Below are 108,066 nucleotides of genomic sequence, written 5' to 3'. Positions count from 1 at the left end.
ACTGATCATCACGCGATGGCCCACCCCAACGGCGACACCAAGCTCTCCGGCGTGTCCACCGCCCTCAGCGAGCCACCAAACCCCACCACTCCAGGGGACTCACCCCGAGGAGACGCACGCCACTCCATCGGATGAACGCGCACACCAGGTCAACCGAATCAGCCGACGCGATCTCGGCCTGCAACTCATGGCCAATGGACGGCTCACCGTTGCCGGCATTGGTCAGAAGAGCCACCTCGGATAGGGGCGTCGCGGGTCGGACGGATGTCCGATCGAGAACGCCGGGACCGGGGTCTCGGCGCAGCCGCTGTAACTGCTGAGCCGGTTCCACGATCATTTCCTGCGGCGACTTCAGGAGCGCCAGGACAGCATTTGCCGTGCGAATACGCTCCGGAGGTTCCGATATTTCAGACAGGGCGCGGGTGACAACACTACCGATATGACGGGCGAATACGTGTGGCTGGTCGGCCTTGTCGACGTCGGCGAAGGTGGGATTCAGCTCGCTGAACCGCAAGCTCTCGTCCAGTTCTTCGGTGAGGAGTTTTTCGAAGATTCCTTCGCGCATGGAGCAATCCTTGCAGACCGTATCGGGTTATTGCTCTGTCGTTCGTTCGGGTGACGCTGGGCGTGGGCCGAGATTTTCGAGTTGCCCGCGATCTGTAGACGTGAGGGAATGTGGCGGGTAGCGGAAGAACTCGCCGTTAGCCAGGAAACGCCTAGGAGTGGCGGGCGTTATGGGCCGCCCGGCTGATGGTCTCCAAGACTCGGAGGAACACGGTGCCGGCCGGGTCCACGATGGTGACGTGGTTGGTGTCGGGGAGCAGGACGAAGCTGGCGGTGGCGCCGGCTTTGGTGGCCGCGTCGATGTAGTTGCGTGAGAGCAGGGGCGGCACGACGCGATCCTTGGTTCCGACCATGGCGATGGTCGGCATGGACGGATCGATGTTCTGGATCGGATCCACCGACGCGTAGCGCTCGGGGACTTCCGCGGGTGTTCCGCCGAGCGCGCGGACGATTCGATCGTCGCCGAGGCTCACGGCGGTGCGCATGTCGAGCGGGCCGGCGAGGGAGACGACGCTGGTGGGGCGGTACTTCGGCTTCGCGCCCACTTCGTCGTCGTCGAGCTTGTGCCGGGTGCCGGCCCACATGGCGAGCTGGCCGCCCGCCGAATGCCCGACGACCACGGCGTTGTCCATGTCGATGGCCGGGTTGGCGCGCCCGACCTCAGGGGCGAAGTCGATAGCGGCCGCGACATCGGCGAAGGTCTGCGGGTACCCGCCGCCGGAGCCGAGACGTCGATACTCCACGTTGTAGACCGCGAGCCCGCGCTCAGCGAGCCGCCGGGCGAACGTGACAAAGGTGTCGGCGCCGATCTGCGACTGCCACGAGCCGCCGTGAATCAGCACCACCAACGGCACCGATCCGTCGGGGTGGTCGCCCTTGGGAAGGAACAGATCCACCCAGTTCTGGTCGTGGTCGCTCTCACCGTCGGCCACCGGATACACGTACCGCTCGGCGTCGACGTTCGACGAGGCGATCACCTCGGCGAACGCTTCCGGTGCTTCGCTCGCCGGAATCGGCGCGGCGACGGGGCTGCCGTCGGTGTCGGTGGAACAGCTTGCTACCAGCGCGGTGGCCGTCAACGCGGCGATCAGACTGCCGATGCCCCTAAAACGCCTCGCCATGTCAGTTCACCGCCCCGTTGATCAGCGACGTGGGGATCAGACCGTCGCCCAGCCCCCACTTCTCGGCGATCTTCTTGATCTCGCCGGAGTCGATCAGTCGCTGGATCGACTGCTGCAGGGCCGGACCCAGAGCGGAACCCTTGGCGACGGCGAAGGCGTAAGGCTGGGTGTCGAAGGGGGCGTCCGCGGCCTCGAGACTGTCCGGGGACTTCTTCACCTCCCACAGGATCGCGGGGGAGTCGGCGGAGACGGCGCTGATGTCGCCCGCGCGGAGCGCCTCCAACGCGGCGTCGAGGCTGGCGAAGCGGACCACTTCGAGGGCCTCCTTGCCGGTGTCGGTGCACGCGTCGCTCTTGGCCGGCAGCTCGGCGAGGAACTGCACGGTGTCGGTTTCGGCGCCGACCTTGAGGCCGCACGCATCGTTGGGATCGACGTCGGTACCCGCCTTGCGCGCCCACTGCGTCCCGGCGCTGTAGTACGTCACCAGGTCCACCTGTGACTGTCGAGCAGGAGTGTCGAAGAGGCCGCGCGCCGCCACGTCCACCTCGCCGGCCACCACGCCCGGCAGCAGTTCGGGGAAGCCGAGCTCACGGAAGTCCGCGGTCAGCCCGAGGTCGGCGGCGGCCGCGTTGAGCACGTCGACGTCGAATCCGCTCAGGACGCCGTTGGCCTCCCGGAACTCCATCGGCGCGAACGGGATGTTGGTCCCGACGGTGAGCTTGCCGGAGTCGCGGAGGTGTTGCGGCAGTGAGCTGAGCGGCGCGGTCGGGGCGTCGTCGGCCGGCTGGGGCGACGAACACCCGGCGAGCATGGCGGCGGAAAGGAAGAGGGTGCACGCCAGCGCGGCTCCGCGTCGTCCGAGTGTCACAAAGCGCTCCTCGTGTGATGCCCCCCGCTTACCGTACTGGGCCGCTGCCCAGAACAGCGATGGATGTCACTCGAAAGGCATTGTGGGTCGGAGGACTCGCGCCGGCGTCACTGCGCTTTCCGCAGTGCCCGCCGCGCGAACTCGTCGAGTGCCTCCGTGATGTCGGTGGCGCACCACATCCGGTTTCGTCGGTACCCCGTGAACTCTGTGAGGATTCCTGCCTCGACCAAGGGGCGGATCGCCCGTGCGGCATTGGACGCGGACATGCCCAGGGCCTGCGCCGCACTCGCGCTGTCGATCACCGGCTGGCGCAGGAGAACCTCCATGAGCTCCCGCGCCCGGGCGTCCGAGCGGAGGTTCACCCGAGAGTCCCAGTCGCCGCGGATGGCGCGGAGGTCGGCGATGAGGCGGCTACCGTTGACCACTGCTGCCTGCGCGGCTCTCGCCACGGCTTCGACGATGGGAACCACGTCGCCGCCGCGGTAGGAGTCCAGGGCGCGGAAATACCCGTCGGTGTCGGTGAGGAGACCCGCGGACACCGGGACGGTGACGTTGCGGGTCAGCCCGAGGGACATCAGCATTGCTTGGAGCAGTGCCCGCCCGGTTCGGCCGTTGCCGTCGGGGAACGGGTGAATCGTCTCGAACTGGGCGTGTGTCAACGCGATTTGCGCCAGCGCCGGCAGATCGGTGCGCTGCGTGAAGTCGATCAGATCGTCGATCAAGCCGGGAACGTGCGTCGCCTGCGGTGCGATGTAGTCGGCGTCGTGTGGACCGATGCTGCTCCCGCCGATCCATACGGCTTCGGTGCGCCAACGGCCGGCGATCTCGGGTGCGTGGTGTGACATGAGTGCGCGGTGCATCGCCACGATGGCCTCGGCATCGAGGTTGTCGACGAGTGCCAGTGCGGCGCGCATGGCGGCGACGTTGCCGACGATCTCGGTGGCGTTCCGCTTCTCCCGACTGCCGAGTTCGGCAAGGGCGATCTGTTTGGCGCCCGAAGACAAGTTCTCGATCTGGGACGACGCCGCGGCTTCCGAACGCAACAGAACGGTGGCGAACGGGGCGAGTTCGGCGCCGAGCTCAGCGTCGAATCGGGTGATCAACGTGCTCGCATCGTTGACGAGGCCGTGCAGTTCGGGGGTGAGGAGCGGGGTTCGATCAGCGATCGGTGCGACGAGGGCCGCTGAGTACGGTCCGCGATAGCGTGCGCGTTGCGCGCGGGTGAGCAGCTCTCGCGGGACCGCGGGCCGCCAGTCGACCTGCTCGAGGTCGACGCTCGGCCAGCTGCTCTCCGGAAGCGAGGTCATGGGGCCACCATACCGTCGGTTATCGAATAAGCGACGATAAGAGACTTCCGTACGGTCAGCCGGCGGGCGTCACGCGAAGAGGTGCTGGCCCCAGTACTCGCCCGGCTTCAGGCCCGCAGGGACGGCGAAGTGCGCCGAGCCGTTGGGGATCAGATACTCGGTCATCGCATCCTTTCGGGACATGTCCTGCTGCATCGGTATGAACTGCGTGTGCGAGTCGCGGTTGAACGCGATGAAGAACAGCCCGGCGTCGAGATGGCCGAAGCCGTCGGAGCCGTCGGTGAAGTTGTAGCCGCGCCGCAGGATTCGGACGCCGCCGCGGTTCTGCGGATTGGTCACGGCTACATGGGAATTGCGCGGGATCCGCGGCGCACCGCCGCTGGTGACCCGGAAGTCGGGCTCGTCGAACTCGCCGACCTGCCCCAGCGGAGCACCCGGCCCCTTGGTACGGCCGACGATGAGTTCCTGCTCCAGCAGATTCGCTCGATCCCACGGCTCGATGTCCATCCGGATCCGGCGCGCCACCAGGTAGGTGCCGCCCGTCATCCACTGTGCGGCAGGAGGATTGTCCTGCTCGCCGACCCACACCCACTTGTTCAGGTCGTCGGTCTCGTCGGCGCGGATGTTCGCGGTGCCGTCCTTGAAACCGAACAGGTTCCGGGGCGTGTCCTGGGAGCGGGTGGTGGCCGAGGTCCGGCCGAAACCGAGCTGGGACCACCGCACCGAGACGACGCCGACGCCGATCCGCGCGAGGTTGCGGATGGCGTGCACGGCCACCTGCGGGTCGTCGGCGCAGGCCTGCACGCAGATGTCGCCGTAGCTGCGCTGCGGTTCGATCTTCTCGGCGGCGAACGCCGGCAGGTCGGTGAGGCCGGCGGGCTTGCGGGCGGCAAGCCCGAATCGGTCGGGACGGTCGGGGTAGGCGGCGCTGGGGCCGAACAGTCCGGGACCGAACCCGACGGTCAGCGTCAGGTGCGCGGCCGACAGGCCCAGTGCTTCGCCGGTGTCGGTGGGCGGCACATAATCGCCGAGGCCGATCGCACCGTCGGGCGTGACCTCCTCACCGCGCGTCATCCGTTCGGCGGCGTCGGTCCACTTCTGCAGCATCGCGACGACGTCTTCACGTTTGTCGGTGATCACGTCGAAGGCGGCGAAGTGCAGACGATCCTGCGCTTCGGTGACGATGCCGGCCTGATGCGCACCGCGGAAGGCGACGGTGTGCGAGGCGTCGAGCGCGGCATCGCGGCCGAACGCGTAGCCGCCCCCGAAGCCGACGGCGGCCGCGCCCACACCGGCGGCGCCGCCGAGCACCGCGCGCCGGCTGATACCGGTCATTGCTGCATCACGATGCCGGGCACTTGCGACAGCGTGGCCGAGAGCGCGTCGATCTGGTCCGACAGGTCGCGGCGCTTGGCCTCGGGCACCGTGTCGTAGGAGACGTAGCCGTCGCCGGAGCGCAGCGCGTCGATCTCGGCGCGCACCACGCCGAACTGCTCGGTGATCTTGTCCATCAGCGCCTGGTTGCGCGCGGAGATGATCGGCGCCAACTCGGCGATCAGCGTCTCGGCGCCGTCGACGTTGGCGGCGAAGTCCCACAGGTCGGTGTGGCTGTAACGGTCTTCCTCGCCGCCGACCTTGGTGGCTGCGATCTCGTCGATCAAGGCCTGCGGGCCCTGCACGAACATCCGCGTCTCGAAGTCGAAGTCGGGCTTGTCCACCTCGGTCTGCAGGGTTTTGACGTCGGCGAGGAGACCGTCGGCCACCTTGTCGATCGCCGCCTTGGTGTCGTTCTTCGCCGCGTGTGCGGCATCGGCCGGTGCCACCTGGCCGGGGGCGTCGCCGATCTGCTCGGGCTTGGGCGCCCACAGGTAGCGTTCGATCCGGTGGAAGCCGGTGAACTCCTGCTGGCCGTCCTCGGTGTCGTCCCAGCGCATGTCGATCTGCGGGTCGAGGTCCTGGAAGCTCTCGGCCACCGGCTCGACGCGCTCGTAGAAGGTGCGGGTGAGGCCGAACTCGGCGCGCGCGGTATCGAGGTCGCCGGACTTCACCGCGCCGACGAACTTCTCGGTCTGGGCCACCAGGTCGCCCACCTGGCCGCGCACGTAGGTCAGGTACCGATCCTTGGCCTGCTCGACGTCGGCCGGGGCCTGCGACTTCTCCTTGGCCTCGCCGGTCACGGTGAGATCGTGCCGGATGCCTGCGCCGACCATGCCGGGCTTGCATGCCACCTGGTAGGTGCCCGGCTCGGTGAACTGGACGGTCATCGTGCTCTTGAGTCCGGGCCCGATGTTCTCCACCTCGCCCAGGACGCGGTTGTTGTTGCCGAAGACGTAGAACTCGGTGACCTTGTTGCCGTTGTTGGTGATGGCGAAGCTGACGTCGCCGGTGGCGGCCTCGGTGGTGGCCAGCTCGCACTTGTCGTCGGTGGAGCTGACGGCGATGGCGTCGGCCGACGACTTGGCCTGGCACGCGGCCAGGGTCAGGGGCACCGCGACGGCGATCCCGGCAGCGGTGAGACGACGAGCGTTAAACGGATGCGCCATCGGCGACTTCCTTTCGAGAGGGCGTCCGGCCGCGAAGCAGGAACAGGGGAGTGACGATCGCGACGTAGGCGAGCCAGGCGAACACCTGCAGCCACGACGGGTTCGCCGAGAAATTGAAGATTCCGGAGGCGATGGCGCCGTACCAGCTGCTGGTGTCGTACCAGGAGCTGATGTCGTAGGCGGCGCTGTTCAACCCGGGCAGCCATCCGTACACCTGGAGTGCGTGGACTCCGTACGAGAGGATCCCGGCCGCCACGACGATCAGGAACAGGCCGGTGTAGGTGAAGAACTTGTTGAAGTCGATCGAGACGGTGCCGAAGTACAGCAGTGTCGCGAGCCCGGCGGCGATCAGAATGCCGAGCAGCAGACCCACCAGCGGCCACACGCCGCCGGAGATGCTCTCCGCGTAGCCGACCATCAGCAACGCGGTTTCCACGCCTTCGCGGCCGACGGCCAGGAAGGCCACGCTGAAGACGGCGACCGCACCCAGCTCCAGTGCCGAGGACAGGTTCGACTTCAGGTCGCCGGAGATGTGCGCGGACGCCTTACGCATCCACAGCAGCATCGAGGTCACGATGACGACGGCGACCATCGAGGCCAGCCCGGCGATCAGCTCTGCGGTGAGGTTGCTGACCGTGGACGTGCCGAAATGAATGATCAGGAAGATGCCGATCGTCATGACCAGCGCGGCGATCACACCCGCCCACAGCCAGCGCAGCGCATCCCGTCGGTCGCCCTTGACCGCGAACGCGATCAGGATCATCACGACGATGCCGGCTTCGAGGCCCTCGCGGACGCCGATGAGGCCGCTGCCGACCATCTGGGTGACGACGGACGGCGTGGCGTCGGCGAGTACTGACATCGATCACTTCTTACTGTTTGTCCGTATTGGATAGGCAACCCTTGGTAGGGCGAGGAAAACACTAGCGCGGCGGCGGAGCGACGGGAAGAGCGCGTCTCGGAAATGGGACCAATGGCACCCGGTGAGGCCGGTCACGGGAACTCCGTCGCCGCTTGCGGCGTTACCCCCACGGTGTGGCACGCTGACCCACCGGCGAAAGGAACGACTCCCGACATGACTGCACTGCGACGGCGCCTGGGCGCGCCGCTGCTTCTCGGCGGCGTCGCGCTGGCCACCTCGGCCTGCATCTCCCTGCCGTGGGACAAGCCCGACATCCCGGAAGGCATTCCGCCGGGACCGGGCGTGCAGCAGCCGTACATCGACATCAACGAGCCCGGTCGGACCGCCGACAAGATGCGCGAATGGGCCACACCGATCGCCGCGGCCACGGGAATTCCGGTCACCTCGCTGGAGGCCTACGGCAACGCCGCCGAGATTCAGCGCCAGCAGCACCCCGAGTGCGGCCTGGCGTGGACCACGCTCGCCGGGATCGCCGGGGTGGAGAGCAAGCACGGTGAGCACCGCGGCGCCGAAGTCGCCGCCAACGGCGACGTGCGGCCCGAGATTCGCGGCATGGCGCTCGACGGCACCAAGGGCAACTGGGAGATCCGCGACTCCGACGGCGGCAAGCTCGACGGCGACGACGTCTACGACCGCGCGATGGGCCCGTTCCAGTTCATTCCGGAGACGTGGCAGCGCTTCGGGGTCGACGCCAACGGCGACGGCATCGCCGATCCGGACAACATCGACGACGCGGCGTTGTCGGCGGCGCGTTACCTGTGCGTCTCCTCCGGCGGCGACATGACCACGCCGGCCGGCTGGGAGAAGGCGATCCTGACCTACAACAACTCCATGTCGTACGTGATCCGGGTGCGCAACCACGCCAATGCCTACTCGGTCAACGTGCGCTACTGACCTCCACTAGGCTGGACGTCGAACTCGTCGACGCATTCATCCGGGTGTCGGCACAACTGGCGAATGGGGCTGGGCAGTGGCAATTATCGAGCAGGTCGGCGCGCGAGAGATTCTGGACTCGCGGGGAAACCCGACCGTCGAGGTAGAGGTTCTGCTGGACGACGGCACGTTCTCGCGTGCAGCGGTGCCCTCCGGCGCCTCCACCGGCGAGCACGAGGCCGTGGAGCTGCGTGACGGCGGCGAGCGCTACCTGGGCAAGGGCGTCACCAAGGCCGTGCAGGCCGTTCTCGACGACCTGGCGCCCGAGGTGGTCGGCTACGACGCCGACGACCAGCGCACCATCGACCAGATCCTGATCGAGACCGACGGCACCCCGGACAAGTCCCGCGTCGGCGCCAACGCCACCCTCGGTGTGTCGCTGGCCGTGGCCCGTGCCGCCGCCGAGTCGGCTGGCCTGCCGATCTACCGCTACGTCGGCGGCGCCAACGCGCACCTGCTGCCGGTGCCGATGATGAACATCATCAACGGCGGCGAGCACGCCGACAACGGCATCGACTTCCAGGAGTTCATGATCGCGCCGATCGGCGCCCCGACCTTCGCCGAGTCGCTCCGCTGGGGTGCCGAGGTGTACCACTCGCTCAAGTCCGTGCTGCACAAGCAGGGGATGAGCACCGCGCTGGGCGACGAGGGCGGTTTCGCCCCGAACCTGCCGAACACCGAGTCGGCCATCGCCGCCATCGCCGAGGCCGTCGAGAAGGCCGGCTTCAAGTTCGGCAGCGACATCGCGATCGCGCTGGACTCGGCGTCGACCGAGTTCTTCAACGCGGGCAAGTACCGCCTGGAGGGCAAGGACCTCTCGGCCGACCAGATGATCGACTTCTACGCGAAGCTGATCGGGGAGTTCCCGATCGTCTCGATCGAAGACGGCCTGGCCGAGGACGACTGGGGCGGTTGGGCGGCACTCACCGAGGCCGTCGGCGACAAGGTGCAGCTGGTGGGCGACGACCTCTTCGTCACCAATCCGGAGCGTCTGGCCGAGGGCATCGAGAAGGGCATCGCCAACGCGCTGCTGGTGAAGGTGAACCAGATCGGCACCCTGACCGAGACCCTGGACGCGGTCACCATGGCGCACAACTCCGCCTACGCCACCATGATGAGCCACCGCTCGGGCGAGACCGAGGACACCACCATCGCCGACCTGGCCGTCGCCTGCGGCTGCGGCCAGATCAAGACCGGTGCCCCCGCGCGTTCGGAGCGAGTGGCCAAGTACAACCAGCTCCTACGCATCGAGGAAGGTCTGGGCGACGCGGCACGGTACGCGGGCGCCGAGGCGTTCCCGCGTTTCGGCGCGTGAGCGTGATTAGCTAGAACAATGGCGACGAGCGAGTCCGGGCGAGGCAGCCGGGCGCGGGGTTCCGGACGTGCGCGCACGTCCGGAGCGGCCGGGCCCGCGGTCCGTCGAACCCGGACTCGCTACCGTCGCGAGACCCGCCACGATGCCGCGGACACCGGTGCGGTGGCCGTCATCGACGCGCCGGTCGAGACCGACGTCGACGACTCGGTCGACGAGGCGCCCGACACCGTCGCGGGCATTCGTCTGCCCGCGGTGTTCGCGCGGGTGCATTCGGTCTTCTCCCGTCGCGTCATCGCCATGGTGGTGGTCCTGATCCTGCTGGCGGTGACCCTCGCCGTGCCGGTGCAGACCTACTGGAATCAGCGCGGGGAGTTCCGTCGGCTGCAGGCCGCCAACGAGCAGTTGGCGCGGGACGTGGAGCACTATCAGCGGCGGGTCACCGAACAGAACGACCCCGCCTACATCGAAGCCGCGGCCCGCGAGCAGCTGCAGTATGTGATGCCGGGGGAGAAGCCGCTGGTGCTGACCTACCCGTCGCGCGAGCAGCATGAGCAAGCACAGGAGAAGGCGCGCGAGTACGCGGCCAACCCCTGGTACCAGAATCTGTGGGACGCGGTGTCCACACCGCCGGAGGACAAGTGAGCATTCCCCAGTCGCAACTCGACGCGATCGCCGAACAGTTGGGGCGCGAGCCGCGCGGTGTGCTGGAAGTCAGTTACAGCACGCCCGACGGTCGGCCCGCGGTGGTCAAGACCGCACCCCGCCTGCCGGACGGCACGCCCTTCCCGACGCTCTACTACCTGACCGATCCGCGCCTGACGGGCGCGTGCAGCCGCCTCGAGTCCGGCGGCGTGATGCGGGAGATGTCGGCGCGCTTGCTCGAGGACGCCGAGCTCGCCGCCGCCTACCGTGGCGCCTACGAGAGCTACCTGGCCGAACGGGACGCCATCGAGTCGCTCGGCACCGACTTCGCCGGCGGCGGCATGCCCGATCGGGTCAAGTGCCTGCACGTGCTGGCCGCCCACTCGTTGGCCAAGGGGCCGGGCGTGAACCCGCTGGGCGACGAGACCGTCGCGCTGCTTGCCGACGTCGAAGGGCTCCGCGGCATCGCGGTGCCCGCCGACTGGCCGGCACTGGACGACTGAGGCGATGACTCGCGTAGCTGCCGTCGACTGCGGCACCAACTCGATCCGTCTGCTCATCGCCGATTCCGACGGTGCCGGCGGACTGGTCGACGTGGTCCGCGACATGGTGATCGTGCGACTGGGGGAGGGCGTCGACGCCACCGGGCGCTTCCGTGACGAAGCGATCGCTCGCACCCGCGTGGCGCTCGCCGACTACGTCGACGTGATGAAAACCCATGGCGTGCAACAGGTTCGAATGGTCGCGACCTCGGCCACCCGGGACGCGAGCAATCGTGACGAGTTCTTCGACATGACCGCCGAGCTCCTGGGACAGGTGACCGAGGGTGCCGTCGCCGAGGTGATCTCCGGTGACGAGGAGGCGCAGCTGAGTTTCCGCGGCGCCGTCGGCGGGCTGGACCCGGCCGACGGTCCGTTCGTGGTGACCGATCTGGGCGGCGGCAGCACCGAAGTGGTGATGGCCGACGCCGCCTACTCGGCCGACGTCGGCTGCGTCCGTCTCACCGAGCACTCTCTGCATTCGGATCCGCCCACCTCCGACGAGGTCCGCGAAGCGGAATCGTTTGTGGCCCAACGGTTGGCACCCGCATTCGCCGCAGTGCCCGTGGAGCGGGCGCGGACCTGGGTCGGGGTGGCGGGCACGCTCACCACGATCGCGGCGCTGAATCTTGGGTTGGCCGACTACGACTCCGACGCCATCCACCTGTCCCGGCATCCGCTGACCGACGTCGAGCGGGTCTGCCGGGATCTGGTGAAGGCCACGCGCGCCGATCGCGCGGCGCTGGGGCCCATGCACCCGGGCCGAGTGGATGTGATCGGTGGCGGGGCGCTGGTGACAATGGCACTGGCGCAGGAGTTTTCGGCGCGTGCGTCGATCGCCGAGATGGTCGTCAGCGAGCACGACATCCTCGACGGCATCGCACTGGGACTGCTGGATTGAGGTCGGTAATCGTTAGGGTACGCTGACCTAACTGACCGACCGAAGGGAACTTCTCAGTGAAGCGATCGATGAAGGCGATGGCTGCTGCCGCCGCTGTGGTGGTGGCTGCGGGCCTGTTGACCGCGTGTGGCTCGAGTGGCGACGACGGTGAGGGCGTCACGCTCTATTCGGGCCGCTCCGAAGAGCTCGTCGGGCCCCTGATCACCCGCTACCAGGCCGACGGCATGCAGATCCAGGTGTCCTACGACCGCAAGGCCACCCAGATCCTCGAAGAGGGCTCGGCCTCGCCCGCCGACCTGTTCTTCGCCCAAGACGCCGGCGAACTCGGCCGCCTGTCCGAGGCCGGGCTGCTGGCCAAGCTGCCCGCCGACCTGACCGAGGTGGCCGATCCGGAGTACCGGACCGCCGAAGGCAACTGGGCGCCGGTCACCGCGCGCTCGCGGGTGCTCGCCTACAACCCGGACAAGATGGCCGCCGCCGATCTGCCCGAGGGCATCGACGGTCTGCTCGACCCCAAGTTCAAGGGCCAGATCGGTTACGCGCCGACCAACGCCTCCTTCAAGTCGTTCGTGACGGCGCTTCGTGTGCTGCGCGGTGAGGACGGCGCGCGCGCCTGGCTCACCGCGTTCTTGGCCAACGACCCGCAGAAGTTCGAGAAGAACGGCCAGATCCTCGACGCGGTCAACGCCGGAACCGTCGCGACCGGACTGATCAACCACTACTACTGGGCCGCCGCCGTGATGGAGAAGGGCGAGGAGAACGTGCCCTCGCGCCTGCACTTCTTCAAGAACGACGCCGGTGCTCTGGTGAACGTCGCCGGTGTCGGCGTGCTCGAATCGTCGCCCAACAAGGAGGCGGCCTTCGAGGTGATCCGCGCTCTGCTCAACGACGACTCGCAGCGTTACTTCGCCGAGGAGACCGGGGAGTACCCGATCGCCGTCGACGTGCCGCTGACCGTCGCCGGTCTGCCGCGACTGAACGAACTGTCGCCGCCGAAGCTCAATCTTGACGATCTGGCCGACCTCGACGGCACCGAGGCGCTCCTCACCCAGGTGGGTGCGCTGTAAGGAAAGCAGTACTCACACTCAGCGTCACCGCGATCTGCCTTTTGGTCGCGGTGCCGTTGGTGTATCTGGTGGTGCGGGTGGCCGAGGCCGATGACGTCTGGGGCATCATCTGGCGGGCCCGCACCGCCGAACTTGCCCTCGGCACACTGGCCCTGGCGCTGACGGTGACGCTGTTGTCGCTGATCCTCGGAATCGGGTTGGCGGTGGCCGCGGTCCAGGCCAGCGGCGGACGGCCGTGGATGGTGGGCGTGCTCGCCACTCCGCTGGCCGTGCCGTCGTACCTCACCGGCTTCGCCTGGACCCGACTGTTTCCCGGTTTCGAGGGCTTCTGGGCAGCGGTCCTGGTTCTCACCGTGGCCTGCTATCCGCTGATCCTGCTGCCGGTGGCCGCCGCGCTGGGCGGTTCCGGGCGGGCGCTGACCGACGTCGCGCGCACGCTGGGCCGGGGACCGATCCGCACCTTCGCCACCGTGACGCTGCGCCAGTTGCGGCCGGCCGCGGTCGGCGGTGCCCTGCTGGTGGCGCTCTACGTCCTCGGCGACTTCGGCGGACCCGCGTCGGTGCGGTTCGAATCGTTCACCGTGGGTATCTACAACGCCTACAACGGCGCCTTCGATCGGGTGCTGCCCGCCGTGTACAGCGTCATCCTCATCGCCGCGGCGCTGGTGCTGGCCACCGTGGAGCGCCGCGCACGACGGGCCGACAGCCGGCCGCTGAGCGCGGTGCAGACCGCCGCGCGTGGCGCCGACCCGCGGGCGCGGGCCCTGGCGTGGGTGGCCATGCTGGCCACGTTGACCGTCGCCATCGTGATCCCGGTGGCCGCACTGATCCGGGAGATCGTGCAGTCGCGTCGCTTGGCCGGTCGTTCCACCGGCGAGATCCTGGCCTGGGCGTGGCCCGATGTGGCGGCCACGCTCGGCTACGCCGGGATCGGCGCGCTGGTCGTCACCGCGCTGGCCCTGCCGATCGCGCTGTACACCGCTAAACCACCGCGCCGCGGCGCCGGCCTGGTGGAGAAGGTCTCGTACCTGGGCTACACGTTGCCCGGCGTCACCGTCGGCCTGGCGGTGGTCTTCGTCGGCATCCGGCTCGGGCGCGACTTCTATCTGACCCCCGGGCTCCTGATCGCCTGCTACGCCATGCTCTTCCTGCCGATGGCGGTGGCGCCGATCCGCACCGGGTTCGATGCGACCGCGGGCTCCCTCTCGGATGCGGCGCGCACCCTCGGCGCCGGACCGTGGTCGGTCCTGTGGCGAGTCCGCCTCCCGTTGGTCGCGCCCGGTATCGCCGCCGGAGCCATGCTGGCCGCGTTGGCGATCGCCAAGGAACTCCCCGCGACCCTGCTGCTGCGGCCCATCGGGACGTCGACGCTGGCCACGCACATGTGGAGCCTGTCCAACGACGGCGCCTCCGGTGAGGCCGCGGTCCTCGGCCTGATTCTGATGGCGGTGGCCGCGGTCCCGGCCGCCGTCCTGTCCACCCTTCTCCTCTCGAACGGAGGCCGACAGTGAGCGAGACGATGTTCACCGAGACGATGTTGAGCGTGGCAGGGGTGTCGGTGGCCTACGGCGACCGGACGGTGCTCGACGATGTGAATCTGGACGTGCCCGCCGGCTCGATCACCGCGGTGCTCGGCCCGTCCGGCTGCGGCAAGACGACATTGTTGCGGGCCATTGCGGGGTTGGAGCCGATCACCGCCGGCACGATCACGATCGCGGGGGAGACCGTCTCCGATGATCGGCGGCGTGTGGCCCCCGAACACCGCGATGTGGGCCTGGTGCCGCAGGACGGCGCGCTGTTCCCGCACCTGACTGTGCGCCGGAACATCGGCTTCGGTCTTCGATCTCGTGCCGGCCGCAACGACCGGGTCGAGGAGATGATCGCACTGGTCGGTCTCGGGGAGGTCGCCGACCGTCGCCCGGGCAAGCTGTCCGGCGGCCAACGGCAACGCGTCGCGCTCGCCCGGGCGCTGGCCCCGGCGCCGGCGTTGATCGGCCTGGACGAGCCGTTTTCGGCGCTCGATGCCGGCCTGCGCACCCGGCTGCGCAGCGAGGTGGGGCGGCTGCTGCGGCAGTACGGCGCGACGGCACTGCTGGTGACCCACGATCCGGTGGAGGCGCTGGCGCTGGCCGATCAGGTGGTGGTGCTGCTGGACGGCAGGGTGCGCCAGACCGGCACCCCCGAGGAGGTGTACGTCAACCCGGCGGACGACCGTGTCGGCGAGCTGTTCGGGGATCTGAACCGGATCGTGATCGACGGCCAGGTGCACGTGGTGCGTCCGCACGAGATCCGCCTGGCGCAGGTGGATCCGGGGACCGGCCAAACCCTCGGCACGGTGGCCGCGGTGGAGTTCCGCGGTTCCTACCATTCGGTGTTCGTCGAGCCGGTCGGTGAGGGAGCCGCCCTCTCCGTGGTGGTGCCCGCCGCCGAGACCGTTCCCGCGCTGGGCACCGAGGTGGCCGTCGAACTGGCGGCCGTGGCGGTCTAAGTGCGTTTGGCGCGTCGAAGAGTGCTGAAAATCGGGTGGACCGCGGGCATATTGCCCGCGGTCCCCCCGATTCTCAACACTTTGTAGCCGAACGGCGTCGAGCGAACCTCACGCTTAGCGTGCGCACGCCTCGCAGACCGAGTCGGGGATCACCCCGGCCCGCTGCAGGTAGCCGAAGGCCACGCAACCGAGGCAGAAGCCGAAGGCGCCTTCGAGGAACGCGGCGACGATGAGGGCGCCGACCACGATCTGGGCGGCGAGGCCGAAGCCTGCCAGCGACAGGATCAGCGCGGTGAGGGAGAACGCGAGGCCGATTGCCTGTGCGAATCGTTTCGGCGGGCCCGGAACGATCTTCTCCTTCTTGACCAGCTTGGGCACGATCACATGCACGGCCAGCCGGCCGAACGGCGAATACCGCGGACCGCCTGCCACTCGCAGTGCGAAGCCGACGGCCAGGATCGCGTACAGCCACCACTGGTCGACGGCGATCGCCGCGATGGCCAGCGCGATCACCAGTCCCGCGGTGGAGCGGGCCGCGTAATCGTTGACGGGGTTCGGGAAAGCGAAGGCGTCGCGCCATCCACTGCGCCACCGGCTGGGCGGGGTCGACTCGACCGCAATCGTCGTTTCGACCTTCGTGAACACGTCCGTCACCACTGCCTCCATCGTCTTGACCGAACGACTCAGGCTACGTCGCGGGCCGGCGATTCCCCCAGAATTGCGCGCGCGATGATTTCAACGAGCGCTCAGGGGAATTCGGCGAGGATCGCGAGGACGCCGTCGCCGTACTTGGCACGCTTGCCTTCGCCGATGCCGGTGATGGCGAGCAGTCCCTCGCTGTCGGTCGGCCGGATCTGGGCGAGTGCTTCCAGAGTGTTGTTGTTGAAGACCGTGTACGGCGGGGCGCCGAGCTCGCGGGCCACCGACGCGCGCCAGCCGCGCAGCGCTTCGAACACCTCGGTGTCGGGGCCGGACAGGGCGGTGGCGGTGCGTTTGGCGCCGCGACCGGCCGTCGACCGGACCCGTTTGGCTTCCTCCCGGAAGGTCACCGTGACGTCGCCGCGCAGCACGCCGCCGGAGGCCTCGGTGAGGGTCAGCACGCCGTACTCGCCGTGCGGGGCGACGAATCCCTGCGCGATGAGCTGCCGGATCACGCCGCGCCAGGCGGTCTGATCCAGTTCGGTGCCGATCCCGAACGTCGACAGGCGCCGATGTCCGAGTTGCTCGATGCGCGTATTGGACTTGCCCAGCAGGATGTCGATGAGGTGACCGGCGCCGTAGCGCTGACCGCTGAACTCGCGATCCAGCCGCCAGACGGTGGACAGCACCTTCTGCGCCGCGACCGTGCCGTCCCAGGTCGCGGGCGGACTCAGGCAGGTGTCGCAGTTGCCGCACGGCGCGATCTCCTGACCGAAGTACCGCAGCAGTTGCACGCGCCGACAGGTCGCGGTCTCGCACAGGGCGAGCATGGCGTCGAGCAGTCGGCCCTGGGCCATCTTGTGGGCCTGATCGCCGTCGGACATCTCGATCAAGCGGCGCTGCTGCACCACGTCGGCCAGACCGTAGGCCATCCACGCCACCGACGGCAGGCCGTCGCGTCCGGCGCGACCGGTCTCCTGGTAGTAGCCCTCCACGCTCTTGGGCAGGTCGACGTGCGCGACGAACCGCACGTCGGGCTTGTCGATACCCATGCCGAAGGCGATGGTCGCCACCACCACGGTCCCGTCCTCATCGAGGAAACGTCGCAGGGTGGCCGCGCGCTCTTCGGCCGGCAGCCCCGCGTGATAGGCCATCGCGTCGACGCCGTTGTCGCGCAGGTACTTTGCGTGCTTCTCGACGCTCTTGCGGCTGAGGGCGTAGACGATGCCGGTCAGCGGCACGCCGTCGTCGAAGCCCTCGGTCTTGATGAAATCCAACAACTGTTGGGCCACACGGTCTTTGGCTTCGATCCGATAGCTGATGTTGGGGCGGTCGAAGCTGGAGACGAACTGCCGGGCGTCACCGAGATGTAGGCGCTCGACGATCTCACGGCGCGTCCGATCCGTCGCGGTGGCGGTCAGGGCGATCCGCGGGACGTGCGGCCAGAGCTCGGCGAGCTCGCCGAGCGCGAGGTAGTCGGGCCGGAAGTCGTGGCCCCACTGGCTGACGCAGTGCGCCTCGTCGATAGCGAGCAGGGCGAGCTTGCCGCGACTGAGGAAGTCACGGGTCTGCGGCTGACTGAGGCGTTCGGGGGCGATGTACAGCAGATCCAGTTCGCCGGAGAGAAAGGCCTCCTCCACCTCGATCCGCTCGGACAGGCTCTGGGTGGAGTTGGTGTAGGCCGCGCGCACGCCGAGTTGTTGCAGTGCGCCGACCTGATCGGCCATGAGGGCGATGAGCGGGGAGACGACGATGGCGCATCCGTCGCGCACCAGTGCCGGCACCTGGTAGCAGAGGCTCTTGCCACCGCCGGTCGGCATCAGAACCAGAGCGTCACCGCCGCCGACCACCTGGTCGACGATCTGTGCCTGGTCACCGCGGAAGGAGTCGTATCCGAAGACGGTGCGGAGGACCTCGTGCGGGTCGGTCATCGAGCGGTTACTGCGCCGCCTCGTCGGTGCGGTCGGCTCTGCCGGCGGCCTTGGCTGCCTCGCGCATCTCGAAGCCGTCGGTCACCAGGTCGCCGATCTCGCGGGTCACGTCGACGATCGCCGTGGTGATGATCGAGGCGATCGCTCCGACGCGGTGGGCCGTGTTCTCGGCGATGTCTTGGATCAGATCCTTGTTACGTTCCAGCTTGCCCACCACGTCGACTCCTTCGTTCGTCGCCTCCGACGATACCGATCCCTCGGTGGGGCCTCGAGCAGTACCGCTCGCGCCCGGCACTGCTCGAGGCCCGCGCGGTCAGGCGACCTTCGCCGACCGGGTGGCCTTGGCGGCGTCACCGCAGCGCTCGATGTTCAGAACGATGTCGTTGTCGTCCCGGGTGAACGAGTTGGGCAGGGACAGCTTGGCGATCTTGAGCCAGGTGGAGCCGAGCTGTTGCCGCAGCGATCCGGTGTTGTAGGGCAGGCCGTATTCCTCGCAGATCGCGCGCACCTCGACGGCCATCTCCGGGTAGCGGTGGGCGGGCACGTCCGGGAACAGGTGGTGCTCGATCTGGTGGCTCAGGTTGCCGCTCATGATGTGGAACAGCTCGCTGCCGGTGATGTTCGCCGAGCCGAGCATCTGACGCAGGTACCACTCGCCCTTGGTCTCGTTGGCCGTCTCCTCCGCCGAGAACGTCTGCGCGCCGGTGGGGAAGTGGCCGCAGAAGATGATCGAGTAGGTCCACACGTTGCGGATCAGGTTGGCACCGGCGTTACCGATCAGCGTGGAGACGAAGAACGGTCCGGTCAGCGCCGGCCAGATGAGGTAGTCCTTGGCGACCTGCTTGCTGGCCTTGCGCCACATGCCCTTGACCAGTCCCTTGACGTCCGACCACTTGCGGCGACCGGCGAGGACGTTCTCGGCTTCCAGGTCGTGGAGCATGACGCCCCATTCGAAGGCCAGCATCAGGGCGGTGGCGTAGCCGAGATTGCCCAGGAAGTACGGGTTCCACTTCTGATCGCGCGACATGCGCAGGATGCCGTAGCCGATGTCGCGGTCCTCACCGATCACGTTGGTGAAGGTGTGGTGCAGGTAGTTGTGGCTGTGCTTCCACTGCTCGCCCGGGCACACGGTGTCCCAGTCGAATTCGCGGGAGTTGTAGGTGTCCTCGCGCATCCAGTCGTACTGGCCGTGCATCACGTTGTGGCCGATCTCCATGTTGTCGAGGATCTTGGCCGCGCCGAGGGCCCCGACCCCGGCCAGCCAGAGCGGCGGGACGAAGGGGAGATACATGAGTGCGCGACCGGCGAACTCGAGCTTTCGCTGCGCGCCGATCACCTTGTACAGGTAGTCGCGGTCGGACTGACCGAGGTCGGCGACGATGCGCGCGCGCAGGGCGTCGAGCTCGCGGCCGATCTCCTCGACCTGGGCGGCGGACAGATTCACTTCGGTCGGCCGGGCGGGGGCGACGGTGTCGATGGCCATGACGGACGTCCTTTCGAGAGTGGGGTTCACAGGTCGACGACGACGTCGCCGACCGGTGCGTTGACGCAGAGTTGGATGGGCTGGTCGGCCTCGGAGTCGAGTTCGCCGGTGAGGATGTTGCGCGTGCAGCCGGAGATGCGCACCGTGGTGCACGAGAAGCAGATGCCCATGCGGCAGCCGTACTCCGGGCTCAGTCCGGCGGCCTCGGCCTGTTCCAGCAGGGTCCGGCCGTCGTTGGCGGCGGTGGTCTCCGAGGCAGTGAAGGCGACGGTGCCGGTGATCGGCTGGTCCGGATCGAGGACCGGGGCGGTGTTGAGGGTGAACGCCTCACTGTGCAGGCGATCGGTGAGCCCGCGGGCGTCGTGGTATTCGCGCACTGCGTCCATCAGCGACGGCGGTCCACAGAGGAACACCTGTGCACCGTCGGCGTCGGCGAGCCCGTCGAGATGCGCGGCGCGGAAGTGTCCGTCGTGGTCGGTGCGGGTGTACTGCAGGCGCAGCTCGACGTTGCCCAGCATCGCCGCCAGGCCCTCCAGTTCGGCGAGGTACGGGACGTCCTCGGCGGACCGGGCGTAGTGCACGAGTGTGACGGGCTCGGAGTGTCCTTCGGCCACGAGTGTGCGCAGCATTGAGATGACGGGTGTAATGCCGCTTCCGCCGCTGACCAAGACGGTGCGGGCCGGGCGCGGACTGGGCAGGACAAAGGTGCCGGCGGGGGCGGACAGTCCGAGGACGTCGCCGATCTGGACGGCCTCGCGCAGGTGCTTAGACAGGAAACCGTCGGGGTGTGCGGTGATGGTGAGTTCCACGGTGCCGGTGGTCTGTGAAGCATTCGCCGGCGAGAAGAAGCGCCGGTGGCGAACACCGTCGATCACGGTGCTGACCTCTACATACTGTCCGGGACGGTGGCCCCGCCACTGCCGGGTCGGGGCGAGGGTGAGGGTCACTGTGCGGTCGGTCTGGAGGGTGCGGCCGACCACCTTGGCGCGCGTCTCCCGCCACGTCAGCATGGGATTGACGAACTCCAGATAGCGGTCCACCGGGTAGGGCGTGACGGCGGCCTCGACGAGATTCTCGAGGAGGCCTGCGATTCGAGAAGCCATGATCTCTCCTGATTTCAGTGCACGGGTGTACACAAAGAACGATGACACATGTTGAAGTCGAGCGGCAAGCGCTTGGCGGTGTGTCGCCCGTCACCGCCTAGACTTGGCGGTGTGGCTTCTTCGAAGAACTCCGGTGGCAGCGGGGGCAGTGGTGACGCGCGGCGTCGTTCCCGCGCGGAGAAGAAGGAAGAGACCCGGCAGGCTCTGCTGGATACGACCATCGAGTTAGTGGACGACCGTTCATTCGGCAGTCTGTCCCTGCGCGAGGTGTCGCGCGGGGCCGGCATCGTCCCGACCGCCTTCTACCGTCACTTCGCGTCGATGGAGGATCTCGGCGTGACGCTGGTGGAGGACTCCATGCGGGTGCTGCGCCGCGCGCTCCGTGAGGGGCGGCGCGACATGGTCAAGAGTGGAATGCCCAGTGCCCGTGAGTCATTGGACATCTTGTTCCGTCACGTACGTTCGGATGAGGCCAAGTTCCGCTTCCTGATTCGCGAGCAGCACGGCGGTGTCACCGAGGTGCGTCGTGCGATCAACACCGAACTCCGGTTGTTCTCCCGGGAACTCGCGATCGACTTGGCGCGGATTCCCGCGCTGGTTCGGTGGGAGGCGGACGACCTGGAAACGGCCGCCGATCTCATCGTCACCATTATGATGACGGCGGTAGCGGACCTGCTGGACGGCGACGGACGCTCGGGGGCGGCGGATCAGCTGATCAGGCGCGCCGAAAAGCAGCTGGTGATGGTGATTCTCGGAATGGGGCAGTGGAAGACCGATGACTGACGTGCGGGTGGGAACGGTCTTCGGGCCCTATCGGATTGATGCGCTGCTCGGCCGTGGCGGAATGGGCGCGGTGTATCGCGCGTACGACACCGTGCGCGACCGGGAGGTGGCGCTGAAGCTGTTGGGTGGCAGCGCCGTCGACGACGGGACGTTCGCCGAGCGCTTCCGTCGCGAATGCCAGTTGGTGGCCAAACTCGGTGAGCCGCACATCATTCCGATCCACGACTTCGGCGAGCTGGACGGCACGCTCTACCTGGACATGCGCCTGGTGGAGGGTGAGAACCTGCGTCAGCTGTTGCGTCGTGTGCACGCCTTGCCGGCGAATGAAGCGGTGGCCATCATCGAGCAGGTGGCCGCGGCACTGACTGCCGCGCACGCCGGCGGGCTGGTCCATCGGGACGTGAAGCCGGAGAACATCCTGGTGGCGCCGACGGGCTTCGCCTACCTGGTGGATTTCGGTATCGCCCACGATGGCAACGACTCCGGTCTGACCAAGACCGGTACCGCCATCGGATCGACGGCCTACCTCGCGCCCGAACACTTCGACAATGCGCCGGTGGCGCCCTCGTCCGACGTCTACGCGCTGGCCGCGGTGCTGTTCGAGTTGCTGACCGGTCGGCCCCCGTTCGCCGGGGATACGGTCAGTTCGGTGATCAAGGCCGCGGTGCTCAACGAGGCGCCGGCGCCCAGTTCCCTGAACCCCGATGTCCCGGCCGGCTTGGACGTGGTCCTCGCGCGCGGTCTGGCCAAGGATCCGGCCCATCGTTATGTATCGGCGGCCGAGCTCGCCGGGGCCGCCCGCGCCGAGCTGAGCCATGACTCGGCAACGGAGTTCATTCAGGCCGCGTCGGCGACGGAGTTCATTCCGGCCGGGCCGACGACAGCGGCCTACGCCGGTACCGAGTTCGCGCAGGCTCCGGTCGGCTACCCGATGCCGCCGCAGCCGGTGGGCTATCCCGCTTCGCAGCAGCCGGTCGGTTACCCGGTTCCGCAGCAGGGGCCGCCGTCCAGCGGTAGTCGCACCACCCAGCTGGTGCTCGCCGGCATCATCGGGTTGCTGATCGCCGCCCTGATCGGGCTGGCCGTGTACTACTTCGGTTTCGCAAACAAGGACGACGACTCCGCCGCCGCGTCGCCGTCGACCACCACCTTGACCTCGACTATGACTACTGAACCCGGCGGCCAGCCCACCCAGTTGGCCACGACCGCCTGCAACTCGGCGGTTGGCGTCGGGGGCAGTGTTACAAGCTGTGAGTTCGCCCAGTCGGTACTCAGCAGCTATCTTGCCGCCGGTCCCGCTGGGCAGTCCCGCGTGATTACGGCCTTCAGTCCGGTCACTGGGCAGTCCTATCAGATGGCATGCAACGCCGAGTCGGGGATTATTGTTTGCCGTGGTGGCAACGACGCAGTGGTGCACATCTATTAATCGGTGTCAGCTTTTGCACTTGTTGGGCACGGCCGCGCGGACCCCCGCGGCAAGGCTCTGCGCGTATGTCGCAATGCCTTGCTCGCCGATGGGCACGGATCCACCTCCGGTGGGGGTTCCGAACTCGTTGTAAACCCACGGGACCTTATCGGAGATGAGCGCGATAATCGGAATGTTGCCCGCCCACAGCGGAGGTCGACCATCGAAGCTGTTATCGGTGATCTCTATCGTCCGGCCTTCGACCTTGCCGCGTGCAGCCGCGAAGTCTGCGGCCAGCTTCTGACTTTCGGTCGCGGTCGCGCGATTGGTGTAGGTGACTTGGTGTGGCTGGCCGTCGGCGCCGATGCCTTGGCGCGATAAGCCCACGCGCTGAACGAAAATCCGATGGTCGTCGGTATAGGTGTGCACGCTGATCGCGAGATCGGCGTTGGCCTTCTCTGCCCGAGTGACCCGATCGCGATAAGAGACGCTCTCATTGACGCCTTTTTTGAGGAGTACGACCGTGTATCCGTCGGCGACCAGATCCTTACGTAGTCGACGAGACACCTCCATGGTGTCGGAGTCCTCCGCGCCATTGGAATAGTCGCTCATGTATGCCCCGGTCTTCGGGTCGTACATGTCGATCGGCGTCGGATTGTGTCCCGGATCGATCGCGATGACCGGTGCGGTGCAGCCGATATCGGCGGCCTGGCTGGTGGTCGGGGTACCGGGGACCATCTCTGTCACCACCTCCGTGACAACACTGGACCCGGCAGCAGGATCGTTCGATGTCGCGCAAGACGGCAGTGCTGCGATGGCGGCGATGGCGGGTAACGCAACTGCCATCCGGCGATGCGTCGTCGCTTTCACTTCAGGATGGCGATGGTCGAGTTTCGGCCGGTGCACTGGTAGAAGTAGCCTGCGTCGTGGCAACTCGTATAGATGGTTGTGCCCGCCCCGGCGCTGTAGATCGGCACGCTGCTGAAGGTTCCGCCGCGACGCTGAACCTCATACTGGACGTCCTGCGCCCAGGCGCACGTCGTGCCGGTGCGCTGGCGGTATATCGACGAGGTGCACGGATAGACGAATCCGCTGGCGTTCAGGGCAGCTTGTGCGTTGTTGATCATCGGGGCGGGCGGTGGCGCCGGCGCCACCGTTTGGGTCTGCGTCAGGGTAGTGCCCGGCTTCTCGATCACTGTCGTCGTTTCGTCGGACACGGGTGCGGCGGTGGAGTCCGGGGAATCGTTGCCCGTGAAAATAAGTGCCAATGCGATTGCAGTCACCACGAGGCTGACACAGACGATGGAAGCCACGATCACGGCGGTGTGGGACCGGCGTTGCGGTTGCTGGGTTTGTGGGTACTGGCTCTGCATGCTGCCCCCGGTCTGCAGTGGCTGCGTTTGGCCGCTGAAATCTGGCTCATCGCCTGGATACATGCCTGGAACTATAGACCAAGGTCAAGTGCCCGAACGGTGGTGCCGGATCGCGATTTCTGGCGTTCTGAAGCGCCCTATCAATGGTGGCGAATTGTTGGTATCCGCCGAATGGATGAATTGCCCCCTGTAGTTGGCCCTTGTCGAAGGCATGTGCAAGAGCGTGCAGTCGGTCGGCTCGGTCACTGCGCTCGATGCGTAACGGGCGGGACACGGCGCGGTCTCAGGCTGACGCCGCGGCTTGGCCCGCGGCCCAGCGCTCCCTAGTGTTACTTCTGTTATAGGTGGGGCAGAAGGGGCTCGTGTGGTGACATTGCGTCGTGTGCTGGTCGGGGTGGGAGCGGCGGTCGTAGTGACCTGCTCGGCGGTGTCGGGGGCGGGAGCGGCCCATGCCGTGGACCTCCCGTTCGGCCTCGGAAATGGGAGCCTCGGCGCGGCCGCCGTGCCGAAGGCTCAGTTGGACAAGAGCTTCCGAAGCCTCACCAAATCGATGGCGAAGTCGCTGCCCGGGCAGGTGGGCATCGCCATCACGCCGGTGGGCGGCGACGTACCGATTTCGTTCGGCTCATTGAAGTCTGCGCGCGCGTGGTCGACGTTGAAGGTCCCCGTCTCGATCGCGGCCCAGCGTCATGTCGGTGCGGCGGCGCTTCCGCAGGAACTCAAGGCCATCGAGTTCTCCGACAATCCGGCGGCCGAGGATCTGTGGCGGGTGCTCGGCGGGGGTCAGCGCTCGGTAGACGCGGTCACGGCGGTCCTGCGCGAGGGGCACGATCTGCGGACCAGGGTGTCCTCGGAGGTCGATCAGCCGCGCAGCTACCCCGGTCATACGCCCTGGGCACTGGCCGATCAAGCGATCTTCGCGGCGCATCTTCCGTGCCTTCCGGATACCGGGCAGGTGCTCGACTACATGGGTCACGTGGCGCCGAATCAGCAGTGGGGTGTCGCCCAGCCCCGTTCTCGCGGTGTTCGTGCCGCGGTCAAGGGTGGCTGGGGTCCGGCGTCGGACACCAACGGTAAGGAGGTGGTGCGTCAGCTCGCGGTGATCACCACCCCGCGTGGCCAGTACGGCGTGAGCGTGGCGGCGCTGCCGCGGAGCGGGTCGTTCGCCGACGGCACCGCGATGGTCACGCGCGTCGGCAAGTGGCTGCTGCGCAACCTCGACAAGTTCCCCGCCGGCCGCTGCTAGCGCGACGAAAATCGGTTATCAACAGCCTGGCTCGCACGCGCGTTCCTGTCTTAGGTGAGAGGTAACATAGACGTAGTCGAGATGGGGATCAATGATTCCGAACTCGCGGAACATGAGTGGCTACGAGGCTGATCGTCACGGGCTCGACCGGTTCCAACGCTATTGGGCTTCTCGCAACCTGAGGAGTGGGCGTCATGGACGCAGCAACCCTCACGGCCTTCGCCGATCTGATCAGCGACGACCTCACTATCCCCGTCGGTACCGACATCGATACGCCGGCGAATCTCGGGCAGTTCCTGGCCCGGGCGCGGGCGGTCGACGACGACCGCGAACTCCTGGCCGTAGCCGCGGCGGTTTTGCGATTGCGCAATGTGGTCGACTATTCGGTCGCCGCGGTGTGCGCCGCGATCGAGCGGGTCGGTTTACCGGTACGCAAGCACGTGCGGTCGGGCGCGGCGATCCTCGCCGAACTCGGGGCGGCACCGGCCGTCGCCTATCGCGCCGGCCGACTCGGGCAGGCGATCGCCGACGAGAACCTCGCACCGGTGACCCGTGGATTGCGCGATGGTGCGGTGTCGGCGGAACACGGTGATGCGGTGGTGTCTGGTCTCGGGCACGTGGCGGGTCGGGTGGAGTTGTCCGACGACGATCGCCGGAAGATCGTGCATTCGTTGCTGGTGCAGACCTCGCCGGCGCGGGTGAGGGAGAAGGCCCGGGCGTGGGCGATCAAGCTGGCCCCGGAGGTTCCGGCGGACGGGGAGGTTCCGGTCGCCGAACGTGACGACCTGAACGAGATGACCCTGAACCGCACCGACGATGGGCGGGTGGCCGTCACGATCGACTTCGACATCGTGGCCGCCGAGGAACTCAGCGCGGCGCTGGATCCGCTCACGCGGCCGGTGCCCGAGCCGGACGGTTCGTCCGATCGGCGGTCGGCCAAGCGGCGGCGTGCCGATGCGATGGCCCAGGTGATCCGCACGTATCTGTCGCATTCGGAGCGTCCCGAGTCCGGCGGAGTGCTGCCGCACGTGACGTTGTCGGTGCCCGCTGCGGTGGTGATGAACGGACAGGTACTCGATTCCGGCGCAGGACTTCGTGCGGGACAGACGATTTCAATCCCGATGTCTGAGGACGGCACCGCCGTGCCGTGGCTCGGGTTCGGCGGACCGATCTCGGCGCGCACGGCGGAGCTGATCATGTGCGAGGCTGCGGTGGCTCTGGCGCTGCTGGACGACCACGGTGTGCCGCTGAATGTGGGCCGCGAGAAGCGACTGTTCACCCCGGGCATCCGCAAGGCGCTTGTGCTGCGGGACCGTGGTTGCGCCTTTCCCGGTTGCGGTGTTCCGCCGTCGTGGTGCGACGGGCACCACGTGGAGCATTGGGAGCACGGCGGAGTGACGAGCTTGGACAACGGTGTCCTGCTCTGCCGCCGGCACCACACCCTCATCCATCACGGTGGGTGGGAGGTGTTCATCGGCCGCGATCGGCAGCCGTGGTTCATCCCGCCGGCCGATCCCGACCATCCGAAGCGTCGTCGTGAACCGATCCGGTCGAATGCGCGACGAACCTTGACCTTGTCAGCCAGCGCCGCGTGAGGCGCGTGAAACCAGTGTCGGGAGCGGTTCCCGGCGCGATGCGTTATTTGAAAATTTCATAGTGTGGGCCTGTCACAGGGCGGGCCGGGCGGTCACGGGGACCGCCCGGGTCCCGCCGGAGTCAGGCGCCCGACGAGTCGACGGGTCGGCGGCGAGCGCTAGAAGCTGCTCAGCAGGATCGCCTCGGCGAGGGCGGTCCGGCGGATCTCCGCCGGATCGACGCTCTCGTTCGGCGCGTGAATCCGGCACTGCGGCTCCTCCACGCCGAGGAGTGCGATCTCCGCGCGGGGCACGGCCTCGGAGAGGACGTTGCACAGGGGGATCGAGCCGCCCTGGCCGGAGTGGACCACGGCGGTGCCGTCGTAGGCCTGGGTCATCGCAGCGGTCAGCGCCGTGTAACCGGGGCCGTCGGTGCGCGGCGCGAACGGGCATCCGGCTGCGTCGGAGCTGATCGACACCGAGCAGCTCCATGGCACATGCCGTTCCAGGTGAGCGACGAGTGCGGCATAGGCGTCGCTCGGCGCGATACCCGGCGGGATCCGCAGGTTCAGCAGGGCCGCCGCCGACGGAATGATGGCGGCCGCGCACTCGGCGATACTCGGGGCGTCGATCCCGATGACGGTGACCGCCGGCCGCGCCCAGGCCATATCGGCCGGGGTGCCCGAACCCAACAGGTCGACGCCGGGCAGCACTCCCGCATCCGGGCGGAAACGCTCCGGCGGGTAGTCCGCGCCGGTCCATCGCTGGTCGGCGGGCAGGTGATCGATCGTGGTGTTGCCGTCGGCGTCGCGCAGGGTGGCGAGCAGCGCGATCAGAGCGGCCATCGCGTCGGGTGCAGGCCCGCCGAACTGGCCCGAATGCACGGCGGTGTCGAGCGCGTCGACCTGGACGCGCACGTTCACCACGCCGCGCAGACTGGTGGTGAGGGTGGGCACGCCCACCTCGATGTTGCCCGCGTCGCCGATCACGATCAGGTCGGCGTCGAAGAGTTCCGGGCGCGTGCGGACCAGGTCTTCGAGTCCCTCGCCGCCGGCCTCCTCCGAGCCTTCGATGATGATGCGGATTCCGCAGGAGGCCTTCTCTCCGACGGCCCGCAGGGCGGTCAGGTGGGCGACGAGGTTGCCTTTGCAGTCGGCTGCGCCGCGCCCGTACCAGCGCCCCGCACGCTCGGTCAGTTCGAACGGCGGTGATTCCCACAGAGATTCGTCGCCGGCGGGCTGAACGTCGTGATGGCTGTACAGCGCCACCGTGGGACTGCCCTCCGGTCCGGGGCGGTAGCCCACGATCGCCGGGGAGCCGTCCGACGTGTCCACCACCTCGCAGTCGAAGCCGAGCTCGGTGAACTTGCCCGCCACCCAGTCGGCACTGGAGCGATTGGCTGCGGCGTGCGCGACGTCGCCGTGCACGGAGGCGAAGCTCACGAGCTCGGTGAGATCGGTGCGGGCCAGTCCCATGTGGGCGTCGATGTTCTCGGCGAGGGGCAATTCAGTCATGCCTCCACTGTCACACGTCGAAGCCCGCATGCATCTCCCAGTAGAGAATTTCGGAGTCCTCGACGGCGGTGACGGTCAGCGGCCCGGCCGCGGTGGTCCGCAACGCGTCGCCTTCGGTGACCGGCTCGGCGTCGTTCACCGCGACCTGTCCGCGGGCCACGTACAGATGGCCGAACGGGGCTGCGGGCAGCGCGATCCGCTGGCCGGCGCGCGGCGTGGCCACGTGCAGCGCGGCGAAACGGTTCGCGATCTCCACCGCGCGGGTCTCCCGGTGCTCGTCGCGGCCGGAGGCGACGACGACGGGTTCCCCCGAGGCGAGTGCCTCGGTGACGTCATACTCCGCGTGCGCGGGATCGAGTCCGTCGCTGTGCGGGGCCACCCACATCTGCACCACGCGCAGCCGGTCGCCGCTGTAGCGAGTGTCGGCGTTGCGCTCGGAATGGGTGATACCGCGCCCGGCCCGCATGTACCCGAGGGTTCCGGGTCGCAGCACCAGCTCGTGGCCATGCGAATCGCGGTGCGCCACGGCGCCTTCCAGCACCCAGGTGAGGATCTCCATATTCTGGTGTTGGTGAGCGTCCAGGCCCTCGCCCGCGGCGACGACGTCGTCGTTGTGCACCACGAGGACGCCGTGCGCGTTGCCGAACAGGTCGTAGTTGCCGGTCGCGGGGAAGCTCTGCCAGGACGTGAGCCATTCGTTGGCCCAGTAGTGCCGGTCGGCGGCGGAGTGCAGCTGGACGGACATCGTCTACTCCGTTCGGTCGAGACGGGCGGCGAGCTGGGACATGAGGTGGACCAGCTGCTGACCGTCGGTGGGGGAGAGAGCTTGGAAGAACAGATCGTCGACCACCTTGCGGTGGCCGCGCGCGGCGGTCGCGAACGCCGCGCGACCCTCGTCGGTGAGGATCGCGTAGCTGCCGCGACCGTCCTGGGGAACCCGTTCCCGGCGCACCCAGCCGCGCTTGCACAGAGTGTCGACCTGATAGGTCAGCCGCGAGGCGGTGAACACCATGCGCTGGGCGATCTCCTTCATGCGCAGACGCTGGTCGGGTGCCTCGGAGAGCAGGAGCAGGACGTGATAGTCGGACAGGCTCATCTCCGACTGCTCGCGTAGCTGCTCGTCGATCGCGGTGGTCAGGCGGGCGCTGGTCTCGATGAACAGTCGCCACGCCCGACCCCGCGGATCGGCGTCGTCGATCCGCAGGCTCATCGTGCGACGTGCGGCATCAGCGCGTCGTCCGGGATCACCCCGAGGCGACCGGCCTGGTAGTCCTCGATGGCCTGGACCAACTGTTCGCGGGTGTTCATCACGAACGGTCCGTAGGCGGCAACGGGCTCGCGGATGGGCTGCCCGCCCAGCAGCAACACCTCCATCGCGGGGCGATGCGCATCTTGTCCGTGGGCGTCGGCGGCCACCGTGATCCGGTTGCCCTTGCCCAGGACGGCGAGTTGGCCGCCGGTGATGGGTCGCTGCTCCACACCGACGGTGCCGTTGCCGGAGAGCACGTAGACCAGGCCGTTGAAGTCGTCCCGCCAGGGCACCGACAGTTGTGCGCCGGGCGCGATGGTGGCGTGCGCGAAGGCGATCGGCGTGTGAGTCGATCCCGGACCGGCGTGGCCGTCGACGTCGCCGGCGATCACCCGCAGCAGGGCTCCGCCGTCCGAGGACGACACCAGAGCCGACTGCCCGCCCTCGAGGTTCTGGTAGCGCGGGGTGAGGAACTTGTCCTTGGCCGGCAGGTTGACCCACAGCTGGATGCCGTGGAACGTGCCGCCGGACTCGACCAGCTCGGCGGGTGGGGTCTCGATGTGCAGGATGCCCGATCCGGCGGTCATCCACTGGGTCGCGCCATCGGTGATCAGGCCGCCGCCGCCCGCGGAGTCCTGGTGCTGGAACAGGCCGTCCATCATGTAGGTGACGGTCTCGAAGCCGCGGTGGGGATGCCAGGAGGTGCCCTTGGCCTCGCCCGGCTCGTACTCCACCTCGCCCATCTGGTCCATGTGGATGAACGGATCCAGGGCCTTCGCCGAGACTCCGGCGAAGGCGCGGACCACGGGGAAGCCCTCGCCCTCGTAGGAGCGCGGTCCGGTGGTCACCGAGACGACGGTGCGCTCGGAATCGGCGGGACCGGCCTGGGACAGGCGCGGCAGGGTCAGGGTGTCTGCGGTCACGGCAGGCATGGTTCCTCCAGTTAGTTCAGATTTGAAGTATCTCGCCCGGTGCAACGGAACGCAACCGAAACCTATTCCCGGGCGGTCATAATCACTTCATGGCCATCAATCCCATGAGTGATCGACCGGCTCGCGAGCGCCAACGGCTGCGCAAGCTGGCGCAGGCGGCGATGAACGCCGACCAGACCGTGGGACAGGTCGAGGGGATCCTCGGGGACATGGGCCCGGTATTGGCGGGGCTGACCGGCACCATCGACGATCTCGACGGGGCGATCGACAATCTGGAGACCACCCTGGCGCGATTGAACTCGTCGTTGGACAACGTCGACACCACCGTGAATCGGATGGCCGGTGTGGTCACCCGACTGGAACGAGTCGTCGGCCAGGTGGAGCAGTTGGTGGCGCTCGGCGAGGTGGCCATGCGGCCGCTCGGGGTGATCGAATCGGCCGGCCGCGGGATGGTCGGACTGCTCGGGTTCGGTGGGAAACCCGACCGTACGGGGAGTTGAGGGCCTCGTCTTCTACGATTGAGTGACATCGTTCACCTATCGAGGAGTCCTCGTGCGTTCTGAGTCCATGCCGGCCAAGTGGTTGGCCGAGGCGTTCGGCACTTTCTGGTTGGTCTTCGGCGGTTGCGGCAGCGCGATCTTCGCAGCCAAATTCCTGGTCGACGGTGATGGGGCCGTGGGCAAGGTGCAGCTCGGCATCGGCTTCCTGGGCGTGGCCCTGGCCTTCGGCCTGACGGTCCTCACCATGGTGTACGCCGTCGGGTGGATCTCCGGTGGACACTTCAATCCGGCGGTCACCCTGGGCGCCGCCGTCAGCGGGCGCTTCCAGTGGAAGGATCTGCCGGGCTATTGGCTCTCGCAGGTGATCGGCGGCCTCCTGGCCGGCGCGGCGCTCTACTTCATCGCCAGCGGAAAGCCCGGATTCGAGGCGACGGGGAACATGGCCGCCAACGGCTACGGCGATCATTCGCCGGGTCTGTACAACATCGGTGCGGTCTTCGCCGCCGAGATCATCCTGACCGGCTTCTTCGTGATCATCATTCTGGGTGCGACGCACGGTCGGGCGCCGATCGGATTCGCCGGGCTGGCGATCGGTCTCTCGCTGACGCTGATTCACCTGATCTCCATCCCGATCTCCAACACGTCGGTCAATCCGGCGCGCTCCACGGCGGTCGCCTTCTTCAACGGCGACGGCGCACCGGCCCAGCTGTGGCTGTTCTGGCTCGCACCGCTGATCGGTGGCCTGCTCGGCGGACTGATCTTCCCGCTGCTGTGGGAACGCACGCCGTTCGCGCGTCCGGACATCGCCGGCGGCGCCGAGCCCACTCCGGCCGAGCAGTAGAGCAAGGAGCCTTGATGATTTCCGAAGAGCGGTCGCTACAGGGTCGACGCGGACGCACCATCGTCTACGACGTCCACCGTCCTGACGCAGATGCCCTCGGCGTCGTCGCTCTGGTGCACGGTCTCGGTGAGCACGCCGGACGATACGGGCACGTCGTCGAACGTCTGACCTCGGCGGGTTACGTGGTGATCGCCCCCGATCACGCCGGTCATGGGCGCTCCGGCGGTAAACGGTTGGGCGTCAACGACTTCAGTGATTTCGGCGCCGACCTGGAGCGGGTGATCGGCGGCGTGCAGCGCGACGGCCTGCCGCTCTACGTGATCGGGCACAGCATGGGCGGTGCGATCGCGCTCGACTATGCGCTCAACAACCCCGACGAGCTCACCGGCCTGGTGCTGTCCGGGCCCGCGGTGGTCCCCGGCGACGATCTGCCGCCGGTGATGGTGAAGCTGGCGCCGGTGCTGGGTCGCCTGTTGCCCTGGCTGCCGGCCACGGCGCTGCCCGCATCGGGTGTCAGTCGCGACCCGCAGGTCGTCGCCGCCTACGAAGCCGATCCGCTGGTGTGGCACGGCAAGATCCCGGCCGGTCTCGGCGGTGCCCTCGTCGGCGCGATGACGTCGTTCCCGGAGCGGCTTCCTGCGCTGCGGGTGCCGACCTTGGCGCTGCACGGCGGTGCCGACGTGCTGGCCAACGCCGATGGCACGCGTCTCATCGGCGAGCTCGGCGGTGGCGGTGACGTGACCATCAAGATCTATCCCGAGCTGTTCCACGAGATCTTCAACGAGCCCGAGCAGGAGCAGGTTCTCGACGACATGATGGCCTGGCTCGCCGAGCACTAGCTTTCAACCCCGGTGTCGCGACCCGTCCCTCGCGTCGCTCGTGCTGCAGCACGTCGACATGAAGGACGGGTCGCGACATGCATCTTCCGGTCTGACGGCCGGTGAAGACCGTGTTCGGAGCAATCCGATGACGGTGTAACGACCGCCTAGAACCAGGAGGGGTCGGCGTCCAGGGTCGTCCGGTCGCACGAGGCGATCAGGTCGAGCTGGGGGCCGGTCTTCGGGAGCTCGTAGATGAAGAAGTAGCGAGCCGCGGCGCGCTTGCCACTGAAGAAGGCGCCCTCGCGGTCGCCGACGGCCAGCAACTGTTCCAACCACATCCAGGCGACCACGATGTGACCTGCCGCCTCCAGGTAGGCGGTGGCATTCGCCAAGGCGACCGCCGGGTCGCCGGAGGCCCACGCCGTCGCGGTCACCTCGGCCAATCGGGCCAGTGCGGTCGCGAGTGCCTCGGAGTACGTCGCGGCTTCTCCGCCGGCCGCAGCGGCGCGCGCGACGGTGGCGCCGATGGCGTCGGCCAGAACCGCGAAACCGGCTCCGGAGTCCATGATCACCTTGCGGCCGAGCAGGTCGAGGCCGTGAATCCCGTGTGCGCCTTCGTGAATGGGGTTGAGTCGGTTGTCGCGGTAGTACTGCTCCACGTCGAACTCGCGGGTGTAGCCGTAACCGCCGTGCACCTGGATGGCCAGGCTGTTGGCTTCCAAGCACCACTGACTCGGCCAGCTCTTCACGATCGGGGTGAGCACCTCCAGCAGGGTGTGCGCGCGGGCGCGGTCGGCCTCGTCGGGGGCCGTCGTCTCCTCGTCGACCAGTCGGGAGGCGTACAGACCGAGCGCCAGGGCGCCTTCGGCGTAGGCCTTCTGCGCCAACAGCATTCGTTTGACGTCGGCGTGCTCGATGATCGGGACCGGTGCCACGTCCGGACCCTTGACGTCGATCGGGCGACCCTGCTCGCGCGTCTTCGCGTACTCCACCGATTGCAGGTATCCCGCGTAGCCGAGGGCGGTCGCCAGGAAACCGACACCGATCCGCGCCTCGTTCATCATGTTGAACATGTAGCGCAGCCCGTGGTGTTCCTCGCCGACGAGGTAGCCGACGGCGCCGTCGACCCCGTCGACCCCGAAGGTGCCGTCGCCGAAGTTCAGCAGTGTGTTGGTGGTGCCGCGATTTCCCATCTTGTGGTTCAGTCCCACCAGTGCGACGTCGTTCCGGGTGCCGTCGGTGAGGAACTTGGGGACCACGAACAACGAGATGCCCTTGGTACCGGGCCCGCCGCCCGGCGCCTTGGCCAGCACCAGATGCACGATGTTCTCGGTGATCTCGTGATCACCGGCGGAGATCCACATCTTGGTGCCGGTGATGGCGTAGGTGCCGTCGCCGTTCGGGAGGGCGCGCGTGGTGATGTCGGCGAGCGACGATCCGGCCTGCGGTTCGGACAGGCACATGGTTCCGGAGAAGCGTCCCTCCAGCATGGGGCGAACCCAGGTGTCGATCTGCTCCGGCGATCCGTACTTGGCGAGCAGATTCGCATTGCCCACGGTCAGGAACCCGTACGACGAGGTGGCCGCGTTGGCCGCCTGGAAATTGACCATGGATGCGCGGGAAACAGTGTGCGGCAACTGCATTCCACCCAGTTCCTCGTCGAAGGAACCGGCGTTGAGGCCTGCCTCGGCGAAGGCACGCACCGCGGTGGCCACCTCGTCGAGCAGCACAACCTTGCCGTCGGGGCCGATCTGCGGCTCGGTCTGGTCCGACTTCTTGTTGTGCGGAGCGAACAGCTTGGCAGCCATGTCGTGGCTGAGGTCCAGGACCGCGTCGAAGGTCTCGCGCGAGTGCTCGGCGAAACGCGGACGCTCGGTGAGCGCGGCGACGTCGAGCCATTCGTACAGCAGGAAATCGAGGTCTTCGCGGGACATGAAATCAGCCATGCCCGCTAGTGTCTCAGATTCCGGACCGCCGAATCAGGGCGCCCGCCCAGCGCGGCGAGACCTCCGCGATGGCTCGCAGCGCCACCGCGTATCGGGGGTAGATCTCGGCCTGTCCGGTACGTGCAGCTCGCACGATCCAGCTCGCGGCTTCGTCCGCGGACAGCGCGACGGCGTCGTCGTAGTCGGCGGTCGGCGCGATCATGGGTGTGCGCACCAGCGGGAAACCGACGTTGGTACGGTGACGCCCGTGCCGCGGCACTCGTCGTCCAGGCTGCGGCCGAAGGCGGCCAGCGCGGCCTTGGACGCGTGATAGGCGCTGAACTTCGGCATCGAGCCGGCAGCGACTCCCCACGTCACCACGTTTATGATGCGGCCGCGACCGCGCTCTTGCATGCCGGGTAGGAGCGCGGTGGTCAGGCGCACCGCGCCGAAGTAGTTCAGCGCCATGGTGCGCTCGTAGTCGTGGAAGCGATCGACGGTGTCCAGGACGGAACGGCGGATCGAGCGGCCGGCGTTGTTGACCAAGACATCCGGTGTGCCGAAGCGGGTCTGGATCTGCGCGGCGAGTTCACCGGCGGCCTCGACGTCGGCTAGATCCGCGATCATCGGATGAGCGGTGGCACCCGCTTGTGTGAGGTCCCCGCATACGGCGGTGAGTCGTTCGAGGTCGCGGGCCACGGCGACGATCTCCGCGCCTTCGGCGGCGAACTGTCGGGCGGCGGCTTCGCCGATGCCCGACGAGGCCCCGGTGATGACGATGAGCTGACCGGTCAGGTCACGGTGCTGGGTGGTGAACCGGTCGGGGAGGTCGAGCAGCAGGCGCGCGGGCCGGAGCGCTGCCTGCGCCACCGCCCGGGCACCCGGGATCACTTGTACTTCTTGATGATCTGCATCGCGTCATCGCCCGTCACGTTCTTGGCGACGAGCTTGCCGTTCTTGACTTTGCGGATGGTGTACAGCTTCGGCTTCTTGGCATCGGCGACGTGCAGACCGACGTTCTTGGCCTTCTTGTTCAACTCTTCCAGCACGAGTGGATGGTAGCGCCTCAAGGTGAACGAATTGCGCAGTTCTCTCCACATGGCACTTCGGGCTGATAGTGCTGGCAGAAGGTGTATTCGCAGGGATCAGCGGTGCAAGTGGCCGCCGCAGTGTAGCGAGAATCACAGCGGGCGATTCCGGGGTCGTTGGTGGTAGGCCTCGTCGGCTTTCTCAGCAGACCTCGGTCCCCACCGGTGTCGAGTCGTCCAGGCGCCGCGAGTAGCTGCCGCCGCCGAGGCGGTTCCGGGTGGCGCAGGTCTGGGCCAAGGTGGCGCCGTGATAGAAGACGGCGTAGATCGGATTGCCGTTCTCCGCCTGCTTGAGCGACGCGCACGATTGGTCGGTGCGCAGGTAGGAGGCGCCGGGATGCTGTCGCAGCGCCGTGGCGATCTCTTGCGCGTAGGCGCCGGGGGTCACGGCGTTGTAGACGAAGGTGACGGTCTCGCCGGTGCATGCCGGTGTCGTGATGGGAGTGGACAATCCGAGGTCGCCGGGGCCGCGGGCGTTCGTCAGCGGTGCGTTGGTGGCGGCTGCGCTCGTCGGCGCGGAAGTGCGGGGCTCGGCGGCGACGGAGGATTCGGTGTCCGCAGCGCCGGGTGCCTGCAGGACGGTGGTGACGGCGACCGGTTGGTCGTCGTTGCCTCGGGGCCACAGCCAGATCGCGGTACCGACGGCCGCGAGCACGGCGACGGCGGCGATGGCGGCGAGCACGATGTTGGCGGAGCCGCTCGAGCGCCCCGCCACCGGGTACTGCTCCGGCATCGGATACTGGCCCGGCTTGGGGTATTGGGGTGCGGTGGGTGAGGTCATCCCGGCCGGCGCCACCTGGGTGGCGGCATAGGGCATCGAGGGCGGCTGGCCGGCCAGAGCCCGCTGCGCGGCGGCGGCCAACTGGCCGGCCGAGGCGAATCGTTGCGTCGGGTCTTTGGCGGTGCCGTGGGCGATCACCGAATCCAGCGGGCCGCCGGTGGGAGGCAGCGGTCGATGCAGATGGCCGGCGATGATCTGTTCCATGCTGTCGTCGCCGAAAGGTTTTGCCCCGGTGAGGCATTCATAGAGCACGCAGGCGAGAGCGTAGACGTCGGCGGGCGGTCCGACCGGCGCGTCGGTACCGAATCGCTCGGGTGCCATGTAGTTGAACGACCCGATGGCCGACCCGGTGGCGGTGAGGGAGCTCTGGCCGACCGATTGCACCAGACCGAAGTCCACCAGGTACGCGAACCCGCGGCCGTCGAGCAGGATGTTCTCCGGCTTCACGTCGCGGTGGGTCAACCCGGCGTGGTGGGCGGTGTCGAGGGCGCCGCCGATCTGCTCGACGATCGCGACGGCCTGATCCGCGGGCAGCGGACCCTGCCGGATGAGTGCTCGCAGGTCCTGGCCGTCGACGATGCGCATGTCCAGGAACAGCTGGCCGTCGATCTCGCCGAAGTCGTGGATGGGGATGACGTGCGGGTCGCTGAGGCGGGCCGCGGTCTGCGATTCCCGAAGGAAGCGGGTCCGGTAGTCCTCGTCGTGGGCCAGGTGCGGCGGCAGCAGCTTGAGCGCCACGGAGCGGTCCTTGACGGTGTCGACGGCTTCGTAGACTTCGCCCATGCCACCGCGTCCGATCAATCGGACCAGGCGGTAGGGCCCCAGGATGCTGCCGCTGCGATCGGCGGGTGTGGTCATGCTGTGTGAGATTACAGCGGGAGGCCCTGTTCGAGCAGGTCCAGGGCATCCAGCACCTCGGCCAGCGTGTCCTCGTTCGGCATGGCGACCCGGTCGAGGATGTGCATGAGCACCCCGGACACCGCAGCGATGAAGACCCGCAGCGATAGCGCGCTCTCGTCGGTGCCGGTGTATTCGGCGATGAGGGTCAGGCCTTCCTGAAGCATGCTGTCCGCGGCGAGTTGATGGGCCATCCGAAGGGTGGGTTCGGTGCGCAGCAGATATGCGCGACCCGGATTCGACGCCCACTCGTCGGCCATGGCGAGGTCGAACAGCCCGCGCATGATGTGTCGGATCAGATCGAAGTGGCTGAGCCCGGCGGGCGCGTTCTCGAACAGCTCGTGCCGAGCATCTTCCAGGTCGTCGCTGACGAGGACCTGTTCCTTGGATTCGAAATACCGGAACAGCGTGGTGTGCGAGACGCCGGCCGCCGCGGCGATCTGCGCCACCGTCGTCGCGTGATAGCCCTGCTCGGTCACCAGGTCGAGGGCGGCGAAGCGGATGGCCGCCCGGGTGCGCGCCTTGTTCTGTGCGCGCACCCCGGGCTGCGGGGTAGCGGTCATGTCAGCGGGACCGGTTCCTCCGCGGTGGTGGTGACACCGCGGTGGCGGACCGAGCTGCCCTCGACGTCGAAGTTGGGGACCAGTTTGTCGAGCCAGCGCGGCAGACCCCACGCCTTCTCGCCGAGCAGTGAGATCACCGCGGGCACCACGATCATGCGGATGATGAAGGCGTCGAAGAACACGGCCACCGCGAGCGCGAAGCCGATCATCTTGTTGGTGGTCTCCGGGGAGAGCATGAAGGCAGCGAAGACGCTGATCATGATGATCGCCGCCGAGGTCACCACGCGCCCGCCGTGGCGATAGCCGGCCACGATCGCGTCCTTCGGTGACATCCCGTGCAGGAATTCCTCGCGCATGCGGGTCACCAAGAACACCTGATAGTCCATGGCGAGGCCGAAGACCACGCCCACCAGGAAGATCGGCAGGAAGCTGAGTAGCGGCCGGGGGTATTCGATCAGGCCCAGCCAACCGTCGGTGAACACCGCCGTGGCGATGCCGAACGTCGCCAGAACCGAGAAGACGAAGCCGATGGTGCCGATCAGTGGCACCCAGATCGAGCGGAACACGGCGATCATGATGAGGAACGCCAGGCCGACGACGACGGCGATGTACGGGATCAGCGCACTGTTGAGCTTGGCCGACAGGTCCGACATGATCGCCGTCTGTCCACCGACGTGGATCTGGGCACCCTGCTGCTCGATCGTCGGGTCCAGCGCGCGGATGGCCTCCATGAGGTCGTGCGTCTGGGTCGACGACGGCGAACTCTGCGGGGTCACCACGATCAGGGCGGTGTCGGCGCCGGCATTGGGGTTGGCGGGGTCGGTGCCGTTACCCATCCAGGCGACGGTCTCGGGCCGGTAGACGTCCGGCAGTGCCTTGATGTCGGTCACGGCGCGGTCGGCCGCAGCGGTCACATCGGCGTCATCGTCGGTGGCGACCACCACGAACAGCTGCCCGTTGATGCCCTCGCCGAAGCCTTGCTTGACGAGCTGCTGGGCCGCGATCTCGTCGTCGGCGGTCATCTCCAAGCCCAGTTCCATGCCCTTGACCGGGATGGCGGCGGCCACCAGGATCGCCAGGCCCACCACGATGAACGGGAGCGGCTTGGCCACGACGGCGCGGCCGAACTTGACGCCGAGGGTATCGACGTCGTCGGACGGTTCGGCGTGCTTGATCCAGGGGATACGCGGCGTGAAGGCGAACCGTCCGACGGCGCCGAGGAGCGCCGGGATCAGTGTGATCGCCGAGAGCACGGCCACCAGCACCGCGAGGGCGGCGCCCAGGCCCATCTGGGTGATGAGTGGAATGCCGATCACCATCAGAGCGACCACCGCGATGATCACGGTCAGGCCGGCGAACACCACCGCCGTGCCTGCGGTACCCACGGCACGACCGGCCGCATCGGCGGGGTCGCCGCCACGCTTGGTCTCGTTGCGGAACCGGGACACGATGAACAGCGCGTAGTCGATGGAGACGGCGATGCCGAGCATCAGGACGATGCCGGTGGCCGCCTGGTTGACGGTCATGAACGACGCGCTGGCCATCAGCAGCAGCATCGTGAGGCCGACGCCGACGAGGCCGGTCACCAGCGGGATGAAGGCGGCGATCAACGCGCCGAAGGCCACGATCATCACCACGAACGCGACACCGAAGCCGATGGCCTCGGCGGTGCCGCCGGAATCCATGGCGCCCATCACGCCGCTGGTGGCTTCCACCTGCAGGCCGTTGCCGCTGTTGCGTTCGAGGACGTCGACCAGGGCGCTCTTGTCGGCGGGCTTCAGCTCCATCAGGTCGATGTCTTGGCCGACGCTGATCAGGCCGATCTTGCCGTCATCGGAGAGCACCTGCGAGGCCATCGCCGGGTCGGCCTTGGCGACCAGCACCGGGTCGACGATCTGCTTGGGATCGGTCACCGACGGCAGGGCCGCGAGGTCCTTGGTCAGCGTCTCGATCTGCGCCGTGTGCGCGGCCAGCCCGTCCTCGGCGGCGATGACGACGGTGGTGCGTGCCTTCATCTGCTGCTCGGTGAGGGCGGGGAACTGCGACTCCATCTGCTCCATCGCGATCCCGGCGTCGGTGCCGGGGAGCTCGAAGTCCTTGGCGAACTTCGGATTGAGCCCCAGGACCAGGCCGATCATGATCGCGAGAACCGCCACCCATCCGCCGATCACCCACCACTTGTGGCGGAACGAGAAGCGGCCGAGGCGAAACAACGCGGAGGACATGCCAACAAGTGTTACTGACTAACACTTTTGTTGGCAAGGAGATTTTCGGATGAGTGCCGTCACACCGCGGCGAGGAAGTCCCGAATCAGTCCGTGGTCCTTGACCCCCGGTGACGACTCGACGCCGCTGGAGACGTCGACGCCCCAGGGGCGGACCGCGGCGATGGCGGCCGCCACGTTGTCCGGGCGCAGACCGCCCGCGAGCAGCCAGTGCCCGTCGGGTGTATTGCCCGCGAGGGCGGAGAGATCCCACTGCTCACCGGAGCCGGGGCGCGGCGCATCCAGGAGCAGCGCCTCCTCGCCGTAGGCGCCCACGCGCAGGTCCGGGTGATGGGCGAGGGAGGTGGCGCGCCACAGCCGGGGGAACAGCGCCCCGGCCGCCGCGAAGTCCGCCGCGGTGTAGGTGCCGTGCAGTTGCAGGATCGACGCGCCGATCTCGTGCGCCAGGCGGGCCGCGTCGGCGGCGGGCATGTCGTTGACCACGAGCACGGTCTCCACCGCGCCGTCGGCGGCGGAGATGATGCGCCGGGCCAGGTCGGCGGGCACCGCGCGCGGACTGTTCCGGTTCATCACCACGCCGATCGCGCCGGCCCCAGCGCTCACCGCCACCTCGACGTCGTCGACCGCGGTCAATCCGCACACCTTTGCCAGCATGGTCCGATTCTAAGCTGCCGCGGTCAATAGGCTGGGGCCGTGGAGATTCCGGCGGGACTGCTCAAGCAGCGCGAGTTGGGGCCGGACTGGGCGGCGTGGCTGGACGGGCTGCCGCGGCGGTGCGACGACCTGCTGACGGAGTGGCGGCTGCGCCTCGACGGCGCCGCGAGGCACGGCTTCGCTTCGGTGGTGCTTCCGGTGCGGGAGGCCGACGGTCGTGCGTCGGTGCTCAAGGTGGGTTTCGACGGCAGTGCCGAGACCGAGCAGGAGCACGTGGCGCTGCAGTTGTGGGGCGGGGACGGCGCGGTGTCGCTGTACCGCGTCGATCCGGCGCGGCGGGCGATGCTGCTGGAGCGACTGGGTTCGGCAGACCTGAGCAGCGAGTGGGATCTGCGGGCGTGCGAGATCGTCGCGGACTTCTATCCGCGGCTGCACAAGCCGGCGCCGCGGCGGTTCCGGCCGTTGAGCGGTTTCGTGGGGGAGTGGATCGAGGCGTTGGCGGCGGATGCGCGCAAGATGCCGGTGCCTCGGCGCCTGATCGATCAGGCGCTGCACCTCGGTCGCGACTTCGTCGTCGACGAGCAGACCGACGGGCGGATCATCCACGGCGACCTGCACTACGAGAACGTCTTGGCCGCCGAGCGCGAACCGTGGCTGGTGATCGATCCGCAGCCGATGTCCGGAGATCCGCACTACGAGGTGGCCCCGTTGCTGTGGAACCGCTGGGACGAGATGGTCGGGTACCTGCGCGAGTCGATTCAGCGACGCTTCTACACCGTGGTCGAGGCGGCCGGGTTCGACGACGAGCGGGCCCGGGACTGGGTGATCGTGCGCATGGTGCTCAACGCGCACTGGGCGGTGGAGGACGCCGAGCGTATGCGCCGCGACCTCCACCCCGATGAACGCGAGTGGATCACCAAGTGCATCAGCGTCGCGAAAGCCGTTCAGCCCTAACGGTTTCCGGCGCCGATGGGAGAACTACTTCTTCTTGGCTGCGATGGCGAGCAGGCCACCGGCCATGGCGACGTTCTTGAGGAACTGGATCTGCTGCATCGCGCGCATCTGCGGCTCCTCGTGCTTCCAGTAGGCGTGGCCGGCCACGGTGGTGGGAACGAGCGAGGCCAGCAGGACACTGGCTGCGGCGCGCGGGTAGATCCCGGCGGTCAGCAGGACACTGGCTGCGGCGCGCGGGTAGATCCCGGCGGTCAGCAGGCCGCCGGCCACCACCTGCGCGGCGCCGTTGAACCGTACGACGGCCTCGTCGTCCACCGGAACCGGCACGGCGCCGCGGACCGGAGCCAGCATGGCCGCGGCCGCGTCGACGCGAGGTCCCGGAGCGGTGGCGGCACCGTAGCCGAGGATCACGTAGGGGATTCCGGTCAGTGCGCGACTGAGGGCGGTGGGCAGCTTCATCGTGCTTCTCTTCTCGTTCGGTGACAGGGTGCCCCCAGTCGGACTCGAACCGACACTTTGCGGATTTTAAGTCCGCTGCCTCTGCCAATTGGGCTATGGGGGCGCGATACACATTTTGCCAGGCGGGGTTTGCGTCGCCGCACCCGGCGGGCCCGGCGGTGCCGACCCGCGAGCTTGTCCACGGGCGGCATGGGTGGGATGGTTCCATGGAGGTACGCGCACTAGGTAACGAGCGCACAGAGGCAAAGGGAGCACGCATGAAGGTCGAGATCTGGTCGGACATCAACTGTCCGTTCTGCTACCTGGGGGTGCACCAGTTCCTTGCCGGCCTCGGCGAGTTCGACAAGGCCGATCAGGTCGAGGTGATCCACCGGTCCTTCGAGCTCGATCCGAACCAGGAACGCGGCGCGTCGGGCAACGTCGTGGACCACTTGGCCGAGAAGTACGGCTTCTCGGTGGAGGACTCGGCCAACGGCGAACTGCAGCTCGCTGAGAAGGCCAAGGAGTTCGGCCTCCCGTACATCACCTCCGGGCGTGACTTCGGCGACTCCTTCGACATGCACCGTCTGGTGCACTTCGCGGCCGAGAGCGGCCGCGCCGAGGACATGCTGCTGGCGCTGCTGCACGCGAACTTCGCCGACGAGCGCAAACTGTTCGGCAGTCACGAGCGGCTCGTCGAGATCGCCGTCGACGAAGGGTTCGACGAGGCTCAGGTGCGTGAAGTGCTCGCCGATGAGACCCGTTACGCGCAGGCGGTGCGCGACGACGAGAAGCTCGCCCGGGAACTCAACTGCCAGGGTGTGCCGTACTTCGTGCTCGACCGGCACTTCGTGATCTCCGGCGCACAGCCTGCCGAGGTCTTCACCGACGCCCTACGGCAGGGCTGGGAGCACTACTCGGGCGCCACGTCGGTGTAGTCGGCGAACCCGTACTGATCGTGCGGGCCGATCACGGAGAACTCGAAGAGACCTTCGCCGTGATGCACGGTGCCGTCGTCGGACGTGAGCCGGAATGACGCCAGGTAGTCCACCGGGCAGAAGAGCTTCATGGTGGCGTCGAGCTCAGAGATCTTGAGCCGCAACGCCTCCACCTTCTCCTCGCCCTGCCACATGCCGTGGCGCCAATCCTGCTCCAGGCCGTAGCCGGTGCCGAAGCCGATGAAGTTGGCCAGCTGCGGCAGGCATTCGACGGTGGTGGTGGCCCCGGACGGCTTGATGAATCGCAGTGTGGCCGAGGCGGGTTCGCGTCCTCCGGGGATGAACGTGATGTCGTGATCGACGCGACCGAGCCATTGGACCTCGCGCGCCGGATCGGCCCAGACCAGCCGGGCGTCGCCCATGATACGTTCACCGTCGCGCGTCTCCTGGACCACCACGACCACCGCGAAGTCGGCGAAGCGCATCACCGAGTAGATCCAGAAGAAGCTGTTGGCTGCGGTCTCGGCGGCCCGGCGACCGGGCGGTTCAGCCTCGCCGACCGGCCGCACACCCCACGACCGGTCGCGGTTCCCACGCCAGTCGGCCGGATCCACCACGTAGGTGTCGTCGTCGACGGTGAGCGTGCCGGACCAGTCTCCGGTCTGCACGAATCGCTGGGTGTCGAAGGTGACGCGTTCGAGCTGGCGCTGGAAGTGGCGTGGTTCGAGCACCGCCGGCGCATCCGCGGTGAACTGCAAATCGAAGGAGACGGCGCCGTGGCCCGGCTCCAGACTGATGTGCAGACGCTGCAGGCCGTCGAGCACCTCCACGCGAAACGGCCCGACCTGCAAGTCGTTTCGGTCCGCGCCGAGCGCACGGGAGCCGCGCACCACCACGTGGTCGTCGCCGCGGCGCACCACCGCGAAGCAGTCCACGACGCCCAGATTCGGGTAGACGCCGAGGCCGAAGATGAACCACGGATCGTCCGCGGTGGTTGCGGCGCTGGACAACCGACGATGGCAATTGAAGTAGTAGCGGTCGTAGAAGTTGCGGTCCGAGGTGCCGACGTGGCGGATCACCTCGGGGATCTGATGGATGGGGTAGTCGTCCATGGGGGAGAGCGTCATTTGATCGACTCCCAGTACGTGCCGTCGAGCATGGCTTCGAGGGTCTTGCGATGCATGATCATGTCGTCGGGGTCCTCCGGTGTGGCCGCCTGGCCGAAATGTATGGCGCGCGTCTGAATTCGGTACATCACGACGGCGTGGATCAGGGCGGCGTACACGGTGTAGAAGTCGAGGTCGCGCAGCTCGTAGCCGGTCTCGGCCAAGTAGTCCGCGCTCACCTGATCGCGGGTCAGGAAGGCGGGCAGACCTTCCATCCCGGCCAGTTCGGTCAGGTCCTGGAAGAAGCGGTGCAGGAACACCATCCACGCGACATCCAGTTCCCGCGGGCCCATCGCGGCCATCTCCCAGTCGAGGACGGCCGCCGGGGTGAACCCGTCGTAGATGATGTTGCCGATGCGGGCGTCGCCCCAGCAGAGCACTGGGTCGGACTCGGCGGGCATGTTCTCCTGCACCCACGCGAAGCCGCGGTCGATCAGCGGCGCGCTCACACCGTCGCGGCTGGCCCACAGGTAGAAGTCGCGGAGCCGGCGCAGGTGTGCCTGCAGGGCGGTCTCGCCGGGGCGTGGCTGCTCGAGTTCGGCGCCGTCGAGCGGTACGGCGTGGATCTGCGCCACCACTCCGATACCGCGGCGGGCCATCGCGGTGCGCTCGGCCGGCGTCGCCTCGGTGACCCACGAGCCGAATGTGTAGGGCATCACGTCCGGCGGGATCCGGCCGTCGACACGGCTCATCACGAAGAACGGGGCGCCGAGCGGTTCCGGGTCCGGCTCGGACCACCACAGCTTGGGCAGCGGCAGGTCGGTGGTCGCCGCGACGTGCGCGATGAGCCGGAACTGCCCGTCGAGGTCGTACGACGGGAAGACCGGGTCGCTGGCTTCCATGGGTGCCACGCGCACCACCAGGCTGTGCGGCTGCCCGCCGATCACGGCCTCTGCCAGCAGCGTCTCGCTGGACATGCCGTTGGCGGAGGGCAGCGTCACGCCGGTCACCACTGCGTCCTGGCCCGCGCGGGTCTTGATCCACGCGTTCAGGCGATCGCGGAGCCAGTCGGGGTCGCGTTGGGACTCGGTGGGCCGCGCGATCTCGCGACCTTCATCGGCGTTGGAAGCAAGGGCAGACACGATTCCCATGCAAGCACGGGGGAGGTGATGGCCGGACGGGATCGGTAGAACGCGTTCCAAGTTTGCCGGTGCCTCGCGGTCGGGATGAACGAAACTGTTCAAGAGTCGGTAAAGTCGGAACCAATGCGGCGCGCGGAACGTTGAGAAGTAAGAGCGTTCGCATCCATCCCTCAGCAAGGAGCTACAACAGTGCGCGAGAGCAGCAATCCGGTTATGCGCGGAGTGATCCGCGATAACCAGCCTGCCCCCTATGCCGGTTTCGGCCAGGCCATGCCGGGCGCCCAGCAGGCCGCGTGGAGCGCGGGGCAGCAGCAGGCGAACCCGTACCAGCAGCCGGGCCAGCAGGACTTCGTCCAGGCGCCCACCAGCAGCCGTCAGATCACCATCGACGATGTCGTGATGAAGACCGGCATGACCCTCGCCGTGCTGATCGCCGTCGCCATCGCCGCCTACGCGGCGATCGCCACCCGCGGTTCCGGCCTCGTCGGCGCCGCGCAGGAGTCCGCGCAGATGACGCTGGCCATGCCGCTGCTCCTGGTCGGTGGTATCGGCGGTTTCGTGCTGGTGCTGATCGCCAGCTTCGGCCGTAAGCAGGACAACCCGGCCATCGTGCTGGGCTACGCGGCCCTCGAAGGGCTGTTCGTCGGTTCCATCTCGTTCGTGTTCGCGAACCTGGTAGTCGCCGACAGCGTGAGCGCCGGCGCCATGATCGGCCAGGCCGTGCTCGGCACCATCGGCGTCTTCGTCGGCATGCTGATCGTCTACAAGGTCGGCGCCATCCGCGTCACCCCGCGCTTCACCCGCATGCTGATGGCCGGCATGGTGGGCGTGCTCGTACTGATGCTCGGCAACCTGGTGTTGGGCCTGTTCGGCGTCGACATGGGTATCCGCAGCGGTGGCCCGATCGCCATCATCTTCTCGCTGGTCTGCATCGCGTTGGCCGCGTTCTCGTTCCTCCTGGACTTCGACGCCGCCGACAAGCTGGTCAAGGCGGGTGCGCCGGAGAAGGCGGCCTGGGGCGTCGCGCTCGGCCTGACCGTCACCCTGGTGTGGCTGTACGTCGAGATCCTGCGTCTGCTCAGCTACCTGAACAGCGACTAGTTACTCGGGCGCACGTCGCTCGTCGGCGTCGCCGCAAGTCCCACTCTGCCGCTCGGCGCAGTCACCCGTTGACTGCTCCGGGCGGCAGAGTGCATCGAGGGTGCGGTCAGGTGGCCGCGCGGAACCCGTCGCGCAGGCGGGTCACGTCGGGGGACTGCACATCGGTGGCCTTGATGATGTTGTCCAGCACGTTCACCTGTTCCTGGGCGCAGCCGGGTTCGGAGGCGGTGAACATGGACATTCCGCGCAGTTCGCCATCCACCGCCGACGGCTGGCTGAGTGCGAGCGGTTCGAGCACGATCGGGTCACCGGATTCGGGGATGAGCTTCAGGGACACGGCCACGACGACCGCCTTGCCGTTGCCCGTGGTTTCGGGTCCGACCGTGATGACCATGCGGTCGGCGGAGGTGGGCTTGACGGTGAAATCGACGTCGCTGGTCACGGCATCCGAGGTCAACGTCATCATCCACGGGTTGTACGGGATCTTCACCGAGTAGAACGCCGACACCGCGACGCCGCCGCCCTGCCGGCTGCAGGTGACCGTCTTGGCGTCGAGGACCTTGGTTTCGATGCGGGTGATGCGGATCGGTTCATTGCTGTTGTTCTTCAGCGTGATGTCGATCGGGCTTGCGTCCTCGCGCAACGGCGTCGTGTTGGTCGCATCGGAGGTCGGGAACGTCACGGCGTCGATCTGGGCCGGATCGGCGAAGGCCAGCCCCTCCACCTGCAGCGGGTTGGCGTCGGCGCTGGTCGATCCCCCGAAGGCGTTGACACCGACGACAGCGAGGACGATGCCACCGACGGTCACCAGTGTGGCGATCGTCGCCCAGACCGGATGCTTCGCGGCGGCGACGAGGCGGGCACCGGTCGACGCGGGTCGGGGTTCGGCCGCGGCGGGCAGATCCGGCAGCCAGAACTCCCAGCCACGCGGTGGGGGACCCCACCGCGGGTCCGGCCGCCAGCCCGGGGGGCGGCCGCCAGCCTGCGTGGGGCGGGGGCGGCCAGTTCGGGGGCGGGTTGTACCGCATGCGCTCTCCTTAATGGTCTGTACCGGGTTCGCCTGCTGCATGCACGGCGCGGGCAAGCGTGATTCTCTCGTGCAATGGGCGCGGGTCCCGCCGATTCCGGTGAAGTCCCTGGTGCGGAGGAACGGCGATGCGAAACGGGCGGCGCGGAGAAGCTCCGGACCGCCCGTCGTCGTGCTCAGATCAGCTGAGGCGCTCGATGATCATCGCCATGCCCTGGCCGCCGCCGACGCACATGGTCTCCAGACCGAAGGTCTTGTCGTGCGTGGCGAGGTTGTTCATCAGGGTCGTGGTGATACGGGCACCGGTCATGCCGAACGGGTGGCCCAGCGCGATCGCGCCGCCCGAGACGTTCAGGCGATCGTGATCCATGCCGAGGACGTCGGCCGAGCCGAGCACCTGCACGGCGAAGGCTTCGTTGATCTCGTACATGTCGATGTCGCTGATCGACATGCCGGCCACGCGCAGCACCTTGCGGACCGCTTCGATCGGGCCCAGGCCCATGATCTCGGGCGACAGGCCGGTGGCCGCGGTGGCGACGATGCGTGCCAGCGGGGTCAGACCCAGTTCCTTGGCCTTGGTGTCGCTCATGATCATCAGGGCGGCGGCGCCGTCGTTCAGCGGGCAGGCGTTGCCGGCGGTGATGGTGCCATCGGGACGGAAGACAGGCTGCAGCTGGCTGATCTTCTCGTAGGTGGTGCCAGCGCGCGGGCCGTCGTCGGTGTTCACGACGGTGCCGTCGGGCAGGGTCACCGCGTCGATCTCACGGGCGAAGAAGCCGTCGGCGATGGCCTTCTCGGCGCGGTTCTGGCTCAGGACGCCCCAGCGGTCCTGGTCCTCGCGGGAGATACCGGTGTAGGTGACGACGTTCTCGGCGGTCTGGCCCATCGCGATGTACACGTCGGGCAGCAGGCCGTCCTCGCGCGGATCGTGCCAGGCACCCTTGCCGCCTTCGGCGGTCGCCACGGTGCGGGCGGCCGCTTCGTCGAAGATCGGGTTCTTGGAATTGGGGAGGCCGTCGGCGGCACCGGAGGTGGCGAAGCTGGAGACGCTCTCCACGCCGCCGGAGATGAAGACGTCACCTTCGCCGGCCTTGATGGCGTGCATCGCCATGCGGGTGGTCTGCAGCGACGACGAGCAGTAGCGGTTCACGGTGACGCCCGGGACGTGGTCCAGGCCCAGCTCGACGGCGACGACGCGCGCGATGTTGTAACCGCCCGCACCGCCCGGCTGGCCGATGCCGAGGTGGATGTCCTCGATATCGGCGACGTCGAGCTCGGGCACCTTGGCGATCGCGGTAGCGATCATCTGGCGGGCGAGCTCGTCGGGGCGAAGATCCTTGAGGGACCCCTTACCGGCGCGGCCGATCGGGGAGCGGGCGGTGGAAACAATCACGGCTTCAGGCATGTCGTCAGGGTAACTCACAGCTTCGGAAAGAACGGACCGGAGTCACAACGGTTCCGAATGAGTGCAACTATGGGAGGCATGCGCATCGCCAATCACGTCGTCGACCTGGTCGGAAACACTCCTCTGGTCAAGCTCAACTCCGTCACCAAGCCGGGCTCCGGTCTGGTCGCGGTGAAACTGGAATACCTCAACCCCGGGGGTAGCTCGAAGGACCGCATCGCCACGCGGATGGTCGACGCCGCCGAGGCTTCCGGCGAGCTGAAGCCGGGCGGAACCATCGTGGAGCCCACCTCGGGCAACACCGGCGTGGGACTGGCGCTGGTCGCGCAGCAGCGCGGATACAAGTGCGTCTTCGTGTGCCCGGACAAGGTGGCCGAGGACAAGCAGAACGTGCTGCGTGCCTACGGTGCGCAGGTGGTGGTGTGCCCGACGGCCGTGCCGCCCGAGCACCCGGACAGCTACTACAACGTCTCCGATCGTCTCGTCCGTGAGATCGACGGTGCGTGGAAGCCCAACCAGTACGAGAATCAGGAAGGTCCGCGCAGCCACTACGAGACCACCGGTCCGGAGATCTGGGCCGACACCGACGGCAAGGTGACGCACTTCGTCGCCGGCGTCGGTACCGGTGGCACCATCACCGGCACCGGGCGCTACCTCAAGGAGATCTCCGAGGGTCGGGTCAAGGTGGTCGGCGTCGACCCGGAGGGGTCGGTCTACTCCGGCGGCTCGGGTCGCCCGTACCTGGTGGAAGGTGTCGGCGAGGACTTCTGGCCGGGCGCCTACGACCCGACGGTGCCCGACGAGATCATCGCGGTCTCCGACGCCGATTCGTTCGAGATGACCCGGCGCCTGGCGCGAGAGGAGGGCTTGCTCGTCGGCGGTTCCTGCGGCATGGCCGTGGTGGCGGCGCTGCAGGTGGCCGAGCGGGAGGGCCCCGACGCGGTGGTCGTCGTGCTGCTGCCCGACGGCGGACGCGGCTACCTGTCGAAGATCTTCAACGACGACTGGATGAGTAGCTACGGCTTCCTGCGTACGCCGCTGGAGGGTGAGCGTCCGGAGTCGACGGTCGGCGAGGTGCTGCGCGGCAAGGACGGTGCGCTGCCGGACCTGGTGCACACCCATCCGCAGGAGACGCTGCGCGACGCCATCGAGATCCTGCGCGAGTTCGGTGTCTCCCAGATGCCGGTGGTCGGTGCGGAGCCGCCGATCATGGCGGGCGAGATCGCGGGCGCGGTGAACGAGCGCGACCTGCTGTCGGCGGTGTTCGAAGGCCGTGCGACGCTGGCCGATCCGGTCTCGGCGCACATGGGTCAAGCCTTCCCGCTGATCGGTGCCGGCGAGCCGGTGTCGGCGGCGATGGAGGCGCTCGGCCAGACCGACGCGCTGATGGTGGTCGACGACGGCAAACCCGTCGGCGTCATCACCCGCCACGACCTGCTGGCCTACGCCAGTACCCACCCGCTTCCGACTCGTGAGGACAAGCTGTGACCGATCAGGGCTTCTCGACCAAGGCAATTCACGCGGGCTGGGACCCGGAAGCACGCACCGGAGCGGTGAACGTGCCGATCTACGCGAGCTCGACGTTCGCCCAAGACGGCGTCGGCGGCATGCGTGACGGATTCGAGTACGCGCGCACCGGTAACCCGACCCGTCGCGTCTTGGAAGCGAACATCGCAGCCATTGAAAACGGTACGTACGGAAGAGGTTTCGCGTCGGGCATGGCCGCGACGGATGCCATCCTGCGCGCTGCGCTGCGCCCGGGCGATCACCTCGTGATCCCCAACGACGCTTATGGCGGCACCTTCCGGCTGATCGACAAGGTGTTCTCGCAGTGGGGTATCGAGTACTCGGTGGCCCCGGTGGCCGACGTCGACGCCATCGCCGCGGCGATGACTCCCAAGACCAAGTTGGTGTGGTTGGAGACCCCGACCAACCCGTTGCTGAACGTCGGTGACATCGCCGCCATCGCCGACGTCGCGCATGCGGGTGGTGCGAAGCTGGTGGTGGACAACACCTTTGCCACGCCGTATCTGCAGCGCCCGTTGGATTCGGGTGCCGATGTGGTGGTGCATTCGACCACCAAGTATCTCGGTGGCCACTCCGATGTGGTCGGCGGCGCCCTGGTGACCAACGACGAGCAGTTCGACGCCGACATCGCGTTCCTGCAGAACGGTGCGGGCGCGGTGCCCGGACCGTTCGACGCCTACCTCACCATGCGCGGCATCAAGACGCTCGCGGTGCGCATGGAGCGGCACTGCGACAACGCGGAGGCGCTGGTGCAGGTGCTGAACGCGCACCCCAAGGTCGCGTCCGTGCTGTACCCGGGTCTGGCCGATCATCCCGGCCATGACGCCGCGGCCCGTCAGATGAAGCGGTTCGGCGGCATGATCTCTGTTCGCTTGGCCGGTGGCCGGGAAGCGGCCCTCGACTTCTGCGCGCGGACCGAGATCTTCACCCTCGCCGAGTCGCTCGGTGGCATCGAGTCGCTGATCGAGCACCCGGGCGCCATGACGCACGCGTCGACGGCGGGTTCGCTGCTCGAGGTGCCGGACGATCTGGTGCGGCTCTCGGTCGGTATCGAGGACATCGAGGATCTGGTCGCGGACGTGGAGCAGGCGCTGGGCTGACGCTGGTGCGGCGGTGGCTCCAAACGGATCGTCGACGTGGCTGTGGGAAGTTCCCGCGGACCCACGGGAGATCGTCCGATTCGCGCGGTGGCGCGGAGTGCGAGAAGTCTTCGTCCACGGAGTAGACACCGCCGCGGCCCGGCAGTGTGCGGCGCTGCGCAGTGCCGGAATCGGCGCGGCGTGCTTGGCTGGGGATCCGCGGTGGGTTCTCGATGTCGCGGCCGCCGTGGCGTGGCTGCGCGCGGCAGTGAGTAGAACCGGCTGTGCCACTGTGCATGTGGACGTGGAGCCGTGGACGTTGGCCGAGTGGCCGACGCAGGCGGGGTCGCTTGCCGCCGCCTATGCCGACCTGATCGAGGCGTGCGTCGCCGCGCTGCCGGGCATGGCCGTCGAGATCGACGTGGTGCCCTGGCTGTTCGACGAGTGGCCGGCTCAAGCGCGCCGTGCGCTGCGTGCCGCGTCGTCGGTGACGGTGCTCGCGTATCGGGATCGCGCTGGCCAGATCCTGCGGTTCGCGGCCCCGGCCATCGCGGAGGCGCATGCGCTCGGCAGGCCCTTTCGGATCGGCGTCGAGACGATGCCGGTGGGGCCGGGTGTGCCGTCGCGAACGACCTTCGCCGACGACGGCCCCGCGGTGCTGCGCCGTGAGCTGGCGAGCGTCGACGACGCGCTCTCCGGCGATCCTTGGTACCGGGGAATCGCGGTCCACCACTGGGCGACGTGGCGGGCTTTGGGCTGAGGCAGCCGCCGGGTTCAGGCCGGTGTGAAGTCGGCGAAATGCTTGATCGTGTCGGTGCGGACCGTCGAGAACGCTCCGTCGGAGATCGGACCGGAGAGGAAGCTCGGCAGCCCGGCACCGGCCAATTCCATCGCGAAGCGCCAGATCAAGCGGGAACCGTGGGCGGCGGGCGTGACCTCGGTGTACTCACCGAATCGCCGCAGCCCCGGGATGTTGGCGCGGACCCCGTGGAACGCGTGGCGATAGGTCTCCGTCGCCGGGTCCTCCTCCCAGAGGAAGAAGATCTCGTCCATCTTGATGAAGCCGGGAGCCAAGACCACCGATCGCGTGGTGCCGGGGCGGTAGGGCTCGGGTGAGGTGTAGGTGACCGAGCGCAGGGCGCGGCACCAGTCGAGCGTGTTCTGCCGGGTGAACTCCGCCCACGCCGCGCCCGGGGCCACCGGAAGGTTCACGTCGATCTCGTAGCGCATCGGTGCGGCCGCGAAGAACTCTTCGTCGAAAGATTCGAGTGCATATGCCATGGTCAGAACTGTACTGGTTGATCATCGAAGAATTCTTTTGGAAAAAGTGGAACCGTACGGGGCTCCCGTGCGTCTAAATTCATACAACGCAGATTTCGGCGGACGGGGGGATGTCGGAATTGCGTTTGGGGGGAACGTGTTGGGGGCCGGACGTGGGGGGCCGGTCCCCAACACACCCACACGGATGCGGACGGGGGACACGCATGACGGATCTGGTGGCGGACGCGGCAGTCTGGCGAGACCGGGCGCGCGTCGCCGACGAGGCGGCAGCGGAGCTGGATCGTCTCATCGAAGCAGCATCGGGAGTAGTCAGAGCCAACTATTTTGGCTCAGGTTGCGTTGAAGGCGTGGCGCTGTTCAACGGCTTGCGAAATGAGCTATCAGACTGCCGCGCAGACTTGGGTGCTCTCGCACAAGAACTCGCTTCGACTGCTGCTCGCTGCCGGATCGCTGCCGAGACGTATGCTGCGGCCGACGAATCGGCTGGGAAGCTGGTCAAGTAGCGTGCGCAAAGGGGCGGCATTGGTCCTACCTGGGCTCCTGGTTATTGCATGCGGTGCTTCCGTCAACGACACGGAGGAAGTGGCCTCCGAATCTGTTGCGAGCGAGGCCAGCCAAACCGTGAGTCTGCCGTTTTCATCGCCGTTCAAGAATCGGTGGAACAGTGCAAACGATGGAACTGAGTATGAGCCCTGTGTCGCTCTCTCGACTTTCGAGCTTGAACGCATTGGTGTGCAGACCGATTCTGTGCGGGACGCGGCAGGGACCGACGGTCAGACTTTGCGCGGGTGCACATGGGACTTCGAGCGGGCGAGCGATGGAGGACGTTGGGTGGTCTCGCAGATGGTGGCGAATTCGGTTGGACTCGATACGTACAGGCAAAAGTACGCTGCTGACCACTGGCTACCGGATCGCCAGATTTCCGGAAGGCGGGTGGGGATTACAGAAGCGGGGTCCTTGGGAGAGTGCATGACGTACGTGCAGTCTGGCGGCGCTGGGATTACGACACTGGTGTTACACCACCGACTGCCACATCCCCCGGTTCACGAAGTGTGCGACCGCGCGATCGAGTTCACGAAGGCGACGATCGACAAGATGCCGCGCTGACCGGGATCTCCCGACCGGCCGGACCCTTGTCATGTATCAGGACATCGGTGACACTTTCGGATCTCTTGGTGGTGACGCTTCGATGGCCGGAGTTGCCCGATGGCCGCCAGTGAACCCATCGATCCGCGTGAACGTCATCGTCGCCTCACGCTCCTCGAAAGCGCGCCTCGCCGACTCGGTGCATCGCCGGTTCGCCTCCTTGCCGGTTCGACGACGGCAACGCAGCGGTCCACGGCGTCATATCGCCGTCGTGGAGCGCCACAGTGCCGTCGTCGTACCTCGGTGCCAGTCGGCGGCGCCGCCGGTCGATCACGGCGCGATCAGCGTGCACGAGAAAATAAGGGCGATGAGCCGCCAGTCGGGTTCGCACGCCAGTTCTTGTCGTACCCCGATGTCATCATAGTGGTGTGAAGGGTGACAGCCTTCGCGGGGAGTGTCGGACAGGCTCCGGCGCCGAGTGTTTTTTGACAACTTCATAACGGCCGGGCGGTGACGCCGGCGGGCGAGACGGACGCGCTGTGTCGAATCATGTTGTCGCGCAACGCGTTTGACGCACATCATGGTGGGCAGACAATTCGGTGTGAATTGACCAGATTGGAGGGGTGCCGTCCAGAGAACGCGGGTCCCTCGAGTGGGACACCTATGCGGACTCCTTCGCGCACCGCCTGTATCTGATCCGCAAGGAGCGTGGATTCTCGCAGGAGGAGCTTGCACACCGCTGCGGTCTGCACCGCAACGCGGTGTCCAACCTGGAGCGTGGCACCAGCAATCGGGCGCCGTACATTTCGGATCCGCAGTTGTCGACGGTCTATCGTCTGGCGCGTGCGCTCGACGTGCCGCCGCTGTGGCTGTTGCCGGATGTCGGCATGCTCCTGCCTGCGCGGTCAAGGGAGCAGGCGACGGCCATGGCACTGTCTCGGGTTGAGGCGGAGGTTGCCGCATTGGTCGCCGGCGAGCGCAACGACGACACCGCCGCGGAGCTGCAGAACTCAGACGGCGCCGACGGTCGGTAAGTCGTCGACCGACGCTCGATACAGGGGGAGGCGTTCGAAGAGACGAAAACCGGGCCACAGTCGCCTGCGGCCCGGTTCTCGGTGGTTGGTTATCGCCGAATGTCAGCTCAGGGCTGGTACGGCTCCGCGCTGACCAGGGTCACGGTGATCTCGGCGCCGCTGGGCACCCGGTAGGTGCGCGATTCGCCGACCTTCGCATCGATGATCGCCGAACCCAGCGGAGAGCTGGGGGAGTAGACCTCGACGTCGGTCGCGATGCTCTCTTCGCGGGTGGCGATGAGGAAGGTCTCGGTGTCCTTCTCGTCGGTGCCGAAGTAGACGGTGACCACGGAGCCGGGCAATGCCACGCCCGACTGGGTGGGAGCCTGTCCGATCTTCGCGCTGTTCAGCAGATCCTGCAGCTGGCGGATGCGGGCCTCCTGCTGACCCTGCTCTTCGCGGGCAGCGTGGTAGCCGCCGTTCTCCTTGAGGTCGCCCTCTTCGCGGCGCTCGTTGATCTCCGCGGCAATGGCGTCGCGGTTACCGATCAATGAATCGAGTTCCTCTTTGAGCCGCTGGGCAGACTCAGGGGTAAGCCAGGTCACACCGGTGTCAGTCATAGTGGATCTCCTTAGTGCCGTCCGCGAGTGGACTGCGTCTTCGTTACCCGCTGCATGTAATCGTGCCGTACAAGCAGCAACACGACCCCTGACGGGGCCGTGCGCCACCCAGACTACCAGTCGGTGTGGTTCACCGCACACGAGAATTCTGAGCGAGCGGCCCGCAAACAGTCGCTGATCAGGCTTCAGTCGTCGTTTGGCGGTAGGAAGGCTCGGCGCGTTTAAGGTACCGCACTACCGCATATGTGCCTGGCATGACGATGATCTCGATCAGTGTCTTCCACACGAAGCCGACGACCACGAAGGAGGTGAACTGACTCCACGTGGTGGCCCCGATGACGGGCGCCGCGATGGCGCAGAACACCAAGGTGTCGAAGAACTCGCCGACCACGGTGGAGGTGAGGAGCCGGGCCCAGAGGCGACGCTCACCGGAGCGTTCCTTCATCCGGACGAGCACCCAGGAGTTGGTGAACTCGCCGATCAGGTAGCCGGCCAGGCTTGCCGCGACCAGCTGTGGCACCGCGCCGGCGACGGCTTCCAGTGCGCTTTGGTTGTCGTAACCGTCGAGCGGTGGCAGGGCGATGGCCGCGGTGAACGACAGGGAAGCCAGCAGCAGGAGGGCGAAACCGGTCCAGATGGTGCGGCGCATCGCCTTGAAGCCGTACACCTCGCTGATGACGTCACCGATGACGTAGCTCAGCGGGAAGAGGAAGAAGGCCCCGTCGGTGACGATCGAGCCGCCGAACAGGCCCACGCCCTTGGTGGCGGCGATGTTGCTGATCAGCATGATGCCGATGAACCCGGCCATCAGCACGGGGTAGTACGGGGAGGAGATCGTTGCGAAGTTCGCTTTTAACGCCGGGCTGGAGTCGCCCGGCTGCCCAGAGTGGGCGGGTGCTTCCTCGGTCATACGGGGAGCCTCACATTTCAGGTTGCAGGTAGTCGGGCACGGAGAGGGTGCACCCGAAGACTTCGCCGATCACTGCCGGACGGGAGGTGTAGACGATGGTGCGGGCGCCCACCTGGATGTCGTTGCCGCCCGGGATCAGCACCTCGCGGCGTCCCACTTCGGCTCCGTCGCGAGCACGGCCGCGGACCACGCACGCCACCGCGTCGTCGGGATTCTGCCGGTTGACGGTGTACTGCACCGCGATGGAATCCGAGCTGAGGACCTCGTGGCCGGTGGCGGAGCCGGACACTTCGGGATCGCCGAACTTCACGAATCCGAGGTACGCGATGACCAGGCCGGCGAGCACCACGCCGACGGAGAGGATGAGGAACCACCGACGTTTGCTCCTGGCCGACTGCTCGGCCGGGTAGGTCGCGCGCGGACCGCTCTGCGGTTTCGGCTGGTCGGAGACCCCATCTGAACTACTCACGCGTCAATACCTACCATGTAAGGCAGAACCGAGCGAAGGTGAGGAAGCGTGACCGATAGCACGGGGCCCCTGCGACTGATGGCGGTGCATGCGCACCCCGACGATGAGTCCAGCAAGGCAGCCGCGACGTTGGCCAAGTACGCGGCAGAGGGACACGAGGTGCTCGTCGTGACTCTGACCGGCGGCGAGCGCGGTGACATCCTCAACCCCGCCATGGACCGGCCCGGCATTCTGGAGAATTTGCCGGAGGTGCGTCGTGGGGAGATGGCCGCCGCGGCAGAGGCGCTGGGCGTCCAACACATGTGGCTGGGATTTGTGGACTCCGGACTGCCCGAGGGCGATCCGTTGCCCCCGTTGCCGGACGGGTGCTTCGCGCTCGTGCCGCTGGAGGAAGCCACGGAGCCGCTGGTCAAGGCGGTTCGCGAGTTCAAGCCGCACGTGATCATCACGTACGACGAGAACGGCGGGTATCCGCACCCCGACCACATCAAGTGCCACGAAGTCTCGGTGGAAGCGTTCGAGAAGGCCGGCGACCCGGAAGCCTTCCCTGACGCGGGCGCGCCGTGGACTCCGCTGAAGCTCTACTACACGCACGGGTTCATTCGGGACCGCATCTACCGCTTCTCCGAGGAGTTGGAGAAGGCCGGGATGGAGAACCCCTTCCGTGAGTGGCTCGCCAAGTGGAAGCGTGAGCAAGGCGACATGATGGCCCGCGTCACCACGCAGGTCGAAGCCAGCGAGTACTTCCAGCAGCGTGACGACGCGCTGCGGGCGCACGCCACCCAGATCGATCCCAACGGGTTCTTTTTCGCGGTTCCCTTGGAATGGCAGCAACGTCTATGGCCGACGGAGGAGTTCGAGCTGGCGCAGACCCGCGTCCAGACCGCGATCCCTGAGAACGACCTCTTCGCCGGAATCGAGGAGCAGTGAACACCCTGCTGAACGTGGCCGACAGTGCCGTCGTAGTGCTGGCGGACCAGAGCACCAAGGGGCCGGAGTTCGGTAAAGCGTCACCGATCGGGCTGCTGGTCATCGTCGTGCTGCTGGTGGCGACCTTCCTGCTGATCCGGTCGATGAACAAGCAGCTGCGCAAGCTGCCGGAGAACTTCGACGGCGATCATCCCGAGGCCGACCAGCGCTTCGACGAAGGAACGGACACGATCGACGACGCTGCCGACGCCACGCACGGCGCCGCGCAGTCTGATGGCTCCGCGGCACCGGGCCCGGGCGGCAGCGCCGCGCCCAACGACTAGCGCAGGTGCCCCGGCGGCCGAAGGCCTCCGGAACTGAAGATCAGCTGGCTACCGGTAAGGAGCCTGGTCGTGACCAACCTTCTCGCGAACTCGTCGAGTCCGTACCTTCGCCAGCATGCCGAGAACCCGGTTCACTGGCGGGAATGGTCGGACGAGGCATTCGACGAAGCACGGGAACGGGACGTGCCGGTCCTCCTGTCGGTCGGCTACGCGGCCTGTCACTGGTGCCACGTGATGGCGCACGAGACGTTCGATGATCCGGCGGTCGCAGCCCAGATGAACGCTGGCTACGTCTGCGTCAAGGTGGACCGCGAAGAGCGGCCCGACATCGACGCGGTCTACATGGCCGCCATGATGGCGATGACCGGCCAGGGTGGCTGGCCGATGACCTGCTTCCTCACCCCGGACGGCGAACCGTTCTACTGCGGCACCTACTATCCGCCGGAGCCGCGGGGCGGCATGCCCGGATTCGGCCAGATCTTGGCCGCCATCACCAGCACCTGGCAGGAGCGCCGCGGCGAGGTGCACGATGTCGCCGCCGACGTCACCGCCCACCTCCGGACCAACGCCGGTGCGGTGCCGCCCGGGCCCGGAATCGACGGACGACTGCTGGCTTCGGCGGTGGCCGCCGTCCTGGCCGACGAGGACCACGCCGCAGGCGGATTCGGTGGCGCTCCCAAGTTCCCGCCGTCGGCCGCCCTCGAAGGCCTGCTGCGCGCGAACGAACTCGGTGGCGACCAGAACGCGTTGGCAGCCACGCAGCGAGCGTGCGAGGCGATGGCGCGGGGCGGGATCTACGACCAGCTCGCCGGTGGCTTCGCGCGGTACGCCGTCGACGCCGGATGGGTGGTTCCGCACTTCGAGAAGATGCTCTACGACAACGCGTTGCTGCTGCGCGCCTACGCGCACCTCGCGCGTCGCACCGGCGACCCCCTGGCGACACGAGTCGCCGCGGAGACGATCGGCTTCCTGAACGAGTCGCTGTGGACCGGGCGCGGCTACGCCTCGTCGTTGGACGCCGACACCGACGGTGTCGAGGGCCTCACATACGTGTGGACTCGCGCGCAGCTGAACGAGGTCCTGGGCGCCGACGACGGCGCCTGGGCGGCGGAAGTCTTCACCGTCACCGCGCAGGGGACCTTCGAAGACGGGGCTTCGACGCTGCAGCTGCGCCACGACCCTGCCGACACGGACCGGCTGGCCTCGGTGCGCGCGCGATTGCTCGCCGCACGTGCCGGGCGGCCGCAACCGACACGCGACGACAAGGTGGTGCTGGCCTGGAACGGGTTGACCATCACTGCGCTCGCCGAAGCGGGCGCGACGCTCGGCGAACCGGCATGGATCGAGCGCGCCGTCGAGTGCGCGGACGCCCTCTGGGAACTGCATCGCGTGGACGGGGGCCTGCGCCGCGTATCGCTGGGCGGCTCGGTGGGTGCGCCGCCGGCGGCGCTCGACGACCATGCCGCGTTCGTCACGGCGCTGCTGACGCTGCACCAGGTCACCGGCGAACTGCGGTGGCGGGACAACGCGCTGACCCTGCTCGACGAGGCGATCGACGGCTTCGCCGACCCGGACGCCCCCGGCGCCTACTTCGATGCGCCGGCCGGAACCTTGATCACCCGACCGCGGGATCCGGTGGACGGTGCGACACCGGCCGGAGCGTCACTGCTCGCCGAGGCGCTGCTGACCGCCTCGTTGTTGGCGGCCGACGATGAAGCGGCGCGCTACGCCGACCTGTGCGACCAGTCGCTCACGCGGTCCGGCCTCATCCTGGAGAAGATGCCGCGCTCGGCGGGGCATTGGCTCGCCGTCGCGCTGGCGAGACTGTCCGGTCCGCTGCAGGTGGCCGTCGCCCAGACGGCCGACAGTGACGGCGCGTTGGCCGCCGCGGTACGCCGGGCGGCGCCGGGCGGGACCGTGGTGGTGGCCGGGACGCGGGACAGCCTGCCGCTCCTGCTGGATCGCGGTCCGGTCGACGGCGCCGACGCCGCTTACCTCTGCCGGGGCAGCGTCTGCGACCTGCCGGTGACCTCGGTCGGGGAGCTGACGTTCGGCTGAGCCGACCCGCATCTGGCGGCTGTGCTAACGTCGACGACGTGATCAACACCGTGCGTGTCGCCTATTGGCGTTTTATGCCAGGCTCCGGGTGAGCCTGCTATGAAGCGCTGAATCGCGCTCACAGTACAGATCCCGGAGCCGAAGCAGTGACCTGATGGTCGCTGCTTTCGTCGTTTCCGGGCACGCACAGCTTCTCGGGAACCCGGACCGGACTACTTCAGCCGAAAACCCGAAAGGCAGTTTCATGACCATCGCTCCCACCTCCGCGGCGGATTCCACCTCGACCTCCGATCGTCGGGTCACCGCTTTCGCGCCGATCCCGTCGCCGGACAGCCTGCGCAACGAGTTGCCGCTCACCGCCCGCCGCGCCGAGATCGTGGCACGCGACCGCGAGGAGATCGCCGCCATTCTGGCCGGGCGCGACGACCGGCTCATCGTGGTGGTGGGCCCCTGCTCGGTCCACGATCCGGTGGCGGCTCTCGACTACGCGCGGCGCCTGGCCCCGCTGGCGACCCAGTACGCGGACACCCTGAAGATCGTCATGCGCGTCTACTTCGAGAAGCCGCGCACCACGGTCGGATGGAAGGGCCTGATCAACGACCCCGACATGGATGAGTCGTTCGATGTGGAGAAGGGCCTGCGGATGGCGCGCAAGCTGCTGCTCGACGTGATCGACCTGGGGCTGCCCGTCGGCTGCGAATTCCTCGAGCCCACCAGCCCGCAGTACATCGCCGACGCCGTCGCCTGGGGCGCGATCGGCGCCCGTACCACCGAGTCGCAGGTGCACCGCCAGCTCGCTTCCGGGCTGTCGATGCCGATCGGCTTCAAGAACGGGACGGACGGCAATGTGCAGGTGGCGATCGACGGCGCGAAGGCGGCGGCCAGCCGGCACGTCTTCTTCGGCGTCGACGACTTCGGTCGTGGCGCGGTGGTGCAGACCGCGGGCAACGAGGACTGCCACGTGATCCTGCGCGGCGGCACCGGCGGGCCGAACTTCGACGCCGAGTCCGTCGCGTCGGCCGTGCAGAGCCTGACGAAGGCGAACCTGTCGCCGAAGGTGATGATCGACTGTTCGCATGCCAACTCAGGTAAGGACCACGAGCGGCAGGCGCAGGTCGCCGTCGAGGTGGCGCAGATGGTGGCCGACGCCCGGCAGGCGGGCTCGGAGCGGGTGATCAGCGGCGTGATGCTGGAGAGCTTCCTGGTGCCGGGCGCCCAGTCGGTGGACGCAGCGGACCTGGTCTACGGCCAGTCGGTCACCGACAAGTGCATGGGGTGGGAGGCCAGCGCCGACGTGCTCGCCGCCTTGGCGCGCGCCGGACGCTGACCTCCCCGCCCCGTGCGGGAGGGTGCTAGCTCTCCCTAGCGCGGCGTCGCCACAGTCCGGCGGCGACGTCGACGGTGAGGAACGCCAGCAGCGGCCAACCGAGCAGCGGGATGAACCAGCCGACGGCGGCCGCTACCACCGCGATGACCGCGACCGCGGGCCACGGCAGCGAGCGGAGGGCACCGGGGGCCGGAGCCCGGCCGGGCCGGGCGCTGCCCCGCGGTCGCCGCTGCCACCACATCCGATAGCCGAGGACGATGATCGCGACGAGGGCCGCGGCGACGGCGAACAGCACCAGCTGGTTGATCAGGCCGAACAGCACGCCCATGTGCAGTGCGATCCCGAGGTTGGCCAACTGCGCCGCACGCGGCCAGTCGGCGAACCAGTTCACCGCCACCACGCGGTCGGCGGCCGGGTCGACCACCGCGGTGTTGGGGGAGAACTGCCAGGGGGCCCGGACCTCGGTGACGGTGAACGCGGTGTCCGGCTGCGCCGGAATGGAGATCTCCACCGCGTCTGTGCGGCCGATCCCCTCGGAACGGGCCAGGGCCAGCGCGGTGTCCACGTAGCCGGCGTTGTCGGCGGCCAGTTCCTTGTCGCTGCTCGCTCCGGTGGCTCCACCGCCGTGATCACCATGGCCGCCGTGGTCACCCTGCGCGGTTCCGGTGTCGCCGCCGTCGGCAGCGGTCAGCTGGGTGTCGGTCACCGGCTGCGTCCAGTGCAGCGCCGCCCGCAACTGGGTCACGTTCTCGCCCGCGAATCGCGACCAGGTGAGGCCGGTCGCGGACAGGAACACGAGGGCGACGATGATCCACACGCCGAGCACGGCGTGCCGACTGGTGTTGCGTGCGCGTCCACGCGCCGTGCGGTCCACGGTCGCCAGTCGGGCGGAGCCGTGCGCACGGCGTCGCCGTCGGTACGCGGCGATCCAGAGCCCGAGACCCGCGAGCGCGATGACCCACAACCACGAGGCGGCGAACTCGCTGTAGAGCCGACCGGGTTCGCCGAGGTGCAGATCGCGGTGCAGTCCGTCGATCCAGGTGCGGACCGGCAGGGAGCCGCTGCTGCCGTAGCTGGGCAGTTCGCCGGCGATCCGCAAAGTCTCCGGATCGACGAAGACGGCGAGCCTGGTCGACTCGGGCAGCGACGGATCATTGAACAGCACCCGGGTGGTGCGGCCCGGTTCGGTGGCAGGTCGTACCGCGGACACCGTCAGGTCCGGGCGGTAGGCGACCGCCGCCGCCGTCTGCTCGGCCAGGGACTGTGCCGGTCCGGTGGAGTCGGTGGTCAGTTGGGCGCGATAGATCACCTGTTCCGCGGTCGGGGCCAGCGCGTAGAGGCCGCCGCTGATCGCGGCGATGAGCAGGAACGGGGCGACGACCACCCCGGCGTAGAAGTGGAGCCGCCGAAGCAGTCGTTTGGTGCCGCCGGAAGGGCGGGGAGGCGCGCCCGCAACGGGCGCGGTGGAGGTGGGTGTAGACACGGCGAGATCGCCTTTCGTCGAAGCAGGAGCCGACGGCCCGCGCAGCGAGGCGTTCAGCCGTCGTCGCGGGTCGTCGGAGAGAGATCAGGTGCTCAGACGAGGACGGGTGGGCCGCGGGTGCCGACGGTGCCCAACTGCCGCAGCCGCTGCGGCGCACGGATCGGGGCGGGAATCGCGATCGCGGGATTCTGCTCGACGGTGGGGCCCGAGGTGCACAGCGCGTACACCTGCCGGACCCGGCCGGCGGCGGCGATCGCGAGCGACTCGGCCGTGACGATCAGGCCGAAGGCGACGAGCGTTCCCACCGTGTGCACGAGAGCCATCGGCCCCGTGATCAGCTGTTGGTGGTGGCCGGTGAGGGCGATCAGCAACAGGTGGACCAGCACCTGGCCGCCCGCGAGGAGGGCCAGCAGGAAGGTGCGGGAGGCGGTGCGTGGCGCGGTGCGGTTGCCGACGGCGACCAGGCCCAGACCCAGTCCGGCCGCCAGCACCACGAGGAGTCCGCCGATACCCGGCAGGGAACCGTGACCCAGCGCGTGCGCCAGGATTCCGGTCCCGGCCCCGGTGGCGCCCACGACGGCCGCGCGAAGGCGCGCGATCGGAGTGAGGTCGGCGCGCTGCTGCAGCGGCCGCACGGGCGTGGGCACGCGCTGAGTCTATGCGCAGGTGATCGGTTAACTGATCACGAGGATCCAGACCGCGATGTAGTGCAGGATCGCGGCGATGGCCGTGCACGCGTGGAACACCTCATGGTGGCCGAACACGCCGGGCCAGGGTTCGGGCCACTGCAGGGCGTACAGCACGCCGCCCACGCTGTAGAAGAGGCCGCCGACGGCCAGGAGCACGAAGACCGTGACGCCGGCGTTGTGCAGCAGCGCCGGTGCCACCGCGACGATCGCCCACCCCAAGACGATGTACGCGATCACGCCCAGCCAGCGGGGCGAACCCGGCCAGATCACCTTGAGGGCCACGCCGGCGAGGGCGCCGATCCACACGGTGCCGAGCACCCACCATCGGATGGGGGAGGTCAGGCCCATCAGGCAGAACGGTGTGTAACTGGCGGCGATGAACACGAAGATCATCGAGTGATCGGCGCGTTTCATCGCGACCTGGTGCGCCGGCTTGATCCAGTGGATGCGGTGGTACACGGTGCTGGTGGTGAACAGGCCGGTGATCCCGACGACGTAAACGCAGATGCCCGCCACGTCGAGTGCGCTGCGCTGCATCGCGGTGCCGACGATCAGCACGATGCCCACCGCCGCGGCGATGAAGGCCGCGTACTTGTGGATCACTCCGCGGAGGCGGGGCTTGGCCGCTTCGCGCGACGTCGCGATCGTGCTCGTCATGAAACCTACGCTACCGTAAGTTTCGCGCCGGTAGCTTGCTGCGTGAGTAAGATCTTGCCTGTGAAACTGATCCCAGATCGTGTGCGCGGCGGCCTCTATCAGGTCTATGAATCCCGCCTGATCCAGCTCATGGACCCGGATCGTATTCCGCGCCACGTCGCGATCATCTGCGACGGGAATCGCCGGTGGGCGCGGGAGGCCGGCTTCGAGGACGTCGCCCACGGTCACCGCGTCGGCGCCAAGCGGATCGCCGACATGGTGGGCTGGTGCTCGGATCTGGAGATCGGCACGGTCACCGTGTACCTGCTGTCCACCGAGAATATGGCGCGCGCCTCCGACGAACTCGATGCGTTGATGGAGATCGTGCCGGACATCGTCGACGAGATCGCCGACGCACCCGGCGACTGGCGGGTGCGGATCGTCGGCAATCTCGACGTGCTGCCCGATGCGGTGGCGCAACGCCTGCGGGATGCCGCGGCGCGCACCCGGGACCGCACAGCCATGACGGTCAACGTCGCGGTGGGGTACGGCGGACGCGAGGAGATCGTCGACGCCGTGCAGGCCTTGCTGCGCGCCAAGGTGGCGGCCGGGGCCACCGCCGAGGAACTGATCGACGAGGTCACCGTCGCCGGAATCGATGCGAACCTGTACACCAGCGGCCAGCCCGATCCGGATCTGGTGATCCGCACCTCCGGCGAGCAGCGACTGTCCGGCTTCCTGCTGTGGCAGAGCGCGTACTCGGAGATGTGGTTCACCGACGCCTATTGGCCGGAGTTCCGGCGGGTCGACTTCCTGCGTGCGTTGCGCGACTTCGCCGCCCGCGGCCGCCGGTACGGAAAGTAGATGGCGGCCACTCCGGCGATCGCGGCGCTGGAAGCCGCGGGGATCGCGCATCGGGTGCACAAGTACACCCACGACCGCAGGCACACCGATTACGGGGCCGAGGCGGTCGCGGTGATGAGTGAGCGCCTCGGGGTGGTACCCGGCCAGATCTTCAAAACGCTCGTGGTGGATCTGGGCGACCGCAGGCTGGGGGTCGCGGTGCTGCCCGTCCCGCAACAGTTGTCCCTCAAAGCGGCTGCCAAGGCCTTCGCGGTGCCGAAGGTGTCGATGGCGCAGGCCGCGCAGGTCACCCGCGCCACCGGATATGTGCTCGGCGGGGTGTCTCCGGTGGGCCAGAAGACGGCGCTGCCGACCGTCGTCGACGCCTCCGCCGGCGGGCACGACCGCGTGCTGACCAGCGCCGGTAAGCGCGGACTGGAGATCGAGCTGGCGCCCGCCGATCTCATCGCGGTGACCGGGGCGAGGGTGGCACCCATCGCCGTCGACTGATTTCGCGAGTAGCCTCACGGGCACACGTCGTTCGGAGGATCGCCATGGGGATGTTCGATTTCCTCACCGGAAACAAGTCCGCGCCCAAGGGCGCCGAGCGTGTGCCGCGGCTGTCGATGGCGGCCGAGGCCTTCCGCGGACAGAAGAAGGAAGTCAGTTTCGGCCGAGCGGTGGCCTTCCGGGAGGAGGATCTTCGCCTCGGGGTGGTCTACGACTACAAGTTCGACACCTCCGAGCTGAAGGAACCGCTGCAGCAGGTGGTCCTCGCCGACGGCTGGGGCTGGCGCGGGGTCGCCTTCGGCAAGCTCTGATCCTTGCGGGACGCACCGAGGGAAAGGAACGCAGCATGCGAGCAGTGGTGTTGGGGGCCAGCGGCCAGATGGGCCGCGCGTTGACGGCCGCCCTGACCGAACGCGGCGTCCAGGTGGTGCCGGCACATCGCGGCAACGGTGTCGACGCCTACGCGGGGACCGGCCTCGACGAGGCGTTCACCGAGGCCGACGTGGTGGTCGACTGCCTCAACCTGAACACCCAGAGCGCGGGCCGCGCTCGCGACTTCTTCGGCGTCACCTCCCGCAACGTGGTCGCGGCGATGAACCGCGCGGGCGTCGCACGGCTGGTGTGCTTGTCGATCATCAACGCCGCGTCGCCGACGGTGAACGCGAAATTCGGCTACTACCAGGGCAAGGCCGTCCAAGAGAGCGTCTATCGCGAGGCGCTCGGCGACCGGGTGACCATGGTGCGCTCGGCGCAGTGGTTCGAACTGGCCGGGCAGCTGCTGTCCACGGTGCGCCTGGGTCCGGTGGCGGTGGTGCCGCACATGCTGTCCCAGCCCTGCTCGGCCGCCGACGCCGCGCAGGCGATGGCCGATGCGGTGGTGCAGCCGTCCGGCGACATCCAGGTGGCGGGTCCGGAGAGCATCGACCTGTGCAACCTGGCGCGGCGGATCGCCGACCGCGACGGTGCGCCGCGCTGGGTGATCGGCATCAACTTCGGGGGCCCGGCCATTCGCCGGGGCGGGCTGCTCCCGACCGGCGAGGTGATCACCACCGTCACGACTGCCGAGACCTGGTTGGCCGATTCCACGTAGGCTCGACAGGCAGGGCGCGTGAGCGTGTGAGCACTGGAGGAGATCGTCGTGGGCCTGTTCGAGAGCGGACGGAACAAGCAGCGAGTGGCGGGATACGTCCTACCCGACACCGCGGTGGTGCGGGTGTTCTCCCTGATCCGGTTGCACGACCCGGAAGGCACCATTCGCTGGGCCGAGTCCGACCCGTCGGTGCTCAGCGCGCGCACCACGTTCCGGGAGGCGGTCGCCGGCACGCCGGTCCGGCGGCGGCCCGAGCAGCCGATGGGCATGGTCGACGCGGAAACCGTCGCCTCCCTGCAAACCCTGTTCGGGGCGGGGGACGACGTGAACGTGTTGGTCTGGTCGGGATACGCCGAGACCGCGGAGTTCGCGGACCGGTGCCGCCCGGCCACCGGTGCCGCCGCGGAGTTCATCGAGCAGGGCAATCTGCTGCAACTGCGGATGCCCGCCCGCGAACTCGCCGACTTCACCGAGGAGAGCGGCCGTCATTTCCCGGTGGCGGTGTGGAACGACGACGAATCGATCGCGATCACTCAGCCGATCTACCACGACTCGGTGTACGTCAGCGCCGTCGACCGCACCGTCCTCGACACCCTGCTGCGCGCGCCGACCGTCGAGGGACGGGAGATCTCGCCGGTCGCCGATCTGCCGTCGTGGCCGGCGTACCTGACCGAGTCGGCCGACTAGAGCTTGCGCAGGCGGACCCGGTTGATGGAGTGATCGCGGTCCTTGCGGAGCACCAGCGTGGCCCGCGGACGGGTGGGCAGAATGTTCTCGATCAGGTTCGGCCGGTTGATCGAGGTCCAGATGTCCCGGGCGGCGATGGTGGCCTGGTCGTCGGTCAGCGACGCGTAGAAGTGGAAGTGTGACGCCGGGTCGGCGAACGACGTGGTGCGCATCTGCAGGAAACGCGAGATGTACCAGTCCTCGATGTGCGACAGGTTCGCGTCGACGTAGATCGAGAAGTCGAACAGATCCGAGACGGTCAGGGTGGGGCCGGTCTGCAGGACGTTCAGCCCCTCCAGGATCAGGATGTCCGGCTGGTTCACCGTGTGGAAGGCTCCCGGCACGATGTCGTAGGAGACGTGCGAGTACACCGGCGCCCGGACCGACTCGGTGCCCGACTTCACCTCGGTGACGAACCGCAGCAGTGCGCGACGGTCGTACGACTCCGGGAAACCCTTGCGGTGCATGAGGCCGCGGCGCTGCAGCTCGGCGGTGGGGTAGAGGAAGCCGTCGGTGGTGACCAGATCCACCTTCGGATGCGACTCCCACCGCGACAGCAGCTTGGCGAGCACACGCGCGGTGGTCGACTTGCCGACCGCCACCGAACCGGCGACGCCGATGACGAACGGCACCTGGCGGTTGCGCTGGCGCTCGCCGAGGAAGGTCGACGTCGCCGCGAACAGTCGCTGCCTGGCCTCCACCTGCAGGTGGATCAGACGGGACAGCGGCAGATAGACCTCCGCGACCTCCTTGAGGTCGATCTGCTCGCCGAGGCCGACGAGCTGTTCGAGGTCGTGCTCGTCGAGCACCATCGGCATCGATCGCCGGAGTTCACGCCATTGGCGACGGTCCAACTCGAGGTAGAGACCGGGGTCGCGATCGCTGGATAGGCGCGCCATGGCAGGCACCTTACAGGCCCCGCCCGGGGTCGGTAGCGTTGGTTGCCATGAGCATCGACACGGCGGCGGACCTGGTGACCGAGTACCTGCGACTGGGCCTGGCGTTCGACCGCGTGGAGCCCGGCTTCGTCGATGCGTACACCGGGGACCCGGCGCTGCGGGTGGAGGTGGACAACGCGCCGGCACCCGACCCCGCCGCGCTGGCGCGACGTGCCCGCGACCTGGGCGCGCTGCTGCCCGGCGGACTGCCGCCCGAGCGTGCAGAGTTCGTCGGTGCGCACCTGCGCGCCCTGGAGTGCTCGGCCCGCAAGTTCGCCGGTGAGGACATCGGTTTCGTCGACGAGGTCCGGGCCTACTTCGACGTCGACATCGCCTCGGCGGACGAGGACCGGTACGCGCGGGCGCATGCGCGGATCGCGGAGGCCCTCGGGGTGCCCGGCGCCACCGGGGAACGGTTGCGGGAGGCCTACATCGCGCATCGGCGCAGCGAGGAGATTCCGCCCGCGTTGGTCAAGCCGCTGGTCGATGAGATCAGCGGCGCACTGCGGGAGCGGGTGCGCGCCCGCTTCGGCCTGCCCGCCGCCGAGACCATCGAGTTCGAGATCGTCTCGGACAAGCCGTGGTCGGGCTTCAACTACTACCTCGGCGACTACCGTTCGACGGTGGCGATCAATACCGATCTGCCGCAGTACCTTTCGGGCCTGCCGGGGTTGGTGGCGCACGAGGCGTACCCCGGTCATCACACCGAGCATTGCCGCAAGGAGCAGTTGCTGGTGGAGGGCGACGGGCAGCGGGAGCAGACCATCTTCCTGGTGAACACCCCGCAGTGCCTGATGGCCGAGGGCCTCGCCGACCATGCGCTCGTCGCCGCGCAGGGCGACCGGTGGCAGGACTGGGCCGCGGAGATCTATGCCGACTTCGGCCTGCGTTTCGACGCCGAACGGGCGCGGGCGCTGTCGGCGGCCACCGGCGAGCTGCTGACCGTACGACAGGACGCGGCGCTGGCCCTGCACGATCGGCACGTCGACGCCGAGGAAGTGGCTCGGTTCCTGCAGCGGTGGCTGCTGGTGCCCGCCGATCGGGCGCACCAGATGCTGCGCTTTCTCACCTCGCCGCTGTGGCGCGCGTACATTTCCACCTACGTGGAGGGCTACCGATTGCTCGACGGCTGGCTCGATGACGTCTCGCCGGGTCAGACGCGGCTCGACCGGTTCGGCCGACTGCTCGACGAGCCGCTGACCCCGGCGCTTCTGCGTGCTGAGCTCGGGGCCTAAACTGGTCGCCATGACTCAGTTTTCGCAGTCCCTGGCCGAGCTGGATCCTGATCTCGCTGCGGCGATGAACGGGGAGCTGTCGCGACAGCGCGACACCCTGGAGATGATCGCGTCGGAGAACTTCGTGCCGCGTGCGGTGCTGCAGGCGCAGGGCAGCGTGCTGACCAACAAGTACGCCGAGGGCTACCCGGGTCGCCGCTACTACGGCGGCTGCGAATACGTCGACGTCGTCGAGGACATCGCGCGCGATCGCGCCAAGGAACTGTTCGGCGCCGAGTTCGCCAACGTCCAGCCGCACTCGGGCGCGCAGGCCAATGCGGCCGTGCTGATGTCGCTGATGGAGCCGGGGGAGCGCATGCTCGGCCTGGACCTGGCCCACGGCGGTCACCTCACCCACGGCATGCGGCTGAACTTCTCCGGCAAGCTGTACGAGAACCACTTCTACGGGGTCAGCAAGGAAGACTTCCGCATCGACATGGATGAGGTGCGCAAGATCGCGCGCGACACCCAGCCGAAGGTGATCGTCGCCGGCTGGTCGGCGTACCCGCGCACCCTCGACTTCGCGGCCTTCCGCGAGATCGCCGACGAAGTGGGCGCCAAGCTCTGGGTCGACATGGCGCACTTCGCCGGTCTGGTCGCGGCCGGGCTGCACCCCAACCCGGTGCCCTTCGCCGACGTCGTCTCCACCACCGTCCACAAGACCCTCGGCGGTCCGCGCTCGGGTCTGATCCTGGCCAAGCAGGAGTTCGCCAAGAAGCTGAACTCGTCGGTCTTCCCCGGCCAGCAGGGCGGGCCGCTGATGCATGTCATCGCCGCCAAGGCCGCCGCGCTGAAGATCGCGGCCGGCGAGGAGTTCGCCGAGCGTCAGCGTCGCACCGTGTCGGGCGCACAGATCCTGGCCGAGCGGCTGACCGGCGCCGACGTCGCCGGCGCGGGGATCACCGTGCTCACCGGCGGCACCGACGTGCACCTGGTGCTGGTGGACCTTCGTGACTCGGCCCTGGACGGCCAGCAGGGCGAAGATCTGCTGCACGAGGTCGGCATCACCGTCAACCGCAACGCCGTGCCCTTCGATCCGCGCCCGCCGATGGTCACCTCGGGTCTGCGCATCGGTACGCCGGCGCTGGCCACCCGCGGCTTCGGCGACGCCGAGTTCACCGAGGTGGCCGACATCATCGCCACCGCGCTGGCCGCGGGCAAGGACGCCGACATCACGGCGCTGCGCGCCCGCGTGTCCCGTCTGGCTCTGGACGTGCCCCTCTACTCCGGTCTGGAGGACTGGGGAATGATGAGCGGACGCTGATCGTCGACTAGGGTGTAGCCGTGGCTGTATTGGAAGAAGACGAACTGATCACCGCTCTGGAAAAGGCTCTCCCGGTCATCGCCGAGGAGCACCAGGCCGGCGCGGCAGCGTGGAATCCGCACGAGTGGGTGCCCTGGAGCAAGGGGCGCAACTTCCGTTTCCTCGGCGGGGACGACTTCGAGCCCGGCCAGGAGACCATGGACGAGGCGACCGCGGCGCCGCTGCTGGCGCTGCTGTTGACCAAGGACAACCTCCCGTCGTTCCACCGCGTCCTGGCGATCCACTTCCCGCCGTTCTCCGACTGGCGTCAGCTGATCGGTGTGTGGACCGCTGAAGACAACCGGCACGCCATCGCGCTGCGCGACTACCTGGTGGTCACTCGCGCCATGGATCCGGTGGACGCGGAGAACCGTCGTCGCATTCACGTCGTCGCCGGCTGGAAGCAGAATCCGGAGGCCGTGGCGCAGGTGGGCCCGATGAACGCGCTGGCTCTGCTGGCTGTGCACGAGAACCAGTGCGCGCAGTTCATCGGTCGTCTCCTCGAGCGCAGCAGCGATCCGCAGCTCAACGACATCCTGGCCAAGATCGCCACCGACGACTCCGTGCAGGCCGCCACGTTCCAGGCGTTCCTGATCGCCGGCATGGTCGCCGACCAGGAGGCCACGATCCTCGCGGTGGACAAGGCGCTGGCCGAGATCGAGCACATCGGTTCCGACGTCGCCGACTTCGACGAGCAGCGCGCGCTGTTCGCCGACTTCGAGACCGAGCAGACCGACGCCGCGATCGCCCAGAAGCTGGCCGCCGAACTCAAGCTCGACAGTGCGCAGGAGTTGAGCGCCGACGCCGAGGCCGCCCGGGCGCGGATCCTCGCGCTCGCCGCCAAGGCCTGAGTTCTTCTCGTCGAAACCCACGGCACAACCTCCCGAATCGCGGGAGGGGCGCCGTGGGTTTCGTCGTTTCCGGCCGTCACACAGCGTTCACCGACACGCGACCTCGCGTCCCCCGGGGCCTCGGGCGCGCGGCGTAGCTTGATGGGTGACGGGCCGTGGGGAAGCGGTTCGTTCGGGAGGTTCGATTCGTGAACGACATGACTGTCACGAGAGGGCCGGCCCCGGTCCTCGTCCGCCTCGGATAACCGAGAACGACGGCGAACCGGCCGGCCACAGATCTCGCTCGCGCGGGAGCCGCGCGGGACATCGGAGTCAGCCGTGACTGCACGCACGTACGTTCTCGACACCTCTGTTCTGCTCTCCGATCCGTGGGCGGTGACCCGCTTCGACGAGCATCGCGTGGTCCTGCCGCTGGTGGTGATCAGCGAACTCGAGGGCAAACGCCACCACAGCGAGTTGGGGTGGTTCGCCCGGACCGCGCTGCGCCTGCTCGACGACCTGCGCGTGGAGCACGGCAGGCTCGATCAGCCGTTGCCGGTGGGCGAGGTCGGCGGATCCCTGCAGGTGGAGCTCAACCACATCGACCCGGCGGTGCTGCCCGCCGGATTCCGCGACGCCTCCAACGATTCGCGGATCCTGGCCTGCGCGCTGAACCTGCGGGCCGAGGGCGCCGACGTCACGTTGGTCACCAAGGACACCCCGTTGCGCGTGAAGGCGGGCGCGGTGGGTCTGGCCGCCGACGAGTACCACGCCCAGGACGTGGTGGTCTCCGGCTGGACCGGGATGGACGAGCTCATGGTGGCCGACGAGGACATCGACGACCTCTTCGCCGAGGGGATCGTCGACCTCGACGAAGGCCGACAACTGCCCTGCCACACCGGGGTCAAGCTGATCGGGTCCACCTCCAGTGCCCTCGGCCGGGTCACCGAGACCAAGCAGGTGCAGCTGGTGCGCGGCGACCGCGAGGTGTTCGGCCTCCACGGCCGGTCGGCGGAGCAGCGGGTGGCGTTGGATCTGCTCCTGGACCCGTCGGTCGGCATCGTCTCGTTGGGCGGTAAGGCGGGGACCGGCAAGTCGGCCCTGGCCCTGTGCGCGGGTCTGGAGGCGGTGCTCGAGCGCCGCACCCAGCGCAAGGTGGTGGTGTTCCGGCCGCTGTACGCCGTCGGCGGCCAGCAACTCGGTTATCTGCCGGGCGGCGCCGACGAGAAGATGGGGCCGTGGGCGCAGGCCGTCTTCGACACCCTGGAGGGTCTGGTCTCGCCCGAGGTGATCGACGAGGTGCTCTCCCGCGGCATGCTCGAGGTGCTGCCGCTGACCCACATCCGTGGCCGCTCCCTGCACGACTCCTTCGTCATCGTCGACGAGGCGCAGTCGTTGGAACGCAACGTGCTGCTCACGGTGCTGTCCCGGTTGGGGTCCGGGTCGCGGGTGGTGCTCACGCACGACGTCGCGCAGCGCGACAACCTCCGGGTGGGGCGGCACGACGGCGTGGCCGCGGTGATCGAGAAGCTCAAGGGGCACCCGTTGTTCGCGCACGTCACCCTCACGCGCAGCGAGCGCTCACCGATCGCCGCGCTGGTGACGGACATGTTGGAGGAGTTCGCCCCCGGTCAGGGCTGAGGCTCAGGCGCGGCGCAGGATCGAGACGGCCCAATCCGCGGCTGGCGTCCACGGACGGATGTCCCAGGTCGCCAGCCGCAGGTCCACGCGCAGGCCGGCTTCGGCGACCGCCGCGTCGAAGTCGTCCAGGCTCAGGTGCCGGTCGGTGTGGAAGCCGACGACCAGCGGGGCGTCGTCGCGCAGGTGGGCGGCCAGGCGCCGGAGCACCTGCGCCTCGGTGCCGGGGGCGACGAAGACGAGCACATTGCCGGCGCAGACGATCGCGTCGAACTTCTCGTCGATGCCGCGGGCCGGGAGGTCGAGTTCGGAGAGGTCGCCGACCAGCCAGTCCGGTCCGGGGTAGTCCTGTGCGGCGGCCGCGATCAGGGCGGGGTCGACGTCCACGCCGACCACCCGGTGGCCGGCGGCGTGCAGCGCGGCGCCGACCCGGCCGGGGCCGCAGCCGGCGTCGAGGACGTGCGCCCCGCGCGGCACCATCGCGTCGATGAACCGTGCCTCGCCGGCCAGGTCGTCGCCGTCGGCCGCCATCTGCCGGAAGCGCTCGATGTACCACTGGCTGTGACCGGGCTCGGTGTCGGTGAGCCAGCGGGGAGGTGTTGTCGACATGAGGCCCAGGGTAGTCGGCAACGGCCGGGTTGCGGTCGGGTGACGATGGTCTCTGCGGGTGGCACTCCGCGGAAACCGCTGTCACACTGGTGTGGTGCTGAAGTTACTGATGAGTCGAATGTGGCAGCTGGGACTAGTGTTGTTGGCCGCGGTCGTGGCCGTCGCCGCCGGTCCGGGAACCGCGTCCGCTGAGCCGGCCACCCCGGCTCCGTCGACGCCCGACGTCCAGACGATGATCGAGAACCTGCTGCGCGGCTTCCTGCCGGACGGCATCGCTCCGGGCACTCCGCTCCCGGGCAACCCCGTCGGGGACACCGGCCAGATGATCATGGTGTCCATGCCGTCGGCCACCGCCACCAAGGGCACGCTGACCGCGTTCGAGAAGGACGCCAACGGCCAGTGGAAGCCGGTGATCGGCCCGACCGCGGCCTGGGTGGGCAGCGAAGGCATCGGCAAGTCCGAGGACAACGTGCACCGCACCCCGGAGGGCACCTTCGCGATCGGGAACGCCTTCGGTCGCCAGGACAACCCGGGCACCAAGCTGCCGTACAAGAAGGTCGACAACCAGGACTGGTGGGACGGCAACATGCAGTCTCCGACCTACAACCAGATGGTGCGTCGGCCGGACAATCCGGGTGGCGGCAGCGAGAACCTGTACGACATGGGTTCGGCCTACGACTACGCGGTGGAGGTCAAGCACAACCCCACCAATACGCCCGGCAACGCCTCGGCGATCTTCCTGCACGTCGGCAACGAACCCACCTGGGGCTGCGTCGCCATCGGTCGCGAGCAGATGATCGAGATCCTCAAGTGGCTGGATCCGGCCAAGAACCCGAAGATCAGTATCGGTGTGAACGCGGACAGCCCGGCCGACGTCAAGGACGCGCCGTCGCTCCTCGATCCGCAGGGCGCCCCGCTGGGCGACGATGCACTGACCTCCATCCTCGGTCAGTTCACCAGTCTGATCCCGCAACTGCTTGAGTCGGTGACCGGCTCGTCTCGATAGTCGCCGATCTCCCCGCCCGGGGCCGTGTGCAGCTCGACTGCGCGCGGCCCCGGTGCGCATCTCGGCCCGGGGGTGTGGCCGGCGGGGAAGTCCCGGCTCAGCCGGCAGTCGGGCGCAACAGAATGAAACCGGAGGTGTGCTCGGCGGGGAAGCCCTCCTTGGGCGCCGTGCTCCACTCCACCTGGGCGCGGGCCTGATCGATCACCGGGGTCTCCGGGTCGAGGACCTCCAGGTAGACCTTGTGCTCGGCGAGCGAGGCGACCGCCTTCTCGGTGTAGCCGTCGACGTCGACGGCGTGGGTGATCTCGGGGCCGTTGGAGAACAGCCAGGCCGGCGGGTCGGCGAGGTCGTCGAAGGCCTGGACGACGGCGGCGGCGAACTCGATGTGGTCGCGCTGGTTGGGACGGTCGGGGGCGAAGGCGGCACCGCCGTACAGGGTGAGGATCATGTCCGGGTTCACGCGCGCGATCACCTCGGTGATCTTGGCGCGCAACTCGGGGGTGTTGAACACCTCGCTGTCCGGGAAGTCCCAGAACTCGACGTCGTCGACGCCGACGACCGCGGCGGAGCGGCGCTGCTCGTCCTCGCGCAGCGGACCGGCCTCCGCGGCGGCCATGCCCTCGATGCCCACCTCGCCGCTGGTGGCCAGCGCGTAGGTCACCTTCTTGCCCTCGGCGGTCCACTTGGCGACGGCAGCGGCCATCCCGTATTCGGGGTCGTCCGGGTGGGCGACGAGAACCAGAGCGTTGGACCAGTCGGCGGGAAAGTCAGCGATCGTCATGGGGCCGACGCTACTCGCAAAGCGCGCTAGGCTGGACGGCATGGGGAGACCTGGGATCAATCCATTGAACTGGCCGGTGCTGCGGCAGATCCGCACCGGCGACCGGCTCGGCCGCGGTCCCGCGGTGGAGTCGGCCAAGACCAAGGATCTGGTCGCCCGCACCACCACCGCCGACCGCTCGGTGCAGAGCGTGTGTCCGTTCTGCGCGGTGGGCTGCGGCCAGAAGGTCTTCGTCAAGGACGAGCGTGTCATCGGTATCGAAGGTGATCTGGATTCACCGATCTCCCGCGGCCGACTCTGCCCGAAGGGCGCCTCGAGCGAGCAACTGATCAACAATCCGTTGCGGCAGACCAAGGTTCGCTACCGCGCGCCCTACGCGACGGACTGGCAGGACCTCGATCGGGACACCGCGATCGACATGATCGCCGACCGTTTCTTGGAAGCTCGCCGCGATCACTGGCAGGACACCGACGCCCACGGCCGCCCGTTGCGCCGCACGCTCGGCGTGGCCTCGCTCGGCGGCGCGACGTTGGACAACGAAGAGAACTATCTGATCAAGAAGCTCTTCACCGCGGCCGGTGCCATCCAGGTGGAGAACCAGGCGCGTATTTGACACTCCGCCACGGTTCCCGGTCTGGGAGCCTCGTTCGGCCGCGGCGGAGCCACACAGTTCCTCCAGGACATGGCCAATGCGGACTGCATTGTGCTCATGGGCGGCAACATGGCCGAAGCACACCCCGTCGGTTTCCAGTGGGTGAGCGAGGCCAAGGCGCGCGGTGCGCGCGTGATCCACGTCGATCCGCGCTTCACGCGGACCTCGGCGGTGGTGGACAAGCACATCTCGCTGCGGGCCGGCTCGGACATCGTGCTGCTCGGCGGCCTGATCAACCATGTGCTCAGCGGCGACAAGTACTTCCACGAGTTCGTGGCGGCGTACACCAACGCCCCGGAGCTGGTGAGCGAGGACTACGCCGACACTGAGGACCTGGACGGGCTGTTCTCCGGATTCGACGAAGCGACGGGCACCTACGACGCCGCCAGTTGGGCGATGACGGGGGAGCGCGACGAGACGATGACGCATCCGCGGTCGGTCCTGGCGATCCTCAAACGTCACTACGCGCGCTACACGCCCGAGATGGTGGCGCAGATGTGCGGTGTCAGCGAGGAGGACTTCGCGTACCTGGCCGACTCGCTGACGCAGAACTCCGGCCGCGAACGGACCGGGTGCTTCGCGTACGCCACCGGGTGGACCCAGCACAGCATGGGCGCCCAGGTGATCCGGACCGCGACGATCCTGCAGTTGCTGCTCGGCAACGTCGGACGTCCCGGCAGCGGCATCATGGCGCTGCGCGGCCACGCGAGCATCCAGGGGTCGACGGACATTCCGACGCTGTTCAACCTGCTGCCCGGCTACCTGCCGATGCCGTCGGCGGACAAGCACGCCACGCTGCAGGACTACCTGGCGGATGTGAAGCCTGCGTCCGGCAAGGGCTACTGGGAGTATGCCGACGCGTACATGGTGAGCCTGCTCAAGGCGTGGTGGGGCGATACCGCCACCGCCGAGAACGACTGGGCGTACGGGTATCTGCCGCATCTGGACGGTCCGCTCGGGACCTACCAGACCACGGTGCACATGCTCGAGGGCAACGTGGACGGTTACTTCATCGTCGGCCAGAATCCGGCGGTCGGCTCGGCCAACTCCGGCCAGCAGCGCCGGGCGATGTCCAAGCTGAAGTGGCTGGTGGTGCGCGATCTGAACATGATCGAGAGCGCGACCTGGTGGAAGGAAGGCCCGGAGATCGCCTCCGGCGAATTCAAGACCAAGGAGATCGCCACCGAGGTGTTCTTCCTGCCGGCGGCCACGCACGTGGAGAAGGCGGGCTCGTTCACCCAGACCCAGCGGATGGTGCAGTGGCGTCACCAGGCGGTCCGCCCGCCCGGTGAGGCGCAGAGCGAGCTGGACTTCTACTACCGACTCGGACAGCGGATTCGCGAGCGACTGGCCGACTCCGACGATCCGCGCGACCGCCCGCTGCTCGATCTGACGTGGGACTATCCGGTCGACGAGCACGGCGACGTCAACAGCGAAGCGGTGCTCGCCGAGATCAACGGCCGCCACCTCTCCGGGGCCGACGAGGGCAAGATCGTCGATACGTACACCGAGCTCAAGGCCGACGGTTCCACCATCTCCGGCTGTTGGATCTACGCGGGCATCTATGCCGGTGGGGTCAACAAGTCGGCGCGGCGGGAGCCGCAGGGCGGTGGCGGCGTGACCCAATCCGACTGGGGTTGGGTGTGGCCGGCCGATCGACGCATCCTCTACAACCGCGCCTCGGCCGACCCGCAGGGCCGTCCGTGGAGCGAGCGCAAGAAGTACGTCTGGTGGGACGAGCAGGCGCAGCGGTGGACCGGTGACGACGTGCCCGACTTCCCGATGGACCGGGCGCCGGGCACCGTGCCCGAGCCGGGTGCCCGCGGGGCGGACGCGATCGGCGGCAACGACGCGTTCATCATGCAGTCCGACGGCAAGGGCTGGCTGTTCGCGCCACACGGGCTGGTCGACGGTCCGTTGCCCACGCACTACGAGGCGCAGGAATCGCCGGTGGCCAACGCGCTCTACCCGCAGCAGCAGTCGCCCGCGCGCCTGATGCTGCCGCGCACCGACAATCTCGACGCGCCCAGCGCCGGTGAACCCGGGGTGGAGGTGTACCCGTACGTGTTCACCACGTACCGGCTCACCGAACACCACACGGCCGGTGGCATGAGCCGTTGGTCGCCGTACCTGGCGGAGCTGCAGCCGGAGATGTTCTGCGAGGTGTCGCCGGAACTGGCCGCCGAATGCGGACTCGAGCACGAGGGCTGGGCGACGATCATCTCCCCGCGCGCCGCCATCGAGGCGCGGGTGCTGGTGACCGATCGGCTCAAGCCGCTGCAGATCAACGACCGCACCGTCCACCAGGTGGGTCTGCCGTACCACTGGGGTGTCGGCTCGGACGCGATCGTCACCGGCGACGCCGTCAACGACCTGATCGGTGTCACGATGGACCCGAACGCGTTGATCCAGGAGTCCAAGGTGGGCTCGTGCGCGGTGATCGCCGGGCGCCGTCCCACCGGAGCGGCCACCGCCGACCTGGTTCGCGAGTATCAGCAGCGGGCCGGGATCACCACCGACACCGACAACGTCCGGCTCACGCCGCGAGAGGGCAAGTGATGGGGCAGCTCAGCGGACCCAGCGATCCGAGTGCCGACGCGCACTGGCCGATCCATGAGCCGCGTCGCGGGTTCTTCACCGACACGTCGATCTGCATCGGCTGCAAGGCCTGCGAGGTGGCGTGCAAGGAGTGGAACCACAACCCGCGCGATGGTGACCTCGAGTTCACCGGCATGTCCTACGACAACTCGGTGTCCCTCGGGGCCAGCACGTGGCGGCACGTGGCTTTCATCGAGCAGGACCAGGAACGCATCGAGCAGGCTCGCGCCTCCGGTGCCGCTCTCGTCGGGCTGGGTATGCCGTCGATTCGCGGCGCAGACCGGCAAGCGGAACAGGAACCGGCCCCGGTAGACACCACCCCGCCGGACACCCCGGAGTTCCGCTGGCTGATGTCGTCGGACGTGTGCAAGCACTGCACGCACGCGGGCTGCCTGGACGTGTGCCCGACCGGCGCGATGATGCGGACCGAGTTCGGCACCGTGGTGGTGCAGGCCGATGTCTGCAACGGCTGCGGGACGTGCGTGGCCGGCTGTCCGTTCGGCGTGGTGGAACGACGCAGCGACGGTACGGTGGCGCCGACGACGGGCCCCGGCGACCGCAAGGGTGAGCAGCCGGAGGTCCCGAACAAGGGCATCGCCCAGAAGTGCACGCTCTGCTACGACCGGCTGCGCGCCGACCAGACGCCGGCCTGCGCCCAGACGTGCCCCACCACGTCGATCTCGTTCGGCGAACGGGACGACATGGTGGCCAAGGCCCATGAGCGCGTGGCACAACTGCACGCGGAAGGGCTGACCGAAGCGCGGCTGTACGGCGCGAACCCGAACGACGGCGTCGGCGGCACCGGTTCGGTGTTCCTGCTGCTCGACGAACCCGAGGTGTACGGGCTGCCGCCGGACCCGCGGGTCCCGACGGCGGATCTGCCGGAGATGTACAAGCGCGCGGGTCTGGCGGTGGCCACGATGGCGGCCGCGGTAGCGGTGTCCTTCGTGGGCGCGTGGAAGGATCGTCGACGGTGACCAGTTCCGAATACGACCAGTTCCGGCCGCAGCGTCCGCCGCGGAAAGGCAAGGGACGCAAGGGGGCCGGCAGGCGCCGTGGCGGGGACGACCTGATGGTTCCCCAGGCCGAGGTGGAACAGCTGGATGCGCGCGGCTACTACGGGCACCCGGTGGTCAAGGCACCGCCGTGGGAATGGCCGGTCGGCGCGTACCTGTTCCTCGGCGGCGTGGCAGGCGGGTCCGGCTTGCTGGCGGTCGGCGCCCAGCTCAGCGGCCGAAAGACGTTGCGGCGCAACGCGCGGCTGGCAGGTCTGGGCTCGGCGGGGCTGGGAGCGGTGGCGCTGCTGGCCGATCTCGGTCGTCCCGAACGGTTCCTGCACATGCTGCGCACCTTCAAGGTGACCTCCCCGATGAGCGTCGGCTCGTGGATCCTGGTGAGCTACAGCGGCACCATCGGGCTGGCCGCGGTCAACGAGGTGGACCGGTTGCTCGACGATCGTCTTCCGTTGGGGCCGTTGCGGCCGGTGCTGCGCGCCGTCGAGGCGCCGGCCGGGCTCGGCGCGGGTCTGCTGGGGGCGCCGTTGGCGGCCTACACCGCGGTCCTGCTCAGCGACACCGCGATGCCCACCTGGAATGCCGCGCACCGGGATCTGCCGTTCGTCTTCGTCAGCTCGGCCAGTCTCGCGGCCGGCGGACTGGCGTTGATCAGCACCCCCGCCGAGCAGGCCGCCCCCGCGCGCAACCTCGCGGTGCTCGGCGTCGTCGGTGAGGTGCTGGCCGTGCGCGCCATGGACCGCGGCATGGACTCGGTGTCCGCAGAGCCACTCCACACCGGCACCCCGGGCACACTGATGCGCTGGTCCGAGCGCCTCGCGATCGCCGGTGGCGTGGGTGCCCTGGTGGCGGGAGGCCGAGCAGGGCGGGGGCGTCGCGCGTTGGCGGCGCTGTCGGGCGCGGCGCTGATGGCCGCCTCGGCATGCACCCGTTTCGGGGTGTTCCAGGCCGGGCTGGATTCGGCCGCCGATCCTCGCTACACGATCGAACCGCAGAAGCGTCGCCTCGCGGCGCGTCGGGCCGCGGGTCTCACCGGCGACTCGATCACCGGCGCCTGATCATCCGATCGTGAGGCCGGGTTCGGCGACGGTGTGCCCGATCACCGGATGGCCCGGTATCTCGCCGACCACCAGCAGACCCCCGGAGGTCTGCGCATCGGCCAGCATCAACAGCTCGTCCTCGCCGATTCCCGGGCGCGTGCGCAGATGCGGACGCACCCAGTCGAGGTTGCGGGTGGTGCCGCCGGAGACGAAGCCGTCGCGCAGCGCCTCGCGGGCGCCGTCGAGCACCGGGACCGCGGCCGAGTCGATCACCGCGCCGACGCCGGAGGCCCGGCACATCTTGTAGAGGTGGCCGAGCAGGCCGAAGCCGGTCACATCGGTGGCGGCGCGGGCACCGGCGTCGAGTGCGCCGCGCGCGGCATCGCGGTTGAGCGCGGTCATGGACGCGATCGCATTGTCGAAGCGTTCGCCGGTGCGCTTGTGCCGATTGTTGAGCAGACCCACGCCGAGCGGCTTGGTCAGCGTCAGCGGCAGCCCGGCCTCGGCGGCGTCGTTGCGCAGCAAGCGATCCGGATCGGCGATACCGGTCACCGCCATTCCGTACTTGGGTTCGGGGTCGTCGATCGTGTGGCCGCCGAGCACCGGGCAGTCGGCCTGCGCGCCGATGTCCAGGCCGCCGCGCAGCACCTCGGTCATCAATTCCATCGGCAGCACGCCGCGCGGCCAGCCCACCAGGTTGATCGCCACCACCGGGCGGCCGCCCATGGCGTAGATGTCCGAGAGCGCGTTGGCCGCCGCGATGGCGCCCCAGGCGTAGGCGTCGTCGACCACCGGGGTGAAGAAATCGGCGGTGGACAGCACCGCGAGTCCGTCGGCGATGCGCACCGCGGCCGCGTCGTCGCCGTGGTCCAGACCCACCAGCACGTCGTCGGAGGTGGGGCCGATCAGGCCGCGCACGGCGTCCTCCAGCTCACCCGCGGGAATTTTGCAGGCGCAACCGCCACCGTGTGCGTAATCGGTCAGGCGCTTGGGAAGTGTCACGGTGCCGATGATAGGCGCTATCTTGGTCTGCGGAGGCGTATGGATTCCTGGTGGGTCCCCCGGTCTTCAAAACCGGTGAGGTCGAGTATCTCGGTCTGGCGGGTTCGATTCCCGTCCGTCTCCGCCAACTTTCTCCGGGAGGAACGACGAGTGGATCACGTTGCGTCACAGCCGGATTCGCGTCGCGCGATTCCGCGTACCGACGTTCTTCTCGCGCTTGAGGTGGTCGCCGAGGCGCGAATGCGCCTGGCCGAACACGTGATCGTCGGTGTGATCCGGGCAGTGCAGGCCCGCGCCCGCGCGGGTGCACTGGCGCCGGATCGGGTGGCCGAGGAGGTGGCCGCCGAGTTGGCGGCGCGACCGGCCTCGGCGCAGACACCCGTGCTCAACGCGACCGGCGTGGTGGTGCACACCAACCTCGGCCGTGCGCCCCTGAGCGACGCGGCGGTGGCGGCGCTGCAGCGGGCCGCCGGTTACGTCGACGTGGAGATGGACCTCGCCGCCGGCGTGCGGAGCAAGCGCGGCGTCGGTGCGCGGGCGGCGTTGCTGGCCGCGTGCCCGGCCGCCGAGGACGCCCTAGCGGTGAACAACGGCGCGGCCGCACTGGTGTTGGCGACCACGGCGCTGGCCGCGGGGCGCGAGGTGATCATCTCGCGCGGGGAACTGATCGAGATCGGTGCGGGTTTTCGGCTGCCCGACCTGATCGCATCCACCGGCGCGCGTCTGCGTGAGGTGGGCACCACTAACCGCACCCACCTGGCCGATTACGCCGACGCGATCGGCCCGGACACCGGATGCCTGCTGAAGGTGCACCCCAGCAACTTCCGGGTCGAGGGCTTCACCTCCGGGGTCGACGTCCGCGACCTGTCGGTGGTGGCCGCCGAACGCGGTGTTCCGCTGGTGGTGGACCTGGGCAGCGGCCTGCTGAGCCCGGACCCGCTGCTGCCCGACGAGCCCGACGCGGCCACCACGCTCGCCGCCGGCGCCGACCTGGTGACCGCGAGCGGCGACAAACTCCTGGGTGGGCCGCAAGCCGGTCTGCTGCTGGGGCGCGCCGACCTGGTGTCCCGGCTCGGACGGCATCCACTGGCCCGCGCGGTGCGCATGGACAAGCTGGCGTTGGCCGCCTTGGAGGCCACCCTGTCCGGGCCCGCCGCACCGGTGGTGGAGTATCTGCACGCCGATCCCGCACGGCTGCGTGAGCGGGCCGAGGTGCTGGCCGCGGCGGTGGGCGGCGAGGTGATCGAGCACGACGGTCGGGTCGGCGGCGGGGGTGCGCCCGGAGTTCCGTTGCACGGCTTCGCCGTTCGCCTGCCGGAAGCGGTCGCACGACCGCTGCGGCTGGGGACGCCGTCGGTGGTGCCCCGACTGCACGAAGGGGCGGCACTGCTGGACCTCCGGTGTGTGCCGGAGAGCGCCGACGAGGTGCTGACCGCCGCCGTTCGCGCTGCGCTGCGCGAGATCTGAGCATGTTCGTCGTTGCCACCGCCGGGCACGTAGACCACGGCAAGTCCACGCTGGCCAAGGCGTTGACCGGGATGGAACCGGACCGCTGGGCCGCCGAGCGGGAACGCGGACTCACCATCGACCTCGGTTTCGTGTGGACCACGCTCCCCTCGGGACGGCAGGTCGGCTTCGTCGACGTACCGGGCCACGAACGCTTCCTCGGCAACATGCTCGCCGGGCTCGGCCCGGCACCGGTGGTGCTGTTCGTCGTCGCCGCCGACGAAGGGTGGATGGCGCAATCATCCGATCACCGGGATGCGTTGTCCGCGTTGGGCATCTCGGCGGGGCTCATCGTGGTGACCCGCACCGACCGGGCCACGCCCGACCGCGTCGCGGAGGTGATCGAGCAGGCGCGCACCGAACTCGCCGACACCGGTCTGGCGCAGGCCCCCGCCGTGGCCGTATCCGCGGTGACCGGCGACGGGCTGGACCGTTTGCGCGCCGCACTGGACGAGGTGCTCGGCGACCTGCCCGCACCGGTCACCGACGGCCGAGTGCGGCTCTGGGTGGACCGGTCCTTCCCCATCGCCGGTGCCGGGACCGTGGTCACCGGGACCCTGGCGGCGGGCTCGCTGAGGCTGGATCAGCCGCTGGAGGTGGCCGGGCGACACGGCCGCCGGAGCACCGTGGTGCGCGGACTGCAGAGCCACGGCCGCGACGAGCAACGCGCTCTGCCGGTCAGTCGGGTCGCGGTGAATCTGCGCGGCCTCGGGGCCGACGAGGTGCACCGCGGCGACACCCTGCTGACACCCGGCGCGTGGCCGCAGACCTCGGTGATCGACGTGCACAGCTCCGCGGACGACGTGCCCGAGTGGCTCACCGTGCATGTGGGCACCGCGGCGATCCCGGCCCGCGCGCGGCCGCTCGACGCCGACCACCTCCGCCTGACGCTGGCCTGGGAAGTGCCGCTGCAGCACGACGACGCGCTGGTGCTCCGGGACCCGGGCGCCGGCCGCATCGTCGGCGGCGCCACCGTGCTCGACGTCGATCCGCCGCCGCTGCACCGTCGCGGCGATGCCGCGCGCCGAGCCGACGCGTTGGCCGCGCGGGACGTGGACGGCCGGGTGCTGGACGAGGTGACCCGGCGCGGTGCGGTCCTCGTCGAGCAGTTGGTCGCCGCCGGGCTGCCGGTGGACGCGCCGCCGCCCGGGGTGAGCGCCGTGGGCCACTGGTGGGTGGCGATGCAGCAGCTGCACGACTGGCAGGTGCGCCTGCGCGGCGCGGTGCTCGCCGCGCACGAGCGGGACCCGTTGGCTCCGGGGCTGTCGTTCGGTGCCGCCCGCGACGCGATCGCCCTGCCGGATGCCGGCCTGCTGTCGGCCGTGGTCTCCGGCGCCGGTGTGCAGTCCGACGGCGGGTGGCTGTTCCTGCCGGAACTACGGCACGACCTGGGGCCGGCGGAAGCGGGAATCGCGGAACTGGAGCGACGGCTCGCCGCCACGCCCTTCGCCGCGCCGGAAGCCGACGATCTGGCGGACCTGCGTCTGGGTGCCCGGGAGTTGGCGGCCGGTGAGCGCGCCGGCCGGCTGGTGCGCCTGGCCGACGGATTGGTGGTGGCGCCGAAGTCGCCCGCCTTGGCGATGCGCGAGCTCGCCCGCCTGCCGCAGCCGTTCACCACGTCCCAGGCGCGGCAGGCGCTGGGGACCTCGCGGCGGGTGGCGATCCCGTTGCTGGAGTACCTGGACGCGCGGGGCTGGACCCGCCGCGTCGACGGCTCCCACCGCGAAGTGGTCCGCTGACGGCCGAGGGATAGAATTCCGCCCGGAGCGGTCGGACCCGACGATCGGCCCCGAGTGCGGCTGGCCCGCAGGGAGGACGTACCCACATGACCCCGCCGAACACGACCCCGCAGGCAGCCGCCGCCGGTTCCCTCGACCGCGGGCTGGTGCCGCGGCTGGGTGCCACGGTGATCCTGGCCGTGATCGGGATCCTGGCCTTCACGGCGCCGTGGGTTCGCGTGGCGGAGAACGACGAGACCCTGGCCACCACGACGTTGAGCGGACAGTGGGAGACCGACCGGTTCTACTCCATCGAGGGCAGTCCGCTGTGGGCGGTGGGCTTCGCGGTGCTGTTGACGGCGATCGCGATCATCGTGTGGCTGCGGCCCACGGCGCACGCCGCGGCGTCGGCGGCCTCGCTCGGAGGTTTCGCCGCGCTGGCCCTGCTGCTGTTCACCTGGCTCGGCCGCGGGATCTGGCTCGACGCGGGCGACCTCCCGGAGGGGATGTCCCTGCAGATGGAGTGGGGCTACGACCTGTCGCTGGCACTCTCGGTGATCCTCATCGCGCTGTCGGCCTACCTGATGCCGTCGAAGGACTGATCACCGCCGAACCACGGAGGTGATCAGGGTTTACGCGGTGAGCCCGCTCGGCGTGAGACGGACGGGGAACGGCGCAGCCACGGTGAACTCGTCGTCGCCGACGGCCTGGGCGACTGCCACGTAGTCTTCCCCGACCAGGGACCAGGCGGTGATCGACGGTTCGTCGGGGTCGACGATCCAGTAGTGCGGACAGCCGGCCCGAGCGAGACGATCCTTTTTCAGCGGCAGATCGATACCGCGAGTCGACGGCGAGAGTACCTCTACGGCCAGCAGAGGCGCGCCGGGAAGACTGTGGTCGGTGAACTGATCGATGGGCGCGACGAGGACGTCGGTTTGGAGCACCGTGTCTTCGGCGAGGACGACGTCGAACGGTGCCACCAGAACTTCGAGATGCTCGGGCACCCGTCTGCCGAGCAGTGCCGAGAGTCGGGTCACGGCTCGCTGGTGTGCAAGCTCAGGTGCCGGGCTCACCACCGGGGTCCCGTCGATGAGCTCATACCGGTGACCGTCGTCGGGCAGTCCTGCCAGATCCGAGCGGGTCAGAGCGCGTCCCCGCGGCAGACCCAGAATCTGTGTGGTCATAGCTGTCATGGTGCGTAGGCTCCCTCCGCACGTTCCCAGCTCAGCAGGGCGGGGACGCGCGCGCCAGCACCCGGCCACGAGAGCTGTGGAATTCGGTCTACCGCTCGCGGTCGAGGTTGGTCATGGCCAGCACATCGAGTCTGCGATCGAGTTCGGCCTCGCTCAGGTCCTCGCCGAGCAGCCCGCGGTCGATCACGGTCTGGCGGATGGTCGCGCCGTCGGCCAAGGCCTGCTTGGCGACTGCCGCCGCCTCCTCGTAGCCGATGGCGCTGTTGAGCGGGGTGACGATCGACGGGCTCGACTCGGCCAGCGTGCGCAGGCGTTCCTCATTCGCTTCCAGGCCCCGGATACAGCGGTCGGCGAACAGTCGGGAGACGTTGGCCAGCAGGCTGATCGACTCGAGCACGTTGCGCGCCATCATCGGGATGTAGACGTTCAGCTCGAAGGCGCCGTTGCCGCCGCCCCAAGTCACCGCGGCGTCGTTGCCGATCACCTGCGCGGCGACCTGCGTGACGGCTTCGGGCAGCACGGGATTGACCTTGCCGGGCATGATCGAGCTGCCGGGCTGCAGATCGGGCAGGTGGATCTCGCCGAGGCCGGTGAGCGGCCCCGAACCCATCCATCGGATGTCGTTGGCGATCTTGGTGAGCGAGACGGCGACGGTCTTGAGCTGGCCGGACAGTTCGACGAGGCCGTCGCGCGCGGCCTGTGCCTCGAAGCTGTCGGTGGCAAGCGCCAGTTCGTTCACCTCGGTGAGTCGACGCAGCTCAGCGACCACCTTGGTGCCGAAACCGGCCGGGGCGTTGAGGCCGGTGCCGACGGCGGTGCCGCCGATCGGGAGTTCGCCGACGCGGGGGAGGGTCGCGCTGACCCGCTCGACGCCGGCATGGATCTGGCGGGCGTAACCGCCGAACTCCTGCCCCAGGGTCACCGGCACGGCATCCATCAGGTGGGTGCGGCCGCTCTTGACCACCTCGCGCCACTGCACCGACTTCTCGGCGAGGGCTTCGCGCAGGTGCTCCAGCGCCGGGATCAGCTGGTTCACCACGGCCTCGGTCGCGGCCACATGGGTCGCGGTGGGGAAGGTGTCGTTGGAGCTCTGCGACATGTTCACGTCGTCATTGGGGTGCACGTCGACACCGGCGGCCGCGGCGAGCGACGCGATGACCTCGTTGGCGTTCATGTTGGAACTGGTGCCCGATCCGGTCTGGAACACATCGATCGGGAACTGGTCGTCGTGCTCGCCGCGCGCGATCGCCAGCGCGGCGTCGACGATGGCGGCGGCCTTGGTTTCGTCGAGGAGGCCGAGGTCGGCGTTGACCCGGGCGCAGGCGGCCTTGAGGAGACCCATGGCGCGGACCTGGGTGCGTTCGAGGGGGCGGAACGAAATCGGGAAGTTCTCCACGGCCCGCTGCGTCTGCGCGCGCCAGAGAGCGTCGACGGGCACCTTGACCTCGCCCATGGTGTCGTGCTCGATGCGGTAGTCGGTCATGGTCGCCCCTTCGTCGGAGAAATTAGGTTCACCTAACACTACCGATTTCTGCGAACTCGGGGCGGCGAGGCGATCGGCCCCAGTCTCCGGATCGTCATGACTCTGCAGGTGACGGGGCAAGTCGGTCCGGCTCTGGACAAGGTGTCGGGATCCGGAGGCGGCGGCGCCGACCGGCACCGAGTACAACGACGGCATTGTGACGCTCCACGACGGCGATATGACGCCGTAGGTCGCTGAGTTGCCGTCGTCGAACCGGCAAGGAGGAGAACGGAGATGTGCCGGGCTGGGGGGCGAGCTTTTGAGGTGTCCCGACGCGTAACAGCGAACAATTGTGTTAGCACTATTGTTCTCGGGATATGTGAGGCGTAACATAGAAGCAGAGGGAGGGGTCGGCAGCCCCGAACTCGCGGAACAGAACTCGCGGAACAGAACTCTCGGAACAGAACTCTCGGAACAGAACTCTCGGAACACGAGTGGCTGGGCGACCGATCGTCGCCGGCTCGACCGGTTCCTTCGCTATTGGCTTCTCATGACCTTCAGGAGTGGGCGTCATGGACGCAGTAACTCTCACCGCCTTCGCCGACTTGATGAGCGATGACCTCACTATCCCCGTCGGTACCGACATCGATTCGCCGGCGAATCTGGGGCAGTTCTTGGCTCGGGCGCGGGCGGTGGACGACGACCGGGAACTTCTGGCGGTAGCCGCGGCGGTTCTGCGGTTGCGCAATGTGGCCGACTACTCCGTGGCCGCGACGTGCGCGGCGATCGAACGCGTGGGCCTGCCGGCACGGAAGCACGTGCGGTCGGGTGCGGCGATTCTCGCCGAGCTCGGGGCGGCTCCGGCGGTGGCCTATCGTGCCGGGCGGCTCTGTCAGGCGATCGCCGACGAGAACCTTGTTCCAGCCATTCGCGGATTGCGCGATGGTGCGGTGTCGGCGGAACACGATGATGCCGTGGTGAGCGGTCTCGGGCACGTGGCCGGTCGGGTGGAGCTGTCCGACGCCGATCGTGCTCGGGTGGTGCATTCGCTGATGGTGCAGACTTCGCCGGCGCAGGTGAGGGAGAAGGCCCGGGCGTGGGCGATCAAGTTGGCACCGGAGGTTCCGGCGGAAGGCGAGGTTCCGGTCGCCGAACGTGACGACCTGAACGAGATGGCCCTGACTCGCACGGACGACGGGCGGGTGGCGGTGACGATCGATTTCGACATCGTGGCCGCCGAGGAATTGAGTGCGGCGTTGGATCCGTTGACGCGGCCGGTGCCCGAGCCGGACGGATCTGCGGATCTGCGGTCGGCCAAGCGGCGGCGTGCCGACGCGATGGCCCAGGTGATTCGCACGTATCTGTCGCATTCCGAGCGTCCCGAGTCCGGCGGTGTGTTGCCGCACGTCACCTTGTCGGTACCGGCGGCGGTCGTCATCAACGGGCAAGTGCTGGATTCCGTTGCGGGACAGACGATTTCGATCTCTGTCGCCGAGGACGAGACGGCGGTGCCGTGGCTCGGGTTCGGTGGACCGATCTCGGCGCGGACGGCGGAGCTGATCATGTGCGAGGCGTCCGTGGCGTTGGCGCTGCTGGACGAGCACGGTGTGCCGTTGAACGTCGGTCGAGAGAAGCGGCTGTTCCCGCCGAGTATCCGTAAGGCCCTGGTCCTACGGGACCGTGGTTGCGCGTTTCCCGGTTGCGGTGTTCCGCCGTCGTGGTGCGACGGGCACCACGTGGAGCATTGGGAGCACGGTGGAGTGACGAGTCTGGACAACGGTGTCCTGCTCTGCCGTCGGCACCACACCGTGGTTCATCACGGTGGGTGGGAAGTGTTCATCGGTCGGGATCGGCAGCCGTGGTTCATTCCGCCAGCCGATCCCGACCATCCGAAGCGTCGTCGTGAACCGATCCGGTCGAATGCGCGACGAACCTTGACCTTGTCAGCCAGCGCCGCGTGAGGCGCGTGAAACCAGTGCCGGGAGCGGTTCCCGACGCGATGTGTTATTTGAAAATTTCATAGTGCGGCTGCCGTCGGGCGGGCCTGGTGCTCAGGGGTGAGATGAGGTAACGTCGCCGGTCCGTTGTTGTCCGACCTTATGGAGCCGACCGTGCGTTGACCTTCTGAACACCCCTGATGAAGACACCTCTCGCAGGGAGAGGTGTATCCGAAATCAGGAGGACGTCAGATGGCAAGCAACAACCGGATCGCATTCGCGCTCGCCCAGCTCGAGGGCCGTTTGCACCGAGGCGCGCGGGGTCACCGCTGCGCGTGCGGGCAGTGCACGCATTGGATCGTGCAGGCCGCGCGCAGCGCGGGAGTGCAGCGCGAGCAGCTCGAGGCCGAACTCGGGCCGGTCAACACTCCCGACCAGCGACCGCGGCGTCGTCGTCCGGCCGGCCAGACCGCCCGGATCTGCGAGAACGCTTCGGTGCGTCCCCGTGGTCACCGCGGGCAGTCGCCCGGCATGGTCGCCTTCCTGGACCGCTTCCACCAGCGGTGACCGGCGCCCCCCGGCCCCGGCCCCCGTCGGTGGGGCCGGGGCGAGGGGCAACGGGGCCGGTGGCGGCGTCAGCGGAGCGGGTTCGGCACCACGGCGAGATGATCGCCGTCGACCACCACCCGGACCCGCCGGACGTCCGCCGTGTTCAGCAGGCGAAACAGCTCGACGTCCATGACGCGTTGCAGTCGGCGGGCACCGAATTCCGGGTCCACCGATACCGCGGCGAGGTGGGCGGCGACGTCATCGGCGTAGGTGATGTGCCAGCCGTGGTCGGCCAGCCGGGTCGCGGTGCGGGACAGCTCCAGTTCGGCGATCTCGCGCAGGTGCGCCAGCGCCAGGGCGGTGAAGTCGACGGTCGCGGTGAGCCGGTTGCGGAACTCGGGCGGGAACTTCTCCTCGGGTGCGGCGAGGTTGGTGGTCATGATGAGGACGGTGTCGGCGAATGCGGCGGTCTGGCCCCACCCGTCGCTGAGCCGTCCCTCGTCGAAGACCTGCAGAAACAGCGGCCACAGGTCGGGGTGGGCCTTCTCGAACTCGTCGAGCAGAATCACGCTGCGCGGTCGGTGGATCACCCGGGTGGTCAGCAGTCCCTCCGCGGTGCTGTTCCTCCACGTTCGGTGCGCGCCGATCAGCTTCATGCGCGCGTCGTCGAGGTTGCCGTACTCGGACATGTCCAGGCGGATCAGCGCCTCCTCGCCGCCGTAGACCGTGCGCGCCACCTGCTTGGCGAGTTCGGTCTTGCCGACCCCGGACGGGCCGGTGAACAGGAACACCCCGTGCGGGCGCTCCGGACGCGGCTTCAGGTGGGCTAACGCCGGGGCCAGGTGTGCGGCGACGGTGGCCACGGCGCGCGGTTGGCCGCGTACCTGCGTGCTCAAGGCCAGCCACAGATCCGCCGCCGAGGTGAGGCCGGCGGCGGGCAGCGCGAGGTGAGGTGCGCGCAGCGTCTCGGCCTGGCCGGCGCGGGCGCGGCCGATCGCGGCGTCGATGCGATCGATCGCCAAGCCGGGGTGCCGGCGGCGCGTGCCGGGGTCGGCCGGACCCAGTGCTGCCGACACCACGTCGGGATCCACCGGGAGCTCGGCCCGCTCGGCGGCGACCTCCTCGACGATGGCGCGCACCGCGGTCCGCGGCAGCGCGCCGAGCGTGACCACCCGAGCGACCGCGGCGAACTCGGGGTTCAGCTCGTTCAGGCGATGCAGGGCGGCCTCGTCGACGATCAGCAGGAACTGGATCCGGGAATGACGGTGCGCGAACATCACCTGGGTGAGCAGCGGCGACGAGACCTGGTGGGGTCCGGGCTCGGCCGCCTTGTCGAAGTCGTCGAGCACCAGCACGTCGGAGGCCGCCAGGCCCTCGTCGATCAGGTCGCCCACCGCGCTGACGAGGTCGGTGCTCGGGTCGATCGCGGGATCGTCGCAGGTGCGCCGCAGGTGGAGAGGATTGGCCGCCCCGCGCAGGGCGGCCGCCACGTCGCCGACGATCGCCGAGCGTCCGGAACCGGGCGCACCCGCGGCCACCACGATCTGCGGTGTGGGGCGCAGCAGCTGTGCCGCGATCTCGGTGCTTTCGCTGGGGCGGAGCACGATCGCCGACGGCGCCGCCCGTCGCTCCGGGGGAGCCGCGGGGGCATCGTCGAGCGCCAGTCCGAGTTCGTCGGACAGCAAGCGAGCGGCCGCCGTCAGCTCGACGTCGTCGCCTGCCTGCGGCCCGAATGCCTGTGGCCCGGATACGTGTGGCCCGAATCCCGCCGGACGCAGGAATCCGGTACGGAAGATCTCCGCGTCGAAGGGGTCCGCAGCGAAGAAGTTCGCGTCGAGGAACTCTGATCCGAAGGTGTCCGAGATGCTCATGGACCCGACGGTAAGGAGGGGTCCGGACTCCCGTCAACGACCCGAAAGCGCAGGTCAGAGGGTCTAAACTCGGGCATTGAATAGGCGGTTCCCGGGAGGCCTAGATCAAATGCTTTTAGAGTTTAGCACCCGATGTCAAGTGACGGAGGTCACATTTTCCGGACGGTTCTAGCGCTCCTTGGAGCGAACGCGGATGCCGGAGATCGGGACGTTCACGGCGCCCGACGGGTCGGTGAAGAAGTCGTTGCCCTTGTCGTCGACGACGATGAACGCGGGGAAGTTCTCCACCTCGATCTTCCAGATCGCCTCCATGCCGAGCTCGGGGTACTCGATCACTTCCTGGCTCTTGATGCAGTCCAGTGCCAGCCGGGCCGCCGGTCCGCCGATGGAGCCGAGGTAGAAGCCGCCGTGGCTGTCGCAGGCCTGCGTGACCTGCTTGGACCGGTTGCCCTTGGCGAGCATCACCATGGAGCCGCCCGCCGCCTGGAACTGCTCGACGTAGCTGTCCATACGGCCGGCAGTGGTGGGGCCGAAGGAACCGGAGGCCATGCCCTCGGGCGTCTTGGCCGGACCCGCGTAGTACACCGGGTGGTTCTTCAGGTAGTCCGGCATCGGCTCACCGGCGTCGAGGCGTTCGGCGATCTTCGCGTGCGCGATGTCGCGGGCCACCACCAGCGGGCCGGTCAGCGACAGCCGCGTCTTGACCGGGTGCTTGCTGAGCTCGGCGAGGATCTCGTCCATCGGCAGATTGAGGTCGATCTCGACCACGGCGCCGCCGTCGATGTCCTCGGCCACCCCGGCGTCGGGCATGTACTGGGCCGGGTCGGTCTCGAGCTGCTCGAGGAACACACCGTCGGCGGTGATCTTGCCCAGCGCCTGGCGGTCGGCCGAACAGGAGACCGCGATGGCCACCGGGCACGACGCGCCGTGCCGCGGCAGACGCACCACGCGGACGTCGTGGCAGAAGTACTTGCCGCCGAACTGCGCACCGATCCCGAAGGACTGGGTGAGCTTGAAGACCTCCTCTTCCAGCTCGGTGTCGCGGAAGCCGTGCGCGGACATCGAGCCCTCGGTGGGCAGGTTGTCCAGGTAGTGCGCCGAGGCGTACTTGGCGGTCTTGAGAGCGAACTCGGCGGAGGTGCCGCCGATGACCACGGCCAGGTGGTACGGCGGGCAGGCCGCGGTGCCGAGCGAGCGGATCTTCTCGTCCAGGAAGGCGAGCATTTTCTTGGGGCTCAGGATGGCCTTGGTCTCCTGGAACAGGAACGACTTGTTGGCGCTGCCGCCGCCCTTGGCCATGAACAGGAACTTGTACTCCGGACCCTTGGGTCCCTGCTCGGTCGCGTAGATCTCGATCTGCGCGGGCAGGTTGGTGCCGGTGTTCTTTTCCTCGTAGGTGGTCAGCGGTGCCAGCTGCGAGTAGCGCAGATTCAGCTTGGTGTACGCGTCGTACACGCCGCGCGAGATGGTCTCGGCGTCGTCGCTACCGGTGAGGACGCCTTCGCTCTTCTTGCCCATCACGATCGCGGTGCCGGTGTCCTGGCACATCGGCAGCACGCCGCCGGCGGAGATGTTGACGTTCTTCAGCAGGTCGAGGGCGACGAACCGGTCGTTGCCCGAGGCTTCCGGGTCGTCGATGATCTTGCGCAGCTGCTTCAGGTGGGCCGGCCGCAGGTAGTGGCTGATGTCGTGCATCGCCTCGGTGGTCAGCTTCTGGATCGCCTCCGGCTCCACCGTCAGGAAGGTGCGACCGTCGACGGTGAAGGTCGAGACGCCTTCGGTGGTGATCAGGCGATACGGGGTGTCGTCCTGATCGGCCGGCAGCAGGTCCGAGTAGAGGAATTCGGGGGCATTGGCTGACTCACTCACAGCTCCCGATGGTACTGCGTAGGCGCCCTGACCAGTGTCTTAGTGCATCCTAAGTCGTGCGGCCGGCGCGGTGGAACGACGCGTAACGTAGGGCAACTGTGAACCGTCTCAACGATGCCGTGATGCTGTTGCACCATTCCGGCGAACTGATCGGCACCATCGCCTTCGCCGCTTCTGGCGCGCTGATGGCCGTGCGGCGAAACCTCGACGTGGTCGGCATCCTGTTGCTCGCGGTGGCCACGGCGCTCGGCGGCGGCATTCTGCGGGACATCACCATCGGCAACACCCCGCCCAATGCCTTCACCGACATGCGGTATCTGATCGCCGCGGTGCTCACCGGGCTGCTGGTCTTCGTCTGGCGCGTCCCGGCGCGGCTGACCACCTGGCCGTTGGAGATCACCGACGCGGTGGGCCTGGGCATGTTCGCGGTGGTCGGCACGGTGGTGGCCTTCCAATGGGGGCTGTCGGCCCCGGGCTCCGCGCTGCTCGGCCTGATGACGGCGATCGGCGGCGGCGTGATCCGCGACATCCTGTCCGGGCACGTGCCGAGCGTGTTGCGTCCCGGCGAACACCTGTATGCGATTCCGGCCCTGGCGTGCGCGACGGTCGTCGCCGTGCTGCTGCGCTACACCGACTATCAGGCCTGGATGGGGCTGGCGTGCGCGGTGATCGCGATCAGCCTGCGCCTGGCGTCGTTGAAGTTCGACTGGCACGGACCGCGACCCTGGTACGTCACGGCCGGCGACGACCCGAGGCGATAGCGCCCTCCGCTCAGGAGATCAGGCCGCGCTCGCGGGCGACGGCCACCACCTTGGTTCGGTTGTTGACGCCGAGCTTGCCGAAGATGTGCACCAGGTGTGATTTCACCGTAGCCTCCGAGATGAACAGCCGCTTGGCGATCTCCTTGTTCGCGCCGCCCACCGCCAGCTGCTCGACGATCTCCAGTTCCCGCGCGGTGAGCGCCTGATCCGGCGCCGCCATGCGATCGAGAAGGCGTGCGGCGATAGCCGGTCCGAGGACCGTCTCCCCGGCCGCGGCGCTGCGAATGCCGGCCACCAGGGTGTCCGGGGCGGTGTCCTTGAGCAGATAGCCGGTGGCGCCCGCCTCCACCGCCCGCAGGATGTCGGCGTCGGAGGCGTAGGTGGTGAGCATGAGAACGCGCGGCGGATTCGCGAGCGCACGGATCTCCGCGGTGGCGACGATGCCGTCGCGGCCGCCGGCGACGGTGCCGTGCAGGCGCAGGTCCATCAGCACCACGTCGAGCTGTTCGGTGGCGGCCCGGCGGATGGCCTCGTCGGCGTCGGCCGCCTCGGCGACGATCTCCAGATCGCGGACCGGTTCGAGAACGGCGCGGAGACCGGCGCGGACCACCGGGTGGTCGTCGACCAGCATGATCCGGATCATCGCGGTCCTTCCGGAGTGTCGGTGAGCGGCGGCAGCGGCAGGCACACACCGATCGTCGTGCCGTCGCCCTCTTCGGACTCGACCGTAGCGGTACCGCCCGCGCGCTCGACGCGGGTGATCAGTGCGTCGAGCCCGAATCCGGTGCCGCTGCCGCGGGTGCGGTGTGGATCGAAGCCGCGGCCGTCGTCGACGATGTCCAGGTGCACCTCGTCGGCGAGCACGGTGAGCGTCACCACCGCGCGGTCGGCGTCGGCGTGCCGCGCGGCGTTGGCCAGGCCCTCCTGCGCGGTGCGCAGCAGGATGGCGCGGACATCGTGGCCGAGGGCGGTCTCCGGGCCGTGCACGTGCAGTTCGGTGGGCAGACCGAGGCGTCGGGCCTGCTGCACCGCGGCGTGCAGACCCTCGATCAGCTCGTCCGGGGCCACCGTCGAGGTGTCCAGGCTGCGGAGGAAGCCGCGGGTCTGGGCCAGGGCCGCGGTCGCCATCTCCAGCGCCGTCAGCGACTGCGCGCGTTGCTGTGCCGCGGGAGAGGACGCGTCGGTGGCCGACTGGAGCAGCATCACGATCCCCGCCAATGCCTGGCCGACGCCGTCGTGAATCTCGCCGCCCATGCGTGCGCGCTCGGCGGCCAACAGTGCCTCGCGTTCCTGCTGGGCGAGTCGGATCTGGGTGCGCGCCAACTCCTGTGAGAGCGCATCGCGGGCCGCGGCCGCCTGGATCACGCGCCGCACCGCCTCGGTCACCGCCACCGCGGTGGCGATGCCGATGACCGGTCCGATCACCGCGCCCACGCCGCTGGGCTCGGACGAAACGGAGGCCGCCACCGCCACCGTGACGATGAGCAGTTCCGCCGGGATGGCGAGGCCGCGCGGCAGAAAGTGCCAGCCGAGCATGGCCAGCACGAAGGCCAACCAGACGAACGCCGAATCGATCACCATGAGCGCGGCCCACCCGGCCAGCAGCACCAGGGTCCACGGCACGGCGATCTGCTTGTGGCGCACCGTGATCGCGATGACGCCGAACAGGTACCACCCGACGACGGCGGCGGCGGCGAGGATCGCCACGAGACTGCTGCCGTCGGGGTCCTCGACGGCGCGCACCAGGCCGACACTCATCAGGACGGCGAACAAGAGATGGCCGCCCCATTGGATGTACCGGTCGACGGTGAGCTGGCGGCGGTCGGTGGTGGGCACGTCACCAGTATCGGGCCCGTACCCGGTGTCCGCGTCCAACTTTCGATGGAGGCGTAACCGGCCTTCCGCGCGATTCGCCGGGCGGCGATCGGGGGCAGGCTCATAGGCAAGGAATCTTCAGTGCACGGATCTGGGAGGTGCAGATGTACATCGGATGGAGAGAAATCCGGCGCTCGGCAGGAAAGTTCGGCCTCATGGCCGGCGTGATCGCGCTGCTGGCATTCATGGTGGTGGCGCTGTCCGCGCTCACCGGCGGCCTGCGTGATCAGTCGGTCTCGGCCGTCGAGGACCTGCCGGGCAGTGGCCTGGCGGTGCAGGTCGACGGTTCGGGCGCGGCGGTCGGGCTCGGTGACAGCCGGCTCGACGTGACCGCGGTGAACGCCGTCGAGTCCGCCGACCCCGGCGCCAAGCCGCTCGGCATCACCATGACCAGCGTCGGCTACCGCGACGTGAACTCCGCGGTGGCGGTGTTCGGCCGCGAGAACGCCCAGCCGGGCATTCGGCTGAACACCGAGACGGCTAAGACGCTGGGCGTGCAGGTCGGCTCGCCGATCACCGTCGGCGGAGTGCCCTCGCGCGTGTCGTCGATCGGTGACACGCAGCAGTTCGCGCATTCCCCGGTCGCCGAAGTGCCCCTGGAGCTGTGGCGCGAAGCCGCGCACCGCGAGGACGTCTCGGCGATGATCCTGACCAAGGAAATCAGCGGGATCGACGGAGTCACCGACGCGCACGGCAGCGCTCGCCTGAACCTGATCCCCGGCTACTCGTCCGAGCACAACTCGCTGCTGCTGATTCAGGGGCTGCTGCTGGTGATCTCGGCGGTCGTGGTCGGCGCCTTCTTCGCGGTGTGGACCGGCCATCGACTGGCGTCGCTGTCCGTGGTGCGCGCCATGGGCGCCAGCAAGGGCTACCTGGTCCGCGACGGACTCGGCCAGGCCTCGGTGGTGCTCTTCACCGGCCTCGCCGTCGGTGCGGCGGCCGGAGCCGGTGTGGCCTGGGCGGCCGAGGGCGTGGTGCCGATCGCCATCACCGCGGGCGGAGTCCTGCTGCCGGTGGTGGTCATGGCGGTGCTGGGCCTGGTGGGTGCGGTGCTGGCCCTGCGTCCGCTGGTCTCCGTCGACCCGCTGACCGCACTCAACCGATGAACCCGAACTCGAACCCGAACCACACGAAGGAAACTGAGGAGATCCGATGAGCCTGCGACTGTCCGATGTGACCCTGACCTACCCGGACGGCGACGACCGCGTCACCGCCGTCGACGGCGCGAGCCTGACGGTCAAGCCCGGCCAGGTGATCGCCCTGACCGGACCCTCCGGCTGCGGCAAGTCGAGTGTGCTGGCGGTGGCCGGCACGCTGATCCGCCCGGACTCGGGCATCGTCGAGATCGACGGTGCCGCGGTGGGCGACTTCAGCGAACCCGAGCGCGCGCGGATCCGGCGCGAGGCCGTCGGCTTCGTCTTCCAGAACGACAACCTGCTGCCGGACCTGACCGCGCTGGAGCAGATCCTGCTGACCGTGCATGTGCGCGGCGAGCGACCGGCCAAGTACCGGGAGCAGGCGCGGGAACTGCTCGACGCGGTGGGCCTGTCCGGGCAGGAGAACCGGCTGCCCAATCAGCTCTCCGGCGGCATGCGGCAGCGCGTGAACATCGCCCGCGCACTGATGGGGCCGCGCAAGGTGCTGCTGATCGACGAGCCGACGTCGGCTCTGGATCAGGCCCGGGGTCGTGCGGTGGTGGAACTGATCGTGCGGCTCAGCCGCGAACGCGACCTCGCCGCGCTGCTGGTGACCCACGATCTGCAGTCCCTGGAGGTCGGCTCGGCGACCGGTGCCGACGCGCTGGTACACATGCTCGACGGCCGACTCCTCGACAGCGAGGTGGTCGCGGCGTAGACCGCCCCACCTAACGGCCCCGGCCGCCCATCGGAGGAATCCGATGGGCGGCCGGGGTTTTCGGTCGGTCCGGTCTCAGAGTTCGAGGCGGGCGTACTCGCGCAGCTTGGTGGTCTGGTGCACGGCCTCGATGCGGCGGATGGTGCCGGACTTGCTGCGCATCACCAGCGAGCGGGTGGTGGCACCGTTGGGGCGGTAGGTGACACCGCGCAGCATGTCGCCGTTGGTCACGCCGGTGGCGCAGAAGAACGAATTCTCGCCGCTCACCAGGATGTCGTTGGTCAGCACCATGTCCAGGTCGTGGCCGGCCTCGATGGCCTTCTGCCGCTCGGCGTCGTCCTGCGGCCACAGCTTGCCCTGGATCTCGCCGCCCATGCACTTCATGGCGACGGCGGAGATGATGCCCTCCGGGGTGCCGCCGATGCCCATCAGCATGTCGACGGAGTTGTTGTCGTCGGCCGCGGCCACCGCGCCGGCGACGTCGCCGTCGGAGATCAGGCGGATCTTGGCGCCGGCTTCGCGGATCTCGCGGATCAGCTTGCGGTGGCGCTCGCGGTCGAGCACGACGACGGTCATGTCGGCGACGTCGATGCCCTTGGCGGCGGCGACCGAGTTGATGTTCCAGGCCACCGGCTGGTTGATGTCGATGGCGCCCTTGGCGTCGGGGCCGACGGCGATCTTGTTCATGTAGAACACCGCGGACGGGTCGTACATGGTGCCGCGCTCGGAGACCGCGATCACGGCGATCGAGTTGGGGCGGCCCTCGGCCATCAGCGTGGTGCCGTCGATCGGGTCGACGGCGACGTCCACCTCGGGGCCCTCGCCGTTGCCGACCTCTTCGCCGTTGTACAGCATGGGGGCTTCGTCCTTCTCGCCCTCGCCGATCACGACGGTGCCGCGCATCGAGACGGTCGAGAGGAGTTCGCGCATGGCGTCCACGGCCGCGCCGTCGCCGCTGTTCTTGTCGCCGCGGCCCACCCAGCGGCCGGCAGCGAGTGCGGCGGCTTCGGTGACACGCACCAGTTCCATCGCGAGGTTACGGTCCGGGGCTTGCTTCGACATGCTGTCGACTCCTTGCGTCGTGGCGTCAGATCCTTCTAATTCTGTCATGACCTGCGATTGGCCCGGGCTCCGACCCGACTGCGATACTGGTCGGCATGGCGGAAAAGAAACCTCGCATCCTGCAGGACAGCCGGGACATGGTCTGGTCGCTGATCCCGCTGCTGCTGATCTGTTTGGTGATCGCCGGTATCGCGGGCAGCTGCGCCTGGGGTTTCGGTGACAAGGCCGCGGAGCAGAAGGTGCCCACCTTCAACAGCGACGCCGCGTTCATCGCGGACTCGCGCGTCATGCCGTTCCCGATCCGTCAGCCCGCGGTCCCGGCCGCGTGGCAGTCCAACTCCGGGTCCACCTCGACCGTCGGCACCTCGCTGACCAGCAACGTCGGCTGGATCACCGACAACGGCACTTACGTGCAGCTCACCCAGACCGCGGCCACCGAGGACCAGTTGGTGCCGGCGCTCGGTGGGACAGGCGCGCTCGGCACCGGCACCGTCGAGGCCGGCGGCACCACGTGGGTGACCTACGAGAACGCTCCCGAGAATCGCATGGTCTGGGTCACCGACCTGGGCGACGTCCGGATCGGACTGCTCGGCCGCGGCGACAACCCGCCGCTGAACACCTTGGCCGAAGCGGTCCTGAAGGCGCAGCCGCTGCCCAAGCCGTAAGCGCAGGCGTCAGTCTTTTTCGGCTTCGCCGGACTGCAGGGCCGACTCGATGCGCTCGGAGGCGCCCTGCAGTTGCGCGAGGCAGTGCTTGGCGAGCTTTTCGCCGCGCTCCCACAGCGCCAGCGACTCGTCGAGCCCGAGGCCGCCGTGCTCGAGCGTCGACACCACCTGCGCCAGTTCGTCGCGGGCGGCTTCGTAGCCGAGGGTGGTGACGTCTGCCGATTCGGTCACGACGAAGTTCCTTCCGAGTTCGGGGTTTCTGCCGACTCCACCCGCGCGCCGACGGCGCCGTCGGCGACGCGGATCCGCACCCGCGCGCCGGGTGGAAGCTGTTCGGTACTGCTGACCGCGTGCGGCGCGGCGTCGTCGAGGCGTTGGACCACGGCGTAGCCGCGGGCCAGAGTCTGTGCCGGACCGAGGGTGGCCAGGCGAGCGGCCAGCTGTGCGTGCCGGTGCTCCTCCACGGTGAGGTGGTGCCCGACGGCGCGGCGCACGTCGGCGCGGAAGCGGTCGATCACGGCGCGCTGCTCGTCGATCAGGCGCTGCGGGCGCGCCAGGACCGGGCGGGCACGCAGGCCCTCGACGGTGCGCAGCTCCCGGCCGACCCAGTTGCGCAGCGCGTGCGCATTGCGGTCGCGGAGCGACTCGATCGCCGACCGTTCGGCGGCCACGTCCGGGACCACCCGCTTGGCGGCGTCGGTGGGGGTGGCGGCGCGGACGTCAGCCACCAGATCCAGGAGCGGATTGTCCGGTTCGTGGCCGATGGCGCTGATCACCGGGGTGCGGCAGGCGCCGACCGCGCGCAGCAGGGTCTCGTCGGAGAAGGGCAGCAGGTCCTCCACGCTGCCGCCGCCGCGAGCGATGATGATCACTTCGACCTGCGGGTCGGCGTCGAGCAGGGCCAGCTGGTCGACGATGGCCGGGACCGCGGTGGGGCCCTGCACCGGCGCCTCGCAGACGCGGAAGCGCACCGTGCTCCAGCGGGCGGTGGCCACGGCCACCACGTCGCGCTGGGCGGCGCTGGCGCGACCGCTGATCAGGCCGACGGTGTGGGGGAGGAACGGCAGGGCCTGCTTGCGGCGGGCGTCGAACAGCCCCTCCGCGGCCAGCAGTTGCTTGATCCGTTCGATGCGGGCCAGCAGCTGACCGATGCCCACCGGCCGGATGTCGGTGATCCGGAGGGAGAGCGTGCCGCGGCCGGTGTAGAAGCTCGGTCGGCCGTAGACGATCACCCGCGACCCCTCGGTGAGGGGAACTTCGCTGCGCCGCAACAGGTTCGGGTCGCAGGTGACCGACAGCGACAGATCCGCGGCCGGGTCGCGCAGGGTCAGGAAGGCCGTGCGCGTGCCGGGGCGGGCATTGATCTGGGTGAGCTGGCCTTCCACCCAGACCTGGCCGAGCCGATGGATCCAGTCGGCGAGCTTCAGGCTCAGAGTGCGCACCGGCCAGGGCGTGTCCGCGGAGTTCGGCGGCGCGTCCGGACTCACGCGGGTTCCGTCCAGGTCACGAGTCAGGCGCCGGACTTCTTCTGGTGGCTGGCGATGCGGTTGTCGATCATCGTGGCGAACGGCGTGCGATCGCGGTGCGCGCGCTCGTAGTCGGCGAGCTCCTGCAGGTCGTCGACGCTCAGGCCGCGGAGCTTGGCCCGCAGCTGTGCCAGGGTCAACACGTCGTAGTCGAGCAGGACGACCACCTCGGGCTGATCACCGCCGGCGGCGGTCGGGGCGGGGGCCTCGGCTTCGGCGACGACCTCGGCCGGCGGCGTGCTGTACAGCGCGAAACGCCCGGTCGCGGCCGGTGCCTCGGTCTCGACGCCGTCGGTAGCCGGGACCGTCCTGGGCTTCTGCGCGGCGGGCTTGCGGGCCGGGGCCTTGCGGGCGGGAGCCTGCCGGGCGGGCTCGTCGGCCGGCGCGGACGGGGCGGCGACAGGCGCGGACGGGGCGGCGACAGGCGCGGACGACTCGCTCACCGCGGATGGGATGGAGATCACCATCTCGTCGTCTTCGTCGAACCGAGCCCATGCGGGCTGCTCCTCGGCCTTGTCGCAGTAGGGAGCGAAGAACTCGTCGCCCTTGATCGCCATTTCGGCGATGTTCTGCTGCAATCGCATGCCGGCCTGCAGTCCGCGACTGATCGCGGTCATCGGAAAAGTGAGGATCCGGGTGGGCAGGCGCTTGGTCTCGTCGAGAGTGGTCACCAAGACTCCGGTGGCCACCAGGGCGGGGTACGGCGGACGTCTCATGCTTTTACTGTGCCACACCCGTACGCTGGGACTTATGGCCGATACCAAACGTGTCCTGCTCGCGTCACCGCGGGGCTATTGCGCTGGCGTCGATCGAGCGGTGGAAACCGTCGAACGCGCCCTCGCCAAGCACGGTGCCCCGGTGTACGTCCGCAAGGAGATTGTGCACAACCGTCATGTCGTCGACACCCTCACCGACCAGGGCGTCATCTTCGTCAACGAGACCGACGAGGTGCCCGAGGGGCAACTGGTGGTCTTCTCCGCACACGGGGTGTCCCCGGCCGTGCACGCCGATGCCGCCGACCGCAATCTGCGCACCATCGACGCGACCTGCCCGCTGGTCACCAAGGTGCACCAGGAAGCCAAGCGGTTCGCCCGCGACGACTACGACATTCTGCTGATCGGCCACATCGGCCACGAAGAGGTGGAAGGCACCGAAGGCGAAGCGCCCGAACACATTCAGGTGGTCGAAGGTCCGGATCAGGTCGACGACGTGCAGGTCCGCGACGAGTCCAAGCTGGTGTGGCTCTCGCAGACAACCCTGTCGGTGGACGAGACCATGGAGACCGTACGCCGGCTGCGCGAGCGGTTCCCGTTGCTCAACGATCCGCCGTCGGACGACATCTGCTACGCGACGCAGAACCGTCAGAGCGCGGTCAAGGCGATGGCGCCGGAATGCGATCTGGTGATCGTCGTCGGTTCGCAGAACTCGTCGAACTCGGTCCGACTGGTGGAGGTGGCGCTGCAGAACGGCGCGAAGGCCTCCTACCTGGTGGACTACGCCCGCGAGATCGATCCGGCGTGGCTCGACGGCGTGACGTCGGTCGGGGTCACCTCGGGTGCGTCGGTGCCGGAGATTCTGGTGCGCGGCGTGGTGGAGCTGCTCGCCGAGCACGGCTTCAACGATGTGGACACCATCACCACCGCGCAGGAGACGCTGACCTTCGCGTTGCCGCGCGAACTGCGTCCGGCACGCAACCCCCGGGCCGCCGCCGAGTAGTCACCGTCGTCGCCGGGGTGCGAACGCCCCGGCGACGAGGCCGGCCCCGACGGCCAGGGTGATTGCGACCGTGATGGCCGGGCGATGGTCGGGCTCGTCGGGCCGCGGGGCCGCCACGCGAGTGATGCGCGGAGCCGCAGCGACCTCCGGCAGGTCGGCGGTGAGCGCCGCCACCGGGTCGACGAGGCCGTAGCCGGTCGCCGCGTCCCGGTCGGGCCCGCCGCGGGCGGTACGCACGACGCGGTCGATCACCTGTTGCGCGGTCAGCTGCGGAAAACGCGCCCGAACCAGCGCGATCACCCCGGACACATACGCCGCGGCGTAACTGGTGCCGGCCAAGCGACGCGGACCGTTCTCGTCGTCGAGCGCGTCGACCGCTCTGCCGCCCGCCACGCTCACGACGTCGGTGCCGGGCGCGGCGACGGTGACCCACGGTCCGGCCAGGCTGAACGCGGCGGGTGCGGCAGTGGTCGCCTCCACCGCGCCGACGGTGAGGATCTCTCGTCCGAAGCGCGCCGGCGTGGCGACCGAACGCACCTGATCCCACGCGGCGCTGGTCGAGGCGGGTGCGAGCGGATTCTGTTCGCGGCATCCGCCGGTGTCGGAGAGATTTCCCGCGGCGGCCACCACCACCGCATCGCGGGCCCGGGCATAGGCGAGGGCGCTGGCGACCGCGTCGTCGTCGATCGACGCCGTGCCGGGCACGCAGGCGGCTTCGGAGATGTTGATGACCTGCGCGCCCAAGTCGGCGGCCCGCACGATTGCCTTGGCGAGGGTGCTCAGCGGTCCGTATCCCGCGCCCATCGTGGGTGCGGCGGTCCGCCGGTCACGGGTGTCGAAGGCGCCGCTGGACTGGCGGATGGCGATCAGGGTGGAATCCGGTGCGACGCCCGCGAAGTCGTCGATGGCCGACGGCCGGGCGGCGATGATCCCGGCGACCAGGGTGCCGTGCAGGTCGCAGTCGGCCAGGCCGTCACCGGTGCTCACGTAGTCGCCGCCCGCCTGCGGGAGCGGCAGGCGCGCGTGCGGGGTGATCCCGGTGTCGATGACCGCCACGGTGACGCCGCCGCCGCGGCTGAACCGCCAGGCCTGACCGATGTCGAGCAGGCGGTGCCCGGCCGGTTCCGCCGTCGGGTCGGACGTCAGCGGCGCGGGGCGTGCGCAGTGGGTGCGCTGCTCGGTCGGCTGCGCGGGTCCCACCGGCAGCGCGCTGACCGGAACCAGCGCGGTCACCAGCGGCTCGGGGCGCGCGGTGGCCGTCGCCGGGGTCGCGGCGGCGACGGCGACCAGTGCGCCGACCAGGGTGAGTCGCGCCGCCGCAGTGGGGGACGGCATCAGAATTCGCGGATGGCGCGATAGGTGCCCAGCAACCACAGCAGCAGCGGAATGATCGCGACGATCACCGCGTACTCGGCCAATTCCAGCGTGCGCCGCTGCAGCGGCGAGAAGCTGTGGCCATCCGCGGTGGTCCCGATGATGAATGCCGCTGCGGCCAAAGCGATTCCGCCGACGGTCATGGCGACCGCCGACCCGCTGCCGAGGAGCACCGCCAGGAGGCAGCCGAGGCCCGCGGCGATCAGCGCGGCGCTCTGGGTGCGGTGAGCGTGGGTGCGGCCGCGGGCGATCAGGGCGGCGGCCACGGTGCCGCACAGCAGCAACGACACCACCGATCCGCCCCAGCTGCCGGCGACGACGAAGGCGGCGACGACCGCGGTGCCGCAGGCGCCGATGAGGATGCCGGTCAGGTATCCGGCGGCCAGCCGGGCTCGGCGGGAGAGCCGATCCAGGTCGACCAGCGCCAGTTCCGCGATCGCGGCGACCGCGTCGAGGCCGTCGACGGTGACCGTCGCCGTCGGCTCGGGCAGCGGTGGTGGGAGAGTGGGCACCGGCGGCAACGGCAGGCGCCCGGCCGCGATGGCCACCCGGGGCGCTAGCAGAACGCTGTACACCGAGACGGCCGCGACGATCGCGGCGGCCGTTCGCAGGTCCCCGGTCGCCATCGCGATGAGGCCGGCGACGGCGAGGAGTGCGCACACGGTGCTCATGCAGGCGTGCAATGCGGCGCCGACTCCCGTGCTCCGGTGCAGCAGCAGGGCCGCGACCAGTCCGCACGCACCGGCCGTCGCCAGTGCGGGACCGAGGGTGTTCGGTTGTGGCGCAAACGATCCCGCGGTCGTGGCGGCGAGGACGGCGCAGATCGAGAGGACGGCGGTGCTGCGGCGATCGACGCCTGCGCGGTGGCCGAGGATCGCGACGGCCACCAGCAGCAGGGCGGCACCGCCGAGCACGGAGGCGGCGAGGAGCGGCGACAACGGCAGGAAGCGGGCGGCGAGTGCGGCGAACGCGGTGGCGGCCAGGCAGCCGCCGTAGCCGACCGTGCGCGCGGACTCGGCGGTCCAGCCCGGGGCCTGGCGGTCGGCGAGGTGCGCGAGGCCGTCGACGACGTCGTCGACGAGCGCGGCCGGGCTGCCGGGCCGGCCGTCGACGACGAGGAGCAGTTCGCCGTCGACCAGTCCGACGTCGGTGAGCGTGGCCTCCACCGGGAGCGGCGGGGCGCCGATGCGGGCGAGCGTCCAGTGCGGCAGGCAGTCGATGCGATCGGCATCGTCGACGGGTGGATCCGGCAGTCGGAGCAGGTCGAGAAGGTCGGGCAGCAGCGCCGCGATCGGTGTTCGGGTCGGGAGCGCCACGTCGACCTGGGTGTCCGCTCCGAGAACGGAGAGTCGTACCAGTTCCGGTTCCGCGCTTCGCAGCGCTGGGCCGAGCCCCGCGGCATCGTCGATCGTGGTCATCGTGCAAACCCTCCCCCGAGGTTCCTGACACACCGTCCCCGCGCTCCCATGGCGACGATGGTGGTCGACTTTAGTCACCTGCGGCCGTCGGCGGGGACCGTTTCGGTTCACCCCGTCACTTTCCGTTCGCGCCGTCGGTCCAGACCGACGGGGTGAACCGATTCGGGGGGGGCGACGGGGATCGCCGTCAATAGTGGTCATTCGGGCACCCGGCCGCGGGGGTTCCTGATAAACCGTCACCATCGCCGGGACGGCGACCACGACTTCGGGGGGAGTCCGATGGGTACGACGGTGGCTTTTGTGCGCCCGCGGCGGCTGACTCAGCCGGTCGCGCCGGGCGGGGAACTGGTGTTGACCGGTCCGCCGGAGGTGGCGCGCGGGGCGCCGCAGAGCCTGTTGGTGCGACTGTTGCCGCTGGTCATGGTGGTCGCTCTGGTCGGCATGGTGGCGCTGATGGTGATGACCGGTGGTCGCGGGGCGCTGTCGAATCCGCTGTTTCTGATGTTCCCGTTGATGATGGTGATGTCGATGGTGGGCATGCTGGCCGGCGGTGGTCGAGGCGGCCCGCCGCGCTCGGCGGAGCTGAACGAGGACCGCAAGGACTACCTACGATATCTGGCGCAGACGCGCGCCGGTGTCGGGGCGACGGTGCGCGAGCAGCGGATCGCGGCGGCGTGGTCGCATCCGGATCCGGCGGCCCTGCCCGCGCTGCTCGGATCGGTACGGATGTGGGAGCGGCGTCCGGGCGACGCGGACTTCCTGCAGATCCGTCTCGGCGTCGGCACCCAACCGTTGGCCACCGCGCTGGTTCCGCCGGAAGTGGCGCCTGCGGAGGACCTGGAACCGGTGTGCGCGTTGGCGTTGCGGCGCTTTGTGCAGACGCATGCGACGGTGCCCGGCCTGCCCAGTGCGGTATCGCTGCGGAGTTTTCCGGCGGTGGGCTTCGAGGGACCGCGCGCGGAGGTGCTGGGATGCGTGCGGTCGATGCTCGCCGCCGTGGCGCTGTTGCACGGCCCGGACCACGTGCTGGTCGCGGTCGCCGCCGAGGACCCGCGTGCCCCCGACTGGGACTGGGTCAAATGGCTGCCGCACGCGGCGCATCCGACGGTGCGGGACCGGGTGGGCGCGGCACGGATGATCTACGACAGCCTCGAGCTGCTCGAGACCGATCTCGCCGACGACCTCGCGCAACGCGGCAGATTCTCGCGGTCGGCGCCGCCGGTGGGGGCGCGGCCACACCTGATCGTGGTGCTCGACGGTGGTCCTCGTACCGGCGATGAGGAGCTGGTGATCGGGGCTGGGCGCGAGGGTTTGACGGTGCTCGATCTGCGGCCGGACGGGGAATCGTTGGCGGTGCGCCGCGGTCTGCGGTTGGTGGTGGAAGGCGGCGGCGTCGCCGCGCACACGGTCGCGGGGTTGGAGCGGTTCGCGACGGCGGACTCGCTGTCGGCCGAGCGTGTCGAAGTGCTGGCGCGTGGACTCGCGCGGTATCGGCCTGCCAGCACGCTTCCGCTGCCGGGTTTGGATACGGCGCAGGTGGCGACGGATCCGGGACTTCCCGCGCTGCTGGGCATTCCGG

General features: G+C 68.7%; 104 protein-coding genes, 2 tRNA genes and 1 pseudogene (1 of these 107 only partly in view). 53 read left to right on the top strand and 54 right to left on the bottom strand.

Translation table 11 applies throughout. From position 1 onward, the window contains the following. Window positions 1-64: 64 nt before the first annotated feature. The 7 genes from ACFFJD_RS09255 to efeU all read right to left on the bottom strand — a co-directional run bounded on the left by ACFFJD_RS09255 (window position 65) and on the right by efeU (window position 7,265). Complete coding sequence (locus ACFFJD_RS09255; protein ID WP_382363369.1) at window positions 65-565, bottom strand: hypothetical protein; 501 nt, start codon at window positions 563-565, stop codon at window positions 65-67. A gap of 151 nt (window positions 566-716) precedes the next feature. Beyond that, window positions 717-1,685, bottom strand: coding sequence for an alpha/beta hydrolase family protein (locus ACFFJD_RS09250; protein WP_382363367.1), 969 nt, complete (start codon window positions 1,683-1,685; stop codon window positions 717-719). Between the two features lies 1 nt (window position 1,686). Next, window positions 1,687-2,553 (bottom strand): ABC transporter substrate-binding protein, encoded by an 867-nt coding sequence (locus ACFFJD_RS09245; RefSeq protein ID WP_382363365.1) that lies wholly within the window; start codon window positions 2,551-2,553, stop codon window positions 1,687-1,689. Window positions 2,554-2,660: 107 nt separating this feature from the next. Further along, window positions 2,661-3,860 carry a Fic family protein gene (locus ACFFJD_RS09240; protein WP_382363363.1) on the bottom strand — a complete coding sequence of 400 codons (1,200 nt, stop codon included), beginning with the start codon at window positions 3,858-3,860 and terminating at the stop codon, window positions 2,661-2,663. Window positions 3,861-3,929: 69 nt separating this feature from the next. Further along, the gene (gene efeB, locus ACFFJD_RS09235) at window positions 3,930-5,195 is read right to left on the bottom strand and encodes an iron uptake transporter deferrochelatase/peroxidase subunit (protein ID WP_382363361.1); all 1,266 of its coding nucleotides are present in this window, start codon (window positions 5,193-5,195) and stop codon (window positions 3,930-3,932) included. Beyond that, window positions 5,192-6,403: an iron uptake system protein EfeO gene (efeO, locus tag ACFFJD_RS09230; RefSeq protein ID WP_382363359.1), complete on the bottom strand. Its 1,212-nt coding sequence runs from the start codon at window positions 6,401-6,403 to the stop codon at window positions 5,192-5,194. The genes efeB and efeO overlap by 4 nt, the downstream gene beginning before the upstream one ends. Further along, window positions 6,387-7,265: an iron uptake transporter permease EfeU gene (gene efeU / locus ACFFJD_RS09225; RefSeq protein ID WP_382363357.1), complete on the bottom strand. Its 879-nt coding sequence runs from the start codon at window positions 7,263-7,265 to the stop codon at window positions 6,387-6,389. Before efeU ends, efeO begins: the two co-directional genes overlap by 17 nt. 213 nt (window positions 7,266-7,478) lie before the next feature. Between efeU and ACFFJD_RS09220 the strand changes: the two genes are divergently transcribed. The 8 genes from ACFFJD_RS09220 (at window position 7,479) to ACFFJD_RS09185 (ending at window position 15,210) form a co-directional block, all read left to right on the top strand. After that, entirely contained in the window at window positions 7,479-8,219 is a 741-nt protein-coding gene (locus ACFFJD_RS09220; protein WP_382363355.1) for a lytic transglycosylase domain-containing protein, read from the top strand. A 76-nt stretch (window positions 8,220-8,295) separates the two neighbouring features. Next, window positions 8,296-9,573 carry a phosphopyruvate hydratase gene (eno, locus tag ACFFJD_RS09215; protein WP_382363353.1) on the top strand — a complete coding sequence of 426 codons (1,278 nt, stop codon included), beginning with the start codon at window positions 8,296-8,298 and terminating at the stop codon, window positions 9,571-9,573. Window positions 9,574-9,591: 18 nt separating this feature from the next. After that, window positions 9,592-10,215, top strand: coding sequence for an FtsB family cell division protein (locus tag ACFFJD_RS09210; protein ID WP_382363351.1), 624 nt, complete (start codon window positions 9,592-9,594; stop codon window positions 10,213-10,215). Continuing rightward, the gene (locus ACFFJD_RS09205) at window positions 10,212-10,718 is read left to right on the top strand and encodes a DUF501 domain-containing protein (RefSeq protein ID WP_382363349.1); all 507 of its coding nucleotides are present in this window, start codon (window positions 10,212-10,214) and stop codon (window positions 10,716-10,718) included. The genes ACFFJD_RS09210 and ACFFJD_RS09205 overlap by 4 nt, the downstream gene beginning before the upstream one ends. A 4-nt stretch (window positions 10,719-10,722) precedes the next feature. Then, window positions 10,723-11,655, top strand: coding sequence for a Ppx/GppA phosphatase family protein (locus ACFFJD_RS09200; protein WP_382363347.1), 933 nt, complete (start codon window positions 10,723-10,725; stop codon window positions 11,653-11,655). 56 nt (window positions 11,656-11,711) lie between these two features. Further along, window positions 11,712-12,722, top strand: a complete 1,011-nt coding sequence (locus ACFFJD_RS09195) for an extracellular solute-binding protein (protein ID WP_382363345.1) — start codon at window positions 11,712-11,714, stop codon at window positions 12,720-12,722. A 50-nt stretch (window positions 12,723-12,772) separates the two neighbouring features. Then, entirely contained in the window at window positions 12,773-14,233 is a 1,461-nt protein-coding gene (locus ACFFJD_RS09190; protein WP_382363343.1) for an ABC transporter permease, read from the top strand. Next, window positions 14,230-15,210, top strand: a complete 981-nt coding sequence (locus ACFFJD_RS09185; protein ID WP_382363341.1) for an ABC transporter ATP-binding protein — start codon at window positions 14,230-14,232, stop codon at window positions 15,208-15,210. The genes ACFFJD_RS09190 and ACFFJD_RS09185 overlap by 4 nt, the downstream gene beginning before the upstream one ends. 114 nt (window positions 15,211-15,324) lie before the next feature. Here ACFFJD_RS09185 and ACFFJD_RS09180 read toward each other — a convergent pair whose 3' ends face one another. The 5 genes from ACFFJD_RS09180 to ACFFJD_RS09160 form a co-directional block, all read right to left on the bottom strand. After that, window positions 15,325-15,831, bottom strand: coding sequence for a DUF4395 domain-containing protein (locus ACFFJD_RS09180; protein WP_382363380.1), 507 nt, complete (start codon window positions 15,829-15,831; stop codon window positions 15,325-15,327). Between the two features lie 125 nt (window positions 15,832-15,956). Then, the gene (gene recQ / locus ACFFJD_RS09175) at window positions 15,957-17,780 is read right to left on the bottom strand and encodes a DNA helicase RecQ (RefSeq protein WP_382363339.1); all 1,824 of its coding nucleotides are present in this window, start codon (window positions 17,778-17,780) and stop codon (window positions 15,957-15,959) included. 7 nt (window positions 17,781-17,787) lie between these two features. Then, window positions 17,788-17,997 (bottom strand): hypothetical protein, encoded by a 210-nt coding sequence (locus ACFFJD_RS09170; RefSeq protein WP_382363337.1) that lies wholly within the window; start codon window positions 17,995-17,997, stop codon window positions 17,788-17,790. Window positions 17,998-18,093: 96 nt separating this feature from the next. Further along, window positions 18,094-19,263 carry a fatty acid desaturase family protein gene (locus ACFFJD_RS09165; protein WP_382363335.1) on the bottom strand — a complete coding sequence of 390 codons (1,170 nt, stop codon included), beginning with the start codon at window positions 19,261-19,263 and terminating at the stop codon, window positions 18,094-18,096. A gap of 26 nt (window positions 19,264-19,289) precedes the next feature. Further along, complete coding sequence (locus ACFFJD_RS09160) at window positions 19,290-20,366, bottom strand: ferredoxin reductase (RefSeq protein WP_382363333.1); 1,077 nt, start codon at window positions 20,364-20,366, stop codon at window positions 19,290-19,292. Window positions 20,367-20,477: 111 nt separating this feature from the next. Here ACFFJD_RS09160 and ACFFJD_RS09155 point away from each other — a divergent pair, with 111 nt between their 5' ends. Further along, a complete protein-coding gene (locus tag ACFFJD_RS09155) occupies window positions 20,478-21,149 on the top strand; it encodes a TetR family transcriptional regulator (protein ID WP_382363331.1) in 672 nt (223 codons plus the stop codon). Continuing rightward, window positions 21,142-22,575 carry a serine/threonine-protein kinase gene (locus ACFFJD_RS09150; protein WP_382363329.1) on the top strand — a complete coding sequence of 478 codons (1,434 nt, stop codon included), beginning with the start codon at window positions 21,142-21,144 and terminating at the stop codon, window positions 22,573-22,575. The genes ACFFJD_RS09155 and ACFFJD_RS09150 overlap by 8 nt, the downstream gene beginning before the upstream one ends. A gap of 6 nt (window positions 22,576-22,581) precedes the next feature. Here ACFFJD_RS09150 and ACFFJD_RS09145 read toward each other — a convergent pair whose 3' ends face one another. Continuing rightward, window positions 22,582-23,460 carry an N-acetylmuramoyl-L-alanine amidase family protein gene (locus ACFFJD_RS09145; RefSeq protein WP_382363327.1) on the bottom strand — a complete coding sequence of 293 codons (879 nt, stop codon included), beginning with the start codon at window positions 23,458-23,460 and terminating at the stop codon, window positions 22,582-22,584. Next, window positions 23,421-23,990, bottom strand: coding sequence for a hypothetical protein (locus ACFFJD_RS09140; protein ID WP_382363325.1), 570 nt, complete (start codon window positions 23,988-23,990; stop codon window positions 23,421-23,423). Before ACFFJD_RS09140 ends, ACFFJD_RS09145 begins: the two co-directional genes overlap by 40 nt. Before the next feature lie 304 nt (window positions 23,991-24,294). Here ACFFJD_RS09140 and ACFFJD_RS09135 point away from each other — a divergent pair, with 304 nt between their 5' ends. Together ACFFJD_RS09135 and ACFFJD_RS09130 are read left to right on the top strand one after the other, a co-directional pair. After that, window positions 24,295-25,173: a serine hydrolase gene (locus tag ACFFJD_RS09135; protein WP_382363323.1), complete on the top strand. Its 879-nt coding sequence runs from the start codon at window positions 24,295-24,297 to the stop codon at window positions 25,171-25,173. Window positions 25,174-25,367: 194 nt separating this feature from the next. Beyond that, complete coding sequence (locus tag ACFFJD_RS09130) at window positions 25,368-26,768, top strand: HNH endonuclease signature motif containing protein (RefSeq protein ID WP_382363321.1); 1,401 nt, start codon at window positions 25,368-25,370, stop codon at window positions 26,766-26,768. A gap of 158 nt (window positions 26,769-26,926) precedes the next feature. Here ACFFJD_RS09130 and ACFFJD_RS09125 read toward each other — a convergent pair whose 3' ends face one another. From ACFFJD_RS09125 to ACFFJD_RS09110, 4 genes are read right to left on the bottom strand one after another with little or no spacing between them, the layout of a single operon-like run. Beyond that, on the bottom strand, window positions 26,927-28,261 hold the full coding sequence (locus ACFFJD_RS09125) for a dipeptidase (RefSeq protein ID WP_382363319.1): 1,335 nt from the start codon (window positions 28,259-28,261) through the stop codon (window positions 26,927-26,929). Window positions 28,262-28,271: 10 nt separating this feature from the next. Then, window positions 28,272-29,006 (bottom strand): pirin family protein, encoded by a 735-nt coding sequence (locus ACFFJD_RS09120; RefSeq protein ID WP_382363317.1) that lies wholly within the window; start codon window positions 29,004-29,006, stop codon window positions 28,272-28,274. A 3-nt stretch (window positions 29,007-29,009) separates the two neighbouring features. After that, window positions 29,010-29,471: a MarR family winged helix-turn-helix transcriptional regulator gene (locus ACFFJD_RS09115; RefSeq protein WP_382363315.1), complete on the bottom strand. Its 462-nt coding sequence runs from the start codon at window positions 29,469-29,471 to the stop codon at window positions 29,010-29,012. Further along, window positions 29,468-30,442 carry a pirin family protein gene (locus ACFFJD_RS09110; RefSeq protein ID WP_382363313.1) on the bottom strand — a complete coding sequence of 325 codons (975 nt, stop codon included), beginning with the start codon at window positions 30,440-30,442 and terminating at the stop codon, window positions 29,468-29,470. Before ACFFJD_RS09110 ends, ACFFJD_RS09115 begins: the two co-directional genes overlap by 4 nt. Window positions 30,443-30,531: 89 nt before the next feature. Here ACFFJD_RS09110 and ACFFJD_RS09105 point away from each other — a divergent pair, with 89 nt between their 5' ends. The 3 genes from ACFFJD_RS09105 to ACFFJD_RS09095 all read left to right on the top strand — a co-directional run bounded on the left by ACFFJD_RS09105 (window position 30,532) and on the right by ACFFJD_RS09095 (window position 32,622). Next, complete coding sequence (locus ACFFJD_RS09105; RefSeq protein WP_382363311.1) at window positions 30,532-30,942, top strand: Mce/MlaD family protein; 411 nt, start codon at window positions 30,532-30,534, stop codon at window positions 30,940-30,942. Window positions 30,943-31,009: 67 nt separating this feature from the next. After that, entirely contained in the window at window positions 31,010-31,783 is a 774-nt protein-coding gene (aqpZ, locus tag ACFFJD_RS09100) for an aquaporin Z (RefSeq protein ID WP_382363378.1), read from the top strand. A 14-nt stretch (window positions 31,784-31,797) separates the two neighbouring features. After that, window positions 31,798-32,622, top strand: a complete 825-nt coding sequence (locus ACFFJD_RS09095) for an alpha/beta hydrolase (protein ID WP_382363309.1) — start codon at window positions 31,798-31,800, stop codon at window positions 32,620-32,622. A 146-nt stretch (window positions 32,623-32,768) separates the two neighbouring features. Here the strand turns inward: ACFFJD_RS09095 and ACFFJD_RS09090 are convergent, their stop codons facing one another. The 7 genes and pseudogenes from ACFFJD_RS09090 to ACFFJD_RS09060 all read right to left on the bottom strand — a co-directional run bounded on the left by ACFFJD_RS09090 (window position 32,769) and on the right by ACFFJD_RS09060 (window position 40,736). Beyond that, the gene (locus tag ACFFJD_RS09090) at window positions 32,769-34,550 is read right to left on the bottom strand and encodes an acyl-CoA dehydrogenase (RefSeq protein ID WP_382363307.1); all 1,782 of its coding nucleotides are present in this window, start codon (window positions 34,548-34,550) and stop codon (window positions 32,769-32,771) included. Between the two features lie 13 nt (window positions 34,551-34,563). Then, window positions 34,564-35,420, bottom strand: a pseudogene (locus ACFFJD_RS09085) (SDR family NAD(P)-dependent oxidoreductase). Then, window positions 35,417-35,578, bottom strand: coding sequence for a hypothetical protein (locus tag ACFFJD_RS09080; RefSeq protein WP_382363305.1), 162 nt, complete (start codon window positions 35,576-35,578; stop codon window positions 35,417-35,419). Before ACFFJD_RS09080 ends, ACFFJD_RS09085 begins: the two are co-directional and overlap by 4 nt. 181 nt (window positions 35,579-35,759) lie before the next feature. After that, window positions 35,760-37,256 (bottom strand): serine/threonine-protein kinase, encoded by a 1,497-nt coding sequence (locus ACFFJD_RS09075; RefSeq protein WP_382363303.1) that lies wholly within the window; start codon window positions 37,254-37,256, stop codon window positions 35,760-35,762. Between the two features lie 11 nt (window positions 37,257-37,267). Then, window positions 37,268-37,858, bottom strand: a complete 591-nt coding sequence (locus ACFFJD_RS09070) for a TetR/AcrR family transcriptional regulator (protein WP_382363302.1) — start codon at window positions 37,856-37,858, stop codon at window positions 37,268-37,270. Continuing rightward, window positions 37,855-40,083 carry an MMPL family transporter gene (locus ACFFJD_RS09065; RefSeq protein WP_382363300.1) on the bottom strand — a complete coding sequence of 743 codons (2,229 nt, stop codon included), beginning with the start codon at window positions 40,081-40,083 and terminating at the stop codon, window positions 37,855-37,857. The genes ACFFJD_RS09070 and ACFFJD_RS09065 overlap by 4 nt, the downstream gene beginning before the upstream one ends. Before the next feature lie 59 nt (window positions 40,084-40,142). Beyond that, a complete protein-coding gene (locus ACFFJD_RS09060) occupies window positions 40,143-40,736 on the bottom strand; it encodes a phosphoribosylanthranilate isomerase (RefSeq protein WP_382363298.1) in 594 nt (197 codons plus the stop codon). Window positions 40,737-40,775: 39 nt separating this feature from the next. Here ACFFJD_RS09060 and ACFFJD_RS09055 point away from each other — a divergent pair, with 39 nt between their 5' ends. Further along, complete coding sequence (locus tag ACFFJD_RS09055) at window positions 40,776-41,690, top strand: aminoglycoside phosphotransferase family protein (protein ID WP_382363296.1); 915 nt, start codon at window positions 40,776-40,778, stop codon at window positions 41,688-41,690. 24 nt (window positions 41,691-41,714) lie between these two features. Here the strand turns inward: ACFFJD_RS09055 and ACFFJD_RS09050 are convergent, their stop codons facing one another. Further along, on the bottom strand, window positions 41,715-42,149 hold the full coding sequence (locus ACFFJD_RS09050) for a DoxX family protein (RefSeq protein ID WP_382363294.1): 435 nt from the start codon (window positions 42,147-42,149) through the stop codon (window positions 41,715-41,717). Window positions 42,150-42,178: 29 nt separating this feature from the next. Beyond that, window positions 42,179-42,252, bottom strand: a tRNA-Leu gene (locus tag ACFFJD_RS09045). 154 nt (window positions 42,253-42,406) lie between these two features. Here ACFFJD_RS09045 and ACFFJD_RS09040 point away from each other — a divergent pair. Then, window positions 42,407-43,066, top strand: coding sequence for a DsbA family oxidoreductase (locus ACFFJD_RS09040; protein WP_382363292.1), 660 nt, complete (start codon window positions 42,407-42,409; stop codon window positions 43,064-43,066). Here the strand turns inward: ACFFJD_RS09040 and ACFFJD_RS09035 are convergent. Further along, the gene (locus ACFFJD_RS09035) at window positions 43,042-44,193 is read right to left on the bottom strand and encodes an Rv3169 family protein (protein ID WP_382363290.1); all 1,152 of its coding nucleotides are present in this window, start codon (window positions 44,191-44,193) and stop codon (window positions 43,042-43,044) included. The genes ACFFJD_RS09040 and ACFFJD_RS09035 overlap by 25 nt on opposite strands. Then, the gene (locus tag ACFFJD_RS09030) at window positions 44,190-45,323 is read right to left on the bottom strand and encodes a phosphotransferase family protein (RefSeq protein WP_382363288.1); all 1,134 of its coding nucleotides are present in this window, start codon (window positions 45,321-45,323) and stop codon (window positions 44,190-44,192) included. The genes ACFFJD_RS09035 and ACFFJD_RS09030 overlap by 4 nt, the downstream gene beginning before the upstream one ends. Window positions 45,324-45,503: 180 nt before the next feature. Between ACFFJD_RS09030 and ACFFJD_RS09025 the strand changes: the two genes are divergently transcribed. Beyond that, on the top strand, window positions 45,504-46,415 hold the full coding sequence (locus ACFFJD_RS09025; protein WP_382363286.1) for a Bax inhibitor-1/YccA family protein: 912 nt from the start codon (window positions 45,504-45,506) through the stop codon (window positions 46,413-46,415). A 106-nt stretch (window positions 46,416-46,521) separates the two neighbouring features. Here ACFFJD_RS09025 and ACFFJD_RS09020 read toward each other — a convergent pair whose 3' ends face one another. Beyond that, complete coding sequence (locus ACFFJD_RS09020; protein ID WP_382363284.1) at window positions 46,522-47,223, bottom strand: hypothetical protein; 702 nt, start codon at window positions 47,221-47,223, stop codon at window positions 46,522-46,524. Between the two features lie 400 nt (window positions 47,224-47,623). Beyond that, window positions 47,624-48,847 carry an acetyl-CoA C-acetyltransferase gene (locus ACFFJD_RS09015; RefSeq protein ID WP_382363282.1) on the bottom strand — a complete coding sequence of 408 codons (1,224 nt, stop codon included), beginning with the start codon at window positions 48,845-48,847 and terminating at the stop codon, window positions 47,624-47,626. 78 nt (window positions 48,848-48,925) lie between these two features. Between ACFFJD_RS09015 and ACFFJD_RS09010 the strand changes: the two genes are divergently transcribed. The 3 genes from ACFFJD_RS09010 (at window position 48,926) to ACFFJD_RS09000 (ending at window position 52,213) form a co-directional block, all read left to right on the top strand. Further along, entirely contained in the window at window positions 48,926-50,335 is a 1,410-nt protein-coding gene (locus ACFFJD_RS09010) for a cystathionine beta-synthase (RefSeq protein WP_382363280.1), read from the top strand. Then, window positions 50,332-51,474: a cystathionine gamma-synthase gene (locus ACFFJD_RS09005; RefSeq protein WP_382363278.1), complete on the top strand. Its 1,143-nt coding sequence runs from the start codon at window positions 50,332-50,334 to the stop codon at window positions 51,472-51,474. Before ACFFJD_RS09010 ends, ACFFJD_RS09005 begins: the two co-directional genes overlap by 4 nt. A gap of 271 nt (window positions 51,475-51,745) precedes the next feature. After that, window positions 51,746-52,213, top strand: a complete 468-nt coding sequence (locus ACFFJD_RS09000) for a hypothetical protein (protein ID WP_382363276.1) — start codon at window positions 51,746-51,748, stop codon at window positions 52,211-52,213. Window positions 52,214-52,227: 14 nt separating this feature from the next. Here the strand turns inward: ACFFJD_RS09000 and ACFFJD_RS08995 are convergent, their stop codons facing one another. Next, entirely contained in the window at window positions 52,228-52,734 is a 507-nt protein-coding gene (locus ACFFJD_RS08995) for an SRPBCC family protein (RefSeq protein ID WP_382363273.1), read from the bottom strand. 203 nt (window positions 52,735-52,937) lie between these two features. On the opposite strand from ACFFJD_RS08995, the gene ACFFJD_RS08990 reads away from it, so the two are divergent. From ACFFJD_RS08990 to ACFFJD_RS08980, 3 genes are all read left to right on the top strand, one after another. Further along, complete coding sequence (locus ACFFJD_RS08990; RefSeq protein WP_382363271.1) at window positions 52,938-53,237, top strand: type VII secretion target; 300 nt, start codon at window positions 52,938-52,940, stop codon at window positions 53,235-53,237. Next, window positions 53,197-53,841 (top strand): DUF3558 domain-containing protein, encoded by a 645-nt coding sequence (locus ACFFJD_RS08985; RefSeq protein ID WP_382363269.1) that lies wholly within the window; start codon window positions 53,197-53,199, stop codon window positions 53,839-53,841. The genes ACFFJD_RS08990 and ACFFJD_RS08985 overlap by 41 nt, the downstream gene beginning before the upstream one ends. 602 nt (window positions 53,842-54,443) lie before the next feature. Further along, a complete protein-coding gene (locus ACFFJD_RS08980) occupies window positions 54,444-54,854 on the top strand; it encodes a helix-turn-helix domain-containing protein (RefSeq protein WP_382363267.1) in 411 nt (136 codons plus the stop codon). 107 nt (window positions 54,855-54,961) lie between these two features. Here ACFFJD_RS08980 and greA read toward each other — a convergent pair whose 3' ends face one another. The 3 genes from greA to ACFFJD_RS08965 all read right to left on the bottom strand — a co-directional run bounded on the left by greA (window position 54,962) and on the right by ACFFJD_RS08965 (window position 56,832). Beyond that, window positions 54,962-55,453: a transcription elongation factor GreA gene (gene greA / locus ACFFJD_RS08975; RefSeq protein WP_382363265.1), complete on the bottom strand. Its 492-nt coding sequence runs from the start codon at window positions 55,451-55,453 to the stop codon at window positions 54,962-54,964. A 178-nt stretch (window positions 55,454-55,631) separates the two neighbouring features. Beyond that, a complete protein-coding gene (locus ACFFJD_RS08970) occupies window positions 55,632-56,363 on the bottom strand; it encodes a queuosine precursor transporter (protein ID WP_382363263.1) in 732 nt (243 codons plus the stop codon). A gap of 10 nt (window positions 56,364-56,373) precedes the next feature. Beyond that, window positions 56,374-56,832 (bottom strand): DUF4307 domain-containing protein, encoded by a 459-nt coding sequence (locus ACFFJD_RS08965; RefSeq protein ID WP_382363261.1) that lies wholly within the window; start codon window positions 56,830-56,832, stop codon window positions 56,374-56,376. Between the two features lie 78 nt (window positions 56,833-56,910). Here ACFFJD_RS08965 and mca point away from each other — a divergent pair, with 78 nt between their 5' ends. From mca to ACFFJD_RS08945, 4 genes are all read left to right on the top strand, one after another. Then, the gene (gene mca / locus ACFFJD_RS08960) at window positions 56,911-57,762 is read left to right on the top strand and encodes a mycothiol conjugate amidase Mca (protein WP_382363376.1); all 852 of its coding nucleotides are present in this window, start codon (window positions 56,911-56,913) and stop codon (window positions 57,760-57,762) included. Further along, window positions 57,759-58,085, top strand: a complete 327-nt coding sequence (locus ACFFJD_RS08955; RefSeq protein ID WP_382363259.1) for a hypothetical protein — start codon at window positions 57,759-57,761, stop codon at window positions 58,083-58,085. Before mca ends, ACFFJD_RS08955 begins: the two co-directional genes overlap by 4 nt. Before the next feature lie 69 nt (window positions 58,086-58,154). Continuing rightward, window positions 58,155-60,143 carry a thioredoxin domain-containing protein gene (locus tag ACFFJD_RS08950; protein ID WP_382363257.1) on the top strand — a complete coding sequence of 663 codons (1,989 nt, stop codon included), beginning with the start codon at window positions 58,155-58,157 and terminating at the stop codon, window positions 60,141-60,143. 244 nt (window positions 60,144-60,387) lie between these two features. Beyond that, on the top strand, window positions 60,388-61,470 hold the full coding sequence (locus ACFFJD_RS08945) for a 3-deoxy-7-phosphoheptulonate synthase (protein WP_382363255.1): 1,083 nt from the start codon (window positions 60,388-60,390) through the stop codon (window positions 61,468-61,470). Window positions 61,471-61,495: 25 nt separating this feature from the next. On the opposite strand, the gene ACFFJD_RS08940 is transcribed toward ACFFJD_RS08945, so the two are convergent. The 3 genes from ACFFJD_RS08940 to trhA all read right to left on the bottom strand — a co-directional run bounded on the left by ACFFJD_RS08940 (window position 61,496) and on the right by trhA (window position 64,299). Further along, entirely contained in the window at window positions 61,496-62,953 is a 1,458-nt protein-coding gene (locus ACFFJD_RS08940) for a PepSY-associated TM helix domain-containing protein (protein WP_382363253.1), read from the bottom strand. Window positions 62,954-63,045: 92 nt separating this feature from the next. Next, window positions 63,046-63,600: a hypothetical protein gene (locus ACFFJD_RS08935; protein WP_382363251.1), complete on the bottom strand. Its 555-nt coding sequence runs from the start codon at window positions 63,598-63,600 to the stop codon at window positions 63,046-63,048. 27 nt (window positions 63,601-63,627) lie between these two features. Further along, window positions 63,628-64,299, bottom strand: coding sequence for a PAQR family membrane homeostasis protein TrhA (gene trhA / locus ACFFJD_RS08930; RefSeq protein ID WP_382363249.1), 672 nt, complete (start codon window positions 64,297-64,299; stop codon window positions 63,628-63,630). Between the two features lie 60 nt (window positions 64,300-64,359). Here trhA and ACFFJD_RS08925 point away from each other — a divergent pair, with 60 nt between their 5' ends. Genes ACFFJD_RS08925 through ACFFJD_RS08905 form a run of 5 tightly spaced genes read left to right on the top strand, consistent with a single transcriptional unit; the run spans window position 64,360 to window position 67,408 of the window. Continuing rightward, on the top strand, window positions 64,360-65,142 hold the full coding sequence (locus ACFFJD_RS08925; protein WP_382363247.1) for an isoprenyl transferase: 783 nt from the start codon (window positions 64,360-64,362) through the stop codon (window positions 65,140-65,142). Beyond that, window positions 65,143-65,631 carry a Cys-tRNA(Pro) deacylase gene (ybaK, locus tag ACFFJD_RS08920; RefSeq protein WP_382363245.1) on the top strand — a complete coding sequence of 163 codons (489 nt, stop codon included), beginning with the start codon at window positions 65,143-65,145 and terminating at the stop codon, window positions 65,629-65,631. A gap of 44 nt (window positions 65,632-65,675) precedes the next feature. Further along, complete coding sequence (locus ACFFJD_RS08915) at window positions 65,676-65,942, top strand: hypothetical protein (RefSeq protein ID WP_382363243.1); 267 nt, start codon at window positions 65,676-65,678, stop codon at window positions 65,940-65,942. A gap of 35 nt (window positions 65,943-65,977) precedes the next feature. Further along, complete coding sequence (locus ACFFJD_RS08910; protein WP_382363241.1) at window positions 65,978-66,721, top strand: SDR family oxidoreductase; 744 nt, start codon at window positions 65,978-65,980, stop codon at window positions 66,719-66,721. Window positions 66,722-66,769: 48 nt separating this feature from the next. Beyond that, on the top strand, window positions 66,770-67,408 hold the full coding sequence (locus tag ACFFJD_RS08905) for a hypothetical protein (protein WP_382363239.1): 639 nt from the start codon (window positions 66,770-66,772) through the stop codon (window positions 67,406-67,408). Here ACFFJD_RS08905 and coaA read toward each other — a convergent pair. Continuing rightward, window positions 67,405-68,346 (bottom strand): type I pantothenate kinase, encoded by a 942-nt coding sequence (coaA, locus tag ACFFJD_RS08900; protein ID WP_382363237.1) that lies wholly within the window; start codon window positions 68,344-68,346, stop codon window positions 67,405-67,407. The genes ACFFJD_RS08905 and coaA overlap by 4 nt on opposite strands. Window positions 68,347-68,393: 47 nt before the next feature. On the opposite strand from coaA, the gene ACFFJD_RS08895 reads away from it, so the two are divergent. The 4 genes from ACFFJD_RS08895 (at window position 68,394) to phoH2 (ending at window position 73,433) form a co-directional block, all read left to right on the top strand. Further along, complete coding sequence (locus tag ACFFJD_RS08895) at window positions 68,394-69,620, top strand: DUF885 domain-containing protein (RefSeq protein WP_382363235.1); 1,227 nt, start codon at window positions 68,394-68,396, stop codon at window positions 69,618-69,620. Window positions 69,621-69,630: 10 nt separating this feature from the next. Next, window positions 69,631-70,923 carry a serine hydroxymethyltransferase gene (gene glyA, locus ACFFJD_RS08890; RefSeq protein WP_382363233.1) on the top strand — a complete coding sequence of 431 codons (1,293 nt, stop codon included), beginning with the start codon at window positions 69,631-69,633 and terminating at the stop codon, window positions 70,921-70,923. Window positions 70,924-70,943: 20 nt separating this feature from the next. Beyond that, entirely contained in the window at window positions 70,944-71,813 is an 870-nt protein-coding gene (locus ACFFJD_RS08885) for an acyl-ACP desaturase (protein WP_382363231.1), read from the top strand. A gap of 318 nt (window positions 71,814-72,131) precedes the next feature. Next, window positions 72,132-73,433 (top strand): RNA 5'-3' helicase PhoH2, encoded by a 1,302-nt coding sequence (phoH2, locus tag ACFFJD_RS08880; RefSeq protein ID WP_382363229.1) that lies wholly within the window; start codon window positions 72,132-72,134, stop codon window positions 73,431-73,433. Window positions 73,434-73,436: 3 nt separating this feature from the next. On the opposite strand, the gene ACFFJD_RS08875 is transcribed toward phoH2, so the two are convergent. Beyond that, complete coding sequence (locus ACFFJD_RS08875) at window positions 73,437-74,039, bottom strand: class I SAM-dependent methyltransferase (RefSeq protein WP_382363227.1); 603 nt, start codon at window positions 74,037-74,039, stop codon at window positions 73,437-73,439. A gap of 94 nt (window positions 74,040-74,133) precedes the next feature. On the opposite strand from ACFFJD_RS08875, the gene ACFFJD_RS08870 reads away from it, so the two are divergent. After that, window positions 74,134-75,045: a L,D-transpeptidase family protein gene (locus ACFFJD_RS08870; protein WP_382363225.1), complete on the top strand. Its 912-nt coding sequence runs from the start codon at window positions 74,134-74,136 to the stop codon at window positions 75,043-75,045. A 97-nt stretch (window positions 75,046-75,142) separates the two neighbouring features. Here the strand turns inward: ACFFJD_RS08870 and ACFFJD_RS08865 are convergent, their stop codons facing one another. Next, complete coding sequence (locus ACFFJD_RS08865) at window positions 75,143-75,826, bottom strand: PIG-L deacetylase family protein (protein WP_382363223.1); 684 nt, start codon at window positions 75,824-75,826, stop codon at window positions 75,143-75,145. Window positions 75,827-75,866: 40 nt separating this feature from the next. On the opposite strand from ACFFJD_RS08865, the gene fdnG reads away from it, so the two are divergent. Genes fdnG through nrfD form a run of 3 tightly spaced genes read left to right on the top strand, consistent with a single transcriptional unit; the run spans window position 75,867 to window position 81,147 of the window. Next, complete coding sequence (gene fdnG, locus ACFFJD_RS08860) at window positions 75,867-79,037, top strand: formate dehydrogenase-N subunit alpha (protein ID WP_382363221.1); 3,171 nt, start codon at window positions 75,867-75,869, stop codon at window positions 79,035-79,037. Next, entirely contained in the window at window positions 79,037-80,053 is a 1,017-nt protein-coding gene (locus ACFFJD_RS08855; RefSeq protein ID WP_382363219.1) for a 4Fe-4S dicluster domain-containing protein, read from the top strand. Before fdnG ends, ACFFJD_RS08855 begins: the two co-directional genes overlap by 1 nt. Then, window positions 80,050-81,147 (top strand): NrfD/PsrC family molybdoenzyme membrane anchor subunit, encoded by a 1,098-nt coding sequence (gene nrfD / locus ACFFJD_RS08850; RefSeq protein WP_382363217.1) that lies wholly within the window; start codon window positions 80,050-80,052, stop codon window positions 81,145-81,147. The genes ACFFJD_RS08855 and nrfD overlap by 4 nt, the downstream gene beginning before the upstream one ends. On the opposite strand, the gene selD is transcribed toward nrfD, so the two are convergent. Continuing rightward, a complete protein-coding gene (gene selD, locus ACFFJD_RS08845) occupies window positions 81,148-82,131 on the bottom strand; it encodes a selenide, water dikinase SelD (protein ID WP_382363215.1) in 984 nt (327 codons plus the stop codon). It lies immediately after the preceding gene. A 31-nt stretch (window positions 82,132-82,162) separates the two neighbouring features. On the opposite strand from selD, the gene ACFFJD_RS08840 reads away from it, so the two are divergent. The 4 genes from ACFFJD_RS08840 to ACFFJD_RS08825 all read left to right on the top strand — a co-directional run bounded on the left by ACFFJD_RS08840 (window position 82,163) and on the right by ACFFJD_RS08825 (window position 85,957). Continuing rightward, window positions 82,163-82,258 (top strand) — tRNA-Sec (locus ACFFJD_RS08840). Between the two features lie 23 nt (window positions 82,259-82,281). Then, window positions 82,282-83,598 (top strand): L-seryl-tRNA(Sec) selenium transferase, encoded by a 1,317-nt coding sequence (selA, locus tag ACFFJD_RS08835; RefSeq protein ID WP_382363213.1) that lies wholly within the window; start codon window positions 82,282-82,284, stop codon window positions 83,596-83,598. A gap of 2 nt (window positions 83,599-83,600) precedes the next feature. Continuing rightward, entirely contained in the window at window positions 83,601-85,376 is a 1,776-nt protein-coding gene (gene selB / locus ACFFJD_RS08830; protein ID WP_382363211.1) for a selenocysteine-specific translation elongation factor, read from the top strand. Between the two features lie 86 nt (window positions 85,377-85,462). Beyond that, on the top strand, window positions 85,463-85,957 hold the full coding sequence (locus tag ACFFJD_RS08825) for a hypothetical protein (RefSeq protein ID WP_382363209.1): 495 nt from the start codon (window positions 85,463-85,465) through the stop codon (window positions 85,955-85,957). Between the two features lie 30 nt (window positions 85,958-85,987). Here ACFFJD_RS08825 and ACFFJD_RS08820 read toward each other — a convergent pair whose 3' ends face one another. Together ACFFJD_RS08820 and ACFFJD_RS08815 are read right to left on the bottom strand one after the other, a co-directional pair. Continuing rightward, window positions 85,988-86,548: a Uma2 family endonuclease gene (locus tag ACFFJD_RS08820; protein ID WP_382363207.1), complete on the bottom strand. Its 561-nt coding sequence runs from the start codon at window positions 86,546-86,548 to the stop codon at window positions 85,988-85,990. 88 nt (window positions 86,549-86,636) lie between these two features. Beyond that, a complete protein-coding gene (locus ACFFJD_RS08815) occupies window positions 86,637-88,031 on the bottom strand; it encodes a class II fumarate hydratase (RefSeq protein ID WP_345313742.1) in 1,395 nt (464 codons plus the stop codon). Window positions 88,032-88,582: 551 nt separating this feature from the next. Here ACFFJD_RS08815 and ACFFJD_RS08810 point away from each other — a divergent pair. Further along, window positions 88,583-89,971: an HNH endonuclease signature motif containing protein gene (locus tag ACFFJD_RS08810; protein ID WP_382363205.1), complete on the top strand. Its 1,389-nt coding sequence runs from the start codon at window positions 88,583-88,585 to the stop codon at window positions 89,969-89,971. A 228-nt stretch (window positions 89,972-90,199) separates the two neighbouring features. Next, complete coding sequence (locus ACFFJD_RS08805; protein ID WP_345313744.1) at window positions 90,200-90,514, top strand: hypothetical protein; 315 nt, start codon at window positions 90,200-90,202, stop codon at window positions 90,512-90,514. Between the two features lie 68 nt (window positions 90,515-90,582). Here ACFFJD_RS08805 and ACFFJD_RS08800 read toward each other — a convergent pair whose 3' ends face one another. Together ACFFJD_RS08800 and ACFFJD_RS08795 are read right to left on the bottom strand one after the other, a co-directional pair. After that, the gene (locus tag ACFFJD_RS08800; RefSeq protein WP_345313745.1) at window positions 90,583-92,367 is read right to left on the bottom strand and encodes an AAA family ATPase; all 1,785 of its coding nucleotides are present in this window, start codon (window positions 92,365-92,367) and stop codon (window positions 90,583-90,585) included. 168 nt (window positions 92,368-92,535) lie between these two features. Continuing rightward, entirely contained in the window at window positions 92,536-94,236 is a 1,701-nt protein-coding gene (locus ACFFJD_RS08795) for a fumarate hydratase (RefSeq protein WP_382363202.1), read from the bottom strand. A gap of 98 nt (window positions 94,237-94,334) precedes the next feature. Here ACFFJD_RS08795 and ACFFJD_RS08790 point away from each other — a divergent pair, with 98 nt between their 5' ends. Further along, window positions 94,335-94,997 (top strand): trimeric intracellular cation channel family protein, encoded by a 663-nt coding sequence (locus ACFFJD_RS08790; protein ID WP_382363200.1) that lies wholly within the window; start codon window positions 94,335-94,337, stop codon window positions 94,995-94,997. A gap of 10 nt (window positions 94,998-95,007) precedes the next feature. Here ACFFJD_RS08790 and ACFFJD_RS08785 read toward each other — a convergent pair whose 3' ends face one another. Next, window positions 95,008-95,640, bottom strand: a complete 633-nt coding sequence (locus tag ACFFJD_RS08785; RefSeq protein WP_382363198.1) for a response regulator — start codon at window positions 95,638-95,640, stop codon at window positions 95,008-95,010. Then, on the bottom strand, window positions 95,637-96,833 hold the full coding sequence (locus tag ACFFJD_RS08780) for a sensor histidine kinase (RefSeq protein WP_382363196.1): 1,197 nt from the start codon (window positions 96,831-96,833) through the stop codon (window positions 95,637-95,639). The genes ACFFJD_RS08785 and ACFFJD_RS08780 overlap by 4 nt, the downstream gene beginning before the upstream one ends. 194 nt (window positions 96,834-97,027) lie before the next feature. Here ACFFJD_RS08780 and ACFFJD_RS08775 point away from each other — a divergent pair, with 194 nt between their 5' ends. Further along, window positions 97,028-97,978 carry an FtsX-like permease family protein gene (locus tag ACFFJD_RS08775; RefSeq protein WP_382363194.1) on the top strand — a complete coding sequence of 317 codons (951 nt, stop codon included), beginning with the start codon at window positions 97,028-97,030 and terminating at the stop codon, window positions 97,976-97,978. A 46-nt stretch (window positions 97,979-98,024) separates the two neighbouring features. Continuing rightward, window positions 98,025-98,726, top strand: a complete 702-nt coding sequence (locus tag ACFFJD_RS08770; RefSeq protein ID WP_382363192.1) for an ABC transporter ATP-binding protein — start codon at window positions 98,025-98,027, stop codon at window positions 98,724-98,726. Window positions 98,727-98,801: 75 nt separating this feature from the next. Here ACFFJD_RS08770 and glpX read toward each other — a convergent pair whose 3' ends face one another. Beyond that, entirely contained in the window at window positions 98,802-99,788 is a 987-nt protein-coding gene (glpX, locus tag ACFFJD_RS08765; protein ID WP_382363190.1) for a class II fructose-bisphosphatase, read from the bottom strand. Between the two features lie 95 nt (window positions 99,789-99,883). Between glpX and ACFFJD_RS08760 the strand changes: the two genes are divergently transcribed. Continuing rightward, on the top strand, window positions 99,884-100,453 hold the full coding sequence (locus tag ACFFJD_RS08760) for a DUF4245 domain-containing protein (RefSeq protein WP_382363188.1): 570 nt from the start codon (window positions 99,884-99,886) through the stop codon (window positions 100,451-100,453). 9 nt (window positions 100,454-100,462) lie between these two features. On the opposite strand, the gene ACFFJD_RS08755 is transcribed toward ACFFJD_RS08760, so the two are convergent. The 3 genes from ACFFJD_RS08755 to ACFFJD_RS08745 are packed head-to-tail and all read right to left on the bottom strand — an operon-like array spanning window position 100,463 to window position 102,695. Continuing rightward, on the bottom strand, window positions 100,463-100,684 hold the full coding sequence (locus ACFFJD_RS08755; RefSeq protein WP_382363186.1) for an exodeoxyribonuclease VII small subunit: 222 nt from the start codon (window positions 100,682-100,684) through the stop codon (window positions 100,463-100,465). After that, on the bottom strand, window positions 100,681-101,940 hold the full coding sequence (gene xseA / locus ACFFJD_RS08750) for an exodeoxyribonuclease VII large subunit (protein WP_382363184.1): 1,260 nt from the start codon (window positions 101,938-101,940) through the stop codon (window positions 100,681-100,683). The genes ACFFJD_RS08755 and xseA overlap by 4 nt, the downstream gene beginning before the upstream one ends. 23 nt (window positions 101,941-101,963) lie before the next feature. After that, the gene (locus ACFFJD_RS08745) at window positions 101,964-102,695 is read right to left on the bottom strand and encodes a lipid droplet-associated protein (RefSeq protein ID WP_382363182.1); all 732 of its coding nucleotides are present in this window, start codon (window positions 102,693-102,695) and stop codon (window positions 101,964-101,966) included. 34 nt (window positions 102,696-102,729) lie between these two features. On the opposite strand from ACFFJD_RS08745, the gene ACFFJD_RS08740 reads away from it, so the two are divergent. Then, window positions 102,730-103,695 carry a 4-hydroxy-3-methylbut-2-enyl diphosphate reductase gene (locus tag ACFFJD_RS08740; RefSeq protein WP_382363180.1) on the top strand — a complete coding sequence of 322 codons (966 nt, stop codon included), beginning with the start codon at window positions 102,730-102,732 and terminating at the stop codon, window positions 103,693-103,695. Here the strand turns inward: ACFFJD_RS08740 and mycP are convergent, their stop codons facing one another. Both mycP and eccD read right to left on the bottom strand, forming a co-directional pair. After that, on the bottom strand, window positions 103,696-105,030 hold the full coding sequence (mycP, locus tag ACFFJD_RS08735; RefSeq protein ID WP_382363178.1) for a type VII secretion-associated serine protease mycosin: 1,335 nt from the start codon (window positions 105,028-105,030) through the stop codon (window positions 103,696-103,698). It lies immediately after the preceding gene. Then, window positions 105,030-106,487 carry a type VII secretion integral membrane protein EccD gene (gene eccD / locus ACFFJD_RS08730; RefSeq protein WP_382363176.1) on the bottom strand — a complete coding sequence of 486 codons (1,458 nt, stop codon included), beginning with the start codon at window positions 106,485-106,487 and terminating at the stop codon, window positions 105,030-105,032. The genes mycP and eccD overlap by 1 nt, the downstream gene beginning before the upstream one ends. Window positions 106,488-106,766: 279 nt before the next feature. Between eccD and eccCa the strand changes: the two genes are divergently transcribed. Next, window positions 106,767-108,066, top strand: partial view of a type VII secretion protein EccCa gene (gene eccCa, locus ACFFJD_RS08725; protein ID WP_382363174.1) — the 5' end (the start) only. 2,639 nt of this gene lie beyond the right edge of the window; only the first 1,300 of its 3,939 coding nucleotides appear in the window; the start codon lies at window positions 106,767-106,769; its stop codon lies off the right edge, out of view.

The sequence above is a fragment of the Gordonia phosphorivorans genome (genome assembly GCF_042432625.1).
Classification (GTDB): Bacteria; Actinomycetota; Actinomycetes; order Mycobacteriales; family Mycobacteriaceae; genus Gordonia; species Gordonia phosphorivorans.
Note: the sequence above shows the minus strand (reverse complement) of the source record. Positions and strands in the feature narration are given on the sequence as shown.

Excerpts from the sequence above, each read along its gene's own strand:
- ACFFJD_RS09065 (WP_382363300.1), bottom strand. The coding sequence starts at position 40,083 with ATGTCCTCCGCGTTGTTTCGCCTCGGCCGCTTCTCGTTCCGCCACAAG.
- ACFFJD_RS09050 (WP_382363294.1), bottom strand. The coding sequence starts at position 42,149 with ATGAAGCTGCCCACCGCCCTCAGTCGCGCACTGACCGGAATCCCCTAC.
- ACFFJD_RS09035 (WP_382363290.1), bottom strand. The coding sequence starts at position 44,193 with ATGACGCTCTCCCCCATGGACGACTACCCCATCCATCAGATCCCCGAG.
- ACFFJD_RS09130 (WP_382363321.1), top strand. The coding sequence starts at position 25,368 with ATGGACGCAGCAACCCTCACGGCCTTCGCCGATCTGATCAGCGACGAC.
- mycP (WP_382363178.1), bottom strand. The coding sequence starts at position 105,030 with ATGCCGTCCCCCACTGCGGCGGCGCGACTCACCCTGGTCGGCGCACTG.
- ACFFJD_RS09150 (WP_382363329.1), top strand. The coding sequence starts at position 21,142 with ATGACTGACGTGCGGGTGGGAACGGTCTTCGGGCCCTATCGGATTGAT.
- ACFFJD_RS09090 (WP_382363307.1), bottom strand. The coding sequence starts at position 34,550 with ATGGCTGATTTCATGTCCCGCGAAGACCTCGATTTCCTGCTGTACGAA.
- ACFFJD_RS08775 (WP_382363194.1), top strand. The coding sequence starts at position 97,028 with ATGGCCGGCGTGATCGCGCTGCTGGCATTCATGGTGGTGGCGCTGTCC.
- ACFFJD_RS09250 (WP_382363367.1), bottom strand. The coding sequence starts at position 1,685 with ATGGCGAGGCGTTTTAGGGGCATCGGCAGTCTGATCGCCGCGTTGACG.
- ACFFJD_RS08915 (WP_382363243.1), top strand. The coding sequence starts at position 65,676 with ATGGGGATGTTCGATTTCCTCACCGGAAACAAGTCCGCGCCCAAGGGC.
- ybaK (WP_382363245.1), top strand. The coding sequence starts at position 65,143 with ATGGCGGCCACTCCGGCGATCGCGGCGCTGGAAGCCGCGGGGATCGCG.
- greA (WP_382363265.1), bottom strand. The coding sequence starts at position 55,453 with ATGACTGACACCGGTGTGACCTGGCTTACCCCTGAGTCTGCCCAGCGG.
- ACFFJD_RS09105 (WP_382363311.1), top strand. The coding sequence starts at position 30,532 with ATGGCCATCAATCCCATGAGTGATCGACCGGCTCGCGAGCGCCAACGG.
- ACFFJD_RS09165 (WP_382363335.1), bottom strand. The coding sequence starts at position 19,263 with ATGGCCATCGACACCGTCGCCCCCGCCCGGCCGACCGAAGTGAATCTG.
- ACFFJD_RS09075 (WP_382363303.1), bottom strand. The coding sequence starts at position 37,256 with ATGACCACACCCGCCGATCGCAGCGGCAGCATCCTGGGGCCCTACCGC.
- ACFFJD_RS08820 (WP_382363207.1), bottom strand. The coding sequence starts at position 86,548 with ATGACAGCTATGACCACACAGATTCTGGGTCTGCCGCGGGGACGCGCT.
- ACFFJD_RS08815 (WP_345313742.1), bottom strand. The coding sequence starts at position 88,031 with ATGACCGACTACCGCATCGAGCACGACACCATGGGCGAGGTCAAGGTG.
- ACFFJD_RS08985 (WP_382363269.1), top strand. The coding sequence starts at position 53,197 with ATGCTGCGGCCGACGAATCGGCTGGGAAGCTGGTCAAGTAGCGTGCGC.
- mca (WP_382363376.1), top strand. The coding sequence starts at position 56,911 with ATGGCGGTGCATGCGCACCCCGACGATGAGTCCAGCAAGGCAGCCGCG.
- ACFFJD_RS09115 (WP_382363315.1), bottom strand. The coding sequence starts at position 29,471 with ATGAGCCTGCGGATCGACGACGCCGATCCGCGGGGTCGGGCGTGGCGA.
- ACFFJD_RS08895 (WP_382363235.1), top strand. The coding sequence starts at position 68,394 with ATGAGCATCGACACGGCGGCGGACCTGGTGACCGAGTACCTGCGACTG.
- ACFFJD_RS08910 (WP_382363241.1), top strand. The coding sequence starts at position 65,978 with ATGCGAGCAGTGGTGTTGGGGGCCAGCGGCCAGATGGGCCGCGCGTTG.
- aqpZ (WP_382363378.1), top strand. The coding sequence starts at position 31,010 with ATGCCGGCCAAGTGGTTGGCCGAGGCGTTCGGCACTTTCTGGTTGGTC.
- ACFFJD_RS09220 (WP_382363355.1), top strand. The coding sequence starts at position 7,479 with ATGACTGCACTGCGACGGCGCCTGGGCGCGCCGCTGCTTCTCGGCGGC.
- ACFFJD_RS09210 (WP_382363351.1), top strand. The coding sequence starts at position 9,592 with ATGGCGACGAGCGAGTCCGGGCGAGGCAGCCGGGCGCGGGGTTCCGGA.
- ACFFJD_RS08865 (WP_382363223.1), bottom strand. The coding sequence starts at position 75,826 with ATGACGATCGCTGACTTTCCCGCCGACTGGTCCAACGCTCTGGTTCTC.
- recQ (WP_382363339.1), bottom strand. The coding sequence starts at position 17,780 with ATGACCGACCCGCACGAGGTCCTCCGCACCGTCTTCGGATACGACTCC.
- ACFFJD_RS08855 (WP_382363219.1), top strand. The coding sequence starts at position 79,037 with ATGGGGCAGCTCAGCGGACCCAGCGATCCGAGTGCCGACGCGCACTGG.
- eccD (WP_382363176.1), bottom strand. The coding sequence starts at position 106,487 with ATGACCACGATCGACGATGCCGCGGGGCTCGGCCCAGCGCTGCGAAGC.
- ACFFJD_RS08945 (WP_382363255.1), top strand. The coding sequence starts at position 60,388 with ATGACCATCGCTCCCACCTCCGCGGCGGATTCCACCTCGACCTCCGAT.
- trhA (WP_382363249.1), bottom strand. The coding sequence starts at position 64,299 with ATGACGAGCACGATCGCGACGTCGCGCGAAGCGGCCAAGCCCCGCCTC.
- ACFFJD_RS09160 (WP_382363333.1), bottom strand. The coding sequence starts at position 20,366 with ATGGCTTCTCGAATCGCAGGCCTCCTCGAGAATCTCGTCGAGGCCGCC.
- ACFFJD_RS09110 (WP_382363313.1), bottom strand. The coding sequence starts at position 30,442 with ATGCCTGCCGTGACCGCAGACACCCTGACCCTGCCGCGCCTGTCCCAG.
- selB (WP_382363211.1), top strand. The coding sequence starts at position 83,601 with ATGTTCGTCGTTGCCACCGCCGGGCACGTAGACCACGGCAAGTCCACG.
- ACFFJD_RS09010 (WP_382363280.1), top strand. The coding sequence starts at position 48,926 with ATGCGCATCGCCAATCACGTCGTCGACCTGGTCGGAAACACTCCTCTG.
- ACFFJD_RS08810 (WP_382363205.1), top strand. The coding sequence starts at position 88,583 with ATGGACGCAGTAACTCTCACCGCCTTCGCCGACTTGATGAGCGATGAC.
- ACFFJD_RS09120 (WP_382363317.1), bottom strand. The coding sequence starts at position 29,006 with ATGTCCGTCCAGCTGCACTCCGCCGCCGACCGGCACTACTGGGCCAAC.
- coaA (WP_382363237.1), bottom strand. The coding sequence starts at position 68,346 with ATGGCGCGCCTATCCAGCGATCGCGACCCCGGTCTCTACCTCGAGTTG.
- ACFFJD_RS09015 (WP_382363282.1), bottom strand. The coding sequence starts at position 48,847 with ATGCCTGAAGCCGTGATTGTTTCCACCGCCCGCTCCCCGATCGGCCGC.
- glpX (WP_382363190.1), bottom strand. The coding sequence starts at position 99,788 with ATGTCGAAGCAAGCCCCGGACCGTAACCTCGCGATGGAACTGGTGCGT.
- ACFFJD_RS08740 (WP_382363180.1), top strand. The coding sequence starts at position 102,730 with ATGGCCGATACCAAACGTGTCCTGCTCGCGTCACCGCGGGGCTATTGC.
- ACFFJD_RS08745 (WP_382363182.1), bottom strand. The coding sequence starts at position 102,695 with ATGAGACGTCCGCCGTACCCCGCCCTGGTGGCCACCGGAGTCTTGGTG.
- ACFFJD_RS08970 (WP_382363263.1), bottom strand. The coding sequence starts at position 56,363 with ATGACCGAGGAAGCACCCGCCCACTCTGGGCAGCCGGGCGACTCCAGC.
- ACFFJD_RS08995 (WP_382363273.1), bottom strand. The coding sequence starts at position 52,734 with ATGGCATATGCACTCGAATCTTTCGACGAAGAGTTCTTCGCGGCCGCA.
- ACFFJD_RS09255 (WP_382363369.1), bottom strand. The coding sequence starts at position 565 with ATGCGCGAAGGAATCTTCGAAAAACTCCTCACCGAAGAACTGGACGAG.
- ACFFJD_RS08785 (WP_382363198.1), bottom strand. The coding sequence starts at position 95,640 with ATGATCCGGATCATGCTGGTCGACGACCACCCGGTGGTCCGCGCCGGT.
- ACFFJD_RS08875 (WP_382363227.1), bottom strand. The coding sequence starts at position 74,039 with ATGTCGACAACACCTCCCCGCTGGCTCACCGACACCGAGCCCGGTCAC.
- ACFFJD_RS08800 (WP_345313745.1), bottom strand. The coding sequence starts at position 92,367 with ATGAGCATCTCGGACACCTTCGGATCAGAGTTCCTCGACGCGAACTTC.
- ACFFJD_RS09240 (WP_382363363.1), bottom strand. The coding sequence starts at position 3,860 with ATGACCTCGCTTCCGGAGAGCAGCTGGCCGAGCGTCGACCTCGAGCAG.
- ACFFJD_RS09040 (WP_382363292.1), top strand. The coding sequence starts at position 42,407 with ATGAAGGTCGAGATCTGGTCGGACATCAACTGTCCGTTCTGCTACCTG.
- ACFFJD_RS09095 (WP_382363309.1), top strand. The coding sequence starts at position 31,798 with ATGATTTCCGAAGAGCGGTCGCTACAGGGTCGACGCGGACGCACCATC.
- efeO (WP_382363359.1), bottom strand. The coding sequence starts at position 6,403 with ATGGCGCATCCGTTTAACGCTCGTCGTCTCACCGCTGCCGGGATCGCC.
- ACFFJD_RS08770 (WP_382363192.1), top strand. The coding sequence starts at position 98,025 with ATGAGCCTGCGACTGTCCGATGTGACCCTGACCTACCCGGACGGCGAC.
- ACFFJD_RS09140 (WP_382363325.1), bottom strand. The coding sequence starts at position 23,990 with ATGTATCCAGGCGATGAGCCAGATTTCAGCGGCCAAACGCAGCCACTG.
- efeB (WP_382363361.1), bottom strand. The coding sequence starts at position 5,195 with ATGACCGGTATCAGCCGGCGCGCGGTGCTCGGCGGCGCCGCCGGTGTG.
- ACFFJD_RS09070 (WP_382363302.1), bottom strand. The coding sequence starts at position 37,858 with ATGACCGCTACCCCGCAGCCCGGGGTGCGCGCACAGAACAAGGCGCGC.
- ACFFJD_RS09060 (WP_382363298.1), bottom strand. The coding sequence starts at position 40,736 with ATGCTGGCAAAGGTGTGCGGATTGACCGCGGTCGACGACGTCGAGGTG.
- efeU (WP_382363357.1), bottom strand. The coding sequence starts at position 7,265 with ATGTCAGTACTCGCCGACGCCACGCCGTCCGTCGTCACCCAGATGGTC.
- ACFFJD_RS08805 (WP_345313744.1), top strand. The coding sequence starts at position 90,200 with ATGGCAAGCAACAACCGGATCGCATTCGCGCTCGCCCAGCTCGAGGGC.
- ACFFJD_RS08990 (WP_382363271.1), top strand. The coding sequence starts at position 52,938 with ATGACGGATCTGGTGGCGGACGCGGCAGTCTGGCGAGACCGGGCGCGC.
- ACFFJD_RS08760 (WP_382363188.1), top strand. The coding sequence starts at position 99,884 with ATGGCGGAAAAGAAACCTCGCATCCTGCAGGACAGCCGGGACATGGTC.
- ACFFJD_RS09030 (WP_382363288.1), bottom strand. The coding sequence starts at position 45,323 with ATGGGAATCGTGTCTGCCCTTGCTTCCAACGCCGATGAAGGTCGCGAG.
- ACFFJD_RS09125 (WP_382363319.1), bottom strand. The coding sequence starts at position 28,261 with ATGACTGAATTGCCCCTCGCCGAGAACATCGACGCCCACATGGGACTG.
- ACFFJD_RS08825 (WP_382363209.1), top strand. The coding sequence starts at position 85,463 with ATGACCCCGCCGAACACGACCCCGCAGGCAGCCGCCGCCGGTTCCCTC.
- ACFFJD_RS09200 (WP_382363347.1), top strand. The coding sequence starts at position 10,723 with ATGACTCGCGTAGCTGCCGTCGACTGCGGCACCAACTCGATCCGTCTG.
- glyA (WP_382363233.1), top strand. The coding sequence starts at position 69,631 with ATGACTCAGTTTTCGCAGTCCCTGGCCGAGCTGGATCCTGATCTCGCT.